Below are 115,343 nucleotides of genomic sequence, written 5' to 3'. Positions count from 1 at the left end.
ACGACGGAGTCGGTGGGGAGGAAGTCGGGCCGCATATAGCTGACATGGGAGAGCGTCAGCTCCACGGCGTGGCGGTCCGCGACGAGGGAGCCGCCCACCGCCTCGGCGAGATCGGCGGCGGTCGGCACCGGGAGCGGGGCCAGCGGCAGCAGTCGTCCGCCGGGCAGCTGGACCGGCCGGTCGGTGGTGGTGAGTATTTTCAGGCGCTCGCAGACCCGCAGCAGACTGAGCAGCCGAGGGGTGACAGAGGGTGACGCATCGTAGCCGTCCAGGACGATCAAGGTGGCCTTGGACCCTATGAGCGCGGCCAGTTCCTCGAATTCCTCGCCGTCGCGGACAAGTGCGCGCACCCATCCGGTGACGGTCGACTGCGGGGTGTTGGGAGCGGCCCCAGTGGTCTCCGCCGTGTCGTCCAGGGATACCCACAGCACCGGAATCCGGTCCCGGGCGTGGATCACCGAGGCGGCTTCCTGGGCGAGCCGTGTCTTTCCCGCTCCCGGCAGCCCCACGAGGGTCAGCAGCCGCTCGTGATCCGTGCGCAACCGGGCCGTCAGCGCCTCCAGTTCCGGGCGCCGCCCGATCAGCGGGCGCAGCGGAGGGGGCGGCGTGGCCAGGCCGACACCATAGATGTCCTGGAAGACGCGCCCCACCGCCTTCGCGTCGACGGCGAGTTCGAGCTCGACACGTCGCGCGTCGCTCAGCCGCATGGCATTGGCGAGGAGCTTCAGTGTTTCCCTGCGCGGGTGCTGGACCCGCCCGAGTTCCAGGTCGCGAATGGCCCGTACGCTCACGGTGGAAAGGCCGGCGAGCTGTTCCTGGGTGAGTCCCGCCCGCCTGCGCGCATTCTGCAGCAGAACGTCGAGCCCGGCTGAGGGCTGGCAATTCATCATTGTCTCCTCGGTCTCCACATGCATAGAAAACGCAATGGCCGGTTACCCGGCCGCCCAGGACTGTCCGGAACACGCGGCGCGGCGAAGGATCCTTCTCGTTCCGCTCACGCTCCGTACGCTCCGCACTCTCCGTGGCAGCGAAGGCCTGCCGTCGATGAACAGCTTTCATCGAGCCATTCCCGAAATCTTCCCGGTGCGGTACCGCGAGTTCCTGGTGGCAGGGACTACGATCGCCTCGCGCTGGGGAAGCGCTGCGGGTGCGCAGGAGCTGAGGGGGAGGATGCGTGTCATCTACGGAAGAGTTTCGGCTGCGCTTCAACATTCTTGGCCCGTTAGAGGGTTGGTCCAACGGGACTCGGCTCCGACTCGGCGGAGTCATACAGGAGCGAGTTCTGGCCACACTGCTCCTGGAGCCCGGAAAAGTGCTTCCGGTATCCCGTCTGGTCGAGGCGGCCTGGGACGAGGAACCGCCCACGACGGCTCCGCACCAAGTGCGCAAGGCGGTCGCGGATCTCCGAAGACGGATACCCGGGGGCGCCGACGTTCTCCTCACCGACGGTCCCGGGTATCGCGTCGCCCATGAACAATGTGAAATCGACGTGGCCGAATTTGGCCTGCTGATACGTAAAGCGAAGCTCGCGGCGTCCGACGGCCGTACGGCCGAGGCCGCGGAAATACTGCGCGCCGCCCTGGCCCTCTGGCGGGGCCCCGTTCTGTCGGGCAGCGGCGGCCCGGTCATCGAGGCGGCGTCGACCTCCATCGAGGAGCGCCGGCTGACCGCGGCGGAGCAGCTCTTCGATCTCCACCTCGCGCTCGGCGAGTCCGCCGAACTCGTTGTCGAACTAAGGGAACTGGTCCAGCAGCATCCCCTGCGCGAGTCCCTGCGCGGCCAGTTGATGATCGCCCTGTACCGGTCCGGTCGGCAGGCCGAGGCCCTGGACGAGTACGGCAAGGTACGCGAACTCCTCGCCGAGGAACTCGGCATCGACCCCGGCCCCAACCTCACCAAGCTGTACGAGGGAATCCTGCGGGAGAGCCCCGAACTGGCCGGCCCCGAACCGGCCGCCGCCCCCGTGGTGGCCGTGGCGCTGCCAGCGGAACCCCCCAGCACCCTCCCGTACGACCTCGCGGACTTCACCGGACGCGACCGGGAGCTGGCCGAGATCCTGCGTGGTGCCGAGGCCGGCGGCGAGCAGGGCCCCCAGATCGTGGCCATCGACGGCATGGGCGGCTGCGGCAAGACTTCGCTCGCGGTACGCGCCGCGCACCGGCTGGCACCCGAGTACCCGGACGGTCAGCTCCACATCGATCTGCGCGGACACACGCCGGGCGACCAGCCGGTGACCGCGGGCATCGCGCTGGACAGCCTGCTGCGTGCCGTCGGTGTCCCGGGCAACCTCATCCCCGACGACGTGCCCGCCCGCACCGCGCTGTGGCGTGCCACCCTCGTCGGGAAGCGGCTGCTGATCCTCTTCGACAACGCGGCCGACGCCGCCGCCATCCGCCCGCTGCTGCCCGTCTCCCCCGGCAGCCTCGTCATGGTCACCAGCCGGGCCCGGCTGGTCGATCTGGACGGCGCCCGGTGGATCTCCATCGGAGTGATGCCGCCCGAGGACAGTGCGATGCTGGTGGCCGAGACGCTCGGTGCCCAGCGCGTCGCCGCCGAGCCCGAGGCCGCCGCGGAGATCGCCCGGCTCTGCGGCCATCTGCCCCTCGCCCTGCGGATCGCCACCGCCCGGCTGCGCAACCGCCCGCGCTGGACCCTGCAGTACCTGGCGGAGCGGCTGCGCGACGAGACCCGGCGGCTCGACGAGCTCAGCTCGGGCGCCCGCAGCGTCTCCGCCACCCTGCGCCTGTCCTACCAGGCCCTGGACGAGGAGTGCCGGAACGCGTTCTCGACGCTGGCGCTGCACCCGGGCAGCGACATGGACATCCACGCCGCCGGTGCGCTGCTCGGCTCGGGCGCCCGGGACGCGGAGGACCTGCTGGAAATGCTGCTCGACGTGCATCTCGTGCAGCAGCCGGAGATCGGCCTCTACACCTTCCACGACCTGGTCCGCAGCTTCGCGCACAGCCTGCTCGTCGAGTCCCCCGAGGACTCCGCGGCGGTGGAACGGCTGCTGGGCTACTACCTGACCGCCACCGAGGTGGCGTGCGATCTCCTCTACTCCGGGCGGCGCCGGCGCAGTACCGGCATCGAGCCCTCCAAGGCCGAACTGCCCGATCTCGACACCCCCGAGACGGCGCGGAAGTGGTTCCTGCGCGAGCAGAACTCGCTCCTCGCGGCGGTCACGCTCGCCGAGCGCCGGGGGCACGACCGCTATGTGGTGTGCCTGGCCCGCAATCTCGTCTTCCAGCTCAACGACCTGGGGCTGCTGGAGGAGTTCGGTGAGCTGAGCCGGGTCGCGGTGGCCGCCGCCGGCCGGCTCCAGGACCTGGCGCTGCTGGGGGTGAGCCTGTCCAACCTGGGCGTCGCCTGCTGGAAACTGGGCCGCCTCACCGAGGGACTCGAAGCCGCCAGGAAGAGCCGGGACGTCGCGGTCCGGCTCGGCGATCTGCACACCCAGGCGCACAGCGAGAGCATCCTCGGCCAGTTCAACAGCCTGCTCGGCGACTTCTCATCGGCCCTGGGCCACATGGAGACGGCGATCGCGCACGAACGCGACCTGGACATGCCGCGCGCGGAGGCCGAGAGCCTGACCATGCTCAGCACTCTCTACGAACAGTGGGGACGGTACGAGGAGGCGCGGGACGCGGCCCGGCGGTCGGCGGAACTGAGCCGGCAGCTGGGGCAGCACGAGGGACTTCCCGGCGCCATCACCGACCTCGCCTTCGCCCATGTCGGCCTGGGCGCGTACGAGGAGGCCGACCGCTGTCTGGCAGAGGCCCGCGCACTGTACGGGGACGCCGGCAACGAGGTGAATCTCGCCCTGACCCTGGCGTTGTCCGCCGATGTGGAGAACCGGCTGGGCATGGCGCCACGCGTCCCCGACCAGGCGGACCTCGCCCTCGACATGATGCGGACCAATCCCTCGCCGCTGCGCCGGGCCAAGGTGGAGAACATCGTGGGCCGGCTGCGCCGCCGGCAGGGCGATACGGCGGCGGCGCTCGCGCTGCACACCCATGCCCATGAGCTCGCCTCGTCCCTCAGCTACCGCATCGAGCAGGCCTACGCCCTGGCGGGCATGGCCGACGCCCTCGGCGACACGCCGGATTCGGCCCGGTACCGGGCGGGGGCCGAGCAACTCTTCGACGGGATGGGCGTTCCGTCGGACCGCCGGCGCAGCTGACGACCGGCCGCCGCCGCTGGCGGGCGCCGTACTCCGGGGCGGACAGCGACGAGCCCCGCACCGTGGTCCGGTGCGGGGCTCGCGTGTCGAGGCGGTGGGCTCACATGACGGGGGACGTCGGACCCTTGTCGTCGGCGGTGCCGGTGGTCCCGATGACCGTGGGGCCCTTGTCGTCGTCGGTACCCGTGGTCCCGATGACCGTCGGACCCTTGTCGTCGTCAGTACCCGTGGTACCGATCACCGTCGGGCCCTTGTCGTCCGTGATCGTCCGAGCGATGACGGTCGGGCCCTTGTCGTCGGCGAGCACGTGGGTACCGGCGAAGGTCGGGCCCTTGTCGTCGTCGGTGCCCGTGGTGCCGATGACCGTCGGACCCTTGTCGTCCGCGAGAACCTGCTGAATGCTCCGGGCGTCGTGCGCCTGCCCCGCCTCGACCGCCGTGCCGATACCGAAGGCCAGCGTCGCGGCGACGATCCCGAAGATTCCAGCAAGCTTGCGTCCCATTGTCCCGCCCCTAAGTGGTGTTTGTGAGGTTCTGCGGTGTTCCGCTTCCCGACACCACTGATGTTGCTGATCGGCGTTCCCGGTCCGTTCCTGCCCCGATACCGCCTCCGGGAACTGCCGCGGGAATGGGACCGGAAGCCGCCCGCTCCGCTATTCCGCGTCGAGCTGGCAGGCGGCAACGCGGGGGCCGAGCGGGGTGAGGACCACGCGCGTACGGGCCGTTCCCGACTCGTGGCCGGCCAGGTCGAGCAGCGATCTCACCAGGGAGCGGAGCACCGCGCGCTCCGTCTCGTCCAGGACCGCCGCAGGGGCACCGTCCCCGGGCGGCCACGTGACGATCCCGGCCACCGTGTGCATGCCGTTCTCGGTTCTGGTCTCGACGCTCAGCTGGGGCCCTTCCCAGGACTCCGGCGCGGTGTACGGGTGGGACTGGACACCGGACGCCACACGCTCGGCCCACCGTTCCACGGTGGACAGGTCCTGGAGGGCCTGACGCAGTTCCGTCCCGTCGGGCGAACGATCCCTGGGGTCCTTCACGTGAGTACTCCTTCTGCAGACAACTACAGAAGGACCCTTGCCCTTCCGGCTCCCGGTTCCCTCCCGATCCGTTCCCGTTTTCTTCCCGTTCCTGCGTTCGCGAAGGGAACGCACCGGTAATCGGCCGCCGCATGATGACCCCGTTCGATTCAGACAGGGATCCGTGGTGATCCGCAAAGGACGCGACATCCTGGGGGATTGAGGCGTGGCAACCACACCGTTCGACGGCTCCGGCGCTGTGTGCCGGATGCCGGTGCACAAGGGATCCGGGTCCTGATGGGCGCCCGGATATCAACGGACATTCCCGGACGTTTCTCGGGAATGGGCCCCTTTCTCCTCGTCTGGTCCGGTCAGGCGGTGTCCCTGGCGGGCAGTGCGGCGGTCCGGTTCGCCTTCATCGTCGAGGTCTGGTCGGCCGGCGGGAACGCGACAGCCGTCACCATCCTGTCGTTGTGCGCCATGCTGCCGCAGGCCGTGTTCAGCCCCATTGCGGGCGCAATCGTCGACCGTATACCCAAGCGCTCCGCGCTCCGGATCGCCGATGCCGGCGGACTCCTCGTCGTGGGCACCCTGGCCCTGCTCCACTACCTCGGCGCCTTCCAGGCCTGGCAGGTCTATCCGGCCACCGTGCTGCTCGGCATCTGTGCCGCCTTCCAGTTCCCGGCCCTGTCCTCGGCCGTTCCCCTCCTGGTCCGCAAGGACCAACTGGACCGCACCAACGGACTGTTGGCCGGTGCGAAGAGTGCCGCCGGGATCGGCGGCCCCGCGCTGGGCGGTCTGCTCGTCGCGCTCTTCGGGATCGGCCCGACGCTCCTGGTCGACCTGGCCAGCTACGCGTTCGCCCTGATCGGCATCCAGATCGTGCGCTTCAACGGCGACCGGGTGACGAAGAATCCCGATGCACCACGCCGGCGGATCACCGCCGATGCCGTCGAAGGGCTGCGCTACCTGTTCCGGGTGCCCAGCCTTCGCGATCTGATCGTCAACTTCTGTGTCGTCAACCTCGTGATGGTCTTCGGTTTCGCCCTCATCTCACCGATGGTGCTGCTGCGGGCCGGCAACGGCGCGCTCGCCGCGGTCAACACCTCGGTCGGCATCGGCGGAGTGGCCGGTGCCCTGCTCATGGCCGCCTGGGGCGGACCGGCGAACCGGGGCCGGGGAATGATGCTCGGCGTGGTCGGCATGTGCCTGTCCGCCCTGGTGGTGATGGGCCTGATGGGGACTGTGACCGGCTGGTGCCTGGCCATCCTGGTCGGTGCCCTGCTCATGACGGTGGTCAACGCCTCGATGCAGACGATCGTGCAGACCAAGGTCCCGCACGAGTGGCAGGGCCGGGTATTCGGCGCGGTGATGTTCCTGTCGCAGATCTCCGTACCCCTGGCGATGGCGGTCTCCGGGCCGCTCGCCGACCACGTCTTCGAACCGATGGCCGCTCGGGGCTCCGGGCTCTTCACCGTGCTCGGTCCGCTCGTCGGCGACGGTCCGGGCAGCGGCATGGCCGCCATGTTGTTCCTGGCCGGCATCGGCGGGACCGCGGTCGCCCTCTGGGGACTCGCCAGCCGCTCGATCAGGGACATCGACACTCTGCTCCCCGACCTCGACGCGCCCAAGGACCCGGTCGGGCAGAGCGAGCGCGTGGGAGGTGAGCGGGATGAGGTGCGTGCATGAATTGTTCGAGGAGCAGGCGGCGCGGACGCCCGGCGCGACGGCGCTGATCGACGGCGGCGAACGGATCGACTACGCCGGACTCGACGACCGGGCCGACCGGTTGGCGGGCCTGCTGGCCGCGCGGGGCATCCGGCCCGGCGACACGGTCGGCGTGTACCTGGAGCGCTCCGCCGCACTCGTCGTGACGGTCCTCGGCATCCTCAAGGCCGGGGCGGGCTACGTGATGCTGGACCCCGGCTTCCCCGCCGAACGGCTGCGCGCGATGGCCGAGGACGCGGGAACCGCCGTGGTCGTCACGGCCCGCGACACCGCGTCCGGGGCGCTCGGCCTGGCCCGGGTGCACATCGAGGACGCCGCCGGGGCGCGGCCGCTGCCGCGCGGCTCCGTCCAGGTCCGGTCCGACGACATCGCCTGCGTGATGTTCACCTCCGGTTCGACCGGACGGCCCAAGGGCATCGCAGCGCCGCACCGGGCGATCGTCGCCACCCTCACCGGGCAGGGCTTCGCGTCCTTCGGCCCCGGCGCGGTCTGGCTCCAGTGCGCACCGCTGTCCTGGGACGCGTTCGCCCTGGAGCTGTGGGGGCCGCTCATGAACGGCGGTACCTGCGTACTGCACCCCGGCCGGCGTCCCGAACCGTTCCTGATGGCCCGGCTCGTCGCCGAGCACGGCATCACCTCCATGTACCTCTCGGCGTCGCTCTTCAACGTCGTCGTCGACGAGTACCCGCAGGTGATGGACGGGTTGCGGGAACTCGTGGTGGGCGGCGAGGCGATGTCGGTGCCGCACGCGGCCCGTGCCCTGGAGCGCCGGCCGGAGCTGCGGCTGAGCAACGGCTACGGCCCCGTCGAGTGCACGGTGTTCCTGACCGTCCACCCGGTGAGCGCCGCCGAGCTCGGCACGGGCCCGGTGCCGATCGGCCGGCCGCTGGCGGGCAAGCGGCTGTACGTCCTCGACGAGGAGCTCCGTCCGGTTCCGGACGGGCAGACCGGTGAGATCTACGCCGCCGGGGCGGGCCTCGCCCGCGACTACTGCGGACGGCCCGCGCTGAGCGCCGAACGGTTCGTCGCCTCCCCGTCCGGTGAACGCGTCTACCGCACCGGTGACCTCGGGCGGCGACGTGCCGACGGCGTCCTGGAATATCTGGGCCGGGCCGACAGCCAGGTGAAGATCCGGGGCTTCCGGGTGGAGCCGGGCGAGGTCGAGAGCGTACTGACCCGGCACCCCGGCATCGACCGGGCCGCCGTCGTCGCCCATGAGCACCCGGCGGGCGACCGCCAGCTCACCGCGTACGTCGTACCGAGCGGCGGCCGACAGGGCTTCCGGGAAGCGGAGTTGCGCGCCTACGCCCGCGATGTGCTGGCCGACTACCTGGTCCCGGCGGTCTTCGTACCGCTGGACGAACTGCCGCTGACCCCCAGCGGCAAGCTGGACCGGGCCGCCCTGCCGGAGCCCGGAACCGCGACGGCGGCCAGCGGCCGGGCGGCGGTGAGCGGCACCGCGGCCACGCTGTGCGAGCTCTTCGCCCAGGTGCTGCACACCGACCGGGTCGGCCCGGACGACGACTTCTTCGCCCTCGGCGGCCACTCCCTGCTGGCCGCCCGGCTGCTGGGCCGGATCCGTACCGCGCTCGGCGCCGAGATCGACATCCGGGGGCTCTTCGAGGCACCCACCCCGGCGCTTCTCGCCCCGTTCGTCGACACCGCTCCCCCGGTGCGCCCCGCGCCGGGTGCCGTGCCCGGCAACGCCTCCGGGACGCTCCCGGTGTCGCACGCGCAGCACCGGCTGTGGTTCCTGGACCGGATCGGGGCCGGTGCCGCGTACAACCTGCCGATGCTGGTCCGGCTGCGGGGTGCGGTCGACGCGGCCGCGCTGGACGACGCGCTGGCCCTGGTCGCCGGGCGTCACGAAGTGCTCCGTACCGTCTTCGAGGAGTCCGACGGCTCCCCCGTACGCCGGGTACTGAGCGGGGCGGCCGCACGGCCTGTGTTCCGGCAGCTGCGGACCGCCGGGGATTCGATGGACCGGGAGATCGAGCGGGAGGCCCGTCACCGCTTCGATCTGCGTACCGAACTCCCGTTGAGGGCGAAGCTGTTCACCTCGCTGGAGCGGCCGGACGAGCACGCGCTGCTGGTGCTGGTCCATCACATCGCCGGGGACGGGTGGTCGCTGCGACCGCTCTTCCGTGATCTGTCCCGCGCCTACGAGGCACGGGTCGACGGCGCGCACGCGGCCGGGCTTCCCCCGCTCTCGGTCCAGTACGCGGAGCACGCCCGTCATCAGCTGGACCGGCTCGGCTCGCCGTCCGATCCGCACGCGCTCGCCGCCCGTCAGCTCACGTACTGGCGCAAGGAACTGGACGGGCTGCCGGCCGACGGCCCGCTGCTGCCCCGCCGCGCCGGGCGCCCCGCCGTGCCCGGTCCGGACGCGCGGGTCGTGGTGCGCCGGCTCGACGCGGCGGCGCACGCCCGGGTGGTGGAGTCGGCCCGCGCCCGGGGCGCCACGCTCTTCATGGCCCTGCACGCCGCGCTGGCCACCGTGCTGGTGCGGGCCGGTGCGGGCGAGGACCTGGCGATCGGCGCCCCGGTGGCCGGACGCGCCGGGGACGCCGGCGTCGAGGACGTGGTCGGGTTCTTCGTCAACATGCTGGTGCTGCGCACCGATCTGTCCGGCGACCCCACCGCGGCCGAGGTGCTCGCCCGGGTGCGGGAGACGGACCTCGCCGCGTTCAGCCATCAGGACGTGCCGTTCGAGGACGTGGTCGGCGAGCTCAATCCGCCGCGGACCCCGGGCCGTCAGCCGTTCACCGATGTGGTCCTGGCGCTCCAGAACAACGCACGGGCCGAGGTCACGCTGCCCGGTGCCGAGCAGGGCGTCGAGGTCGTGCGCACCGGCGCCGCCCGGTTCGAACTCCTGGTGGACGTCACCGACTCCACCTCGGACCGGGGCGCGCCGGACGGGCTGACGCTGACGTTCGAGTACCGCGGGCAGGCGCTGGAGGCGGAGTTCGTCCAGTGGCTCGCGGACGCCCTCCCCGAGGCCCTGGAGGCTGCCGCGGCCGCCCCCGGCACCCCGTTGTCGCGGCTGGGCCTCACCGCACCGCCGCGACGGGCCGGTGAGAGCGACCGGATCGCGGTACCGGTCCGGCGCCGGTCCGCCCCGGAGCGCCCGATGACCGCTCTGGAACAGGAGATCGCCGCCGTGTGGTGCGAGGTCCTCGGTGTGCCGAGCGCCGGCCCGGACGACGACTTCTTCGCCCTCGGCGGCAACTCGCTGCGCGCGGTGCGCGCGGTGGCCCGGCTCGGCACCGGACGGCAGTTGACCGTGGCCCAGCTGTTCGCCGCGCCCACGGTCGCCGCCTTCGCCGTCGAACTGGAACGGGCGGTCGCCCTCCCCGCGCCCGCCGCCGCTTCCCCCATCCCGCGCCGCCCCCGGGTGCCGCGCCGTCCGCAACCCCAGACCCAGACCGGCAGAAAGCAGGAGGAGTGGCAGTGGACCTCAGTGTGATGTTCTTCGGTGCGGACAGCACCACCGCCGGCGGGGCCCGGCACACCGAGACGTACGAGGACATCCTCGCCGTGGCCCGGACCGCCGACCGGCTGGGGTTCCACGCCGTCTGGACCCCCGAGCGCCACTTCCAGCAGGTGGGGCAGGTCTTCCCGAGTCCGCCGGTGCTCAGCGCGGCGCTCGCCGTCGCCACCGAGCGGATCGGGATCCGCGCGGGGAGCGTCGTCCTGCCGCTGCATCACCCGCTGAGCGTGGCGGAGGACTGGGCGGTCGTGGACAACCTCTCGAACGGGCGGGTCGGCCTCTCCGTCGCCACCGGCTGGCACTCCAAGGACTTCACACTGGCCCCCGAGCGTTACGAGGACCGCCGGCGGACCGCCCTGGAGACGATCCCGCGGCTGCGTTCCTTGTGGGCGGGCGAGCCCGCCGAGTACCCCGACGGCACGGGCACCCCGGTCTCCGTCACGCCCCAGCCCCGCCCGGTGCAGGACACCCTGCCGCTGTGGATCACCACGTCCGGCAACCCGGAGACCTGGGAGGCGGCCGGACGGCTGCGCGCCGGAGTGCTCGGCGCGACCGTCGGGCAGAGCCGGGACGAGCTGGCCGAGAAGATCGCCCGCTACCGCACCGCCTGCGCCGAGGCCCCCGACCAGCGGGGCACCGACGCCCACGGGCGCGTCACGCTGATGGCCCACACCTACGTCGGCACCGACGACGCGGAGGTCCGCCGGATGGCGGGCGCCCCCCTCAAGACCTATCTCGCCTCGTACGTGCGCCAGACCGCGGCGAACCGCTCCGCGGACGCCACGACCGCGAGCCTCACCGAGGAACAGACCGCGATGCTCGCCGACTTCGCGTTCGAGCGCTATCTCAGCTGGGGCAGCCTGCTCGGCTCCCCGGGCCACTGCGCCAAGATGCTCGCCGATCTCGCGGAGCTGGGCGTCGACGAGGTCGCCTGCTTCATCGACTTCGGCATCGGACGGGACGACGTACTGGCCGGGCTGCACCGGTTGGCCGAACTGAAAGAGAACCTGCGATGAGCGCCCCCACCGTTTCGCGCACCGTCCCGGTCGCGGCAGCCCCCTCCATGGCCGACCGGTTCGTCGCACTCGGCCGGGAACAGCGGGTCCGTCTGCTGCGCCGCATGCTGGAGGCGGGGCGGGCCCGCGAGATACCCGCCGTCATACCGCCGCGCGACCCGGCCCGCCGGGTGCCGCTCAGCCCCGCGCAGCACGACCTGTGGGTGTACGACTCGCTGTATCCCGGTACCCCCGCGCTCAATCTGTGCGCCGCCTACCACTTCGAGCGGCCCGTCGACCCGGCGCATCTGGAGGCGGCGCTGACGCTGATCCAGCGTCACCACGACATCCTGCGGACCCGGATCGTGACGGACGAGTCGGGCGAACTGCATGTCGAGTTCCCCGACGACGGGCCCTTCGACCTGGAGCGCGAGGATCTGCGGGGCACCGACAGAACGATCGGCGAGGCGTTCGAAACCTTCCGCAGCCGCCCCTTCGACCTCGGTCGGGACAAGCTGATCCGGGCCCGGTTCGTCCGGGTCGACGAGCGGCGTTCCACGCTGATGCTGAGTCTGCACCACACCATCAGCGACTGGTGGTCGTTCGACGTGCTGCAGAACGAGTTCGCGCAGGCGTACGGCGCGCTGCGCGACGGGCTGGAGCCGCCCCTGATCCGCCCGGCCGTGCAGTACGCCGATTTCTCGTCCTGGCAGAGCGAGTTGGCGGAGTCGGGGGTCTTCGCGAGCCGGCTCGACTTCTGGCGGCGCTATCTCGCCGACCCGCCCGGTCCGCTGACCGTGCCGGGCAGCGCCGGCGGCGTCACCGGGGGCGAAGGCATCGCGCAGGTGCCCTTCCACATCGACGCGCCGACCACCGCCGCCGTGCGGGCCCTGGCCCGGGAGCGCGGCGCCTCGGTGTACGTCGTGCTCATGGCCGCGTTCGCCGTCCTGGCGCACCGGGTCAGCGGCGCCGAGGACCTGGTGATCGGCACCCCCATCGCCAACCGCGCGGCCAAGGGGCTCGACCAGGTCATCGGCTATGTCATGAATGCCGTGCCGACCCGCTGGAAGGTGGACGCGGACCGGTCCTTCGCCGATCTGCTCGCCGGGTTCGCGGTCGACTTCCCGGATCTGATGGCCAACGCGGACGTGCCCGTGGGCCGGATCGTGTCGGCCGCCGCGCCCGAGCGCAGCGCGGGCCGGGCACCGCTGTACCAGTGGGTGTTCATGCACCTGACGCAGCAGCCGAGCGTCTCGATGATGAAGGAGTTCGCGGAGCCCGAGCGGATCCACACGGGCGGCGAGCACGACCTGGTCGGCGTGGTGAAGGACAGCGGCGACGGCATGGAGGGCAGCTTCGGGCTGCGCACCGATGTCTTCAGCCCCGCGACGGTGGCCCGTTGGACGCAGTGCTACGTCGAGCTGCTGAAGCGGATCACCGCCGATCCGGCCGCGCTCATCGGGGACATCGACGTGGTGCCGTCGGCCATGCGCGGTGAGCTGCTCGCCGGTTCCGCCGGGCCCGTCGCCCCCGCCGCGGTCCCGCTGCCCGAGCTGGTGACCCGGCTGGCGGCCCGCACACCGGACGCGCCGGCCGTCGAGTCCCCGGGGCACACCCTGAGCTATGCCCAACTGGACGACCGGGTGGCCCGGTTGGCCGGGCAGCTGGTGAGCCGGGGTGCCGGTCCCGGGCGGATCGTGGCCCTGGCCCTCCCCCGCGGCAGCGACTGGCCGGTGGCGGCGCTGGCCGTGCAGCGCGCCGGCGCCGCCTATCTGCCGGTCGACCCCGCCCACCCGGCCGAGCGCATCCGCCGGGTCCTCACCGAGGCCGCGCCGGTGCTCCTGGTCACCGAACCCGGGGCCGCGCCGCTGGACACCGGTCTGCCGACCCTGGTCCTCGACGAGGCCGCCTGGGCCGGGGAGCCGCTGCCGCCGGGCGGTCCGGAACTCCACGACACCGCCCATGTCATCCACACCTCCGGCTCGACCGGCGCCCCCAAGGGCGTCGTGGTCAGCCATACCGGAGTGGCCGCGCTCACCCGGTCCATGGTGGAGGGCATCGCACTGGGCGCGGACAGCCGGGTGCTCCAGCTCGGGCCGCCCTCCTTCGACATCTCCGTCGGCGAACTGTGCCTGGCCTTCGGCTCCGGCGGAACGCTGGTGCTGCCGCCCCGGGGCCCGCTCGTGGGCGAGGAACTCGGGGCGGTGCTGACCGAGCGGCGGATCTCCTGCGCGTTCGTCCCGCCGTCGGTGCTCGCGACCGTGCCGGCCGGATCGCATCCGGATCTGCGCGCCCTCGTCGTCGGCGCGGAGACCTGCCCGCCGGAGCTGGTGGCCCGCTGGGCGGTCGCGGGGCGGCGTTTCCACAACGCGTACGGGCCCACCGAGTCGACCGTCGTCTCCACCGTCTCGGCGCCGCTGGACGCCGATGGAGCGGCGCCGCCGATCGGCACACCGGTGGCGGGCACCATCGCCTACCTCCTCGACGAACGGCTCCGGCCGGTACCTGCCGGGGCGGGCGGTGAGCTGTATCTGGCGGGTGGCGCGCTCGCCCGGGGCTACCTGGGCCGTGCCGCGCTCACCGCCGAGCGGTTCGTCGCCGATCCCTACGGTCCGCCCGGCAGCCGCATGTACCGCACCGGCGACCTCGCCCACCGCGACGACCACGGGAACACGTACTACCTCGGGCGTGACGACGAGCAGGTGAAGCTCCGCGGGCTGCGCATCGAGCCCGGTGAGGTCGCTGCCGCTCTCGCCGAACACCCCACCGTGGAAAGGGCGGTGGCCGTGGTACGGCACGACCGGGGCGATACGGCGCAGCTCGTCGCGTACGTGGTGCCCGTGCCGGGAGAGGCGGTCGACGAGGACGGGCTGCTGCTGCACGCCTCCGGGCGGCTGCCCGCGGCCATGGTCCCGGCCGCCGTGGTGGCGCTGGACGCGCTGCCGTTGTCGTCGCACGGCAAGCTCGACCGGGACGCCCTGCCCGCGCCCGCCGCCCGGACCACGGACACCGTCCGGCTGCCCGGGTCGGCGCGCGAGGAGGTGCTGTGCGGACTCTTCGCGGAGCTGCTGGACGTCGAACAGGCCGGCGTCGACGACGACTTCTTCCGGCTCGGCGGCGACAGCATCATGGCGATCCAGCTCGCCGCGCGGGCCCGGTCGGCCGGTCTGGTGCTCTCGCCGCACGACGTGTTCACCGTACGCACCCCGGCCCGGCTGGCCGTGCTGGCCCGTACGCCCGAGGGCGAGGACACCGAGGCCGAGGACACCGGGACCGGGCGGCTGCCGCTCACCCCGGTGATGCACTGGTGGCGCGAACAGGTCCGGGACACCGCCGCGTTCACCCAGTCCATGCTGTTCCCCCTGGGCTCCGGCACCGGACTCGCGGCGATCGAGGAGGCCGTCTCCGTACTGACCGCGCGGCACGCCGCGCTGCGGATGCGGCTGATGCGCGAGGTCGACACCGGCTGGGAGCTCCAGGTACCCGAGGTGGGCGAGCCGTGCGGTGCGCGGGCCGTCCGGGTGGCGGTGCCCGCGGACGCCGATCTGCACTCCCGGGCGACCGAGCTCGCGCGCACCGTCACCCTGCGCCCCGAGGACGGCGACCTGGTGCGGGCGGTGTGGCTCGACCCCGGCCCGGACCGGTCCGGTGCCCTGCTGCTGACCGTGCACCACCTGGCCGTGGACGGGTTCTCCTGGCGGGTGCTCGGGCAGGAGCTGGCCGCGGCGCTGGACGGCGGACCCGGGAGCGACGCCGCACCCGCGAGGACTGCCTCGTTCACCCGGTGGGCCCGGCTGCTCTCCCAGGAGGCCGGGCTAAGGATCGACGAACTCTCTTGGTGGAAACGGCAGTTGTCGGACGAATCGGCCCGGCTCACCGATGGCCGGGGCACAGGTGGCCGACGGGAGACCCTCACCTTCGATCTGGACCCCGGGCTCACCCGCAGTGTGCTCCTCACCCTGCCGGGCGCCTTCAACTGCCGCCCCGACGCGGTGATGCTGACCGCTCTGACCGCCGCAGCCGTCCAGCGGCGCGGCGCCGGCTCCTCGCTCGTCGTCCATCTGGAGGGCCACGGCCGCGAGGCCGTCTCCACCCCGGTCGACGTGTCCGGCACCGTCGGCTGGTTCACCACGCAGTACCCGGTCCGCCTGGACATCGGTGCGGCGGCGGTGGCGCCCGGCGGCCGGCCGGGAGAGGCCCTGAAGTGCGTCAAGGAGCAACTGCGGGCGGTGCCCGCCGGCGGGCTCGGCTGGGGTCTGCTGCGCTACCTCCACCCGGAGACCGGCCCGGCACTCGCCGCGCTCCCCGCGCCCGATGTCCGCTTCAACTATCTGGGCCGGTTCGCCGGGACCGACGCGGCGGGCGGGCGACTGCTGGAACCCGGCCCGGACGCCGTGCCACTGGCGCACGCCCTGGAGGTGGATGTGCTGGCCCGCGAGGAGAACGGTGAGCCCGTGCTGGAGGCGAGCTTCTCCTACCCGTCCGGGGTGTTCACCGAGGACGAGGTGCTCGCGCTGGCCGGGGCGTGGTCCGAGGCGCTCGGCGTCCTCGCCGACCACTGCGGGCCGGACGGCGCGGCCGCCCACGCCCCGTCCGACTTCCCGCTCGTCGACCTGACCGGGGACCAGCTCGAACTGCTGGCGCAGGAGATGGACTTCGGCGACCTCGACGCCACCGAAGAGGAGGATCAGCGATGAACGCGCGCATCGCGGACGTGCTGCCGCTCTCCCCGCTCCAGGAGGGCCTGCTGTTCCACTCCGCCCGGCAGACCGAGGGCCCGGACCCCTACCTGGTGCAGGCCCGCTTCCTGGTCGGCCCCGCGATCGCCGGGGACACGGTACGGGCCTCGGTATCCGCGCTCCTGAACCGGCATCCGAATCTGCGCGCCTGCTTCCGCCACGAGCGCCTGGACCGGCCGGTCCAGGTCGTGCCGAAGGCGGTCAGGGTGCCGTGGACCGAGGTGGACCTGATGGGTCTCACCCCCGACGAGGCGGCCACGCGGACCGAGGAGGTACTGCGGAAGGACGCGGCGCTCCGCTTCGACGTGGCCCGCCCGCCCCTGGTCCGTGCCACGTTCCTGCGGCACGAAACCGGCGCCGAACTGATCGTGTCCTTCCACCACATCCTGCTGGACGGCTGGTCGATGCCGGTCGTCGAGCGGGACCTCGGCGCCCTCGTGGCGGGCCGGCCGCTGCCGCCGGCCGCGCCCTACCGGGACTACCTGGTGTGGCTGGGCGGTCAGGACCGGCAGAAGGCCGAAGCCGCGTGGTGCGAGTCGCTGGAGGGCCTGGGACGGCCCGCGCTGCTGGCCCCGGCCGGACCGGACACGGCGCCCGACCGTTCGCGGATGTGGCTGACCACCGGCCTCACCGAGCGGCTGGTCCGGCGGGCCGCCGAGGCGGGCGTCACCCTCAACACCCTGGTGCAGGTCTCCTGGGCGCTGGTCCTGGCCCGGCTGACCGGCTCCCGCGACCTGGTCTTCGGCGCGGTCGTCTCCGGTCGCCCGCACGACCTGCCGGGTGTCGAGTCCATGGTGGGCCTGTTCATCAACACCCTGCCGGTACGGGTCCGGCTGCGGGACGGCGAGCGGGTGGACGAGCTGCTCCGCCGGATCCAGGACGAGCAGTCCCGGCTGCTGGAACACCACCACGCCCGCGCCGCCGAGGTGCAGCGCGCCGTGGGGGCCGGTGAGCTCTTCGACTCGATCATCGCCTTCGAGAACTTCCCGCGCGGTTCCGGGAGCGACGACGGTCCCGGTGCCGTCCGCCTGGTGAGCGTGAACGACGCGACGCACTACCCGGTCACTATCGCGGCGGTCGCCGAGGACCGGCTGCTGCTGTCGGTGAGCTGCCGCCGCGGCATCCCGGCGGCCGCCGTCACCGAGCGCCTCGCGCACGTGCTGGAGCAGCTGGCCGGCTCGCCGCGGACCCCGGTGGCGGACATCGACGCCCTGCCCGTGGCGGAGCGGCACCACCTGCTGGCCCTGGCCGACGGCCCGGCCCGCAAACCCGCCGGACCCGCCACGCTGACCGCGCGGTTCGCCGACCGGGTGGCCCGCACCCCGGACGCACCGGCTGTCGACACCGAGGGCGAGACGCTCAGCTACGCCGGGCTCGACGCCGCTTCGGACCGGCTGGCCGGCCGCCTGGTCCGGGCCGGGGTGGCGCCCGGAGACACCGTGGCCCTGCTGCTGCCCCGCTCGGCGTCCCTGGTCGTGGCCCAGCTCGCGGTCCTCAAGGCGGGCGCCTGCTGGCTCCCGCTGGATCCGGCACACCCGACGGAGCGGCTGGCCCGGCTGATGGCGGCGGCGGGACCCGCCCTGGTCCTCACCGAGGGGACGGCCCCGGCCGCCGCCCGGCTGCCCGCCGGTGTCGCGGTGCTGGACATCACCGAGGCGTCCGCCCCCGCGCCCTTCGACCGGGTCGACAACCAGCCCGGGGCCGCCGCCTGCGCGATCTACACCTCCGGCTCCACCGGAGAGCCCAAGGGGGTGGTCGTCCCGCACCGGGCGATCACCGAACTCGCCGCCGACGGCCGCTTCGCGGGCGGTGCCCACGACCGGGTGCTGCTGCACAACCCGTACACGTTCGACGCCTCGACCTACGAGGTGTGGGTCCCGCTCCTGAACGGCGGGACCGTGGTCGTGGCCCCCGCCGAGGCGGTCACCCCCGAACTGCTGGAGCGGGTGGTACGGGAACGGCGGGTCACCGCGCTCATGCTCACCCCCGAACTGCTGCGCACCGTCGCGGAGATCGCGCCCGGCGCGCTGTCCGGACTCCGCGAGGTGTGGTCCGGCGGCGACGTCCTGGCGCCCGGCACCGTGCTCCGGATCCAGGAGCACTGCCCGGACACGGTGGTCGTCAACGGCTACGGCCCCACCGAGACGACGGTGTTCGCCACCGCGCACACGGCCGCCGGCCGGTCCGCGGACCGGCCGGGGCCCGTCCCCATCGGGCGCCCCCTGGACAACACCCGCGCCCATGTCCTGGACGCCCGGCTGCGCCCCGTCCCGGTGGGCTCCACCGGTGAGCTCTACATCGGCGGCAGCGGTCTCGCCCAGGGTTATCTCGGCCGGCCGGCCGCCACCGCGGAGCGGTTCGTCGCCGATCCGTACGGGCCGCCCGGCAGCCGCATGTACCGCACCGGGGACCTGGCCCGCTGGACGGCGGACGGTGTCCTGGAGTTCGCGGGCCGGGCCGACGACCAGGTCAAGGTGCGCGGCTTCCGGGTGGAGCCCGCCGAGGTCGAGGCCGCGCTGGCGGGCTGCCCCGGCGTGGCGCGGGCCGTGGTCGGCGCCCGGCGGGACGCGGCGGGCGGCAAGCTGCTGGCCGCCTGGCTGGTGCCGGCAGGGGACGGGGGCGGGGAGGAGCAGTGGCAGCGGACCCTCTCCGGGGTGCGGGCCCATGCCGCCCGGCAGCTGCCCGCGCACCTGGTGCCGTCCCTGTGGGCCCGGATCGACGAGGTGCCGCTCACCCGCCACGGCAAGGCGGACCGGGCCGCACTCCCCGACCCCGGCCCCACCGGGGAACCGGTGGCCCACCGGGCGCCGCGCACCCCGCGCGAGCGGGAGCTGTGCGCCCTGTTCGGCACGGTGCTCGGGGTCCCCGTGGTCGGGCCCGACACCGACTTCTTCCAGGCGGGCGGCCATTCGCTGACCGCGCTGCGCCTGAAGTCGAAGATCGAGACGGTGCTCGGCGTACGGATCCCGGTGTCCGCCCTGTTCGACGCGCCGACCCCGGCCGGTCTCGCCGCCCGGCTCGACGCGCCGCAGTCCGCCGACGGCCCCGCCGCGCGGACACCGCTGCGCCGCACCCGCGAACGCCCCGGGTCCGCGACCGCGCCGGACGGGCCGCACCACAGCAGCCTGGAGCATGTGCTCACCCTGCGGACCGGCGGCGACCGCACCCCGCTGATCTGCGTGCACCCGGGGCTCGGGCTCAGCTGGTCGTACATGAACCTGCTGCCGCACCTCGCTCCGGACCGCCCGGTGCACACCCTTCAGAGCCCGGCGCTGCTGACCGGTGCCGATCGACTCCCGTCCACGATGGGTGAGATGGCGGATCTCTATCTGCGCAGCGTGCGTGAGCTCCGGCCGCACGGACCGTACCTGCTGCTCGGCCGGTCCTTCGGCGGTCCGCTCGTCCACGAACTCGCGGTGCGGCTGCGCCGGGCCGGCGAGGAGGTCCGGATGCTCGCCGTGGTGGACGCCATGCCGATGCCGGAAGGGATCAGGGGCACACCGCTGGACCCGGCCGCCGTCGAGGACGAGATGCTGCGCATCCTGCACCGCTCCCATGCGCCGGAACTGCCGTTGCCGAACGGCCCGTTGCAGCGCTCCACATTGTTCGCCCAGGCCCGCGCGGACACCTTCGACGGTCTCTCCCGGGCGCAGCTCCACACCCTCGTCGACGCCGGGATTCATCACACCCGGCTCGTACGGGACTGGCACCCGTCCCACTACGACGGGGCGACGACGCTCTTCTCCGCGACGCACGACGACTGGCCTACGACGGCCGAGAAGACCGAGGCCTGGCAGCGCGTGACCGCCGCGCTCGATGTGCACGAACTGGACTGCGGTCACAGCGACGTACTCACTCCGGGCCCGGCGGCCGAGATCGCCGCGGTCCTCGAAACCGCCCTCCGAGGGGACTGAGAACCATGACCGTCGACGCCGTCGAGCTCATCGACCTCTACGCCGGGGAGGGCTGCGGGGACGAGGAGTACGAGTTCCCCGCCTCCGACGCCCAGAGCCGCCTGCTCGTCCTCGACCAGCTGAATCCGGGCTCCGCCCAGTACAACGTGCCGGTCGCCTTCGCGGTGCACGGCCCCTTCGACACCGACGCGTTCGGCCGCGCGCTGGACGCGCTGGTCGCCCGCCACGAGGCGCTGCGGACCGTGTTCCGGACCGCCGACGACGGCACCCCGGCGCAGCGCGTCTCGGCCCTCGGGCGGGTGCGGCTCACCGTCCGGCGGGACGTGCCGGCCGCCGACGCCGAGGCCCTGGTGCGCGCCGAGGCCGCCCTCCCCTTCGACACCGCCGCGGGTCCGCTGCTGCGCTGCACCGTGTACGCCGTGGCGGACGGCAGCCACCGGGTGCTCCTCGTCGCCCATCATCTGGTCTGCGACGGCTGGTCGCTCGGGCTGATCCTGGACGAACTGTCCGAGGGGTACCGGCACGAGGCCCAGGGGCTGACGTACCGGCCGGCCGAACTCCCGCTCCAGTTCCCCGACTACGCGGCCTGGCAGCGGGAGCGCGCCGCGGACGGCGCGTTCGAGGCGTCCGTGGAGCACTGGACCGACCGGCTGCGCGGCGCGCCCACCACCATGGAGCTGCCGCTGGACCGCCCGCGCCCGCCGGTCCGCACGGCCGCGGGCGGCACCGAGCGCTTCCTGCTCGGCGCCGAGGTCAGGGAGCGGCTGGCCGAGGTGGCCGCGGCCTCGGGCGCCACCCCGTTCATGACGATGTTCGCCGCGTACGCCGCGTTCCTCTCCCGGCTCACGGGCGGCGAGGACCTGGTCGTCGGCTATCCGTCGTCGGGGCGCGAGCGGCCCGAACTCCAGAAGATGGTCGGGATGCTGACCAACACCCTGGCGATGCGGGTGGACCTGTCCGGCGACCCGTCGCTCGACGAGCTCACCCGCCGCGTCCGGGCCTCGATGATGGCGGCACAGCCCTTCCAGGACGCTCCGTTCGAGGCGGTGGTCGACACCCTTGCCCCGGTCCGTGAGACCAGCCACGACCCGGTGGTGCAGGTGGCGCTCAGCTACGAGGACGAGGCCGCATCGGAACTGCGGCTGACCGGCGCCACCACCGAACGGCTGGCGCTGACGCTGGACACCGCGAAGTTCGACTTCCACCTGTTCGTGGAGCGGTGGGGCGCCGGACTCGCCGCCCAGTTCATCTACCGCAGCGAGCTGTTCGACGCCGCGACGGTCCACCGCTGGACGGAGAACTTCCGCACACTGCTGGCCGGTCTCCTCGCGGACCCGTCCGCACCGTTGTCCTGCGTGGAGCTGGTGCCGGCCGACGAGCGCCGCCGCACCATCGCCGGCGCGGACCGCCTCGCCGAGGCGGCGCCGCTGGACCGCCTGGTGCCCGACCTGATCGCCGACCGGGCGGCCGAACGCCCCGATGCCACCGCCCTGGTCTGCGGCGACCTCCGCCTCAGCTACGCCGAACTGCTCTCCCGGGCCGACGCGCTGGCCGCCCGGCTGCGCGCCGCCGGGGTACGGCCCGGCTTCCGGGTCGGTCTGCTCCTGCCCCGCTCGGCCGACCAGGGCATCGCGGCGCTCGCCGTGCTGCGCGCGGGCGGCGCGTACGTACCGCTGGACCAGGCCCACCCGGAGGCCAGGCTCCGGCACATGGTGGACAGTTCGGGCACCGGGCTCCTGCTGACCTCGCGGGAGACCGCCGAGAAAGCGACGGGCCTGGAGGTGCCGTGCATCCGGGTCGACCGGCCGGCCGTCACGGACCCCGTCGTACCGGGTGCCGTCACGACCGGCGGGACACCGGCCCCCGAGGACCTCGCCTACGTCCTGTTCACCTCGGGCTCCACCGGCGTCCCCAAGGGCGTCGCCATCGAGCACCGGGCGCTGATCAACCTCACCCGGGCGGTCCGGCACTCCTTCCCGGTGAACGCCGACGACCGGGTGCTGCAGTTCGTCTCGTTCGGTTTCGACGTCGCCGTCTCCGACCTCTTCTTCCCCTGGGTGGCCGGCGCGGAGCTGCACATCCCGGGCGAGGACGAGCGGATCGGCGAGGCCCTCCTGGACCGGCTGCGGGACTCCCGCATCACCTATGTGTTCCTGCCGCCGTCCGCCGCGATGCTGCTGCCCGACCTGACCGGGCAGCTGCCCGAGCTGCGTACCGTCGCGGTCGGCGGCGAGGCGTGCCCGGCCGAGCTGGTCGAGCGGCTCAGCGCGCCCGGACGGCGGATCGTGAACGCGTACGGCCCCAGCGAGGTGACCGTCTACGCGACCACCGGGGACCTCTTGCCCGGTGAGCCCGTGGTGCTCGGCGGCACCGTGCCCGGGGCCCGGGTCTATGTGCTCGACGAGCGGCTCCGGCCGGTCCCCGCCGGGGTCGCCGGTGAGATCTACGTGGCCGGTGCCTCGCTGGGACGCGGCTACATCGGCCGGCCCTCCCTGACCGCCGAACGGTTCGTCGCCGACCCGCACGGCGCACCGGGCACTCGCATGTACCGCACCGGCGACCTCGGCCGGATCGACGCGCGGGGGCTCATCCACTACCTCGGGCGCTCCGACCTCCAGGTCAAGCTGCGCGGCGTACGCATCGAACTCGGCGAGATCGAGACCCTGCTGGCCGGTGCGCCGGGCGTCGCCCTGGCGGCGGCCACCGTCCGAGGCACGGGCACCGCTCAGCGACTGGTGGCGTACGTGGTGGGCCGGGACGGGGCGGCGCCACCGGACGCGGAGCTGCGCGCCCATCTCGCCCGGCGGCTGCCGGGGTCCATGGTGCCCGAGGTGTTCGTGCGGCTGGACGAGATGCCGCTCAGCAGCAACGGCAAGATCGACCGGGCCCGGCTGCCGGAACCCGCCACCGTGCGGTGCCGGCCGGACGGCTCGACCACCGTCGCGGGGACACCGACCGAGCAGCTGGTGGCCGGCCTGTGGGCCCGGGTGCTCAATCTCGAACTCGTCGCCGTCACCGACCACTTCTTCGACCTGGGCGGCAACTCGATCCGGCTGCTGAGCGTCCTGTCCGCCCTGCGCGAGATGGGTACGTACGGCGAACTCGGCCTGGTCGACCTGTTCCGTCACCCCACCGTCAGCGCCCTGGCCGCCCACCTGGACCGGGCGGCCCTCGGGGCCGCCGCCGGGGCTCCGGCCACCGGCACTCCCGCCGACACGGCCGCCGCGCGCGGCGGTGACCGGCACGCACGACGCACCGCCGCCGCCCGACGACTCAGCTACCGGAAAGGCTCCACACGATGACCGAGAACGCAAGCGCCGCCGAGCCCCTCGCAGCCGACTCCGCGATCGCGGTCGTCGGGATGAGCGGCCGCTTCCCCGGCGCCCCCGACCTGGAAACCTACTGGGCGAACCTGCTCGGCGGACGCTGCTCGGTGACCGACTTCACCGAGGAGGAGCTGATCGCCGACGGCGCCGACCCGCAGGAGGTGCGCGGCCGCGACCACATACCGGCCAAGGGCCATCTCGCGGACGCGGACCGCTTCGACGCGGAGCTGTTCGGCTTCAACCGCACCGAGGCCGCGGCCCTGGACCCCCAGCACCGGCTGCTCCTGCAGACGGCCTGGTCCGCGCTGGAGGACGCCGGCCGCAGCCCGCTGGGCGGCCAGGCCCGTACCGGCGTGTACGTCGGCGGCGGCCCCACCGAGCACATGCTGGCCGCGCAGACCGACCCGCGGCTCGCCGCGTCCCTCGGGGCGCTCCAGGTACGGATCCTCACCGACCGCGAGTTCCTCGCCCCGTGGATCTCCTACCGGCTGGGCCTGGAGGGCCCGAGCCTGACGGTGCAGACGGCCTGCTCGACCTCGCTGACGGCGGTGCACCTCGCGGTGCAGTCCCTGCTGCTCGGCGAGTGCGACACGGCGCTGGCCGGGGGCGTCGCCGTGGACACGGTGCGCAAGCGGGGCTACGTCCACCAGCAGGGCGGCATCTACTCGCCGGACGGCCGCTGCCGGCCCTTCGACGAGCGGGCCGGCGGGACCGTGCCCGGCAACGGGGTGGGCGTGGTGGTGCTGCGCCGGCTGTCCGACGCACTCGCCGACAACGACCCGGTCAGGGCGGTCATCCGGGGCAGCGCCGTCACCAACGACGGGGCCACCAAGGTCGGGTTCACGGCGCCCGGCGTCGACCAGCAGACCGCCGCGATCGTGGAGGCCTGGGCGGCGGCCGGCCTCGACCCGGCCGATGCCCAGTACCTGGAGGCGCACGGCACGGCCACCGCGCTCGGAGACCGCATCGAGGCGGCGGCGGCCACCGCCGCGTTCAAGGGGGCGCTCGGCACCGGGCGGATCGGCATCGGCTCGGTGAAGTCGAACATCGGTCACCTGGACGCGGCGGCGGGCGTGGCCGCGCTGATCAAATCGGTGCTCATGCTGGAGCACGCGACGCTGGTGCCGAACGCCGACGCCGGCCGCCCGCACCCCGAACTGGGCTTCGACGACTCACCGTTCCACCTGATCGGGCGGGCGACCGACTGGCCGGAGCCCGAGCACGGTCCCCGGCGGTCCGGGGTGAGCTCGGTCGGCATCGGCGGCACCAACGTGCACGTGGTCCTGGAGGAGGCGCCCCGGCGTATCGAGGCGGGCCGGCCGGAGGCCGGGGGCGCGCCGGAGGTCCTGCTGCTGTCGGCCCGTACCCGGGAGGGCCTCGCCGCGGTGGCCGGCCGGCTGGCCGGGGCGCTGCGGGCCCCGGGCGCCGCGTCCCTCGCCGACACCGCGCACACGCTCCGCGTGGGCCGTGCCCCGCTGGCCGTGCGCGGCTATGTGCGGGCCGGGAACCGGGCGGAGGCGGCGGAGCTGCTCACCGAGCTGGCCTCGGGCGGTGAGGTGGGACTCGGCGGGCCCGACCCGCTCGGCGAGGCATGGCTGGCGGGTGAGCAGGTGGTACGGGAGGGGGCCGGCCGACGGGTCGCGCTGCCGACGTATCCCTTCGCCGGTGAGAGCCACGGCGCTTACCGCCTCGTACCCGTCGCGCCGCCCGCACCGGGCGGGGAGCAGCCGGAGCCGGGCGGCCGCTCCGCCGACCTGGAGCGGGACGTCCGCGCGCTGATCGCCGAGGCGCTGGGACTGGAGGACGCCGACGACCCGGAGATGACGTACTTCGCGGCCGGCGGCGACTCCCTGACCGCCGTCCACCTGGTCGGCTGCCTCCGGGACGACTTCGACCTCGATGTCCCGATCACGCTGTTCCTGGAGCAGCTGACGCTGCACGAGATGGCCCGCCGGATCGTCGCGGCGCGGGACGGCGACGACTCCCTCGACGCCCTGCTCTCGGAGTTCGAGGCGGAGTGAGTTGACGCAGTACAGGGCTTGGGCCCCGACCCTCCGGCGGTTTCCGGGGGCGGGGCCCAAGCCCTGTACCTCGTGCGGTGTCAGACGCCCGTACGCACCGTTCGTCCGGGCACGTGCGCGGCGATGAGATCCGCGACGCGGGGCAGGTGGTCGCCCAGGAAGAAGTGCCCGCCGGGCAGTACGTGCCGCTCGAAGGGCCCTACGGTCTCCCGCTCCCACACCTGTACGGCGTCGACGTCGACCCGGGGGTCGTTGTCGCCGGTCAGCGCGACGACGGGGCAGCGCAGCGGCGGCCCGGGAACGTGGACGCGCCGGGACAGCATGGCGTAGTCGGCGCGCAGCGGCGGCAGTGCGAGTTCGAGGATCTCCGGTTGGGCCAGCAGCTCCTCGTCCGTACCGGACAGCAGCCGCATCTCCCGGATCAGGTCGTCGTCGCCGGGCTGTTCGGGCAGCCGCACGCGCCGCGGCAGCGACGGGGCCTCGCTGCCCGAGACGAACAGCGCCGCGGGCTCCCGCCCCACCGCCGCGAGGCGCCGTGCGGTCTCGTACGCCAGGAGCGCGCCCATGCTGTGGCCGAACAGAATCAGCGGCCGGCCGCCGCTCGCGGGGAGCGAGGCCAGTACCGCGTGCACGACATCGCCGAACCGTTCGGCGAACGGTTCGGCGATGCGGTCGTGCCGCCCGGGGTACTGCACGACCAGTGCTTCCGCGACCCCCGCGACCTGCGTCGACAGCGGGACATAGGCACTGGCCGCACCACCTGCGTGCGGGAAGCACAGCAACTGTGCCGCGGCGTCGGGGGCCGGGCGGAAACACCGTGTCCAGTTGTCCACGACATCCCTTCTCTCATGTTCTCGGTCCGGCCACGGGCCGGCTCCGTGAACGGTATCGGCTCATTGTGCGGCGGCGATCCAGTTCTCCAGTTGTTCACGGGTGGTCGCCGGGTCCGCGACGAGAACGGCGAGTTCGTCGTCGCGGGGTTCCAGTGTCGTCAGGGCCGGACAGCGGTGGCAGGCCTCGACACCGACCTGGTTCCACCACTTGCAGTGCGGGCGGAGGTGGCACCGCGGCACCGCGGCCGGACCGGGCTCGGCCGGTACGGTCGTGATGCGTTCGATCAGCCCGCAGGCCTCGCCGACCCGGTTCGCGCAGTCCGACACGCAGTGCGAGGCGAACCGGAGCACCCGGTTGGGGGCGATCCCCTCCGGGATGCTGCCGAGAACATCGGCGGCGGGTACGGGTTCGGCCAGGTAGGCGACCTGGTCGTGCTCCCCGGACCGCACGCCGAGAACAACGCTCTCCGGGCGGCTCGCATCGCCGCTCGGACACCATCTGAGGGGGCTTTCCCGCCCGTCCCGGGCAAGGTCCGCAGTGCTGTCCACGGTGCTCACCTCCGATTCGTCAGCAGGAACGCAGGCTGGTCGGGTTGATCACTATGCCGCCGATGACGCCGTCGGTGACGGCGCCCTTCTGCTGCTCGGCCGCGACCGCCTGCGCGATGCTTCTGGCGAGCTGCTCCTGGCTGGTGATCCGCTCCGGACGCTCGGCGGCGGCAGCACCGGTGGTGCCGCCCACCGTGACGAGACCGGCAACGAGGGCTGCGGCGGCGGCCGCGGTACGCATGCTGTTGTTCATCCCTGTCCTCCATGGCATCGGTGATGGCTTGCAGGAACCGACGCTAGGGTCCGCGGCCCGCCGCGATCGGCAGTTGCTGCGGCGGCTCGGAGGCTTGTTGCACGGACTCCGGGGCCTGTTTTGCGGCCTGCGGGCACCGGTCCACCCGCTGGTTGCCCATTGGTCGCGGCGTCAATAGCATCGCCGGTATGTCGTCAAGCCCTCAGCGGAAGCGGATCCGGAAGTCCCCGTCGGACCGGCGTGCGGAAATCGTCGACGCGGCGGCGACCGTCGCCCTGACCGAAGGGCTGGAGTGCATCACGCTGCGCCGGATCGGCGAGCAGCTCGGCGTACGCCCCGGTCTCATCAGCCACTATTTCCCGGCGGTCGAGGACCTCGTGGCCGAGGCGTTCGGCACCGCCGCCCATGCCGAACTGAACACACTGCTCCCGGCGGAGCCGGAAGCGGAGTCGCCCACGGACCGGCTCGCCCGCTTCTTCGCGCTCGCGACGGGCGCCGCGTACGACGACATCAGCCGGCTGTGGATCAACGCCCGGCACCTCAGCCGCTACCGCCCCGCGCTCCGCGACCGGGTCGGCCACCAGGAGACGCTGTGGCGGGGCCGTCTGGAGGACCTCGTCCGTGACGGCGTCCGCTGCGGCGAGTTCCGCACCGCCGACCCATATGTGACGACGATTCAGATCCTGGTCGTCATCGACGGCCTCGGCGCCCACGCCAATACCGAAGCCGCCGACCGCCCCGAGGCGGTCAAGCGGATGGCCGTCAGCACGGCCGAACGCGAACTCGGCCTGGAGGACGGCACGCTCACCAGGCGCAGCGCCGCGCTCGACGCCGAGCGCGACGCCCCCGGACCCGACCGAGGGGTCAGAGGCGGCTCGTAGAGTCCTGTCATGAGCGACTCGTTGAACAGAACAGCCCTCGGGACCGCCACTCCCGCCCCCGTCGCGGTGGAGGGCGGGCCGCTGCCCATCGACGTGGCGGCCGCCCGCCGGGTCGCGGAGGCAATGCGCGTCACACTGTCCGAAGCCTGCCGGGCGGCCGGGGTCCCGGACGACAGCGGCTGGCTGACGGAGTACACCCGGCCGGACTTCGGCAGCTTCCAGGACTTCGTCGCGGGACTGCGCGACGATCCCGATCCCGACCACGTGCCGCTGATGCCGCAGTTGTGCGGGCGCCTGCTCGGCGACGACGCCCGTACGGACCACGCGCTGACCGGCGACCAGGAGATCCGCGAGCCGTTCTTCCACCACGGCGACCTCCTGGTGCGGGGCCACCTGGACGTGGCGGCCCCCTTCGTGGTCACCGGTTCGCTCGTCGTCGAGGGCTGCCTGACCGACTGCGGCCCCGACTCCGTCGTCGCCGTCCGCGGCGATGTCAGGGCCCGCGCGGTGCACACCGACGGGGAGATGTCCGTCGGTGGTGACATCGAGGCCGAGATCGTCTACGGCCACTACAACGACCAGACGCTCCAGGCGCGCACCATCCGCGCCCGGCTGGTCATCGAGGACGAGCACAGCACGATCGCCGCGGTGGAGGCGGACACCCACTTCGATCCGGACGATTTCCAGCAGGGGTACGGCAAGGGCGTGCAGGAGCGGCTGCGCGAACTGCTGGTGGACGAGGTGTTCTCCCATGAGGAGGACGAGGAAGAGCAGGAACAGCTGGACCGGGCGCTCCTCTTCACCCGCCTGCGCGAGGGACGGGCGGTCTTCCGCGCGGACGACGGCTCGTCGGCGAACTGATCCGGCCCGGCGCCCGTGGACAGCCACGGGCACCGGACGGCCCGGGGCGCCGGCCGCTACCGGCTCAGACTTGCCGGCAGTCGGCGGGCGGCGTCGCGCCGGCCGGTCTCAGCTCCGCCAGGACTCTGCCGCGCAGCAGCTCGTACTCCTCGCGCAGCCGCACGATCTCCGCCGGCCGTACGATCACCTCCCCGCCGACGACGATCTCCTCCGGGCGGAACTGCTCGCGGGTGAGATCGACTTCGACGTCCATGCCCAGCCGGTTCCACCAGTGGTAGTCGACCCGCTCGCCGTCCACATGGACCTCGCCGCGGATCAGATCGCCGCCCAGGAGGTCGTGCACCACGAGCGCGGTCACTCCGCACTGATCGCGCGCCGGATTGTCCGGTGTCCACTCCGCCCGGTGTTCCGGTGTCGTGGTGTCCGCGCCCCAACTCCGGCGAACGGCCTGCTCAAGGTCGGTGAAACTGCTCAGTGTCATACCGCTCAGCGTCGCAGACGCCACTGACAGTCCACGCCCCTCGCTCCGTCGCCGGGAGAACCACCTGTCATGGTGTCGCCATGATTCCTACCAGCGATGCCGCGACCGCTGACCCGACGGACGACACCCACCGGTTCCCGGAGCAGTTCGGGCGGACCCACCGGTTCTCGCTCGGGGTGCCCCGCGGCTTCACCGTCTCGCCGGACGGCACACGGGTGCTCTTCGTGCGCTCCACGTCCGGCACGGACCGGGTGAGCCGGCTCTGGCTGTACGAGGACGGGAAGGAGCGGCTGCTCGCCGATCCGCTCGGGGCCGGTCACGGCGACCCGACGGGCGGCCGGGTGCCGCCGGAGGAGCTGGCCCGCCGCGAACGGGCGAGGGAGACGTCGTCGGGTGTGGTGTCCTACGCGACCGACGCGCAGGTGCGGCTCGTGGCCTTCGCGCTCGACGGCGAACTCTGGGTGGTGCGGACGGACGGCGGCGCGCCGCGCCGGATCCGGACCGCCGGTCCGGTGGTCGATCCCCGGCCCTCGCCGGACGGCACGCTGATCGCGTACGTCTCCGGCGGCGCGCTGCGGACCGTCACGGCTCAGGGGACGGACGACCGGGTGCTCGCCGCTCCGGACGGCGACCGGGTGACGTACGGGTTGTCCGACCACGTGTCGGCCGAGTCGATCGGCCGCCCGCGCGGCTACTGGTGGTCGCCCCGCGGCGATGCGCTGCTGGTGGCGCGGGTGGACACCTCGATGGTGGCGCGCCGGTACATCAGCGATCCGGCCCGTCCGGAGCGGCCCGCCCGCGAGATGGCGTATCCGGCGGCGGGCACGGCGAACGCGGAGGTCTCGCTCCACCTGGTGCAGGTGTCCGGGGAGCGGCTCGCGGTCCGGCTGCCGCGCGAGGCGGACGCGGACCATCCCGAGGGCGTGTGGACGGACCGGTCGTTCGAGTACGTGGTGTCGGCGGCGTGGGACGGGCACGGGCCGCTGGTCTCCGTGCAGACGCGTGACCAGCGTTCGGTGTACGTGCTCGCGGTCGATCCCGGCACGGGCGGGACGAGCGTCCTGAGCCGTGCCCACGACCGGGCGTGGGTCGCCCTGCGGCCCGGGACACCGTCGCGGCTCCCCTGCGGTGCGCTCGTCGTTCCCGCGCGTCCTGGCGGCGACACCCAGGGGCTGGAGGCCGGCGGCGTGCCGACGCCCCCGGGTCTGGAGGTCCGCGAGGTGGTCGGATCGAGCGGCGGGAGAGTCTTCTTCACAGCGAGCGAGGAACCGACCGAGGTCCATGTCTGGTCGTACGAAGCGGAGGCCCCCGGCAGTGGCGCCGCCGCTCCCGTGCGCGTCAGCGAGGCCCCCGGCGTGCACACGGCCGCGGTCGGCGGGCCCACCGTGGTGCTGGACAGCAGGACCCCGGACGGTCAGACGGTGACCGTGCTGCGGGACGGAACGCCCGTGGGGCGGATCTCGGTCCTCGCCGAGACCCCGCTGGTCGTCCCGCGGCCCGCGGTGCTGAGCCTGGGGAAGCGGGAGCTGCGCAGCCGGCTGTACCTGCCGTCGTGGCACCGGCCGGGCGACGCCCCGCTGCCGGTGCTGCTCAGCCCGTACGCCGGCCACGGCATGCAGGTCGTCCTCAAGGTGCGTACCTGGTGGGTGGCGGTCGCCCAGTGGTTCGCCGAGCAGGGCTTCGCGGTGCTGGTCACGGACGGCCGGGGCACTCCGGGACGGGGTGAGGCCTGGGAGAAGTCGGTGCACGGAGACCGGCTGACGGCTGTGCTCGACGACCAGATCGACGCGCTGCACGCGGCCGCCGCGCGGTGTTCCGCGCTGGACCCGGCCCGGGTCGCCATGCGCGGCTGGTCGTTCAGCGGGTATCTCGCCGCTGCCGCCGTGCTGCGGCATCCGGAGATCTTCCACGCCGCGGTGGCCGGAGCCGCGCCGACCGACCGGCGGCTCTACGACACCCACTGGGAGGAGCGGTTCCTGGGCCACCCGGACGTGCTGCCGGAGAACTACGGGCGCAACTCGCTGCTCGCGGAGGCGGCCGGGCTGACCCGCCCGCTCATGCTCGTGCACGGACTTGCCGATGACAATGTGGCCGTCGCCCACATGCTGCGGTTCTCCGCCGCGCTGCTGGCCGCGGGCCGGGCGCACACGGTGCTGCCGTTGTCCGGGGCCGGTCATCTGGTCACCCGGGAGGCGGCGGGCAATCTGTTGCTGCTGGAGCGGGACTTCCTCCGGAAGTCCCTGGGTGTTGAACACGGGGGTCCCGCCGCGCGTACACCTGGTCGTACACCGAAGCCGTGAAAACCGAAGCCGTGAACTCCCCGGAAGGGAAGCACCAGTATGAGCACAACGCAGAACCACGAGGGCCGTCCCGGGCGGCGCGCCGTTGTCGCCGCGGCAGGGGCCGTGTCGGTGACCGCCGTACTCGCCGCCTGCGGCAACCAGAAGGAATCGGACGGTGCGGATGTGGTCAAGCCCGCCGCCGACGGAACGGACGGCGGCGGCGGCGTTCTGGCCCGGACGGCCGACATCCCCGAGGGCGGCGGGAAGGTCTTCGCCGACCGGGGTGTCGTGGTGACGCAGCCGAAGGCGGGCGAGTTCAAGGCGTTCTCGTCGAAGTGCACCCATCAGGGGTGCGCGGTGTCGAGCGTCGCGGACGGCACCATCGACTGCCCCTGTCACGGCAGCAGGTTCGACGCGTCGACGGGCGCCGTGGCGCACGGCCCCGCCACCGAACCGCTGCCCGCCAGGACGATCACGGTCTCGGGCGGCACGATCACGCTCGCGCCCTGATCGCACCGCCCCGGTGGTGTCAGGCTTCCACCGCCTGGGCCGAGCCGGAGACGGGGAAGTGCCGGGCCATCTTCGCGTAGCTCAGCGCGGTCAGGAACATCGCTCCGGTGGCGACGAGGAACGCGGTCGGCGCGGCGCCCCCGCTGGCCGCGGAGATCACACCGAAGATCACCATCACCAGGCTGGGCGCCATGCAGGAGAGCCCGAAGGCGACCACGGAGGTGAGCAAGAGCCGGCCGCTGAGCTCGACCCGGGTGCCGGTCATGACAGCTGCTGCTCTCGTGTTTCACGCGCTCGGGACTGGCCCGCGAGCGGGCCGTGCTCTTCTGCCTGACCTTCATCGCCACCGCCCTCGGGCTCTGTGCCCACGCGGCCTCGCTCAGCTCGCTCGACCCCGAGAACCGGGCCAAGGACGACACCACCTCGACCCGGGTCTACGCCCGGCTCCCGGAGGGCGACCACCCCATCACCCGCACGCACGCCGACAAGCTGGCCCGGGTGAGCCGGAAGGCGATCTACGACACCGCCGTCGAGGCGATCCTGACGGCGGCCGAACGAGCCGCGGCGGGTCGACCGTTGCGCGAGGAGGGGCCGAGTCCGTCAGGAACCGGTCCTGCGGGATGTGCGGTTCAGCCAGCAGCCCAGTACCTCGTCGGTGGTCGTGACGGTGGCGACGAGGGCGAGCGTGTTGCGGATCATCGCGGGGGTGTAGTCGGCCGGCACCCCCGCGATGGCGTCGGACGGCACCACGGCGGTGTAGCCGAGGTTCACCGCGTCGAACACGGCGTTGGGGACGGCGACATTGGCCGAGACCCCGGTGACGACGAGGGTCCGGCAGCCGAGGTTGCGCAGCAGCGCGTCCACATCGGTGCCGGCGATGGGCGAGAGGCCGTGCAGCCTGCGTACGACGAGGTCCTCGTCGGCGACTTCGATCGGTGCGGCGATCCGTACCGCCGTGGTGCCGCGGTGCTGTTGCACGGGCAGCCGGCCGGCGGCCCGGAAGAGGCGGGCGTTGTTGTTGGCGCCCCGCCCGTCGGGGCGGCGCTCGGCCACCGCGTGCAGCACCTGGACCCCGGCCTCGTGCGCGGCCGCGACCAGCCGGGCGACCCGGTCCAGGGCGCCGGAGGAGCGGGCCTGGTCGGCCAGTTCGGGCAGTGCGCTCCCCGGGCCCACGACCCCCTGCTGGCATTCGACTGTCAGCAGCACGGTGGTGGCCGGATCGAGCTGCTCGGCGAGCTGGTTCTTCGAGGGCACGGCTGCCCCTTTCTGCGGCGGACCGGGCGCGCGAGGCTAACCGGCATTGCGCGACGAGGGAAGAGACCCCATGATTTCTGACACACAGTCAGACAACAGGAGGGGGCGCCCCCATGGCCGCCATTCAGCGACGGGGCCGTCGGATCATGATGACGGACGACGAACGCGACGCCTATCTCGCCGAGCAGCGCACCTGCCGGGTCGCCACCGTGTCCGCGGACGGCCGCCCGCACGTCGGCGCCCTCTGGTTCGCCTGGGACGGGACCTCGCTCTGGCTGTACTCGATCACCCGCAGCCTGCGCTGGTCCCAGCTGCACCGGGACCCGAGGATCGCGGTGGTCGTGGACGACGGGGTGGAGTACGCGGAGCTGCGCGGCATCGAACTCTCCGGCGATGCCGTTCCCGTGGGCGAGGCCCCCCGTACCGGCGAGCCGTGCCTCGAACTCGCCTCCCCGGAACGGCTGTTCGCGGCGAAGTACTTCGGGATGGACACCATGCCGCACGACGGCCGCCATGCCTGGCTGCGGCTGACCCCGCAGGCCATCACCTCCTGGGACTTCCGCAAGCTCGCGGAACCGCCCACGGCCTGAGAGCCGCCTTCCGCGACCTCACCCGCGATCCGTCGCGTCCGGCCCGTTCCGCGGCGTCTTCAGGGGCGTCTCAGCAGCCCCCGTTCCATGGCCACCACCACCGCGCGCGTCCGGTCGCTCACGTCGAGCTTGGCGAACAGGCGCAGGAGGTGGGTCTTGACCGTGGCCTCCGCGATGACGAGGCGTCTGCCGATCTCGGCGTTGGTCAGCCCGTCGGCCACCGCGTCGAGCACGTCGGTCTCGCGGGCGGTGAGCGGCTCCTGGGCCGGGCGCCGCATCCGCGCGATCAGCTTCTCGGCCACCCGGGGCGCGAGGACGGTCTCGCCGCGCGCCGCCGAGCGGATGGCGTCGGCGAGCTGTTCGCGGGTGGTGTCCTTCAGGAGGTAGCCGATGGCGCCCGCCTCGACCCCGCGCTCGATGTCCTGATCGGTGTCGTAGGTCGTCAGGATCAGGACCCGGGTGCGCGGGTACCGGGCGACGATCTCGGTGGTCGCCCCCACCCCGTCCAGCACCGGCATCCGCAGGTCGACCAGGGCGACGTCGGGGTCGTGCCGTGCCACCAGGTCGAGGGCGTCCCTGCCGTCCCCCGCCTCCCCGACGATCTCGATCCCGTCCTCACCGGCGAGCAGGGCGACGACACCCGCCCGCATGACGGTGTGGTCGTCCACCACGACCACCCTGATCCGGCCGCCGGTCATCGCGTCCCCTCGCTCTCCGCGTCGTTCGCCACATCGCCGTCCCCGGGCGCCGGCTCCAGCGGGATCACCCCCAGGACCCTGGTGCCGTCGCCGACGGAGCTGGTGACCGTGAGCCGGCCGCCCAGCTCCGCCAGGCGTCTGCGCATCCCGTCGAGCCCGAACCCCTTCGACTCCTCCGGTACGAATCCGATGCCGTCGTCGGTGACCTCCAGCTCCACCGCGTGCGGCCCGTGGGTCAGCATCACACCGACCGTGGAGGCGCGCGCGTGCTTGCGCACGTTGGCCAGGGACTCCTGCGTACAGCGCAGCAGCGCGATCCGGGTCTGCTGGTCGCACTCGACGTCCGCCAGATCGCCGGCCACCGTGAGCCCGGTGTCCTCCGCGAAGCGGTCCAGGACGCGGCGCAGCGTCTGTGCCACCGACCCGGCAGCCGGACCACCCCGCTGCCGGGCCGAGCCGACCAGCTCCCGGGCCTCGGCGAGGTTCTCCCGGGCCGTGGACTCGATCGAGCGCAGCTGCTGGGCGCTGCGGGCCGGCTCCGCGTCGAGTCCCGCCCGCGCCGCCTCCGCCAGTACGACGATCGACGCGAGGCCCTGCGCGAGGGTGTCGTGGATGTCCCGTGCCATCCGCTCCCGTTCGTCCGCCGCCCCCTGGCGCTGGTGCGCCTCGGAAAGCTCCGCCTGGGTCCGTTCCAACTCGACGATCAGCCGGGCGCGTTCGGTGCTCTGTGCGACCACCGAGTGCGCCCACAGTCCGATCAGGACCCCCACGGCGACGACGATCAGGGTGGACACCATGGTCTCGGCGAAGAACTGCAGCGATCCGCCCTCCCGGTACCAGCTCCCCGCCAGCGTCGCCGCCGTCGCCAGCCCCAGGAACCCCATCGAGGTCCTGGGGGTCCGCCCGAACATCCAGTAGTGCGGCAGCGTCACCATGAACAGCGCCGCGTAGCTGCCGCCCAGATGGGCGAGCCCGCCGAGCGCGAGCACCAGCACGCAGAGGTAGACGTGCGGCCGTACGAGGGGGTTGTCGGGGAAGCGGTCGAGGAGCGCGTAGCAGAGCACCACGCAGCCGAGCAGCGCGAGTGACGCGTACCGGTCCCGGACGGATCCGTCCATGGCGGCGAGCCCGGCGGCCATCGCGGCGAACAGCACCCAGCACACTGCGTTCCAGCGGCGCAGCGATGTGGTCCAGAAGGCGTCGGCCGAGGTCCCGGCGAGAGCGGTCATGCCGATCAACGTACTTCGGCCAGTGGCTCGTCGCGTACGGTCCGGTCCGATCCGGCCGGGGCGGGACGCGACGGCCACCAGGTCGCCTCGCCCAGCAGGAGCAGTGCCGCCGGCAGGATCATGATGCGGACCACGAAGGCGTCCAGCAGCACGGCCACCGCGAGTACGAAGCCGATCTGCTTCATCTCGATGATGTGCAGCAGGACGAAGCTCACGAAGACGGTCGTCATCACGACCGCGGCGCTGGTGACCACGCTCGCCGACGTACGGAGCCCGTCCAGGACCGCCTGCCGTGTGGGGACACCGGCGAGCACGGCCTCCCTGATCCGGCTCACCACGAACACCTGGTAGTCCATGGAGAGTCCGAAGAGGATCACGAAGAGGAAGAGCGGGACGCGCGAGCCGATCGAGCCGGTGGAGTCGAAGCCCAGCAGCCCCTCGGCCCAGGTGCCCTGGAAGACGAGGACGAGCAGTCCGAGCGCGGCCGCGGCGGAGAGCAGGTTGAGTACGACCCCGAGCAGGCCGAGCACCACGGAGCGGAAGGCGTACACGGTCATCGCGAAGGTCACCAGCAGCAGCGCCCCGAGGACGAGCGGGATCCTGCTGTTCTGATGGGCCGGGTAGTCGGCGTACCGGGCGACGTCCCCACTGACGCCGTACTCGGCTCCCCGGACCCGTCCGACGGTGGCGGGCAGGTACTCGTCTCTCAGATGGCCGAGGGAGTCGCGGGCTTGTGCGGAGTTGCCGAGGTGCGGCACCTTCAGCCGCAGCACACTGATCCGGTGGTCGGCCGAGGTCTCGATGCGCGGACCGTCGGTGAACAGCGGGTCCCCGTCGGTGAGCCGGGCCAGTTCGCGCAGCGCGCCGGTGACCTCCCCACTGCGCGAGGCATCGGCGCGCACGACGACGTCGTGCGTCACCCGCTGCTCGGGGAACGCCTCGTTGAGGCGGTCGTACACCCGCATCGCGGGAATCTCGCGGGAGTGCGTGTCCCGGCTCATCTCCGTGATGTTCAGTCCGGCCAGTGGCAGCGCGAGCGCGATCAGGGCGAGGACCGGGACGCAGAGCGTGGCGAGGGGGTGCCGGGCCGCAGGCCGCAGCAGCGCCGTCCAGATCCGGCCGCCACCCTCGCGGCGGGGGCGCGGGGCGGACTTCCCGTGCTCCGCGCGGCGTCGTGCCCGTCGCTCCGCCCGCTTCCCGAGCACGGTCAGCAGCGCGGGCAGCACCGTCAGTGAACTGGCCACGGCGACCAGTGTGACCACGATGGTGCCGGTGGCCAGCGAGGAGAAGATCACGTCGGAGGCCAGATACAGCGTCGCGGTGGAGATGACGACCGCCAGCCCCGACACCACGACCGCCCGGCCCGACGTGGCCGCGGCCAGTTCCACCAGCGCCTCGGTGCTCAGCCGGCCGCCGCTGCGTGCCCGTTCCTCGCGCTCCCGTTTGAGGTGGAAGAGCGTGTAGTCGACCCCGACGGCGAGACCGATCATCAGGATGACGTTCGTGCCGACCCCGGCGTCGGGTGAGACGTGCGAGACCACCATCGACAGGCCGATGGCCGCCGCGATCGACGTGAGGGCGAGCAGCAGCGGCACCGCGGCCATGACGACCGATCCGAAGACGACCAGCAAGGTGACCAGGGTGACGGGAAGGGTGATCTTCTCGGACAGCGCCAGGTCGTCGCCGCGCTGCTGGTCGACCCCCTTGCTGATGGAGGGGCTGCCCGTCTCCTCCAGCAGCAGCCCGGGACGGGTCTTCTGAACGGCCGAGGTCTGCGCCGCGACGGCGTCGACCTTGTCCTTCGCGTCCCGCTCCTCGCCCTTCAGGGCCACTTCGACCATGAGGATCCGGCCGCCGCCGGACCAGAGCGGCGCGGCCACGTCCGCGACCTCCGGCAGCTTCCTCATCCGGGTCGTGAGATCCCGGGCGGCCTCCTCGGCCGAGTGCCTGTCGGGGGTGCCCGACCGAGTGGAGATCAGCACCTGCTCGGTGGAACGGCGCTCCAGGTGTCCCTCGGCCGCCATCGCCTCGGCCCGGCCCGCCTCGCCGACACGGAAGTCGGCCGTCTTCGCGCTGTTGGTGCCGACGGCTCCGCCGACGACCAGGCAGAGCACCACGAACACCAGCCAGCCGACGACCGCCCGCCAGGGGTGCCGCGCGCTTCGGCGCGCCATGCGCACAGTGAATGAATTCATGCCCGAAAGCCTTGTTGAACAGGGCAGTTGACGGACAGAGGTGTCAGGTTGAACTTGCCGTCCACCGATCGGTGGACCCCGGTGCTGGGGTAATCCCCCGCACACCGGGCCGATGGCCGTGGCTCACTGCGCGTCCAGCTCCAGCCCCGCCGCGCGCAGGGCGGCCACCGCGGCCCTGATCGACGGACGCCGGTCCGCGTCGGTACGCCAGACGGCGTGGACGTGACGTCGCATCTTCTGCCGTACGGGCACGAGCCGCACCCCGTCGGGTACCGGACCGCGGCCCAGCCTCGGCGCCACACAGACGCCCATCCCGGCAGCGATCAGGGCGAGTTGGGTGTGATGCTCGCCCGCCAGGTGCGCGATGCGCGGTTCGATGCCCTTGGAGCGGAGGGTGAACATCAGCCAGTCGTAACAGAATTCGCCCTCGGGCCAGGAGACCCAGTCGTCGTCGGCGAACTCCTCCAGGTCCACCTGGTCCCGGTCGGCGAGCCGATGGCCGGCCGGCATCGCGATGTCCGGTGCGTCGTCCAGGAGTTCGGCCTTGGCCAGGCCGGCGGGCACGGGCAGCCGCTTATTGCTCCAGTCCAGCACCACCGCGAGGTCGATGTCGCCTCTGATCACCGCACGGATTCCGTCCTCGGGCTCCAGTTCCCGGGTACGTACGCGCAGTTCGGGGTGGTCGCCGCGCAGCGCGCGGAGCGCGGCGGGGAAGAGTCCGCGTGCCGCGGTCGGAAAGGCGGAGAGCCGGATCTCGCCCACCACCTCACCGCGCTGTGCCTCGATGTCGGACTGGGCGAGCTCGACCTGGGACAGGATCCGGGCCGCGTGGTCGGCGAGCAGCCGGCCTGCGTCGGTGAGCCGGACGCCGCGCCCGTTCCTGGCCAGTAGCTGCTGCCCAACCTCCCGCTCCAGCTTCGCCATCTGCTGGGAGACCGCCGACGTGGTCACGTGCAGCCCTTCGGCGGCGCCGCCCACGGAACCGTGCCGGGCCAGTGCGTCCAGGGTACGCAGGCGCTCCAGATTCAACATGTAAGCAATGCTACGCAGACACCCGCACAAAGTCTCGCTTGTCCTACGCGGTCAGGGCCGCCATCGTTGACCCATGAGCGCCACCGCCGCACCGGGAACCACCGCACCGGGAACCACGCCTGCCACCGAGTCCGCCGCCCCGAGCCCGCCCGTGGCGCCCGCCGCCCGCCCGGCGCTGGACTGGCGCATCCGCTTCGGGGCGCTCTCGCTCATCTGGGGCTTCAGCTTCCTGCTGATCAAGGTCGGCACCGAGGGGTACGCCCCGTTCCAGGTCACCCTGGGCCGTCTGCTGTCCGGCACCGCGGTGCTGGCCGTCGCAATGGCGGTCCGGCGCGAGCGGCTGCCCCGGGGTGCCCGCACATGGGGGCACCTGGCGGTCGCCGCGTTCTTCCTGAACGCGCTTCCGTTCTCGCTCTTCGCCTATGCCGAGCTGACCATTCCGTCGACTCTGGCGGGCATCTGCAACGCGACATCGCCCCTGTGGGGCATGGCGCTGTCGCTCGTCGCGCTCTCCGAGGACCGGCCGACCCGTCGCCGGGTCGCCGGACTCGGGCTGGGCTTCCTCGGCGTGCTGACCGTGCTGGGCGCCTGGCAGGGCTTCTCCGGGCTGGACTTCGGCGGCACGGCGATGGCTCTGCTCGCCTCCCTCAGCTATCCGATCGGCTGGATCTACGTCCGCCGGACGCTGGCGGGCAGCGGCTCGTCGACGCTGGCGCTCACCGGCAGCCAGCTCTTCCTGGGCACGGCGCAGATCGCCCTGGTGACCCCGCTGTTCACCTCGGCCCCCGACGGGTTCCCGCTGCTCCCGACCCTGGCAGTGGTCGCCCTCGGTGCGCTCGGCACCGGCCTCGCGGTCCTGGTGCAGTACGGCCTGGTGGCGGAGGTCGGGCCGACGACCGCGCAGATGGTCACCTACTTCATCCCGGTCATCGCCACCGCCGCCGGGGTGATCGTGCTCGGCGAGCAGCTGAGCTGGAACACTCCGGTGGGCGCCCTCGTGGTCCTGGCGGGCGCCGCCCTCACCCAGAGCAGGGCCCGGGGCGGCCGGGCATCCACCGGCCGGGCACCCAGCGGCGGAGCCGGGACCGGTTCCGGGACCAGGACCGAAGCCGGGTCCGGGATCAGGGCCGGCGCCAGGACCGGGATCAGAGCCGGGGATCATCCGTAGGTCAGCGGCTTCACCGGTCCCGCCGCTGCCGCCACCTCATCCGCGAGTGGTCCGATCTCGTCCTCGGCGAGCGACGAGACGGTGAGCCGGATTCCCTGGGGCGCGGCCAGCCGGAACCGCGCCCCGGGCGCCACGGCCCAGCCGGCGTGCAGCAGCCTCGCCACGACACCGGTCTCGTCGCCGACCGGCACCCACACATTCATCCCGCTGCGCCCGTGGGCGGCCACGCCCCGCTCCGCCAGCGCCCGCACGAGACCGTCCCGCCGCTTCGCGTACGCCCGCGCCACCTCCCCCGGATCGACCGCGCCCGTGGTCCACAGGTGCACCACGGCCCGTTGCAGCAGTCTGCTGACCCAGCCGGGGCCCAGCCGCTGGCGCCCCGCCACCCGGTCGGCCGTGACCCGGTCACCGGTCAGCACGGCGACCCGCAGGTCCGGCCCGTACGCCTTGGCGACGGACCGCACGAAGGCCCAGCGGTCCGTGGCACCGGACAGGGGATGGAGCGGCAGATCGACGATGCCGTGCCCGTGGTCGTCCTCGATCAGGAGTACGCCGCGGTGTCCGGCGAGGACTCCGCGCAACTCGAAGGCGCGTCCGGCGGTGATGGCCGCCCCGGTCGGATTCTGCGCGCGGCCGGTGACCACGAGCGCGCGGGCACCGGCGTTCAGCGCTTTCTCCACGGCGTCGGGCACCGGCCCGTCGTCGTCGACCGCGACGGGCACGGGACGCAGCCCCAGCGCCGGTACGAGATCCAGCATGCTGCCCCAGCCGGGGTCCTCGACGGCCACCGCGTCGCCGGGTCTGAGGTGCGCGACGAGAACGCGCTCGATCGCGTCCAGCGATCCCGAGGTCGCGACCACGGGCCCGGCCGGCACCCCGTCCGCATCCAGCGCGGCACGGGCGAGCGCGGCGAACTCCGGGTCCACCGGCGCCTGCCCGTACATCCCGGGCTGCCGCGCATACTCCTGCGCGACCGCCGCGAAGGCATCCCCCAGCGCGGGCAGCAGCTCCGGATCGGGGTTGCCCGCGCCCAGGTCCCGGACGCCCGCCGGCGCCTCGACCCGGAGCGAACCACGCGCCGTACTCGCGGGACGCGGCCGAACCCGGCTGCCCCGGCGCCCCGCCGTCTCGATCACCCCGCGCTCGCGGAGCGTGCGGTAGGCGGCCGCCACCGTATTCGGGTTGACCCCCAACCGATCCGCCAACTCCCGCATGGGAGGCAGCACTTGGCCTGGTTCGAGCTCACCGGAGCCGACCCCGCGCTCCACACTGGCGGCAATCTCCGATGCGCGCCGCCCAACAATCCGATACTCTCCTAGCACAAACAAGATTATGCACTAGTGCAATGGAGTACGCAATGTCGGACACCGCAGCGCCGCAGACCACGACCCCGGACGCCGCAGCAGGCGGTTACGAGCCGACCGAGCGCACCATCCCGACCCGTTCCCGTGAACGGGCGTCATACGACCGGGAGGTGGTCCACTCGATACTCGACGAGGCATACCTCTGCCACCTCGGCTTCGTCCATGACGGCGCGCCCGTCGTCCTGCCGACGCTCTTCGGCCGGATCGGCGACCGGCTCTACGTACACGGCTCGACGGGCTCCCGTCCGCTGCGCGAGGCGGGCCGCACCGACCCCGGTCTGCCCGTGTGCCTCACGGTGACGCATGTCGACGGACTGGTGCTGGCCCGCTCCGCCTTCCACCACTCGATCAACTACCGCTCCGTGGTGGTCCACGGCGTCGCGCACACGGTCACCGATCCCCGGGAGCGGCGGACCGCACTCGACGCCATCGTCGACCATGTGGTGCCCGGCCGGTCCGCCGATTCCCGGCCCGCCGACGACAAGGAGCTCGCCGCGACCGCGGTGATCCGGCTGGACCTGCGGGAGGTGTCCGCGAAGATCCGCACGGGCGGCCCCAACGACGAACCCCGCGACCTCGCGCTCCCCCATTGGGCAGGTGTCGTCCCGCTCGCCCGCGGCTATGCGACGCCGCTGCCCTCGGACGACCTCGACCCCGCGATCGGCGTGCCGGACTACATCACCGCACTCTGACGCACACCGGGTGACGTGCGGGCCCGCCACCGGGAGGCGGCCCGCCCGTCACCCGCCGCCATCACGGGTGGGACGTCACGTAGCGGCGCGACCGGCGGACAACTCCCCCTCGGCAGTGGCACGACCGGCAACCGGACCTGCGGCAGCAGTCCGGCCGACGCCCGACACCTCGGCGGCCCCCGTGCCCGGTCCCGACGCGACGGGCCCCGAGTGCGTCCGCGGTGTCGACGACTGGGCGATGAAGGCACCGATCAGCACCATGGCACCGCCGATGAGCTGGGGCGCCGACAGGTGCTCGCCGAGCATCACCCAGGCGAGCACCGTGGCGATGACCGCCTCGAGACAGGCGACCACGCCCGCCACCGCGGGTGAGAGCAGCCGCACCGAGATCACCCCGGTGACGTACGCGATCACGGTCGCCAGCAGCACGATCCAGACGAGCAGCAGCCAGGCCGGAACATCCGTGCCGTCCATGCCCGCCGTGCCGCCCAGGACCGACCAGTCCATGCCCCAGGGCTGTGCGACCACGGTGAGAACGGCCGCGCCGATCAGCAGCCCGTACGCGATGACCCCGACCGGATGCGGCGGTTCGACACCGTCCGCGCCGTCCGCACTCCCCTGGTCCGACAGAACGAAGTAGCCGACCTGACAACAGGCGGCACCGAGCGCCAGCAGCAGCCCGACCACGTCGAAGCTCAGCCCCGACCAGACCTCGACCACGCACGTCAGTCCGCCGACGGCGAGCACCACACCGACCGCGGCCCGCCGGGTGACCGGCCTTCGCTGGACGAACCGGACCCAGCCGAGCACGAGCGCGGGCGCGAGGTACTCGACGAGAAGCGCGACCCCGACCGGGATCCTGGAGAGCGCGGCGAAGTAGAAGGCCTGCACACCCGCGACGGCGAGCAGCCCGAAGCCGAGCAGCAGAACCGGCCGGCTGCGCACCAGATCCCGATGGTGCCAGGCCACCGGCAGCATGACCAGCGCCGCGCCCGCCACCCGCAGCCACACCACATGGAGCGGATCGAGCCCTGCCTCGATCAGCGGCTTGGCCGCCACCCCTGAACCACCGAATGCGAACGCCGAGGCCAGGGCTAGTCCCAGGCTGGCGCTTCTCCCCTGAGACGCGTGCATCGGCCCATCATGACAGCTGCGGTCAGGGGCGTCACCCCCGGTCACCCCTGACAGGCCCGCTGCCGGGCGGACGGCTCCACACCGCCCGTCCGGACGGCTCCACACCGGCCGCCCCATCTACTCCCAGGGCCGGACGCTCAGACTCCGCCCTCCGGCACGCCCTGCCCGGCAACATCCGCGACCCGGGCGGCGAGCCGGTCCGCGTCGACCCCGCCCCGTACCAGCACCTCCACGGCCCGGCACTCGTGGTCCGAGGCCAGTGCCGCGAGCAGATCGAGCCCTCGCGCCCGTACGTCGCCGCGCGACTCCGCCCGGTCGAGCGCCCCGGCCATCGCGGAAGCGGCCGAGGGCGACCAGCCCTCCATCCCCGTGCCCCGGACGACGGGATCCGTGCCCCGCACGACGACCCCCGGGTCCGGGACGACCGGGACGGCACCGGAGTCCTCGACCGAACCCTGCCAGCGGAGTCCGTATCCGATACTGCGCTGGACGAGGTAGCCGAGCACCCTGGCCAGCTGGGGTCCGCCCTCGAAGGCCGCCCGCACCGCGGGGTCCGATTCGATGAGGGAGTGCAGCAGATGCGCCGTGTCGATCTGCCGGTCGCCGTCGCGCAGCGCACGCCTGCGGGCGCCCGTCACCACGGCGGCCAGCTCCACGGCCAGTCTGGCGTCGAGCTCGGCGCGGTTCGGTACGGGTTGCTGGGGGATCCGCGGCGTCCGGTTCTGCACATCTCTCACCCCATCAGGCCCGGAGCGCGAATACATCCCCGGATGGGCCCATCCAGGCATCCCACGCAAGTTGGGCACACCCGAACGGTTTCTCCTCCTTGCGGATGAGATCTCGCCATTTCCGGATCCGATCGGCGAAAAGGGCGCGCGCCGCCTTGCCACGCGCTCCCCAGGCAACCGGAAACCACCCCTGGACGTCCCACAGGCCATACCTCCATGCCACAGCCGGAAGGGAGCCCGCGTACGTGTCCTGGTTGGTCGCCCTGCCGGCACTCGACGGACGGGAGTACGTGTACCGGGTCCACGCCCCGGCCGACGCGCTGCGCGCCGACCTCTTCTGGGCCGCGTTCCACTGCCACGACGACGGTCCGCACCCCCGCGCCTTCGACCGGTTCGACGCCGCTCTGATCTGGCGCGCGGGAGCGGACGGGAACGGCCACATAGATCTGACAGTTCATCAGTATTGAATGTTCCGGCCACTGCGGCTACGTTCCGCGACACCGTAACCCGCCGAGAAGGGGTGGTCACATGGCCGAAGTCAGTGCAGAGGCACGCATCGAAGCACCGGCCGAGAAGGTGTGGGCCCAGCTGACGGACTTCACCGCGTACGGTCAGTGGAACGCCACCCACACCAGCTTCCCCAAGGGCGGTCCGGCGACACTCGAACTCGCCGCCACCTACGAGGAGAACATGAAGCTCATGGGCTTCCCGGCCGAGGTGACCTGGACGGTGGCGGAACTGGAGACCGCGCGCCTGCTGACCACGAAGGGCAAGGGCCCGATGGGCGTCAACCTGGCCATGCGCTACTCGCTGACCCCCGACGGGGACGCGACCACGGTCCGCATCGACGGGGAGTTCACCGGCGCCGCGGTCTCCCTGATGGCCGGAAAGCTCAAGGACTCGGCGACGGCCGCGCTCGTCGAGTCACTGCGCAAACTGGGCGGGCTCATCGTCGCCTGACACCACCCGGCCGACGGAAAGGGCCTCGCGGCTCGGCCGCGAGGCCCTTGGCACCACGCCCACGGGCAACCACACCCAGGGGCTCAGTGCTCGTCGGCAAGGATCAGATACAGCTTCTTCCGGGCGTCATTGATGACCGTGAGAGCCTTCTCCCGCTGATCGGCCGAGCCGGTCTTCCAGACCTGGCCGAACGCCTCCATCAGGCCGAATCCGGCCTGCCGGATCTCATTGACGCTCTCCCAGTCGACACCGCGCCCGGCCTCCTCCCAGGGCGCCTCGGGCCCCGACTCCGCCTCGGCGCGGCCGGTGTCGGTGAGCGTGAACAGCTTCTTGCCGCCCTCGCTCGCGCTGACGATCAGGCCCTCGTCCTCCAGCAGTTGAAGGGTCGGGTAGACCGAGCCCGGACTGGGCCGCCAGGCCCCGCCGCTGCGCTCGCCGATCTCCTGGATCATCTCGTACCCGTGCATCGACCGGTCCTTGAGCAGCGCCAGGATCGAAGCGCGTACGTCACCACGCCGTGCCCTCCCCCGACCGCCGCCCCGACCACGCCCACCCCCGAAGGGGCCACCGCCGAAGGGGCCACCCCCGAACGGCGGCCCGAACTGCCCGAAGGCCGCCCGCCGCCCCTCGAACTCACCACGCCCCTGATGACCGGGCCCGCAGTGCCCGTGTCCACGCCCATGTCCGAACTCTTGCCCGTGTCCATGTGAACGCATCGCTCTACTCCTTCTATCGTTGATCTGTCGCGATGCTTCAACGATATATCGGAACCGATCGCCTGACAATCCCCACACCGACCCGGCCCCGCGCCGGGTCCGTTCCATCGAGATCGAGCGGCACGGAGTGCTCTGCGTCACAAGCGGCCGGCCATCATCCGGCTAGCGTGGCTCCGCATGACCCACTCCGAGATCGAAATGACCGCGGATCTGATCCTGGAACTGCTGCACGACCAGCACCCCGACCTGGCCGATCACCCTGTGCAGCTCGGCGCACACGGCTGGGACAACCAGCTGTGGCGGCTCGGCGACGACCTGGCCGTCCGGTTGCCCTGGGCAACGGAGTCGGCGGACGAGCTGCTGCGCAAGGAGTACGACTGGCTGCCCGGTCTCGCCCCGCGCCTTCCCCTTCCGGTCCCCGTCCCACAGCGCATCGGTGAGCCCTCGGCGCGCTTTCCGCGGCCCTGGATCGTCACCACCTGGGTGCCCGGAACGCCCGCCGACCGCGCCCCCGCCACACGCGTCGCGGAATCGGCCGACGCCCTGGCCGCCTTCCTGACGGCCCTTCACAGACCCGCCCCCGACGGTGCTCCGGCCGGCCGCGGCCGCGGAGGACCGCTGGCCGACCACACCGAAGGGTTCACCCGGCAACTCGCCTCGGCCACCGAGCAGGGACTGATCCCCGACCCGGACGCCGTCCGCGCGGTCTGGGAAGACGCCGTCGCCGCTCCCGACTGGTCAGGCCCGGCGCTGTGGCTCCACGGCGACCTGCACCCCGCCAACGTCCTTACCGAAGACGGGACTTTCTGTGGTGTGATCGACTTCGGCGACCTCTTCGCGGGCGACCCGGCCTGCGATCTCGCCGCTGCTTGGCTCCTGCTGCCGGACGGCGCCGTCGACCGCTTCCATGACGCCTACCGACCGGCCGCGGACTCCGCGACCCTGCGCCGCGCCCGCGGCTGGGCGGTGGTGAAAGCCCTCGTCTGCATCCTCATCGGAGAGGCAGGCGTCCACGGCCGCCCCGGCGGCAAACCCACCTGGGGCCCACCCGGACACGCCTCGCTGAGACGCCTCATCGCGACGGCCCGTCACTGATCACGCGTCGCTCGCCGGGATGCCGTCTCCGGATCGATGAGAGAGGGAACGCAGTGAGCACGACGGCGGATCTGGCCCTGGCCTACAACCCGGCCTTCCTGGGCCTTCGATTCCTGCTCGAGGTCTTCGCGCTCCTCTGCTTCGGACTGTGGGGCTGGCGCCGGGTGCCCGGCTCGCTGCGGTACCTGGCGGCGGTCGCGATACCGGTGGCGGTGGCCATTGTGTGGGGCGACTTCGCCACCGCAGGCGACGAAGCCCGCTCGGGCGGGACGACCTTCAACACCCCCGGGCCGCTGCGACTTCTGCTGGAGCTGGGCGTGTTCGGCGGGGCCTGGGCGGCCTTGCGCCATGCCGGCCTGCGGGGAACCGCCCGCTGGTTCCTGGCCGTCCTGGTCCTGTACCACATCGCCGCGTACGACCGGGTCCGGTGGTTGCTCCACCACTGACCCTGCGCAGCAAGCTGTGCCTCGGACCCGCGGCGGCCAAAAATGCGTTGGCCGGTCGCCGCCGGGCTGCGACGATGCCCCTGTTTCTCAAGTGGAGGGCATTTGTTCGTATTCGAGTGTGCGGGGTGCGGCGCCACGCTGACCGCGCCGCTGTCCGAGGTCGCCCTGCCGGCCCATGCCCATCAGAAGTACGGGAACGGGAATCAGCTCCCCGTCCTCATGGAGTCGGGCACGTTCGCCGTGGAGCCGGAGCCCTGGGGGCCGCCGTGGCGGAGGTGGGAGGAGATCGATCCGGACGAAGCCGAGGCCCGCGGCATCTACGCACCGGTCCACGGCCTGTCCGACGGCCCGCCCGGCATGGTCGCCATCGCCCCCGGAGACATCCGCAGCACCGTACTGATCCCGGAGATGGCCGGCGGATACTGCTGCGGCCTCGACGGGTCCGACGGCCCCAACATGGCCTGCGAGGCGTGCGGCCTGCCCGTGGCCAGCAGGATCGACGACTGCTCGCTCTGGCAGGCGGTGTGGCTCGTCCCGGACGCCGTGCGCCGCCTCCCCGTCGACGGCACCGCCGCCGCACCGCTCTCCTGGGCGGAGCTGATGGCGGAGGGGACGGGCACGCCCCCGTACGAGCCGCTCACCGGCTGGGGCCGGCCGCTGGGATCCGGCCACCGGTGGTCCTGGAGCCCGCAGTGGGAGGCGGCAGCCGGACGGGCACTCGCTCACCTGCTGGCTGCCTCGGGAGGCCACCCCGTGATCGTCCCTGACGGCCTGATCACAGAGGTGTTCCAACACGCCCTCGACGCCATCCTGCCCGCCGGCCCGCCCGCCCGGCACGCCGTCCTGGCAGGACCGGAGCTACCTGCTCCCGACGCGGAAGCCGACATCCTCCTCGTGCCGGTCCATCCGCAGACGGGGAAGACCTGGACCCCGGCCGGCCCGGCCGTCTCCGCGTACCCGGTGCCGCTGCCGTTCGGGGTGTGGCTGTGGCTGGTCCACCCCGAGCCGGACCTGCCCGTCCCCACATCGGGAGTCATGCCCGACGGCGTCCTCGACGTGGATCCGCCCCTGCCGCGCCCCGACCACCTGTTCCGGGCCGACGCGGCAGCGTTCCGGCACACCCTGGTCCGGCTGCCGGCCGTCCGCAGCCCGTGGCTCCGCGAGATCGCGGAAAACCTCCCGCAGTAGATGCGCGGCCTCATCTTCTGAGGGCTGTCCCGGTCAGGGAGGGGCGACGAGGTCAGGGGGGTGGCGACGAGTTCGCGGAGTCTCGTGGCGAGCCACGGCCTGCGTCCGCCGGCCCGCATCCCGCCTCGCGCGATCGCCTTCCAGATCGGCGTGCGCCGGAAGGAGACCAGCAGGAGCGTGGCCGGCGCCGCCGTGATCGTGCAGTCGTACGCGCGTGGCGGGGCGTCGCGGGTCACCGTCATCGTCCCGTCGTCGACGACGGCCGCCGGCCGCGGACCGCCCTTGATCCTGAGGTCGAACGCGATGCTGACGCCCCGGGCCCTCGCCGTGTGCAGGGCCGGCGCCACCATCGTCGGCATCGACTGCCCGAGCACCGGGCGCGCCTCGTCCGGGCCGATCGCCCACGGGAGCCCGGCGCCGCGCGCGATGTCCAGGCCGTGCACGAGGCTCTCACTGGGCATCAGACCGGTCACCGCGGCCAACGTGATCGTCGCCCGCTGCCCGTACCGGGGCACGGTGACGGGGGTGTCCGGGGCGAGGCCCTCGGTGATCCGCAGGAACGTCTCGCCCCGCTCGGCGACGAAGTCGCCGGGACGGGCGTGTCCGTCGCCGCCGAGGAGGTCGACGGACTTGGCGTCCATGGCCGCGATCCGCTCGGTGAACGGCGCGTCGCCCGGCGGCAGGACCGGTGTCCCACTCCACGGACCCGACGGCGGAGACGATGGAGCAGTACGCGAGATACACGGCCGCGAGATGGGTACCGACGTCGCCCAGCGTCCACACCGGAACACCGGAACACCGGAGGACGCGTCAGGATCAGGAACCTCGCCCAGCAGCCGCACCCGTCGCGGGCGTCGGCACGCAGCGCGGCGCGGGTCTTCTCGTGCTCGGTGACGGGATCGAATCCCGGGACGCTGCCCATGCCACCCCCCCCCCATGCTGTGGACGGGCCGTCGAGCAGGCCGGTGGCGGCAGGGCTCCCGCGAATCCGAGCCGCCGCGCCATCGCACCGCTCAGGCGCGATGTGCCCCGGCCGTCATCCGAGGAAGAGCGGGAACTTCGCGGCCCGTTCGCCCAGTGCCGCCTGCTCCGCGCCGGTCGGCGCACGCCGTCCCGTGCCGACCAGCAGCGCGTCCTTGTCGGAGAACGACGCGGGGAACGCCGCCCCGGCGATGGTCTCCAGCATCTCCCGGGACCCGGCGAGCCCCTCCGCAGGCGGTTCGGCCGCGCCCGGAACGTACGCGCCGAGGTCGAGGTGGTGCAGCGTCCACTCCAGGACGTACGCACGGAGGTAGTCGCCCGCGGTGAGGACCACATCACGGGTGCCGACCCGGAGAGCCGGGTCGGCGAGTGCGGCGGCGCGGCCGGCGGCGGAACCGACGTCGTCGAGGTGGAACTTGAGCAGGCGCGGCTCCTCGTACGCCGCGGCCAGCCGGACGATCAGCGCATCCAGCGGATCGTCGCCGGTCGGCGGCGTCTTCGAGACGTTCCAGTAGGTCACCGCGCCGCGGGTCGGTTCCGCCCCGGCGGGCGTCGCAAGGGTGATCAGGACGTCCTGGGCATCGATGACCAGATGGCACACCAGGTCCCTCACCAGCCAGCCGGCACAGCCGGACGGCCGCGCGAAGTCCTCGTCCTGAAGCTCGGCGACCGCCGTACGCAGCGCGGTCCAGGAGCGTGAGAAGAGATCCACATCGGCAAGGTAGTGCGGTGCGGCAAGGACGGTCCAGTGCCGCAGGGGGCCAAGGACACGGAATTGGCCTTGGCGTACGGCTCCGCACCGTACGTATGGTCGCGGCATGAGGATTCGAATCGTCGACACGTTCACCGACCGCCCCTTCACCGGCAACCCGGCGGGGGTCCTGATCCTGGATTCCGACACCTTCGCCGACGACGATCGCCTCCAGCGGATCGCCATGGAAGTGAACCTCTCCGAGACCGCCTTCGCCCATCCACTGCCTCCGGGCGGCGAGGCCGACTGGGCGCTTCGCTGGTTCACCCCGACCACGGAGGTCGACATGTGCGGGCACGCCACCCTCGCCACCGCGCACGTCCTGCACACCACCGGGACGGCGAGCGGCACGGTGCGCTTCGCGGCCCGGTGCGGGATCCTCACCGCGACCGCCCGCCCCGACGGCGGGATCACCCTCGACTTCCCCACGTCCCCGTTGACACCGGAGGCCACCCCGGCCGGGCTGGCCGCCGCCCTGGGCGCGGAACCGCTCTCCGTCCACGACACCGGCCCGCACATCGGCGACCTGCTCGTCGAACTGTCCGACGAGGCGACCGTACGAGGGCTGACCCCCGATGTCGCCAGGCTGGCAGACGTGTCCCGGCGGGGCGTCATCGTCACGGCCGCCGCGCAGGACCCGGCCCGCGGCTACGACTTCGTCTCGCGCGGCTTCTTCCCGCGCGTCGGGATCGACGAGGACCCCGTGACCGGCAGCGCCCACACCGCGCTGGCGCCCTTCTGGTCGGCCCGCCTCGGCCGTGACGAACTGACCGGGCTACAGGCCTCCGCCCGTTCCGGCCTGGTACGGACCGCTTTGCGCGGCGACCGCACTCTGCTGACGGGCGACGCCGTGACGGTCATCGACGGCGAACTGCTCGCATCGCTCTGACCCTCGGACGAGGGTGCGGGGCCCCGAGGACCGCTCCACCACTCCCCCGCACCCTCCCCTGCACGCGTCCCGTACCCCACAACCCTCACGGCCTTCACGGCCTTCACGGCGTGGGCAACCAGCCCACCTTCCCCGCCAGCAGCGCGTATCCGACGAACGCCCCGATATCCAGCAGCGCGTGCGCCGCGACCAGCGGCCCGACCCGCCCCCAACGCCGGTACAGCAGTACGAAGACGACGCCCATCACCATGTTCCCGATGAAGCCGCCGATCCCCTGATACAGGTGGTACGAGCCGCGCAGCACCGAACTGGCGACCAGTGCCGCCATCGGCGTCCACCCCAACTGCCCCAGTCTGCGCAGCAGATACCCGACGACGATCACTTCCTCCACGACGGAGTTCTGGATCGCGGACAGGATCAGGACCGGGAACTTCCACCACCCGTCGGGCAGTGACTCCGGGACCACGGTCAGGTTGAATCCGGCGGCCCTGGCCACCAGGTAGAAGGCGAGGCCGGCGCTTCCGATCCCCGCCGCGACCATCGTGCCGCGTCCCAGGTCCGGCCACGGCCTGGTGCGGTCGAAACCGATGACCCGCAGCCCGGTGTCCTCCCTGATCAGCAGATGCGCGACCAGGGCGACGGGCACCAGGGCCGTCGTGATACCGAAGAGTTGCCAGGCGAGATCCAGCCATGGACGTCCCGGAGCGTACGAGCTGTTGAGCGTCGCCGCCTGATCCTTCAAACCCCCTGGTTTCGTCAGTGATCCGACAAAACTGATCAGGGCAGACACCGCGCTGGCGCCCAATGAGAGAGCCAGCACGAGGATCGTTTCGGACCGCAGGATCCGTCGCGAAGAAGCCTCCCGGGGGAAAGAATCAGCCATAAGCCCCGCCTCCACCTGTACACCTGCCTTGAGTTGTGCATTCACTCCCCATCCTGCTCCCCCTCCGGCTAGGGTCTCGAATGCAGGTACGAAGATCATGCGCGACAGGCCGGGGGACAACCACCATTGCCGATGGTGTGGTCCCCCTTTTTCCTTGTTCATCCTCAAGGAGGGGCACCACCGACATGGGACGTCACAGCTTGCCCGATGACTACGCGGGAGACGGAAGCGGGGACGGATCACCACCACGCCGTCGGCGTACCGTTGTGATCGCCACCACGCTCGTCCTCGCAGTGGTGGCGGGCACGGCCGTAGCGGCGCAAAGCGGCCTGTTGTCGTTCTCGAAGAGCTGCGAGGACTCCGCCGTACGCCTGTCCATGATGGCCTCCCCGGACATCGCCCCCGCCGTTCGCGCCATCGCCGACAAGGCGCGCAAGGACGAGGTGCGTTCCGACGGTCGCTGTCTGTACGTGACGGTGGTCGCCCGCGACTCCTACAAGGTCGCCGGTGCCCTCTCCGACGGCACGCGTACCCCGGACTTCCAGATCTGGCTGCCCGACTCCGACCTCTGGCCCGACCGGGCCAAGGGTTCCGGTGACGGCGTCCCGGTCACACCGGGCGACTCCATCGCGTCCTCCCCCGTGACCCTGGCCATGGTTCCGTCCGCGGCCAAGGGCCTCGGCTGGCCGAAGAAGAAGTACTCCTGGGCGGAGTTGACGGCCGCCGCCATGGAATCGGACAAAATGCGCCTCGGCTCGGCCGACCCCGCACGCAGCGCCACCGGCCTGCTGGCGCTCACCAGCATCGGTGCGTCCTCCGAGAAGCAGGGCGGAGACAGCGACACCAGGGTCGCGGCGACCGCCAAGCTGCTCGCGCAGCGCATGTCGGACAGTGACGCCCAGGTGCTGGAGACCCTGGCACAGGGCGACTCGGGCGCCGAACAGGGCAACCCGGAACGCAACCAGGCGGTGCCCCTCTCCGAGCAGGCCGCTTTCACCCACAACGCTGAGTCGACCGGCAGCGGAAAGCTCGATCTCTTCTACCCCGAGGACGGCACACCGCTGCTCAACTACCCCTACACGATGGTCGACGAGACCGCTATGAGCACGTCCGAGAGCCGGGCGGCGCTGCGGTTCAGAACGCTGCTGGACGAACCCGCCTCGCAGGCCACACTGGAGAAGCACGGCTTCAGGAACGCCGACGGCACCGCGGGCGAGTCGGTGGTCGCTCCGGCCGGTGGCAAGAAGCCCCAGCCCTATGCCACCGCGGGCGCCGACGCACCGACCGCCGAGGCGCTCCAGCAGACCCTCGGCATGTGGACGATCACGGTGCAGAGCGCCCGGCTGACCACGGTCGTCGACGCCTCGGGGTCCATGGCCACGATCGTCCCGGGACGCAACCAGTCCCGGATGGACGTCACCAAGGCGTCCCTGATCCAGGCCCTCAACCAGTTCACCCCGAACGACGAGATCGGGCTCTGGGAGTTCGCCACCAGGCTCGACGGCGACAAGGACTACCGCAAACTGGTCCCGGCCACCAGGCTGGGCGATCCGGCGAAGGGCGGCGGCACCCACCGCGAGAAGCTCTCCGCGGCCTTCGCGGCGCTGCAACCCGTACCGGACGGCGCGACCGGTCTCTACGACACCATGCTCGCCGCCTACAAGGACGCCCAGGCGACCTATGTGAAGGGCAAGTTCAACGCGGTCGTGATCCTCACCGACGGCTCGAACCAGGACAGCCTCTCCATCTCCCGCAGTGCACTGATCGCGGAACTGAGGCGGATCGCCGATCCGGAGCGTCCGGTGCCGCTGCTCGCCATCGCGGTCGGTCCCGAGGCCGACCGCGATGAGGTGAACGAGATAGCGAAGGTGACCGGCGGCGGTGGCTACCAGGTCATCGACCCGGCCGAGATCCAGACGGTGATCCTGCAGGCCATCATGACGGCCGGCCAGAGCGGTCACGCCGGCCAGGACTAGGGCCTGTCCGCCCCGATCCGCCGGACAGGCCCTGCCCCCGGACACGGCCGGTCCCGACCGGCCGTACCGCTCGGGGAGCCGGGCCACGGCATCCGCGTTGCCCTGGTCAGGGCTTGGGAGCACCCGTCGGCCAGCTGTGCACGGGCTCCCCGCTGTGCATCAGCTCGGCGTACCGCCGGGTCGTCGCGGCCAGCGCCGCGTGCCGGTCGAGCCCTGCCTCCCGTGCCCGGTGGTAGGTGTCCGCCTGCCAGGAAGCCCCGTTCACCCGTCGTTTGCAGCGCTCCTCGATGACGCCGAGGTAGCGGTCGCGGTCAGCGGGCTCGATGTTCCAGGCATCGAGCCCCGCCGCGGCCAGCGGCAGCAGCTCGTCGCGTACCAGCTTGACGGCGGGCACCCGGGTGAGCCCGCCCGCACGGCCGGGACGCGGCCAGGTCAGCTCCGCGTCGATGCCCAGGCGGCACGCCGTGTCGAAGTTCTCCTCCGCCGCGGCGAACGGCAGCCGCGTCCACACCGGGCGGGACTCCTCGGCGAGCGCCCGCACGAGCCCGTAGTACAGGGCCGCGTTGGCGATCAGATCGGTGACCGTGGGTCCGGCGGGCAGGACCCGGTTCTCCACCCGCAGATGGGGGACGCCGTCGGCCAGCCCGTACACGGGCCGGTTCCAGCGGTAGACCGTGCCGTTGTGGAGCACCAGTTCCTGCAACCGCGGCACCCCGCCCTCGTCCAGGACCCGCAGCGGCTCCTCCTCGTCGCAGATCGGGAGCAGCGGCGGGAAGTAGCGCAGGTTCTCCTCGAAGAGCTCGTACGCCGAGCCGATCCACCGTTCACCGAACCAGGTCCTGGGCCGCACTCCCTGGTTCTGGAGTTCGGGCGGCCTGGTGTCGGTGGCCTGCTGGAAGAGCGGCGGCCGCGACTCCCGCCACAGCTCCCTGCCGAACAGGAACGGCGAGTTGGCGCCCAGTGCGATCTGGACCCCGGCGACGGCCTGGGCGGCGTTCCACACGGCCGCGAATCGACCCGGTGTCACCTGCAGGTGGAGCTGGACCGAGGTGCAGGCGGCCTCCGGGGTGATCGAGGCGGAGGTGGACACCAACCGCTCCACGCCCTGGATATCGAGGGAGAAATCCTCGCCCCGGGCGGCCACGATTTGATCGTTGAGCAGTGTGTAGCGGTCCGCGTCCGAGAGGTTCGCCGCGACGAGGTCCTCGCGGCGCAGGGTGGGCAGAATACCGATCATCATGATCCCGGCGTCGACCTCGCCCGCCTTCCGGTGGGCATATCCGAGCCCGGTCCTGAGCTCTTCGGCCAACTGGTCGAAAACCTGCCCGTCCAGGCGGTGCGGGACTATGTTCACCTCCAAATTGAACATCCCGAGTTCCATCTGGAAATCACGGCTCGCGATGCGTGGGAGGACCTCCCCATTCATCATCTTCGGCATGCCGTCGGCGCCCGCGAGATTCAGCTCGATCTCCACGCCCATGAGGTTGCGCGGCCGGTCGAACCTCCGCTCCTCCAACAGCCGCTCCAGCCCCTCCAGGCACTGGTGGAGCTTCCTCCGGTACCCCTGCCGATCGGACAGGTCAAAGGCGCCCGCCACGACCTTCTCCCCCATCGGAGCGTCCCTCCCTCAAGTGGGCGGCCCGCGGCCCAGGCCGCTCGCGTCACGATCGATAATGCCCAGGCCGGGTGATCCATAACGCCCCCGCGAACGCCGCGGACCCAGTAATCTGAGTGCGCCCGCCCGAGGCACATTCCATGGGCATGGTGCAGCACCGGTTTCCCCGCCCGGCGCACGGTGAATACACGGTCGCGTTTCAGCCGTCCGCGCCCGGGGAAAAATCCCAGGCGGCGGCTGCGCCGCTGACGCAAAATCAGCAGATTCTCCGCATAATAAAGTCTCGATACCGCCTTGTCGGCAATACCTGCGACGGCTAGTGGAATCACCGCGTGAACACGTGTCGTATAAACTCCGCGGACGAGGCAGAGAGTTGACGCACCGGCTCAGTCACCGGCCTCCTCTGGCCCCGCATGCCGACAGCGCCGTCTGCACCCGCCCACGCACCACCGTGTCTCCGAAGTGAGAGGCGACCCACTATGCCGCTGCATGTTCCTCCGGCTCCCGCGCCCGCTCTGCGCAGCGTTCTCGCGGCACTCGGTTCACCCACCGCAGTCCGCGAGGCCCGCACCCCAGCCCTCCGATCCGCCGAGGGACCGCTGAGCCCCGAACTCCCGCTCCCCGTCCATGTACTGGACCGGATCGGGCCGGGCGGGCTCGCTCCCGCCACCAGGCTGGCCGGGTGGCGGTTCCTGATCCGCGGCTCGGAGCAGCCCGTCGCCGCGGCGGACACCATGCTCACTCCGGACGGCTGGACCTTCTCGCACTTCTTCGAGGGCCCCTACATCGCCTCGACCGAACTCGCCCTGCGCCAGGCCGAGACGGTGACCAGTCACTACCAGCCACGGCTGCTGTCCATCCCGGAGCTCTACATGCTCGCGCTGTGGCTCCACGGCGACGCCGAGGCCGACGCCGCCGGCGGGGCGCTCGCCCCCGCCGATCTCCTGGTTCCGCTGGCTCCCGCCCCGCCGGGCATCGCGGCCCATCGCCCGCACCGGGTCGCCGATCTGCTGCGCGTGATGACGCTGCGCATCACCCCTGGCCCCGGCCCCCTGCTCGGATCACCGGCCTGAGGACCGGACCCCGTACGAGAACGCTGTGCCCCGCCACCGTCCCCGGTGGCGGGGCACAGCGCTGAGGGGGCGCACTTCGGTGCCCGACCGGACTAGCCCGGTCCGGCCACCCCGAACCACCCGAAGTGACAGTGCAATTGCGGTGAACCGTCCGCGCGGGTGACGCGTCCTTCGAGTAAGGACAAGTGCTGCTGCGAAATGCCTGCGGAATGACGCCCGTGGGGCAACACTGGGACCGGACCGATCGATACGGGGGGCGGCCATGAACACCTCATCAAGCCGCAGGACATTCACTACAACGCAGCGAAAGAACCCAGCCATGTGCCAGCACCAGCCACCATGCCCGACCGCCGATTCAGCCGACCGGGAAGCCGCCCGCCTGATGGCCCACCACCCGGAGCAGGGCTGGAGCCTGCTGTGCAACGGAGTCCTGCTCTTCGAGGACACCGGTGAGCTGCTCCCCGACGGTCAGATCATCGCTCCGCACCGGCCCCTGGGGACCGACCGGGTGATGAAGGCCGCCTGACCGCGGCCGGTACGAGCAGGGGCCGGCCCGGAGAATTCTCCGAACCGGCCCCGACGCATGCCCGCGTCACTCCCCCGCGCTCATGACTCAGTTGTCGTACTCGTCCAGCGGCGGGCAGGAGCAGACGAGGTTGCGGTCACCGAAGGCGCCGTCGATCCGGCGCACCGGCGGCCAGTACTTGTCGGCGGCCGAGACGCCGGCCGGGAAGACCGCCACCTCACGGCTGTACCCGTGCTTCCACTCCCCGCCCAGCATCGCCGCGGTGTGCGGAGCATTGTGCAGCGGGTTGTCGTCCGCGCTCCACTCGCCGGAGGCCACCTTCTCGACCTCGCCGCGAATGGCGATCATCGTGTCGCAGAACCGGTCGAGCTCCGCGAGGTTCTCGCTCTCGGTCGGCTCGATCATCAGCGTCCCGGCGACCGGGAACGACATGGTCGGCGAGTGGAAGCCGTAGTCGATCAGACGCTTGGCGATGTCGTCGACGCTGACGCCGGTGGCCTTGGAGATCGGCCGCAGGTCCACGATGCACTCGTGCGCGACCAGACCGGCCGGGCCGTTGTACAGGATCGGGTAGTGCGGCTCCAGACGCTTGGCGATGTAGTTGGCCGCGAGCACGGCGACCTGCGTGGCCCGCTTCAGGCCCTCCCCGCCCATCAGCCGCACGTACGCCCAGGAGATGGGCAGGATGCCGGCCGAACCCCACGGAGCGGCCGAGATCGGTCCGACCCCGGTCTCGGGGCCCGCGGCGGGCTGCAGCGGGTGGTTCGGCAGGTACGGCGCGAGGTGCGCGCGCACCCCGACCGGGCCGACGCCGGGGCCGCCGCCGCCGTGCGGGATGCAGAAGGTCTTGTGCAGGTTCAGGTGCGAGACGTCGCCGCCGAAGCGGCCCGGCTTCGCGAGGCCCACCAGCGCGTTGAGGTTGGCGCCGTCGACGTACACCTGACCGCCGGCGTCGTGCACCTCGGCGCAGATGTCGGCGACGTGCTCCTCGAACACACCGTGCGTCGACGGGTACGTGATCATGAGTACGGCGAGCTCGTCGCGGTGCTTCTCGATCTTGGCGCGCAGGTCATCGACGTCCACCTCGCCGTCGTCGGCGGTCCTCACCACGACGACCTTCATGCCGGCCATGACGGCGCTGGCCGCGTTGGTGCCGTGCGCGGAGGACGGGATGAGGCAGACGGTGCGCTGGTCGTCACCGTTGGCCCGGTGGTACGCGCGTACGGCCAGCAGGCCCGCGAACTCGCCCTGCGATCCCGCGTTCGGCTGGATGGAGACGGCGTCGTAGCCGGTGACCTCGGCGAGGCGCTCCTCCAGCTCGCGGATGAGGGTGAGGAAGCCCTGCGCCTGCTCGGCCGGTGCGAAGGGGTGCAGCGCGCCGAACTCGGGCCAGGTGACCGGCTCCATCTCGGTGGTCGCGTTCAGCTTCATGGTGCAGGAGCCGAGCGGGATCATGCCGCGGTCCAGCGCGTAGTCGCGGTCGGCGAGCTTGCGCAGGTAGCGCAGCATCGCGGTCTCGGAGCGGTGCTGGTGGAAGACCGGGTGGGTGAGGATCTCGTCGGTGCGCAGCAGCGCCTCGGGAAGCGCGTCGGCGACGGTGGCGTCCAGCGCCTCGATGTCCCCGTCGGCGCCGAAGGCGGCCCAGACTGCGGCGATCTGCGTACGCGTGGTGGTCTCGTCGCAGGCGACGGAGACCAGGTCGGCGTCGACGAGCCGCAGGTTGACCCCGCGCTCACGGGCGGCGGCGACGGTCTTCGCGGCCCCGCCCGGGACGCGCACGGTGAGGGTGTCGAAGAAGGCGCCGGTCACGACGTCGACCCCGGCGGCGCGCAGGCCCTCGGCCAGGATCGTCGCGTAGCGGTGGGTGCGCCGGGCGATCGTCCGCAGCCCGTCCGGGCCGTGGTACACCGCGTACATTCCGGCCATGACGGCGAGCAGCACCTGGGCGGTACAGATGTTGCTGGTGGCCTTCTCGCGGCGGATGTGCTGCTCGCGGGTCTGCAGGGCCAGCCGGTAGGCCTTGTTGCCGTCCGCGTCGACGGAGACACCGACGAGACGGCCCGGAAGGCTGCGGGCGAACTTCTCGCGCACGGCCATGAATCCTGCGTGCGGTCCGCCGAAGCCCATCGGCACACCGAAGCGCTGCGTGGTACCGATCGCGATGTCCGCGCCCAGGTCACCGGGCGAGGTGAGCAGGGTCAGGGCGAGCAGGTCGGCGGCGACCGTGACGATCGCACCCAGCTCGTGGGCCTGATCGATGACGGGCTTGATGTCCCGGACCGCTCCGGAGGCGCCCGGGTACTGCACCAGCACGCCGAAGACACCGCGCTCGGCGAGCTCCGCCGGGATGCCCTCGGACAGGTCGGCGACGACGACCTCGACACCGGTCGGCTCGGCGCGGGTCTCTATGACCGCGACCGTCTGCGGCAGGGCGTCGGCGTCGACCAGGAAGACACCGTCCTTCACCTTGCCGACGCGCCGGGAGAGCGCCATGGCCTCGGCGGCCGCGGTGCCCTCGTCGAGCAGCGAGGCACCGGAGGTGGGCAGCCCGGTCAGCTCGGCGACCATGGTCTGGAAGTTGAGCAGCGCCTCCAGGCGGCCCTGCGAGATCTCCGGCTGGTACGGCGTGTAGGCCGTGTACCAGGCGGGGTTCTCCATGACGTTGCGCAGGATCACCGGCGGGGTGAAGGTGCCGTAGTAGCCGAGCCCGATCATCGGGGCCAGCACCTGGTTGCGGTCCGCGAGCTCGCGCAGCTCGGCGAGGACCTCGGCCTCGGTGCGAGCGGACGGCAGTGCGAGCGCCTCGGCGCTCTTGATGACATCGGGCACCGCGGCAGCGGTGAGTTCGTCCAGCGAGCCGTAACCGACCTGGGCGAGCATCTTCGACTGCGCCTCGTCATCGGGACCGATGTGGCGCTGCTCGAACGGAATGCCCTGCTCCAGCTGGGAGAGCGGAGTGCGACGGGGGGTCATGGTGGAGGCCTCCTGGTCTGTCACGACCTGCGAGGGGCACCACGGCGCGGGTGCCCGAACGGCCTCCCCCTCTGTCATCTCAACCTGAGAGCTTCACCGGCGCGCCTTGCGGCGTACCGGCTTTCACCGTCGGTGAGGAAGGGAATCGCACCGGCACTCGGCCGCACGAAACCCGCCCTGCTTTCCAGAGTGACCTCGTCCGTGCGGTACGGGGGCCTGAGAGATTCCGGGGAGGATTTGCTCCTTCGGCGCCTTCGGATCAACTCCGGAGGACTCTCCCGCACGGGGTCAGCAGCCATCACCAGCCTACCAGCGGGGTTCGTGGCTGATTTCTCGAGTGGCCAACCACCCGGATCTGCCTTTTTGTAGTGCTTGTGGAGTAGCCGCGACCAGTGGGAGGGACCGTGCAGAGCGACATCGATCCGCGCCGCCTGATCGGCCGCAAGGCGTTCGACCGCAAGGGCACCAAGATCGGGACCGTGGACGAGGTGTATCTCGACGACGCGACCGGTGTGCCCGAGTGGGCAGCCGTACGTACCGGACTCTTCAGCCGGGACGCGTTCGTCCCGCTGGAACCCAGCGAATTCGTGGAGGACACGCTCCGCATCCCCTTCGACCGTGCGCTCATCAAGGACGCACCGGACTTCGGTGTAGGCCGTCATCTCTCGCCGGAACAGGAGCTCCAGCTCTACCGGCACTACGGTCTGGACTCCCCGCCCGAGGAGATCGGTCCGGACAGGGACTTCGGCAGGCTGGCCGGCCAGGACGAGTAGTCCACCGGGTCCCTCACCAACGGCAGCGGATCGGCGGGCCGCAGTTCCGGGTCGTCGATCCGGAACGTACGCACCCGGCCGGGCGCCGACCCGGGCTCCTCGAAACGCACCGTCACCCGGCCGACACCACTGCCCTGCACCCAGCCATGGCCGTACGTCCCGTGGTGCACGTCGTGTCCGGCGGGCCAGCGCCGAGCTGCGCGCTGCTCGGCGGTCTCCGGGGCCGGTGCCCGGGGATCGCCCGGCGGCCCGCCCCCGTCGTCCCCCGCCGGTGCCGCCCCCTCCGCCGAGTCCTCGGCCGACTGACCGGCGGCTTCCTCGGCCGCGTTCCGCTCGCCGGCGGCCTGGGCGAAAAGATCCTCCTGGGTGTAGTCGGCGAGCCCCGTCACGCCCACTCCCAGGAGCCGGATGCCTCCGGTGGTGTCAACGGCCTCCAGGAGCCGTGCGGCGGCCTCACGGACCACCGTGGGGTCGTCCGTGGGCCCACGGAGCGTCTCGGACCGCGTGAGCGTCGAGAAGTCGTACCGGCGCACCTTCAGCACCACGGTGCGCCCGGACCTCCCCGCGCCCCGCAAGCGCTGGACGCACCGGTCGGCCAGCCGCTCGACCTCCGTCCTGATCCGCACCCGGTCATGCAGGTCGGCGTCGAAGGTGTCCTCGACGGACACCGATTTGGCGTCCCGCTCCGCGACCACCGGCCGGTCGTCGTACCCGAACGCCATGCGGTGCAGCGAGCCGCCGTGCGCCTTCCCCAGCAGGCGTACGAGCTCGTCCTCGCCCGCCTCGACCAGGTCGTCGACCGTCGTCATCCCCGCACGGCGCAGATGATCCGCCGTCGCCGGCCCGACCCCGGGGAGGATCCGCACCGTCATGGGTGCGAGCAGCGCCCGCTCCGTGCCCGGCTCTATGAGCAGCAGGCCGTCCGGCTTCGCCTCCTCCGAAGCGATCTTGGCAAGCATCTTGGAACCGGCGAGCCCGACCGAGCCGGTGAGCCCAGTGACCGCCTTGATGGCCGTACGCAGCTGCTCACCGATCTCCCGCGCCGAAGCCGCGTCGTCGGCCGTCCCCCCGGCCTCCAGGTCCACGAAGGCCTCGTCCAGGCTGAGCGGCTCCACCAGCGGCGAGAGCCGGGCGAGCAGCTCCATCACCTGGTCGCTGACGGTCCGGTACAGCTGGAAGCGGGGCACCAGATAGGCCGCGTTGGGCGCCAGCCGCCGCGCCTGCGCCGTGGGCATCGCCGAGTGCACCCCGAAGCGACGGGCCTCGTACGACGCGGTGGCGACGACTCCGCGCGGCCCGAGCCCGCCCACCACGACCGGCTTGCCGCGCAGGCTGGGCTTGGCCGCCTGCTCGGCGGAGGCGTAGAAGGCATCCATGTCCAGATGCAGGATGGTGGGCGCGGCTCTCACATCGTCGATGCTGCCCTACGGCACTGACAATCGCCGCGCCCGGACCGCGGGCCGCGTCAGCCGGCGCGGTTGCGCCGCCGCGCGAGCTCGTCGGTGGGGTTGTTCCCGATGAGGGTCTCGCCGGTGTCCACCCGCTCGCCGTGCAGCTGCGAGAGCGCGGCGTCCACGTCCTGCCACACCACACCCACCGCGATCCCGAAGACCCCCTGGCCACCCTGGAGCAGGCTGACGACCTCGTCGGGCGAGGAGCACTCGTAGACCGTCGCCCCGTCGCTCATCAGCGTCATCCGCTCGAGGTCCTGGAATCCGCGGGCCCGCAGATGCTGCACCGTGGTGCGGATGTTCTGGAGTGCCACGCCGGTGTCCAGGAAGCGCTTCACAATCTTCAGCAGGACGACGTCCCGGAAGCTGTAGAGCCGCTGTGTGCCGGAGCCGTACGCCGGACGCACGCTCGGCTCCACCAGCCCCGTGCGCGCCCAGTAGTCGAGCTGCCGGTAGGTGATCCCGGCCGCCGCGCAGGCGGTCGGCCCGCGATATCCGATGTCGTTGGCCGAAGCCACTCCGTCCCCCGCCACCGCCGCCGGTTGAACCGGTTGCACGATGGTGTGGTCGGCTGTACTCCCCTGCTGCGGATACGGCCCACCCGCTGCCGTACCGTCGCCGCTGCTTCTCACGCCGACCTCCGTCCTTGACCTGCCATCTCGAAGGTAGGCAGTCACTCGGGGTGCGTCAACGATCGCCACACTCGGCACGCCGAGTGATAATCACCCTGAGGGTGGTTTCCCGTGTCTCTCGAGCGGGAAAGGCTTGCCGGATGCGCTGACGGCAACCCCGAAGAACGGTCACTGACTGTTGGTGCCGAAATCCTCCGGGGAGATCTGATCGAGGAACTCGCGGAATTTCTCCACCTCGTCCTCCTGCTCGTCCGGGATGGCGATGCCTGCGTCGTCGAGCACCCCGTCACTGCCATAGATCGGCGTTCCGGTGCGCAACGCGAGCGCTATGGCGTCGGACGGCCGCGCGCTCACCTCGACCCCGCTGGCAAAGACCAGCTCCGCGTAGAAGACCCCTTCCCGTAGGTCCGTGATGCGGACCTCGGTGAGCTCCTGGCCGACGGCCTCGAGCACGTCCTTGAAGAGATCATGGGTCAGCGGCCTGGCCGGAGCCATGCCCTGCTGGGCGAAGGCGATCGCGGTCGCCTCACCAGGACCGATCCAAATGGGGAGGTACCGGTCGCCTCCCACTTCACGCAGGAGCACGATCGGTTGGTTCGAGGGCATTTCCACCCGGACACCCACAACGTCGAGCTCGTTCACACAGCAACCCTAGGACGTGCCCGGCAGGTTTGGGTAGTCGGGCAGCCTGGCGATCAGTGGAGCCGGATGTGCAGGGCGCTCTGTACCAGGGCCGAATGAAGCCTCACGGACAGCTCCGCGAGTTCTTTCGCAGTGGCCTCCGCATGGGCTCTGGTCTGCGGATTCCGGTGCCGCCGCAGGGGTGCGACCACCTGCTCGATGAGCCCGACCTCGCGATCCGCAGCGGCCCGCATGGCACGCAGGTGACGCGGCTCCAGACCGAACCTGCCCAGATCCGCCACAAGCCTGGCCACGGTCACCATCTCGGCGTCGTAACCGCCCTCGGCGGTCGGAACCACCAGTCCGTACGACTCCCACTCGTCGAGGTCGCTCTCGGTGACCTCGGCGGCCGCCAGCAGCTCCGCACGGCCGATCCGGGCCGCGGTGGCCCGTCCGGGCTCCGCGTCCCAGCCAACGGTCAGGTCCCGTGGGCCGCCCCCGGAAGGCAGGGCGGCCTGTTCACCACGGGCGAGGGCATCCAGATGTTCGCGGATGACCTTCAGCGGGAGGTAGTGGTCCCGCTGCATGCGCAGCACCTGCGCCAGCCGCTCCACATCGGCGCCGCGGAACTTGCGATAGCCGGAAGGGGTCCGCTGCGGCTCGACGAGCCCTTCGGCCTCCAGGAAACGAATCTTGGAGATCGTGACCTCGGGAAACTCGTCCCGCAGCCGCAGGAGCACCGCGCCGATGCTCATCGGGCGGTCGTCGGCGGAGGCGGTGCCGGTCACGGCACCGCCCGTCGGTGTTCTCAGCATGGACCTTCCCTGACGGGTCAGATACCGCGCTGGCTCGCGTAGAAGACCAGCCGGTACTTACCGATCTGCACTTCGTCGCCATTGGACAGGGCGACGGAGTCGATGCGCTCACGGTTGACGTAGGTGCCGTTGAGGCTGCCCACGTCCCCGACCGTGAAGCTTCCGTCGGGGCTCCTGCGGAACTCCACGTGCCGACGCGACACCGTCACGTCGTCGAGGAAGATGTCGCTCTGCGGGTGGCGGCCGGCCGTGGTCAGCTCACCGTCCAGCAGGAAACGGCTGCCGGAGTTCGGACCACGACGCACCACCAGGAGCGCCGAGCCGAGCGGAAGGGCGTCCACGGCGGCCTGAGCCTCGGGCGAGAGGGACGGCACAGCCGTCTGCCCGGTGGCCTCCGCCTCGTACGCCTCGAGACCGGAGATGGAGATGGTCGACGTCGTCTCCGAGGCACGCTCGGGAACTCCGCCCCTCAGCGGAGCACCGCAGTTGGAGCAGAAACGGCTGGCCTCGGCATTGCGATGCCCGCACCTCGTACAGACCGGCATGGACGAACCCTCCTGCCTGGGGGCGAACTCTCCACCCGAACTCGAGGTCGACGATTCCCCGAAACCTATGCGGCCGGGACCGGCAGGGTCAACAGACGACGCGCCGGATACTCCCGAATTGTCACTGCCAGTACCCGACACCTGATCACGGAAGAGCGGGCGCTCCGTGCCCTGCTCCTCCGCCTGGCCATGGCGCGGCGCGCGATGGCGAGCGGCCTCGTCGCGAGCGCTCTTGCCGAACAACTTCCCAAACAACTTCACGGGCGATTCCCCTTGACCGAAATAGACCCGCCCGTGGGGCAGGACGAACCCTGAATGAACACACCTGCCGACCCGGACATCCTCACAACGTCCGTATCCACTCGACAGTTTCCACCACGCACCACCAATACGATGCGGCGACCCCCCGCAACCTTGCGCCCGTCTCCTTCGCCCCTTCCGCACCGCCGCCTCACGGGGACGACGACCGAGCGTAGTCAGGCTGCTTCGCCGGTCGCAAGGCGTCCACGACGATGTCGTCGGCCTGCTCCACCTGCACGGTGGCCTGCTCCTTCTCCAGCGTCTGCACCACGCCGCCAGGAATGTTCAGTGCCGGCTCCAGATCCTGGGGCTTGCCGATCACCTCGAAGACGTACGGCGCGGTGATCTTATGGTCGTCAACCCTGACGTTGCCGCCGTCACCGGAGAAGTACGTGTTGGCCACCACGCGCACCCCGTTGACCTCGATCGCCTCGGCGCCCGCCGCCCGCAGCTCCTGAAGGGCGTCGAGCAGCATGTCCGCCTTCACCCCGTTCCCGGGGTCGTTGACGGTCAGCGTGATCCCGGGCCCGTGTGCCGCCACGGTGCCCGCGAGCACGCCGAGTTGCCGCTCCTTCTCCACCGTCTGCTTACGCGCCTCCTCGGCCTGGTCGGAGCTGTTCTCCAGCTCCGTGCGCTGAGCGTCCAGCCGCTGCTTCTCGTCCTCCAGACGCTGGGTCCGGTCGTCCAGCTCGTCGAGGATCCTGACCAGGTCCTCCTGCCGGGCGCCCCGCAGCGCACTGTTGTCGCTGTTGGACCGCACCTGAATGGCCAGGCCGAGACCGAGGACGAACAGCAGTAGCGCGACGACGAGTTGGGCCCGCGTCACCCGCGGCGGCCAGAGTCCGGCGATCAGCCGCTGACGACCGGTGAGCTCATTGGCGGAGCCCGCCGCACGCTCTGCGGCGTGCTCCGTCTCCTCGGGAAGTTCTTCGTTGCTCATCGGCCTCAGGCCCGGAAGACGTGCCGGCGGATGGCCGCGGCGTTGGAGAAGATCCGGATCCCGAGCACGACCACCACACCGGTGGACAGCTGGGCACCGACGCCCAGCTTGTCGCCCAGGAACACGATCAGCGCGGCGACCACGACGTTCGAAAGGAACGACACGACGAACACCTTGTCGACAAAGATCCCGTCGAGCATGGCGCGCAGACCGCCGAAGACTGCGTCGAGGGCAGCCACGACGGCGATCGGGAGATAGGGCTCGACCATCGCCGGCACCTCGGGCCGGACCAACAGTCCGACCACGACTCCCACGACGAGGCCCAGTACGGCGATCACGATGTGCCCTTCCCTGTGTCTGCCGCACCACTGCCGGTGTCTGCGGCTTTATAAGGCTCTGCTGTACGTACGATCAGGCTCGGCGCGACCGGAAGGCTCACCTTCTGCTGCACGGACAGGCTCGTCCGGACGTCGAAGGTGTCCTTGAGCGCCTGAAGATACTGGCCGTCGGCACTGTCCTGGAACGCGGTGCCGAGTTGCTTCCCGTTCCCCACCGCCAGCACCGTGTAGGGCGGGACGAGCGGTCTGTTGTCGACCAGTATGGCGTCGCCCGCCGCACGGATCGCCGACAGGGCTGTCAGGCGCTGCCCGTTGATCGCGATCGCCTCGGCACCGGACTGCCACAGGCCGTTGACGACCCGCTGGAGGTCCCGGTCGCGGACCCGCCCGGTGTCGGCGAATCCACTGGTCTCCCGCGGTCCGCCGCCGCCCTGGTCGGTGTCCTTGGCGTCGTCGATGACGAGCTTCACGCCGGGCCCCTCCACGGGGGTCGCGCCGGCGAGGAGTGCCACTCGTTCCCCCTGGTCCCCGCCGTGCTTCTCCAGCGCCTTGCGCTGGCGCCGGCCCACGTCGTCCCGGAGCTCGTCCACCTGCGACTCGAGGTCGTCGGCCGCCGCCGTCTCGTCGTCGATGCGGTCGATCAGCTCCTGGCGCTCCTTGGCGAGGACCGGCGCCGAGACACGCGCCTCCGCGGCCCCGAGCGTGACGACGAGGGCGGCCAGCACCAGGCAAGCGGCGAGGCCGAGTTTCGACTTGAGCGTACGGGGCAGGCCCGCGGTCCCGTCGGCCTTGCGACGCGCCGAGGCCTCGGCGTATCCGTCGTCCAGGCTGTGGTCCATCACATTGGTCAGCAGCGACATGGACGCATCGGGACGCGCGGGAGGCGAGGCGGTACTCCGATCGGGGGGCTGCTGCGACATGCCGCACATCGTCGCACGTCGCCACGGCTAGCGCCGAATGGCCCCACCGGTGTGCCCGCTGACGCCGCCGGGCGCCACCGGACACACCGGGAGAACCGTCACTGACCTGCGCTGTCCACTACTGCCGTCCATTCGTCCAGCAGCGCCTGCGCGGAGGCGTCGTCCGGACCTTCGGCCCACAGATGGGTGACCGCTTCGGCCGGGTCCGGCAGCACCATCACCCACCGCCCGTCGGTCTCGACCACCCGCACCCCGTCCGTCGTATCGACGCTGCGGTCACCGGCGGCCTCCACGACCCGCCGCATGACCAGCCCCTTGACTGCCCAGGGGGTGGCGAGATCGCGGCGCAGGACATGGGCACGGGGGATGCGGGCATCGATCTGGCTCAGGGTGAGCTGGGTCCTGGCCACCAGGCCGAGGAGCCGGACGAACGCAGCCGATCCGTCGAAGACGCTGCTGAATTCGGGAACGACGAAGCCCCCGCGTCCGTCTCCACCGAAGATGGTGCCTTCCTCACGTGCCACGCGGGTCAGATCGTCGGGCGATGTCGTCGTCCATTCGACCTGAGTGCCGTGGTACGCCGCGACCTGCTCGGCGACGCGTGTCGTGGTGACCGGCAACGCCACCCGCCCGCTGCGCCGCTCGGCTGCCACGAGGTCGAGCAGCACGAGGAGCGCCCGGTCGTCCTCGACGATCCTGCCCCGCTCGTCGACCAGGGAGAGCCGCTCGCCGACCGGATCGAACCGCACGCCGAACGCGGCCCGCGCCGAGGAGACGATCTCGCCGAGCCGTACGAGTCCGGAGCGCCGGGTCTCGGCGGACTCGGTGGGTCGTGATTCGTCGAGGCCGGGATTGATGGTCAACGCGTCGACACCGAGGCGTCCCAGCAGGCTGGGCAGCACGAGCCCGGCACTCCCGTTGGACGCGTCGACGACCACCTTGAGACCCGCATCGGCAATCCCCGCGGTGTCCACGTTCCGCAGCAGCGCTCCGGTGTACGAGTCGAAGACGCTGGACGGGAAGTGCAGATCGCCGATCTCGCCCGGGAAGGCACGGCGGTATTCCTGTCGTGCGTAGACCCGGTCCAGTTTCCGCTGTCTCGCCTGCGACAGGTCCGCTCCGCGCTCGTCGATGAACATGATGTCGACCGAGTCGGGCACGCCGGGAGACGTACGGATCATGATCCCGCCGGCGCTGCCCCGGGCGGTCTGCTGGCGCGCGACGGGCAGCGGTACGTTCTCCAGGTCCCGGACGTCGATGGCGCTGGCCTGAAGGGCCGAGATCACCGCTCGCTTCAGGGCACGGGCACCGCGGGAGTGGTCACGTGCGGTGGTGACCGTCGAGCCCTTCTTCAGGGTCGTGGCGTAGGCACCGGCGAGCCGGACGGCCAGTTCCGGGGTGATCTCGACGTTCAGGATCCCGGACACACCTCGGGCGCCGAAGAGATGAGCCTGTCCGCGCGATTCCCAGATGACCGAGGTGTTGACGAAGGCGCCGGCCTCGATGGTCTTGAACGGGTAGACGCGGACATTGCCCTGGATGATCGACTCCTCACCGATCAGGCATTCGTCCCCGATGACCGCGCCGTCCTCGATGCGGGCCGCCCGCATGACGTCTGTGTTCTTGCCGATCACGCAACCGCGCAAATTGCTCTGCTGCCCGATGTAGACGTTGTCGTGCACCACGGCCTTGTGCAGGAATGCGCCGCTCTTGACGACCACGTTCGATCCGATGACCGTGTGCTCGCGAATCTCCGCTCCGGCTTCCACCTTCGCGTAGTCCCCGATGTAGAGAGGTCCGCGCAGAACAGCGTCGGGATGTACCTCCGCGCCTTCCGCCACCCATACTCCGGGCGAGATCTCGAAGCCGTCGATGTCGACATCGACCTTGCGTTCAAGAACGTCGGCCTGTGCCTTCACGTAGCTCTCGTGAGTGCCGACGTCCTCCCAGTAGCCCTCTGCGACATAGCCGTAGATGGGCTTGCCTTCCTTCATGAGCTGCGGGAAGACATCGCCGGACCAGTCCACCGAGACGTCGGCCTCGACATAGTCGAATACCTCGGGCTCCATGACGTAGATGCCGGTGTTGACGGTGTCCGAGAAGACCTGGCCCCAGGTGGGCTTCTCCAGGAAGCGTTCGACCTGGCCGCCCTCGTCGACAATCGTGATGCCGAATTCCAGAGGGTTCGGCACACGGGTCAGGCACACCGTGACGAGACCGCCCTTTTCCTTGTGGAAGGCGATCAGATCGCTGAGATCGAAATCGGTGAGAGCGTCACCGGAAATGACGAGGAAGGTGTCGTCCTTCAGCGCTTCCTCGGCATTCTTCACGCTCCCCGCGGTACCGAGAGGTTTCTCCTCGTTGGCATAGCTGAGCTCCATCCCGAGCTCTTCTCCGTCCCCGAAGTAGTTCTTGACCAGCGAGGCGAGAAACTGGACCGTTACGACGGTCTCATTCAGCCCGTGCCGCTTCAACAGCCGAAGCACGTGCTCCATGATCGGCCGATTGGCGACGGGCAGAAGCGGCTTGGGCATGCTCGAGGTCATGGGGCGAAGGCGTGTGCCTTCGCCGCCAGCCATCACGACGGCCTTCATGTCGGAAACGTCCTCCTTGAAGAGACGACGGTTTAGCCGACTTCGCCCGTCGGGGCACCATCCGGGTCATCAGCGGCGGGCCGGCCACACTGCACGGCACCGCATCAACGAGCTCAATCGGCTGCTACATCCGCCTTGACGAGCCGGCGGACCTGAACCACGTAGAGGATCCCTGCCCACCAATAGAGCGTTGTACCCCAACCTGCGAACGCCCATCCGAAAATAGCGGCCAGCGATGCAAGCCAACCACTTCCGTCGCTGAGCAGCAACAAGGGGAACGCGTACATCAGGTTGAACGTGGCAGCCTTGCCCAGGAAGTTCACCTGGGGCGGCGGATAGCCGTGGCGCCGCAGGATTCCTACCATCACGAGGAGCATCAGCTCACGCGCGACAAGTGCTGCGGTCAGCCACAGCGGGAGGATCTCCCGCCAGGTGAGGCCGACGAGGGTCGAAAGGATGTAGAGGCGATCCGCAGCAGGATCCAGGAGCCGGCCGAGGTTGCTGATCTGGTTCCACCGGCGGGCGAGCTTACCATCGAGGTAATCGCTGATACCGCTGAGCATCAACACCAGCAGGGCCCAGCCGTCGCTCTGCGGCCCGCCGAACACGGGGCGAAGAATCAGCCACAGGAAGAGCGGAACCCCGACAAGGCGAGCCATGCTGAGGATGTTGGGGATGGTGAGTACCCGGTCCGTCTGAACCCGAGTCTCCTGGACCTCCACCCGGGGGCCTCCTGTGAAGAAAGTGCCAATGATGCCCCCTGACCTTACCCTCAGCCACCGCTCGCGGATGCACAGGGGTGAGGCAAGGACCTCGTGAACGCAGAAAAGCCCCGTGTCCACAAGGACACGGGGCTTTCCCGTAAAAGGAGTTCGGCGGCGTCCTACTCTCCCACAGGGTCCCCCCTGCAGTACCATCGGCGCTGAAAGGCTTAGCTTCCGGGTTCGGAATGTAACCGGGCGTTTCCCTAACGCAATGACCACCGAAACACTATGAAATAAACAACACCGGAACAACACGGCCGTTCGTTATTTCAGAACTAACACAGTGGACGCGAGCAACTGAGGACAAGCCCTCGGCCTATTAGTACCAGTCAGCTCCACCCGTTACCGGGCTTCCACATCTGGCCTATCAACCCAGTCGTCTACTGGGAGCCTTAACCAATCAAGTTGGTGGGAATACTCATCTCGAAGCAGGCTTCCCGCTTAGATGCTTTCAGCGGTTATCCTTTCCGAACGTAGCCAACCAGCCATGCCCTTGGCAGAACAACTGGCACACCAGAGGTTCGTCCGTCCCGGTCCTCTCGTACTAGGGACAGCCCTTCTCAATATTCCTACGCGCACAGCGGATAGGGACCGAACTGTCTCACGACGTTCTAAACCCAGCTCGCGTACCGCTTTAATGGGCGAACAGCCCAACCCTTGGGACCGACTCCAGCCCCAGGATGCGACGAGCCGACATCGAGGTGCCAAACCATCCCGTCGATATGGACTCTTGGGGAAGATCAGCCTGTTATCCCCGGGGTACCTTTTATCCGTTGAGCGACAGCGCTTCCACAAGCCACTGCCGGATCACTAGTCCCGACTTTCGTCCCTGCTCGACCCGTCGGTCTCACAGTCAAGCTCCCTTGTGCACTTACACTCAACACCTGATTGCCAACCAGGCTGAGGGAACCTTTGGGCGCCTCCGTTACTCTTTAGGAGGCAACCGCCCCAGTTAAACTACCCATCAGACACTGTCCCTGATCCGGATCACGGACCCAGGTTAGACATCCAGCACGACCAGAGTGGTATTTCAACGGCGACTCCACAACCACTGGCGTGGCTGCTTCAAAGTCTCCCACCTATCCTACACAAGCCGAACCGAACACCAATATCAAACTGTAGTAAAGGTCCCGGGGTCTTTCCGTCCTGCTGCGCGAAACGAGCATCTTTACTCGTAGTGCAATTTCACCGGGCCTATGGTTGAGACAGTCGAGAAGTCGTTACGCCATTCGTGCAGGTCGGAACTTACCCGACAAGGAATTTCGCTACCTTAGGATGGTTATAGTTACCACCGCCGTTTACTGGCGCTTAAGTTCTCAGCTTCGCCGACCCGAAAGTCAGCTAACCGGTCCCCTTAACGTTCCAGCACCGGGCAGGCGTCAGTCCGTATACATCGCCTTACGGCTTCGCACGGACCTGTGTTTTTAGTAAACAGTCGCTTCTCGCTGGTCTCTGCGGCCACCCCCAGCTCGGAGAGCAAGTCTCCTCACCAGTGATGGCCCCCCTTCTCCCGAAGTTACGGGGGCATTTTGCCGAGTTCCTTAACCATAGTTCACCCGAACGCCTCGGTATTCTCTACCTGACCACCTGAGTCGGTTTAGGGTACGGGCCGCCATGAAACTCGCTAGAGGCTTTTCTCGACAGCATAGGATCATCCACTTCACCACAATCGGCTCGGCATCAGGTCTCAGACTTATATGCACGACGGATTTACCTACCGTGCGTCCTACACCCTTACCCCGGGACAACCACCGCCCGGGCTGGACTACCTTCCTGCGTCACCCCATCGCTTACCTACTACCACCTTGGTTCATCGGCTCCACCACTACCCTCAACTCCGAAGAGATCGGGCCGGCTTCACGGACTTAGCATTAATGGGCTCAGTATTGGGCGTTTCAAAGCGGGTACCGGAATATCAACCGGTTGTCCATCGACTACGCCTGTCGGCCTCGCCTTAGGTCCCGACTTACCCTGGGCAGATCAGCTTGACCCAGGAACCCTTAGTCAATCGGCGCACACGTTTCTCACGTGTGTATCGCTACTCATGCCTGCATTCTCACTCGTGAACCGTCCACAACTCGCTTCCGCGGCTGCTTCACCCGGCACACGACGCTCCCCTACCCATCCACACAGGCGTTGGCCCTTCATGTGTGAATGACACGACTTCGGCGGTACGCTTGAGCCCCGCTACATTGTCGGCGCGGAATCACTTGACCAGTGAGCTATTACGCACTCTTTCAAGGGTGGCTGCTTCTAAGCCAACCTCCTGGTTGTCTCTGCGACTCCACATCCTTTCCCACTTAGCGTACGCTTAGGGGCCTTAGTCGATGCTCTGGGCTGTTTCCCTCTCGACCATGGAGCTTATCCCCCACAGTCTCACTGCCGTGCTCTCACTTACCGGCATTCGGAGTTTGGCTAAGGTCAGTAACCCGGTAGGGCCCATCGCCTATCCAGTGCTCTACCTCCGGCAAGAAACACACGACGCTGCACCTAAATGCATTTCGGGGAGAACCAGCTATCACGGAGTTTGATTGGCCTTTCACCCCTAACCACAGGTCATCCCCCAGGTTTTCAACCCTGGTGGGTTCGGTCCTCCACGAAGTCTTACCTCCGCTTCAACCTGCCCATGGCTAGATCACTCCGCTTCGGGTCTTGAGCGTGCTACTGAAACGCCCTATTCGGACTCGCTTTCGCTACGGCTTCCCCACACGGGTTAACCTCGCAACACACCGCAAACTCGCAGGCTCATTCTTCAAAAGGCACGCAGTCACGACATGCAAGCAAGCTTGCATGCGACGCTCCCACGGCTTGTAGGCACACGGTTTCAGGTACTATTTCACTCCGCTCCCGCGGTACTTTTCACCATTCCCTCACGGTACTATCCGCTATCGGTCACCAGGGAATATTTAGGCTTAGCGGGTGGTCCCGCCAGATTCACACGGGATTTCTCGGGCCCCGTGCTACTTGGGTGTCTCTCAAACGAGCCGTCAATGTTTCAGCTACGGGGGTCTTACCCTCTACGCCGGACCTTTCGCATGTCCTTCGCCTACATCAACGGTTTCTGACTCGTCCCACGGCCGGCAGACCGTGGAAGAGAGATCCCACAACCCCGCATGCGCAACCCCTGCCGGGTATCACACGCATACGGTTTGGCCTCATCCGGTTTCGCTCGCCACTACTCCCGGAATCACGGTTGTTTTCTCTTCCTGAGGGTACTGAGATGTTTCACTTCCCCTCGTTCCCTCCACACTGCCTATGTGTTCAGCAGCGGGTGACAGCCCATGACGACTGCCGGGTTTCCCCATTCGGACACCCCCGGATCAAAGCTCGGTTGACAGCTCCCCGGGGCCTATCGTGGCCTCCCACGTCCTTCATCGGTTCCTGGTGCCAAGGCATCCACCGTGCGCCCTTAAAAACTTGGCCACAGATGCTCGCGTCCACTGTGCAGTTCTCAAACAACGACCAGCCACCCATCACCCCGCTCCGAAGAACAGGTTCACTGGGGCCGGCAACTGAAGGCGACCATCACGGCCGTACCCTCAGATACCCAACAACGTGCCCGACCCGACCTGCCGTCCCCCACGTTCCACGCCGAAGCAGTACTAGTGAAAAACAACCTGTCGTGCCGAATAGTCAACGTTCCACCCATGAGCAACCACCGTCGAACATTTGCCGACGTAGTGGCCTCTGACCAGGCAAGCCCGGTAAGAAATGCTCCTTAGAAAGGAGGTGATCCAGCCGCACCTTCCGGTACGGCTACCTTGTTACGACTTCGTCCCAATCGCCAGTCCCACCTTCGACAGCTCCCTCCCACAAGGGGTTGGGCCACCGGCTTCGGGTGTTACCGACTTTCGTGACGTGACGGGCGGTGTGTACAAGGCCCGGGAACGTATTCACCGCAGCAATGCTGATCTGCGATTACTAGCAACTCCGACTTCATGGGGTCGAGTTGCAGACCCCAATCCGAACTGAGACCGGCTTTTTGAGATTCGCTCCGCCTCGCGGCATCGCAGCTCATTGTACCGGCCATTGTAGCACGTGTGCAGCCCAAGACATAAGGGGCATGATGACTTGACGTCGTCCCCACCTTCCTCCGAGTTGACCCCGGCAGTCTCCTGTGAGTCCCCATCACCCCGAAGGGCATGCTGGCAACACAGAACAAGGGTTGCGCTCGTTGCGGGACTTAACCCAACATCTCACGACACGAGCTGACGACAGCCATGCACCACCTGTACACCGACCACAAGGGGGGCACCATCTCTGATGCTTTCCGGTGTATGTCAAGCCTTGGTAAGGTTCTTCGCGTTGCGTCGAATTAAGCCACATGCTCCGCTGCTTGTGCGGGCCCCCGTCAATTCCTTTGAGTTTTAGCCTTGCGGCCGTACTCCCCAGGCGGGGAACTTAATGCGTTAGCTGCGGCACCGACGACGTGGAATGTCGCCAACACCTAGTTCCCAACGTTTACGGCGTGGACTACCAGGGTATCTAATCCTGTTCGCTCCCCACGCTTTCGCTCCTCAGCGTCAGTAATGGCCCAGAGATCCGCCTTCGCCACCGGTGTTCCTCCTGATATCTGCGCATTTCACCGCTACACCAGGAATTCCGATCTCCCCTACCACACTCTAGCCTGCCCGTATCGACTGCAGACCCGGGGTTAAGCCCCGGGCTTTCACAACCGACGCAACAAGCCGCCTACGAGCTCTTTACGCCCAATAATTCCGGACAACGCTTGCGCCCTACGTATTACCGCGGCTGCTGGCACGTAGTTAGCCGGCGCTTCTTCTGCAGGTACCGTCACTCTCGCTTCTTCCCTGCTGAAAGAGGTTTACAACCCGAAGGCCGTCATCCCTCACGCGGCGTCGCTGCATCAGGCTTTCGCCCATTGTGCAATATTCCCCACTGCTGCCTCCCGTAGGAGTCTGGGCCGTGTCTCAGTCCCAGTGTGGCCGGTCGCCCTCTCAGGCCGGCTACCCGTCGTCGCCTTGGTAGGCCATCACCCCACCAACAAGCTGATAGGCCGCGGGCTCATCCTTCACCGCCGGAGCTTTCAACCCCGTCCCATGCGGGACAGAGTGTTATCCGGTATTAGACCCCGTTTCCAGGGCTTGTCCCAGAGTGAAGGGCAGATTGCCCACGTGTTACTCACCCGTTCGCCACTAATCCACCCCGAAGGGCTTCATCGTTCGACTTGCATGTGTTAAGCACGCCGCCAGCGTTCGTCCTGAGCCAGGATCAAACTCTCCGTGAATGTTTTCCCGTGATCGGGACAACACAACACGAGAGCGGAACGACCGGACGGAATAAGACCGGTCGTTCACAGCGTCCTCGCTGTGTAAATTGCCCACCAGGTCAGTGACCTCGCGGGACTTTCAAAGGAACCTCCAACCTGCCGAAGCAGGCCGGGGTATCAACATATCTGGCGTTGACTTTTGGCACGCTGTTGAGTTCTCAAGGAACGGACGCTTCCTTTGTACTCACCCTCTCGGGCTTTCCTCCGGGCTTTTCCCTTCGGTCTTGCGTTTCCGACTCTATCAGACTCTTTCGTGTCCGATTCCCGGTCGAAGCGGGATCCTGCTTTTCACTTTCCAGTTCTTCGCTTTCGCGTTTCCCTTTCCGGCGAGTCCGACTCTATCAGTCCTTTTCGCTTTCCTTGACCAGCTCCTGCAGACATGCAGGTGCCGAGTCCGGGTTAGAGTCAGGGCTTAAAAGTCGCCGCCGACCCCCGACTCAAAGTCGCGTTGGGGTCAGGCAGGAGTACGACAGTACAGGCCGCCGAGGGTCGAGGCAAATCGTTCTCGGTGCGTCTCTAAGGCCGCGAACCGCCTGGACTCGGGCGGAACCGGGACTTCTTATGACTTACGCTGCTGAGCAGTACGCCGTCGCCCACAGGCTGTGACGGCGCCGATCAAGCTCCACCCCTGGGAGGCTCCCTATGACCACTGTGACGTCCCCTCTTGCCGGACGTGCCATCGGGCTCGCTGCGGTACCGGACCCGGTCTTCTCCGGCGCGATGGTGGGTCCTGGAACCGCCGTCGACCCCGTGCGTGAGCCGTCCGAGGCGGTGTCGCCGGTCGACGGCATCATTGTCTCCCTGCACCCGCACGCCTTCGTCGTCGTCGACGAGAACGGGCACGGGGTGCTCACGCACCTCGGCATCGACACCGTTCAGCTCAACGGCGAAGGGTTCGAACTGCTCGTGAACAAGGGGGACAGGGTCACGCGCGGCCAGGGGATCGTGCGCTGGGACCCCGCGGCCGTCGAGGCGGCCGGCAAGTCGCCCGTGTGTCCGGTCGTCGCGCTGGAAGCCACCGCCGAATCCCTCTCCGACGTCCGTGAGGACGGCGACGTGAAGGTCGGCGACACCTTGTTCGGTTGGCAGTGACGAACTCGGCTCGATGACAGCCGACTGGATAACCACCGCGGCGGCACGGACCACCGCACGACCGGAGACGGGTGAAATGGAGACAACGCTGCGAGGCGTCGGCGTGAGCCACGGGGTGGCGATCGGCGAGGTGCGTCATATGGGTACGGCGGTGCTCGAACCGCCTGCCAAGCAGATCCCCGCCGAGGAGGCCGAGCGCGAACAGGGGCGTGCTCGGCAGGCTGTGGAGGCCGTGGCGGCCGACCTGATCGCACGCGGCAACCTGGCCGGTGGCGAGGCTCAGCACGTGCTCGAGGCCCAGGCCATGATGGCGCAGGACCCCGAGCTTATGGCCGACGTGGAGCGGCGTATCGCCGTCGGCAGCACCGCCGAGCGCGGCGTCTACGACGCGTTCGCCGCCTACCGGGCGCTGCTTGCCAACGCCGGGGAGTACCTGGCGGGGCGCGTTGCCGACCTCGACGACGTGCGCAACCGGATCGTGGCCCGGCTGCTCGGTGTGCCGATGCCGGGTGTGCCGGACAGCGACGAGCCCTATGTACTGATCGCGCGGGACCTGGCGCCCGCGGACACGGCGCTGCTCGACCCGGCTCTGGTGCTCGGCTTCGTGACCGAGGAGGGCGGACCGACCAGCCACAGCGCGATCCTGGCCCGTGCTCTCGGGGTGCCCGCCGTGGTGGCGCTTCCCGGTGCGGGTGAGCTGGCCGAGGGCACGGTCATCGCCGTGGACGGCAGCACCGGTGAGATCTTCGTCGAGCCGAGCGTCGAGAAGCGTGCCGAGATGGAGAGTGCCGCCGCGGCGCGCAAGGCCGCCCTGTCGGCTTCGTCGGGTCCGGGTACGACCTCCGACGGTCACAAGGTCCCGCTGCTCGCCAATGTCGGCGGGCCCGGCGACGTACCGGCGGCGGTCGAGGCCGGTGCGGAGGGCGTGGGGCTGTTCCGTACCGAGTTCCTGTTCCTGGACGACAGCAAGCAGGCGCCGTCCGAGGAGAAGCAGGTCGCTGCGTACCGGGCGGTGCTGGAGGCGTTCCCCGAAGGGCGTGTCGTCGTACGGGTGCTGGATGCCGGGGCGGACAAGCCGCTGGACTTCCTGACTCCGGCGGACGAGCCGAACCCGGCGCTGGGTGTGCGCGGGCTGCGGAGTCTGCTGGACCACCCCGACGTGCTGCGTACCCAGCTGACCGCGCTGTCGAAGGCGGCCCAGGGGCTGCCCGTGCACCTTGAGGTCATGGCGCCGATGGTGGCGGACCGTGCGGATGCCAAGGCCTTCGCCGACGCCTGCCGCGAGGCCGGTCTGCAGGCGAAGTTCGGCGCGATGGTGGAGATTCCGTCCGCCGCGCTGCGGGCGCGTTCGATCCTGCGGGAGGTGGAGTTCCTTTCACTGGGGACCAATGACCTGGCGCAGTACACCTTCGCCGCCGACCGTCAGGTGGGTGCGGTGTCGCGGTTGCAGGACCCGTGGCAGCCCGCGCTGCTCGATCTGGTGGCGCTGTCGGCCGAGGCGGCCAGCGCCGAGGGCAAGAGCTGTGGTGTCTGTGGTGAGGCTGCCTCCGATCCGCTGCTGGCCTGTGTCCTGACGGGGCTGGGTGTGACGTCGCTGTCGATGGGCGCCGCGTCCATTCCTTATGTCCGGGCCACGCTGGCGAAGTACACGCTCGCTCAGTGCGAGCGTGCCGCTTCCGCCGCTCGTGCGGCGGACTCCGCCGAGGAGGCGCGGGTCGCGGCTCAGGGGGTGCTGTCGGGCGAGTAGGTCCCGCGGCGTTCTGTGGTGAAGGGGCTCCCCGCCGATGGTGGCGGGGAGCCCCTTCGCCTGTCAGTGGTGCGATTCCGGTTCGTCCGCGCCGAGGTCGAAGCCGGCGCAGTACTCCACGTGTGATTCCGGGGCGACCGGTTCGCCGGTGTCGGCGTCGGTGCAGTAGGCGCTGAAGACCTCACCGGCGCTGAGCGGGGCCAGATCGCCTCGGGTCAGGCGCCAGCCGTGCACCCGGTCCTGGGCTCCGGGACGGCTCGTTCGGAGTACGACTCCTCCGGGCCTTTCGAGGGCGATGCCCACGGCGAGCACCGTGACGAACTCTGCGCCTTCATCGGTTTCGAGCCGGGCGGGCCCGGTGCTGTCCCGCTCGGTGTGCAGGACGGCGAGCAGGTGCTCGTTGTCGGTGGGGGTGCTGCAGACCAGGTGGTGGGTGCCGGGGCCGGCCGTCTCCAGGATGCGGAGGAGCAGGTGCGAGGCCCGGTCGAAGGCGGCATGGCCGACGTCCTTGCCGCAGTCCGCGCATTCGCCGAGGCCGGCCAGGATCATCGTGGCGTACTCCCAGGTGGCCCGGCGGACGGCCCGGCTGACCAGGAGCGGGATGAGGGTGTCGATGGGTTGGCCGGTGTACGCGACGGTGGCGCCGGCCGAGGCGATCTCGGCGGTGAAGCGGCTGCGGCTGGCCGGGGTGTCGGGAGCCAGCCCCGACTCGGCGCAGTACTCCGCGTACTCCTCCGGGTCGAAGAGGGCGACCGTGGCGTGCATGCCTTGTGCGGAGAGGGACTTCAGCAGGGTTTCGACCTGCTGGAGATAGGCGGTGTGGTCGTCGAAGGTGAAGGTGCGGTAGCGCCGCATCGCCGCGAAGTCCTGCTCGTCGGCCAGGAGGCCGATGGTGCTGGGTGCTTCGCGGCGCAGCGTGCGTCGCATGGACGCGCCGGAGCGGCTGTACCCGGCTGTCCTGCCGTACTTGCTGTTCCCGTTGTTCCCGTTGCCCCTGCTGTTCCCGTTGTTCTTGATGTGCTCCATGACTCCCCCGGTGCGCTGTCGATCATTGCTCACTCAGAGTAATCACGGGCACTGACAACGCGCCGGTCAGTGACGCTTGCGGGCGAGGTCCTCGTAGAAGTGGAGGAGTTCCAGGTTGTCGATCGAGCCGGGGTTGACCGCCTTGGCCAGGGCCGTGCCTTGCAGCAGGCGTTTGACCGGGACCTCGATGCGCTTGCCGGTGAGGGTGTGCGGGATGCCGGGGACTTCGATGACCTCGTCGGGGACGTGGCGCGGGGAGAGGTTCTCCCGAATGGTCCGTTTGATGCTGTCGCGCAGCGCGTCGTCGAGCCGGGCGCCTTCGGCGAGGTGGACGAAGAGCGGCATCCAGTAGCCGCCGTCGGGCTCTTCGAGGCCGATGACGAGGGATTCGCGGATCTCGGGGAGCCGTTCGACGGCCTCGTAGATGTCGGCGGAGCCCATCCGTACGCCCTGGCGGTTGAGGGTGGAGTCGGAGCGGCCGTGGATGACGACCGAGCCGTGTTCGGTGATCGTGATCCAGTCTCCGTGGCGCCAGACGCCGGGGTACATGTCGAAGTAGCTGTCGTGGTAGCGGCTGCCGTCGGGGTCGTTCCAGAACCGGATGGGCATGGACGGCATGGGAGCGGTGACGACGAGTTCGCCGACCTCTCCGATGAGCGGTTTGCCCGCGGGGTCCCAGGAGCGGAGGTCCGTGCCGAGGCAGGGGGCCTGGAGTTCACCGATGTGGACGGGAAGGGTGGGGACCGCGCCGGCGAAGCAGCTGCACACGTCCGTGCCGCCGCTGACGGAGGCGATCCACAGATCGTCGTCCACCTCGTCGTGGAGCCAGCGGAAGCCGTCGGGCGGGAGCGGGGAGCCGGTGGTGGCGACGCACTGGATGCGGGAGAGGTCGAAGTCGCGGCCCGGGTGGATGCCGGCCTTCCGGCAGGCCATGACATAGGCGGCCGAGGTACCGAAGAGGGTCGCTCCGGTCTGTTCGGCGACGCGCCACTGGGCGCTGACGTCGGGGTAGCCGGGGCTTCCGTCGTACAGCACGAGGGTGGTTCCGGTGAGGAGGCCTGAGACGAGGAAGTTCCACATCATCCAGCCGGTGGAGGTGTACCAGAAGAAGCGGTCCTCGGGGCCGAGGTCGCAGTGCAGGCCGATCTGCTTGAAGTGTTCCAGCAGGATGCCGCCCTGGGACTGGACGATCGCCTTGGGGAGCCCGGTGGTGCCGGAGGAGTAGAGCACCCAGAGCGGGTGGTCGAACGGGACCTGTTCGAAGACGGGCTCGGTGTCGGCGCAGGTGAGGGCGGACCATTCGAGGGCGCCCTCGGGGGCCTCGGTGCCCAGCAGCGGGATGTGCACGACGGCGCGCAGGGTGGGCAGCTCGCGCCGCAGCTCGGCGACCGTGTCGGCACGGTGGTGTTCCTTGCCGCCGTAGCGGTAGCCGTCGACCGTGAAGAGGACGACGGGTTCGACCTGCTGGAAGCGGTCGAGGACGCTGCGGGCGCCGAAGTCCGGGGCGCAGGAGGTCCAGACGCCGCCGACGGCCGCGGTGGCGAGGAAAGCGACGACGGCCTCGGGGACGTTGGGGAGGTAGCCGCTGACGCGGTCGCCGGGGGTGACGCCGAGGGCGCGGAGTTCGGCGGCGAGCGAGCCGACCCGGCGGCGGAGTTCGGACCAGGAGACGGGGATCTGGGTGTGGGTCTCGTCGACGTGGAGCAGGGCGGGGGCGTCCGCGCGCAGGGGGTCCTCGGCGGTGCGCAGCGCATGCTCGGCGTAGTTGAGGGTGGCGCCGGGGAACCACTGGGCGCCGGGCATGGCGCGGTCGGCCAGTACGGTCTCGTACGGGGTGGAGAACCGTACGTCGAACCAGTCGGCGACGGCCCGCCAGAAGGTGTCGAGTTCGGTCACGGACCACTGGTGCAGCGCCGGGTAGCCGCCCTCGGCCGGTGCTCCGTAGTGCTGGGACGCCCAGCTCTGGAAGCGGGTGACGGCAGCGGCCGCGATGCGGTCGGGGCCGGGCTGCCAGAGGGGGGCTTCGTTGGCTGCTGCGGTCATGGGGCGGCTCCCTGGCTGTACGGGTACGCGGGATGGGCGTGGGCGCGCGCACACGTGCTGGGGTGTGCGCGTGAGGCGGCATTTACGGACGATGCCATGTGATCGTCTTTCGCACCAGGGTTCCCCACCCATGCCCGGGTGTCCGGACATGTGGTCCGGCCACGGGTGAACGGAAGTTGAACGGAGCCCGCACCCGCCCCGCCGGATGGCAGGCTGAGCTGCATGGACGGTCGTGACCTGGTGCGCTCGGTGAAGATGGTCGGTTCGGTGCGGGGACTGCGCGCGGTGCGCTCGTCCTGGCGGCGTCACAGTGCGGATGCGCGGGCGCTGCCCCGGCGCGGTGCGGAGCGGGCACGGGTGCCCGGCCCGGTGGTGGGGGCGGAGCCGGAGCCGGGCGGGGGTGTGGTGCGGTTCGCCCGTTCGGAGTTGCGGGTGCGGGTGGCGGTGGGCGGTGCGGTGTTCTGGGGCTGGGACGGGGCGGAGCCGTCGCCGTCGTACGCGCTGCCCGGCGCGGTGCCCGAGCCGGATCCGCGGGCCGAGCTGGAGCCGGACAAGGACGGTGGCTGGCAGGTGGTGTCGGAGCGGCTGACCGTCGCGGTGTCGCGGCACGGGGCCGTGGAGCTGCGTACCCCGGGCGGGGTGGTGCTCCGGCGCGAGCTGCCGCCGCGCTGGTGGGAGCCGGTGGCGGGGGGCGGTGCCCGGTGGGTGCAGCGTTCCGAGGTTCCGGCGGACGCGCGGTTCTTCGGGCTCGGGGGCCGGGCGTCGGGGCCGCGGCTGCGGGACGGCGTGTACGGCCTGTGGAACACCGATCCGGGTGGGCGGTTCGGGCCCGGTGACGATCCGCTGTACCTGACGATGCCGGTGCAGCTCGTGGTCTGTGACGCGGGGACACATCTGGTGTTCCACGACAACACCTGGTCGGGGCGGGTGACTCTGCGCGAGGGCGAGGAGGGTGCGGGTTCCGGCCACGACCGGCCCGGGTCGTGCGAGGTGCGGATGGACGGGGGGCCGTTGCGCTGCTGGGTGGTGGCGGGCACGCCGTCCCGGGTGCTGCAGGGCTGGACGGCTCTCACGGGTGCGCCGGCGGTGCCGCCGTCCTGGGCGCTGGGTCCGCAGCACGCCCGGTGGGGGTTCGGGAGCGAGCGGGAGGTGCGGCGGGTCGTCGCCGGGTACCGGGAACGGGGGCTGCCGCTGTCCGTACTGCATCTGGACATCGACCACTACGACGCGCACCGGGTGTTCACCGTCGATCAGGGGCGCTTCCCCGATCTGCCGGGTCTGGCGAAGGAGTTGCGGGAGGACGGCGTGCGACTGGTGTCGATCGTCGATCCCGCGGTGAAGGCGGAGCCGGGGAACGCGGTGTTCGACGCGGGGGTCGCGGTCGGGGACCGCGGGGCGTTCGTCCGGGACGCGCGCGGGCGGGTGGTGCGCGGGGAGGTGTGGCCGGGCGAGTGCGTGTTCCCGGACTTCACCGATCCGCGGGTGCGGGAGTGGTGGGGCGGTCTGTACGAGGAGCGGCTGGCGCAGGGGTTCTCGGGCGTGTGGCACGACATGAACGAGCCGGTGTCGTTCGCCGCGTTCGGGGATCCGTCGCTGCCGAGGTCGGCGCGGCATTCGCTGGAGGGCCGCGGAGGTGATCACCGCGAGGCGCACAACGTCTACGCGCTGGCGATGGCGCGTGCCGGGTACGAAGGGCTGCGCCGGCTGCGGCCCGAGGAGCGCCCCTTCCTGTTCTCGCGTTCCGGCTGGGCGGGGATGCAGCGTTACGGGGGCACATGGTCCGGTGATGTGGCGACCGGCTGGCCGGGGCTGCGGGCCTCGTTGGCGCTGGTCCTGGGGCTGGGGCTGTGCGGGGTGCCGTATTCGGGGCCCGATGTGGGCGGGTTCGACGGGTCGCCGTCGCCGGAGCTGTATCTGCGGTGGTTCCAGCTGGGTGCGTATCTGCCGTTGTTCCGTACCCATGCGGCGATCGACGCGGGGCGGCGGGAGCCGTGGGAGTTCGGGCCCGGGGTGCTGGAGCACGCGCGGGCGGCGCTGGAGGAGCGGGAGCGGCTGCACCCGTACTTCGTGACGCTGTCGCGGCTGGCCGGGCTGACCGGTGCCCCGTACGTGCGGCCGCTGTGGTGGCGTTCGCCCGGGGACCGGGCATTGCGGGAGTGCGAGGACGCGTTCCTGTTGGGTGACGCGCTGCTGGTGGCTCCGGTGCTGGAGCACGGTGCGGATCGCCGGGCGGTGCGGTTGCCGCGGGGGCGCTGGTACGACACGGCGACCGGTGAGGTGTACGAGGGGCCGGGGCAGGTGCTGCTCGATGCGCCGCTGTCTCGGGTGCCGGTGTTGGCGCGGGCGGGTTCGGTACTGCCGGTGCGGGGTGCGGACGGCGGTGTGGAGCTGGAGGTGTGGGCTCCGCCGGCGGGGCGCAGCGGGAGCGGGCTGGTGGTCCGGGACGCGGGGGACGGCTGGGAGCGGGCGGAGGTCGAGCGGTACGCGTCGCGGTGGGTGGACGGGCGGGTCGTGGTCGAACGGGAGGGCCGGGAGGGTGAGGAGGGGGCGGTGGCGTATCCGGTGCGGGTGCGCGGGGTGTAGGCCGGTTCGCGGTGTGGCACTGCCCTCGGGCCGGTTCGCGGTGTGCGGCACAGCCGTCGGGCCGGTCAGCGGTAGCCGCCGTCGAACCAGGTGCGGACGGCGCGGGTGTGCAGGGGGAAGGCCAGCTCGGCGGGTGCGCGGAGCAGCCGGAAGCCGGACGTCTCGTCGGTGGGCCGGGAGGGCGGGAGCGCGGTCGCGGGGCGTTCCGGGAGGAGGCCGAAGAGGAGGAGGTGGCCGTCGGGGGCGCTGAGGGCGTCGGCGAGGCGGACCTCCCGTTCGTCGGCCGCGATGCCGGTCTCCTCGCGCAGTTCCCGTACGACCGCGTGTTTCCAGTCCTCGTCGTGGTCGATGTAGCCGCCGGGAAGGGCGAGGCCACCCGGGTGGGGCGGGATGGTGCGGGTGATCACGACGAGGCCGGTGGAGTCCTGGCCGGTGACGGGGAGGAGGGCCACGGCGACCGGCAGTGGGTTGCGGTAGGCGGTGCTGCCGCAGGCGGTGCAGGTGCGGGGCCAGGCGGCGGATTCGGCCCAGGGGGCTCCGCAGCTGTCGCAGTGGGAGTCCTTGGCCGGTTGCTCGGGGTTGCTCCTGGGTACGGACACGCGCGGACTGTACCGGATCCTCCGGCGGACTCCCCCGCACTACTGAATTATGTGCTCATGACATCTCTCGCTTCCGCTTTCCGTGTCCTGGCGGCCGCTGCCGCCGCCCTGCTCGCCGTCACCGCCGCCGCTCCCACGGCTCGGGCGAGGCCCGAGCCGAAGGCGCCCGAGGAGTTCGTCGCGCTGAGCTCGGTGGATCCGACGATCATCCAGGAGATGCGCTACCCCACCGCCCACAACTTCATGGGCGTCCCGGTGGACGGCTACCGCAACCCGCTCTGCATCCTGACCCGGCCGGCGGCCAGGGCCCTGCACGACGCACAGACCCGGCTGCTGCGCCGGGGCTACTCGCTGAAGGTGTACGACTGCTACCGGCCGCAGCGGGCGGTCGACCACTTCGTACGGTGGGCGAAGGACCTCGACGACGAGACCATGAAGGGCGAGTTCTACCCCAGGGTCGACAAGACGCGGCTCTTCGCGGACGGCTACATCGCGGAGAAGTCCGGGCACAGCCGCGGCAGCACGGTGGATCTGACGCTGGTGAAGCTGCCCACGCCGCCGACCCCGCCGTACCGGCCGGGCGAGCCGCAGGTGCCCTGCTACGCGCCCGCGGCCGAGCGGTTCCCGGACGACTCCGTGGACATGGGCACCGGTTTCGACTGCTTCGACACGCTCTCCCACACCGACGATCCGCGTATCCAGGGTGCGCAGCGCGCCAACCGGCAGTTCCTGAAGAAGACGCTCACGGACGCCGGTTTCGTGAATCTGGCCGAGGAATGGTGGCACTACACCTTCAAGCCCGAGCTGTTCCCGGACACCTATTTCGACTTCCCGGTGGCCCGGCGGTCCGTCGCGGGGCACTGACGCGTCCGCGCGGAAGCGGGCGGCCGGGGCCACCCCCGTGGGTCCCGGCCTCCCGCTTCTTCCTCTTCGACGCGGATCGGCCGTATCCGGTTGCGGTCGAGGCGGCCCTCAGCAACTACGGTGCCCGTATGTCACAGCAGACGTTCGATTCGTACGAGGAGTTCTGGCCCTACTACGTGGCGATGCACTCCAGGGCCGCGACCCGGTGGGTCCACCTGACCGGCACCCTGACCGGTCTCGCGGTCACCGCCTACGGTCTGGCGCGGGGGCGCAAGCGGTACCTGGCCGCGTTGCCGCTGATCGGCTACGGGACCGCCTGGCCCGCGCATTTCCTGATCGAGAAGAACAATCCGGCCACGTTCGGACATCCCGCCTGGTCGCTCCGCGGCGACGCGCAGATGATCCGGATGATGCTGGCGGGGCGCGACGGGGAGCTGGCGGTGACAGCTGCCCAGTGGCTCGCCGACAACGGGTGCTGCCAGGAGTGTTGACGGCCGGTCACCGCAGGAGAAAACTCTTCGACCGGTGACGCGACGACGCGCGGCCCGTACCCCGGTCGGCGGGGGTACGGGCCGTGTCCGTCACCGTGCATGCGTCGAACGGGCGTTACGGGACGGCGGGCTCACGGACGCGTTCCGCACGGTCCACGGCGTGCTCCACGACGCCCACCAGTACGTCCCGTACGGAGCCGCGGTCGCGCGCGTCGCACATGACCACGGGCACCTCCGGGTCCAGGTCCAGCGCCGCCTGCACCGTCTCGACGGGGAACGTGTCGGCCCCCTCGAAGCAGTTCACGGCTACGGTGAACGGAATGGCCCGGCGTTCGAAGTAGTCGACCGCCGCGAAGCAGTCCTCCAGCCGACGGGTGTCCGCGAGCACGACGGCCCCGAGCGCGCCCTGGGCCAGCTCGTCCCACAGGAACCAGAACCGGTCCTGCCCCGGGGTGCCGAAGAGGTACAGCACCAGGTCCTCGCGCAGCGTGATCCGGCCGAAGTCCATGGCCACCGTGGTGGTGGTCTTGGTCTCCACGCCCGCCACGTCGTCCACCGGCCGGCCGGCCTCGCTGAGCCTCTCCTCCGTACGCAGCGGCCTGATCTCGCTGACCGCGCCCACCAGGGTCGTCTTGCCCGCTCCGAAGCCGCCCGCCACCAGGATTTTCAGGGTAACGGGCTCAACGGGCCGCTTCTTGCGGCTAGAGCGCCCGAAGGCCATTGATCACCTCGCGAAGAATGTTCACGTCCGGCAGCTCGGCCGGCGGAACGGGACGGGTCACGTGCACCAGCTCGTCCTCGACGAGGTCGCCGACCAGCACCCGGACCACCCCCACGGGGAGGTCCAGGCCGGCCGCGAGCTCCGCGATCGACTGGGGCATGCCACTGCAGAGTTCGACGATCTCCACGTGTTCCGGGGAGAGCGTCTGGTCCCGGCCGGGGTCGTCGGCCTCGGGTTCGGGTACGACGATCGCGATCAGGTCGAGCCGATGGCGGGAGGCGCTGCTGGTTCGGCCCCGGGTCATCGCGTACGGACGGACCACCGGGCCCGCCTCGGCGTCGTACCAGCGCGAGGCCCGCGGGTCGGCGGGCGTCGCCGGAGATTGGGTGGAGTCAGCGCTCACCGTCCACTCACCCCCCGGCGGACAGACCGGTCGTCCGGGGGGCGTTGGCCAGGTGGGCGCCGACGCGCTTGACCATCAGCGTCATCTCGTAGGCGACCTGGCCGACGTCCGAGTCGGCGTCGGCCAGCACCGCGAGGCAACTGCCGTCACCGGCCGCCGTGACGAAGAGGAAGGCCTCGTCGAGTTCGACGACGGTCTGGCGGACCCGGCCCGCTTCGAAGTGCCGTCCGACGCCCTTGGCGAGACTGTGGAATCCGGAGGCGACGGCCGCCAGATGTTCGCTGTCCTCCCGGGTCAGGTCCTTCGACGTGCCGGTGGCGAGGCCGTCGCTGGAGAGCACCAGCGCCTTGTGGATGCTGGCGACGCGTTCGACGAGTTCGTCGAGGAGCCAGTTGAGCTGGCCGGAGCCCTGCCGTGCGGCGTTGGTTGCTGCGACGTTCGGTGCGGTCATCGACCGTCCCCTCCCGGAGTGGTTCCTTGTGCTGTTTCACCGGGGCCGGTCACGTCCTCGGCGTTCTGCCGACGGCCACGCTGCCAGCCGCGTTGGAGCGAAGCCATCCGGCTGCGCACCTCTTCCGCATCACGTTCGAAGTCCTGGTCCGGTTCCGTCCGGGCCGGCTCGGGATCGCGGACCACCGTTTCCTCGCGCAGTTGCGGGACGAGGCTGGCCTGCCGGATGCGGCGGGGCAGGCCGCCCACGGTCTCCCGCGTTCTCGGGGCTCCGGGCGACGCGGACTCCTCGGGTGCGGCGGGTCCGGCTGGTTTCCGGAAGCCGGTGGGCTGCCGGGGTTCGACGGGCGTGAAGCCGACGCCGGGGCCCTCCGCTTCGGCGGGGCCCGTCGGGGCGTCCCGCTCGGCGGCCGTGGGATGGGCGCGGCCCGCCTCGTCGACCCGGCGGCCGTTGTCGGCGACCAGGGTCGGCGGCTTGCGGCGGGGCAGTGGCGCCGGACCGCCGGGGCGCATCGGCCGTACGCCGGCCGGCGGCTCCGGCTCCTGGTCCGTGGTCTGCTGGTGCTGTTCGCGGTCGGCGTCGCGCCGGAGGTCGCGGGAGCGGAAGATGCCGCCGCGCCCGCTCTCGGTGTCGTCGAGGTCGGAGGCGCCGCCCAGCAGGGGTTCGAGCAGCGGGTCGAGCACGGGGTCGCTCTCGAAGCCCAGTGTTCCGACGGGGCCTTCGAGCTCGATGGGCCCGTCCAGGAGGGCCGGGTCGACCAGGCCGGTCGGAACGGGGGCAAGGCCGGAGGGCCTGCCGGTGGCGCGGCGGTCCGGTGCGCCGCCCCCGCGGTCCTGGCCGCCGCCGGACCCGTCACCGGCGGTCCGGCCACCGCTGCCGATCGCCCGCTCGGCCCGGCGGTCGAGGCGGAAGCCGGTGCCGTGCGTCTCCGGGGCGTCGGTGAGCAGCGCCGCCGGGATGAAGACGACGGCGGTCGTGCCGCCGTACGGAGAGGTCTGCAGCGAGACGCGGACGTTCTGGCGCTGCGCGAGACGGCTGACCACGAACAGGCCGAGCCGGTCGGTGTCGGACAGTTCGAACTCGGGGGTCTCGGCGAGCCTGAGGTTGGCGTCCAGGAGGACGTCGGGGGCCATGCCGAGGCCGCGGTCGTTGATTTCGAGCGTGAAGCCGTTGGCCACGCGTTCGCCGAGCACCTGGACCGCGGTGTGCGGGGGCGAGAACACGGTCGCGTTCTCCAGGAGTTCGGCGATCAGGTGGGTCAGGTCGGCGACGGCGGGGCCGCCCACCCCGATCCGGGCCAGTCGGCGGACCTCGATCCGCTCGTAGTCCTCGACCTCGGCGACCGCCGCCCGCACCACGTCCATCAGCTGGATCGGCTTGCGCCACTGCCGGGACGGGGCCGCGCCGGAGAGGATCACCAGGCCCTCGGCGTGGCGTCGCATGCGGGTGGTCAGGTGGTCGAGGCGGAAGAGGTCCGCGAGTTCATCGGTGTTCTCGGTGCGGCGCTCCATGGCGTCCAGGAGCGTCAGCTGCCGGTGCAGCAGGACCTGGTTGCGGCGGGCGAGGTTGACGAAGACCTCGGAGACGCCACGCCGCATGTCCGCCTGCTTCACTGCGGCCTCGACGGCCGCCCTTTGCAGGGTGTTTAGGGCCTGGCCGACCTGGCCGATCTCGTCCCGCTCGTACTGGAGGTGCGGGGCTTCGGTCTCGACGTCGACCTGCTCCCCGGCGGCGAGCCGGCGCATCACGCTCGGCAGCCGTACGCCGGAGACCTCATGGGCGTCCTTGCGGAGCCGGGAGAGGTCCCGGATCAGTTCACGGCCGATGCGTACGGAGACGAACACCGAGGCGATCAGGGCGAGGAACCCGAGGACGCCCGCGATACCGGCCTTGATCAGGACGCTGTAGCCGGCGGGCTTGCTGCGGTCCTGGAAGCGGTTGTTCATCTCAGTGGAGTCGTTGGCCAGCCGGTCCAGGACCGGCGGGGCCGCATCCTGCCAGCGCTCGGCGTCGACGGCGCGCGGGTCCTGGGTGGGACCGCCCTCGATGAGGGTCTTCTCCGCCGTCCGCAGCGGTTCGCTGTCCGGGCTCGCCCAGTACCGCTCCACGCGTTGGCGCTCCGCGGCGGGAAGCGCGTCGACGTTGATCTCGTAGAGCAGTTCGCGGTTTGCCACGAGGTCGGATATCTGGCGCAGTTCGGCGGCGGTGAGCCGTCCGGCGATGAGTGACGAGGCGACCAGTGCGTCTTCGCGGGAGAGCATTTCGCGGGCTCGTGAGATGCCGACCAGTGCGCGGACCTGCTTGTCCATCGATACGTTCTCCATCGTGCGGAGACCGGTGAGGAAGCGATAGCAGGGGTCTATGAGCCGGTTGTAGAACTCCATCGCCTTGGAGCGGTCGATGGTGCGCCGGTCGACCGAATCACGCAGCGCGCCGAGCCCTTCGACCGTGCCGAGGATCGAATTCAGCTGGGCGCCGTCGTCGGAGCTCAGCGCGTCGCGGATGTCCTGCTGCCGGGCGCCGTCCTTGACGCCGTTCAGGACGCGGTCGGTGGCCGCTCGTTGGCGCTGCAGGAGCGGGAGGGCGTTGGAGGCCCTGGGGTCGGCGAGGAAGACGAGGGTCTGGCGGCGTTCGCTCTGAATGGCCCGGACGGTGTCCTCCAGCGGATGACCGACCTTCTCCACCACGGTGCCGGCGCTCAGCAGGCGACCGGCCTCCCGTCCTGTCAGGAAGGTGGCGAATCCCCAGAGCGCGGTGAGGGAGATGAGCGGCACCAGCAGCAACGCCACGATCTTCCTGCGGATGGACTTTCCGCGAAAGCGCATGGACTCCCCCAGCTCGACCCCGCGGGGCGGGGGTCGTGTTCCGTCAATAAACGGCGCGAGCCTACTACTGACGGAGTAGCAACTCGAAGAGACATCCGGACGATTTTCAGCCGCGCTGTCCGGTGTTGGCCATGGGTTGTCCTGGTATTCCGTGCGATGAAATTCGCGAAAGCGGCAGAAGAGACCTGCCAGGGCTTCATTTTGATCGTTTGGGCAGTTGGCTGGAATCCTTCGCTTCACGCCGGTTCAGGGGAATCTTCACGGCCGTTGACTCGTCTCTCTGTACGGGGCAGGGGTAACACGGGGAGAGCCGGGGCCGGTCAGGCGGGATCATGGTCCGGGGGCGCCATGCGCGTTCCACCGGGCGGACAGTGCGGGGCAGGGGTTCGCGAGGCAGGACGGTCCGATCCGCCCGCGTAGAAACGGCGCATGCCGGGCAGCAACCCTGAAGTCGGACAGTGGTGGGGAGTTGAGAGCCTTGAAGACGGAACAGCGTCGGGGCGCGGTGTCGTCGGCACCGGCCACGACGGCGAACTCGGCGGCGGGCGGGGCGAAGATCCCGCGCCAGCAGCTGTGGGTGGAAGAACCCGCGGGCCGGCGGCGGATGCCGGATCCGGTCCGTAGGTCCGCCGTGCGTGCCGTTCTCATCATGTCGCTGACGATCATCCAGGCCATGGTGGCGTTGCTGTGCACGCTGGCCGGGTCCTGGCTGGCCTTTCCGATGGTGCTGAGCAGTGTGGGCAGCACCGTGGTCGCTACCTGGTCGGTGCTGGACGTGTGGGTGACCAGGCAGGTCTGGAACCAGCGCAACGGCGTGGTTTCGGTGCCGAGCAGTTCGGCGCGGCAGCTGCGCCGTGAGCGTCGCAGAGCGCGGCGGGCGGCGCGGGCCGCGCAGCGGGACGAGGCGCGGATACGCCGCCGGGGCACGGAAAGCCTCTCCCGGGCCTGAGCGCCGCCGGGCCGTGGGTGTGCTCGGGCCCGAGCACACCTGGGCCGCAGGCGCCCTCGCCCTCGGGGCTGGGCGCCCCGCCCGGGCGGCGGGCGTGCTCGGCCTTTCGGACCGCCCCGCCTCTCCTCTTCCCGTCCGGCCCTGTCCCCGAAGGAACGCCTCGGTGCGTTCCCTCGGGGTCCCCGCCCCTACTCGCCGGAGGAAGCCGGGGCGGGGACCGGGGCGGTGTCGGGCGATGTGGTGGCGCGCTTGAACATGCGGGTGGCGGTGATCTCGCCGTGCACCGTCTCCCCGTTCGGGTCCTGCTGCGGCAATCCGGGGCGCAGGTGCTCCTCCACGCTGATGTACTTCAGCCCGGCACGCAGATCCGCGTCGTTGCGCAGCCGGATGACCAAGGGGAATTCGGCGAGCGCCGTGGTGTCGAACAGCCCGGTCGTGTAGAGGAGTTGTACGCCCAGGGCATCCGACACCGCACGCTGGAGCTCCAGCAGATAGGTGGCGTTGGCGCGGCCGATGGGGTTGTCCAGGAAGAGCGTGCCCGCGTGCCGGTGCTGGTGGCGGTCACGGCCCCGGTCGTTGCTGCGCAGCGCGGCCATCGTGCAGTACAGGGCGATGGCGGCGGTGAGGAGCTGACCGCCGGAGAAGACGTCGCCCATCTGTCCGACCGGGACGCGCTCGGCGCGCAGCACCGCGTCGGGCTTGAGGATCTCCACGGCGATGCCCTTGGGCTCCAGCGCCGCCTGCACCCCGCGCAGCAGCAGGGACATGCCGTCCCTGCGCAGGTCGGAGTTCTTCTTCAACGCGGCGCGGGTCGCCTCGTCGACGACCTCGCCGAGCCGCTCGGTGAGGGTCGCCTGGTCGGGTTCCTCGAAGCGGATGCGGAGGAATTCCTTGCCCGACCACTCCCCCAGTCCCTCCGGGAGCTGGGAGAGCCGCTGGGCGGAGCGCAAGGTGGTGAGCGCGGACTCCACGAGGCCGCGGAGCCGGTCGACGATGGAATCGCGGTTGCGCTCCAGCTGGGCCAGCTCGTCGGTGAGCACCCGGAGCCGGGGCGCGAAGGCGGCGGCCCACTTCTCGGCGTGCTCGGGCAGCGCCGCGGCCGGCAGCTCACGGATCTGCTGACGGGCGGGGGTGCGTACCTGTTCGTAACGCGTGGAGTTGGCGTGCCGTACGAGGACGTCGCTCGCTTCCCGTACGGCGCTCTCGGCGGCGGACAGGTCGGTGGCGCAGCCGCGCAGTGAGCGGCGGGCCTCGGCGGCGGACTGCCGGGCCTCTTCGAGGCTGCCCGGGTAGGGCTCGGGGGCCTCGGTGTCGTCGTCCGCGCCGTGGTCCCGGAGCAGGTCGCGCAGGAGCGCCGCCGTCTCGTCGAAGCCGCCTGCCGAGTCCTCGGAGGTGCGGTGGGCGTGCAGCAGCTCGGCATGGGCGGCGCGGGCAGTGTCCAGGGTCGCGGTGGCGGCGGCCAGTTCGGCCGTGGCGGTGCGCAGGAGGGTCTGGGCCTGGTCGGCGTCGGCGGGGACCAGCTCGTCGGGGAGTTCGGTGTGGTGGGACTCGCCGTCGGCCGGGGCCAGGCGCTCGGCCTCGCCACGGAGCCGGCCCAGCTGCTCGCTCGCCGTGGAGGCCCTGGTCTCCAGGAGCTGGACCAGGGACTCGGCACGGGCGGCGGCTGCCTGCCGGGAGGGGCCGTCCGCGCCGTCGGTGCCTTCGAGGAGTTGGGCGGCGCGGGTGCGGACCTTGTTGGTGAGCCGGTCCAGTTCGGCGAGGGCGGCGCTCTCGTCGCTCTCCGCGCGGGCCTGTTCGGCGCGCAGATCGGCGCCGACGCCGACCTTCTCGTACAGCTGGGACGCTGCCCGGTACGCCTCGCGCAGCGCGGGGAGCGCGGGGCGCGGGCCGTCGTCCGCGGGCTCCGGCAGGTGCTCGGGGGCGCCCGCGATCTCCGCCCGTTCGGCACGCAGGGCGCGGGCGGTGCGGCGGGCGTCGTCGGCGGCGCGCTGGGCGGCCCGGCGGTCCTCGTCGGCGGCGCGGGCCCGCTCCAGGCAGACGGTGGCCCGCGCTTCGGATTCGGCCGCCTCGTCGACGAGTTCACGGAGCTTCACCTGCCAGCCCGCGCGTTCGCGGAGCCGGTACGCGAGGCCCGCGAGGGCGTCGGCGGCGCGGCGGGCCCGCTGGGCGGCCTCCTGACGCTCCTCACGGACGCGGGCGGTGTCGGCGGCGGCCTCGTCCGCCTCGGCGCGCACCGTACGGGCCTCTGCCAGCTCGGCCTCGGCGGTCCGGACGGCCGTGCGGGCGGCGCCGGCGGCCTCGGCGAGTTCGGCGAGCATGCCGGGCGGGCAGTCGGCCCGCCAGGAGCCGATGCGGGCGGCGAGGGAACGGTCGCCGGTGAGGCGGGCCGCGAGGGTACGGATGTCCTCGTCACGGGCGGCGGTCCGGCTCCTGAGGGCCTGGCGCTCCTCGTCGGCCGCGTGCTCGTCGTGCATCGCCGGGTTCGGCGGGACGAGGAACACCCCCTCCGTGCTCGCCGCCGCCCCCGTGCCGGCGGCCGGGACGGGCGCGAGCAGCGCGGCGGCGGTGCCGACGGCGACCGCGGAGCGCGGCAGCAGCGCGGCGCCGCTGAGGACCTCGCGGGCGCGGGCGTGCGAGTCGGGGTCGGTGATGACCACGCCGTCGACGAGTTCGGGACGGGCGGCGAGTACGGCCGCGTGGTCGGCGGGGTCGACGGCCTGGGCGAGGTAGCGCCAGCCGGGCAGCGCAGGGATGCCGTGCTCGCCGAGGTACTCCACGGTGGCCAGGACGTCGGGGCCGGGCGGCAGCAGCCCGCCGTCGCCGAGCGCGCCGAGGATGCGGGAGTCGTCGGCGGCCGCGGTGCGCAGTTCGAAGAGGCGGCGCTCGGCGGAGGCGATGGACTGGTCGAGCAGTTCTCGCAGTTCGTCGGCGCTGCGGTCGAATTCCTGGGCGGTGAGCGGCTGTTCGGGGGCGGTGGCCTGTTCGGCCGTGACGGTGTGCGGGCCGTGGGCCGCCTGGGCGGGCCCGCCCGTTTCGTCCGCTCGGCCGCTCGCTTCCGCCGGGACGGTCCGGCGGTCGGTGGCGTCCGTGCCGTGCGGGCCGTCCGGGGCCGTTCCGGCCGCGCCCCGGCGGGGCCTGGGCACGCCGCTGCCGTGGGCGGCGGGCAGGCCCAGCAGGTCGGCGAGGCGGTGGTCGGCGGCGATCGACTCGGCGGCCCTGAGCTCGGCCTCGTAGGACTGTTCCGCGCCCTGTGCGGCATCGGCGGCGCGAGCCGCCGCGAGTTCGGCGCGGCTCTCGGCGGCCGCGGCCTCCCTGGCCACGTCGGCCGCCGAGCGGGCGGCCTCCCTGGCAGTGTCCCACGCGGCGACGGCGGAGGTCTCGGCGTCGCTGGCGGCGAGGGCGGCGCGGGCCGGATCGGCGTCCGGCGCGGTGTCGTCGAGCCAGCCGGCCCGTACCGCCTGTGCGGTCTCCTGCTCGACCTCGGCGAGGCGCTGGCGCAGATGTCCGGCCTCGCTGCGGGCGCGCTGGGCCTCGGTGGCGGCGGTGGTGGCGTCCCGGTGGGCGGTCTCGCCCGCGCTCTGGAGGGCGTCGGAGCGCTCCTCCTCCTCGTTGGCGACGGTCTCGCCGGCCTCGGCGGCGGTGTGCAGCGCCTGTACGAGGTCGGCGGCGGCCTTGGCGCGGGCGGCGAGCGCGGGCGCGGCGTCCCGCTCGGCCTCGCGGATGGCGACGGCCACCCGTGCGGAGCGGTCGGCGGCGGCGCGGTGGCGGAGCACGGCCTCGGCGGCCTGCCAGGCGGAGTGCAGGGTGCGGGCGTCGACCAGCTCGCGGCGCTGGGCGGCGGCGCTCTTCTCCGCCGCGGTCAGGGCCAGGGAGGCGTGCCGGTAGGCCAGTTCGGCGGCGATCAGGGCGCTGCGGCCGCGCGCCTGCTCGGCCGTGGTGACGGTGTGCGCGGCGCCCGTCACCTGCTGGGCCAGCTCGGCGGTCCGGCCGCGTTCCTCCCGGGCGCGGGCGGAGAGCCGGCGGGCGAGCGTGCGGGTGCGGCGCTCGGCGCCCGCATGGATGTCCCGGGCGCGGGAACGGGTGCCGGCGGCCTCCACGATCCGGCCGAGCAGGTCGACCGAGCCCGCGGTGAAGTCGCGTTCGGCGGTGAGTTCGGCGCGGCGGCCCAGCTTGTTGCCGAAGCCGCTCACCAGGTCGGCGAGGCCGTCGGTGTCGCGGGTGTCGGTGACGGCGCGGAGCAGCAGGTCGGTGAAGTCGGAGTCCTTCTTGACCGCGAAGAGCCCCGCCGCCTCGCCCTCGTCGGCGTTCATCTCGCGCTGGTAGCGGAAGAGTTCGGGGTCGAGTCCGAGGTCTCCGAGGTGTTCGTTCCAGCGGTCGTGGATCTCTTCCCAGTGCACGTCGAGGTGCTGGTAGAACTTGCCCGCCTCGGTCAGGGCGTCACGGAAGCCCTTCATCGTGCGCCGTCGGCCCTGCGCACCGGAGACGCCTTCGGCGGGCCGGCGTACGGAGGTGGCCTCGGCGACCGGCAGGGAGTCCAGGCTGAGGCCGGGTCCGGGCCGGAAGGAGTACCAGGCCTCGGCGAACTTCCGGGGGTCGTTGGAGACCTGCCGGCCGCGCCATTCGCTGACCTTGCCGACGACCACGCACTCGCCGGTGAGGGTGTGCTGCCACTCCAGGGCGACGTGTCCGCAGTCGTCGGCGAGCAGGAACTTGCGCAGCACGCCGGAGCTGGCGCCGCCGAGCGTGTTGCGGTGGCCGGGCAGCATCACCGAGAAGATCAGCTTCAGCAGCACCGACTTGCCGCCGCCGTTCTCCAGGAAGAGCACCCCGGCGGGGGCGGGGCGGCGCGGCGGGCCTACCGGCTCCTCCTCGAAGAACTCCGCCTGGGCCGGCGCGGGGTTGGGCACGGGCTCGCCCACTCCGCGCAGGTCAAGCACGGTGTCGGCGTAGCGCGCACCGGCAGGCCCGATGGAGTAGAGGCGGACCCGGGACAGCTCGTACATGGCGGCGGACTCTCGTCGTTCAGGCAGCGGGGGGAGACGGCGGTGGTGGGGCGGGCCGGTCAGGCGTGGAAGGGCAGACCGGCGTCGGCGGCCAGCTCCAGGTCGTCGGCGTCGGGCGGCGGCAGCAGCGTCGCCGTGCCGTCGGTGACCGGTACGACGCCGAGTTCCAGCAGTTCGGCCATTGCGGCGCTGCCGGCCATGTCGCGGACCTGGAGCTGGTAGCGGGCGGTGGTGCGGAAGGCGCCCCCGGCGTCGTCGCCGGTGCGCTGGAGGAAGCCGGAGTCGGTGAGGAAGGCGACGGCCTTGCCGACGATGCCGGTGGTGGAGCCGGCCAGGCGGCGGGCGTCCTTCGTGGCGCCGGTGGAGCTGCGCCGGGCGTAGATCCGCCAGGCCGCTTCGAGTCCGGGGGCGTCGGTGGCCGGGTCGGTGTTGTCGCCGTGCTCCTCGGCGCGCTCCTCCAGCCGGTGGCACGCCTGGCGTACGAAGGAGTCGACGCCGTTGACCGTGATCCGGCCGATGTACGCGTCGTCGGCGAGGTCCTCGGGGCGGGGGAAGGCCATCGCGGCGACGGCGAGGTGCGCCAGCCCGTGCAGGAAGCGGTCGGCGGAGTCGGAGGAGGCGCGGCGGGCGTAGTCGCCCATGCGGACCGCGAAGACGGAGTCCTCACCGGCGGTCACGGCCATGCCCGCGCGGGTGGACACCTCCAGGACGACCAGGCCGAGCCCGGTCGCCACGGCGTCGGCGAGCCGGGCGAAGGCGGGCTCCTCCCGGTAGCGGCGGAGCAGTTCGGCGTATTCGGCGTCGCGGGCGGGCAGCAGCTTGGGCTGGAGGCCGAAGGCGACGAGCCGGGCGGCGTCGGCGGCGTCGGCCGGGGTGACGGAGGGCGTGGCCGCGGGGACCACCGGGTCGACGGGGCCGGTTACCTCGGTCGCGTACGCGGCGGTCGGCTCGCTCCACGCGTCGGCATGCTGTGCGCGGTGGTCGCTCACGACTGTCGCTCCTTGCTGCGGAAACTCTTCGGTACGAGTACGGGTACGGGGTGGACGGCGCCGGCTCTCGCGGCGGTCTTCCCGGGCGGCACGGTCCCGTCCGTGGCCGCGGCACGGGTACCGGCGGGGGCCTGCCGGGTCGGCGCGCGATGCGGCGCGCGCACCGCGCCGGTCATGACGCCTCCGTGCGGTCGGCGGCCATCCCGGCCGCGTCCAGCAGGGCCGTGCCGACGATCAGGTCCGCACCGCCGAACTCCGGGTCGTCGAGCTGTGTGCCGTCGTCGACGGAGAACAGCAGCCGCTGTTCGCCCTGGCGGTATGCGGTGCCGACCGGCGGGCTCGCGGCGTGCACCGCGAGCAGGGCGACCAGATAGGGCAGTTCGGGATCGCGGCGCCGGGCCTCGGCGAGGAGTCCGGATAGACGTCGCGGGGCGTCGTGCTCCAGGTCCAGGAGCTCCATGGCGCTCGCGAGCTGCTCCTCGCTGAACCTGCTGTCGTCGGGGGTGGCGATCAGATCGGGCTCGGGCATCTCGGCGCCCAGGTGTTCCCGCTCCAGGGGCGGGGTGAGCAGCATGTCGACGAGGTCGCCGACCCTGACCGAGGTGGGGGTGCGCAGTCCGGTGCCGCGGGCGAAGAAGGCGTCGGTGACGCGGATCGCCTGTTCGACGGGGAGCGGCAGCAGCGGGGCGACCAATTGGCCGTACAGGTCGAGGCCGGTGTGGGCGGTGGGGGCGGCGAAGGCCTGCCGGTCCTGCTCGGCGCGGAACAGCGGTCCGGCTTCCAGCAGGCGGGACTGGAGCTGGGTGTGGCGGCGGATGCAGTCCTTGACGATGTCGACGAGCTCGGCGGCGCGGCGCTTGTGCTCGGGCTCCTCCGCCTCGTCGCGCGCCTTGCGGATGTTGGTGAGGATCGCGTTCTCGTGGCGGTAGCGGTCTGCGACGTGGTCCAGCGCTTCGGCGATCATGTCGGGGACCGCGTTGAGCCAGTCGACCGCACGGACGTTGCGCCGGGTGGCCTCCAGCGTCTTGCGGAGGGTCTCCGCGTACTGCACGGTGCGGTAGCGGGCCTGCTCGGCGGCGAGCTGGGCGTCCGCGAGGCGGCCCCGGCTGATGAGGACCTCCAGCTTCACCTCGGCGGCGATCTGGGCGCTGGTGACGTCCGTGTCGAGGGCACCGACCAGGACGTTGACCGCTTCGTCGGTGGCGCGGAGGTAGACCGTGCCACCGTATCCCGGGACCTCTTCGATCAGCTTGAAGTCGTAGTCCCGGCGGACGTAGACCCCGTCGGGGCCGAAGGTGCCGTACACCGCGCGGAATCCGCGGTCCACGCTGCCGACGTTGATCAGGTTCTCCAGCACCCAGCGGGCGACCCGTTCGTGCTCGGTCACCGGACGGCCCGGGGCCTGGGCGGCGACGCGGGGCAGCAGTCTGGTCACTATCTGGTCGTGGTCGGCACCCGTGTCGAAGTCCATGTTGAGGGTGACGAGGTCGATCGCGGCGAGCGCGACTTCTGCCATCGCGTAGACCGTGTACTCACCGGCCAGATTCGCCTTGCGCACATCGAGATCGTGCAGCGGCGCCGTGCAGGCGAGCGCGCGCAGCCGCCGCGAGAGCCCCTCGTCGGCGGCCGGGCCCGGGGCGGGCCGCGGCCCCGCGCTGAGCTGGGGCGCAGCGTTGTCCGTGTAGGCAGGCGAAGTCACGGTGCACAGATTAGGTCCTCGGACTGACAACGGTCGAAACGGCGCAGAAGCGACCCCTGCCCGGGGCCGGCCGGCAGCGGTGTCAGGGCCCTTCCCCTCCACGTTCCCAACCGCGTTCCCCGCCGTCTTCTCCGCCGCTCTCGCCGCCGTTCTCCCCGCCGTGTTCCGCACCCTGTTCTCCGCCGCGCTCCGCACCGTCGTCGCGACCCGGCCGCGGGGTTCCGTAGCCCCCGCCGCCAGGTGTGCGCAGCACCAGAACGTCCCCAGCCTCCAGCTCGGCCGTGTCGCAGCCGCGCAGCGCGGTGGCCGCCCGGTCGCCCGGGTGCTCGATGTGCTGGTCGCCCCGTGCGCCGGGTCCGCCGCCCGCCATGCCGTACGGCCGGACCCGGCGGTGGCCGGAGAGCAGCGCCACGGTGACGGGCTCCAGGAAGCGGATGCGCCGCTCCACGCCGCGGCCGCCGTGCCAGCGCCCGTCGCCCCCGCTGCCCTCACGGACCCGGAAGCTCTCCAGCAGGACGGGGTAGCGCCATTCGAGGACTTCGGGGTCGGTGAGGCGGGAGTTGGTCATGTGGGTCTGTACGGCGTCGGCGCCGTCGAAGCCGTCGCCCGCGCCGGAGCCGCTCGCCACGGTCTCGTAGTACTGGACGCGTTCGTTGCCGAAGGTGAGGTTGTTCATGGTGCCCGAGCCCTCGGCCTGGATGCCGAGGGCCGCGTACAGGGCACCGGTGACGGCCTGGGACGTCTCCACGTTCCCCGCGACGGTGGCCGCCGGGTGGACGGGCGCCAGCATGGAGCCTTCCGGGATCCGGACCTCCACGGGTTTGAGACAGCCGCTGTTGAGGGGGATGTCGTCGTCGACCAGGGTCCGGAAGACGTAGAGCACGGCCGCCATGACCACGGATTTCGGCGCGTTGAAGTTGCCCGGCTGCTGCGGTGAGGTGCCGGTGAAGTCGACGACCGCGCTGCGGGCGGCCCGGTCCACGGTGAGGGCGACCTCGATGACCGCGCCGTTGTCGGTCTCGTAGCGGTAGGAGCCGTCGTGCAGTGCGGCGATGATCCGGCGGACGGACTCCTCGGCGTTGTCCTGTACGTGCCGCATGTACGCGGCGACGGCATCGGTCCCGAACTGTTCGGTCATGCGGCGGAGTTCGGCGATGCCCTTCTCGTTCGCGGCGATCTGGGCGCGCAGGTCGGCGAGGTTGGCCTCCGGGTCGCGCGAGGGGTATGCGGCGGCGGTGAGCAGTTCGCGCGTCTCGTCCTCGCGGAACCTGCCGTCGCGCACCAGCAGCCAGTTGTCGAACAGCACCCCCTCCTCATGGATGGTGCGGCTGAAGGCGGGCATGGAGCCGGGGGTGATGCCGCCGATCTCGGCGTGGTGTCCGCGTGAGGCCACGAGGAAGCGCAGCTCCGGCCGCTCGCCGTCGGCCCCGTCGAACACGGGTGTCACCACGGTCACGTCGGGCAGGTGGGTTCCCCCGTGGTACGGATCATTGATGGCGTACACGTCGCCGGGCCGCATCGCCTCGCCGTTGCGCCGCAGCACCTCCTTGATGGACTCCCCCATCGAGCCGAGGTGGACGGGGATGTGCGGGGCGTTGGCGATCAGATTGCCGTCCGCGTCGAAGAGCGCGCAGGAGAAGTCGAGCCGCTCCTTGATGTTGACGGAGTGGGCCGTGTTCTCCAGGCGCACACCCATCTGCTCGGCGATCGACATGAAGAGGTTGTTGAAGACCTCCAGCATGACGGGGTCGACCCGGGTGCCGACGGCGGTACGGTCCGGGCGCGGGCGGACCCTGGTGAGCAGCAGATGGCCGGTGCCGTGGAGCGTGGCCTGCCAGCCCGGGTCGACGACGGTGGTGGCGTCCGCCTCGGCGATGACGGCAGGGCCGGTCACGGTGTCGGCGGTGCGGAGGTCCTCGCGGCGGTGGAGCGGGGTGTCCTGCCATCGGCCGTCGGCGAACATCCGCACGGTGTCGTGCGGTCGGGGCCGGGTTCCCGGGCGTGGCTCTCGGTCGGCCGGGCGGGGCCGGTGCCGGCCCGCCGTTCCGGTCGCCTCGACCGACACCGCCTCGACGACCAGGGGCTTGTCCATGGTGAACGCGTAGCGCGCCCGGTGCTCGGCGGTGAACGCCTCGGCCATGGCGGGTGCGGTGTCCAGGTCGACGGGCAGGCTGGAGTCCGTACCCGCGTAGCGCAGCAGTACCCGGGCACGGGTGCTGATCGCGGGGTCGGGGACGGCGTCGGCACGCAGTTCGGCACGGGTCCGGGCGGCCAGTTCGTCACAGAGTCCGCCGATCGCGGTCCTGGTCGCCTCGTTCAGCTCCGCTTCCACCGACTGCTCGCGCATCGCGGTGGCGTCGGCGAGGCCGATCCCGTACGCGGACAGCACGCCCGCCAGCGGCGGTACGAGGACCGTGTCGATGCCCAGCGAGTCGGCGACGGCGCAGACGTGCTGGCCACCGGCGCCGCCGAAGCCGGTCAGGGCGTAGCGGGTGATGTCGTGCCCGCGCTGCACGGAGATCTTCTTGACCGCGCTCGCCATGTTGAGCACGGCGATCTCCAGGAATCCGGCGGCGGTCTCGGCGGGCGTGCGCCGGGTTCCGGTGGCGCGTGCGACGTCCTCGGCGAGCGCGTCGAAGCGTTTGCGGACCAGGTCCGCGTCGAGCGGGAGGTCGCCGCCCGGTCCGAACACGGCCGGGAAGTGCGCGGGCTGGATCCGGCCGAGCATCACATTGGCATCGGTGACGGTCAGCGGACCGCCGCGGCGGTAGCAGGCCGGGCCGGGCGTCGCGCCCGCCGAGTCGGGGCCGACCCGGTAGCGCCGGCCGTCGAAGTGCAGCACGGAACCGCCGCCGGCCGCGACAGTGTGGATGCTCATCATCGGGGCGCGCATCCGTACTCCGGCGACCTGGGTACCGAGTTCGCGCTCGAAATCGCCCGCGTAGTGCGAGACGTCGGTGGACGTGCCGCCCATGTCGAAGCCGATGACCGGCTCGAATCCGGCCTGTTCGGAGGTGCGGGCCATGCCGACCACGCCACCGGCGGGGCCGGAGAGCACCGCGTCCTTGCCCCGGAAGTGGGAGGCTTCTCGCAGCCCGCCGTTGGACTGCATGAACATCAGCCGGATGCCGTCGAGTTCACCGGCGACCTCGTCGACGTACCGGCGCAGGATCGGCGAGAGGTAGGCGTCGACGACGGTGGTGTCGCCGCGTGGCACCAGTTTGATCAGCGGGCTCACCTCGTGCGAGCAGCTGACCTGGGTGAAGCCCGCCTCGCGCGCCGCGTCGGCCACGGCGCTCTCGTGTCCGGGGTGGCGGTAGCCGTGCATCAGGACGACGGCCGCGCTGCGCAGTCCCTCGGCGTGGGCCGCCCTCAGCCGCTCGGCGACCGCTTCCCGGTCCAGCGGGGTGACGACCCGGCCGCGGGCGTCGATCCGCTCGGGGACCTCGATCACCCGCTCGTAGACGGCCTCGGGCAGCAGGATGCGGCGGTCGAAGAGGCGCGGCCGGTTCTGGTACGCGATGCGCAGCGCGTCCCGGAAGCCCTCCGTGATGACCAGGACGGTCGGCTCGCCGCGCCGCTCCAGCAGGGCGTTGGTGGCGACGGTGGTGCCGATCCGCACCGCGGCGACCCGGTCGGCGGGGACCGGGTCGGTGGGGCCGAGGCCGAGCAGCGCCCGGATTCCGGCCACGGCGGCGTCGCGGTAGCGGTCCGGGTCGTGGGAGAGCAGCTTGCGGGTGATCAGGTGCCCGTCCGGGTCCCGGCCCACGACATCGGTGAACGTCCCGCCTCGGTCGATCCAGAACTCCCAGCGTCCGGTCATCCCTCCATACTGGCCCGCGGCGCCGACAGCGGACCAGAGGGCACGGCCGGCTGCGGCTGTACGGCGGCCGTGCGCGCTCCGCAGGGCTCCTCGGCGCGGTGGGCGGTGAGGGCGGTGGTCAGCCGCCTGCTCGGAAGCGCGGCCCGGACCTGGGGGTAGCCGGGCAGGGGGAAGGAGGGGACGCGTACCACGGGGCAGGGGTGTCGGCGTCGAAGGGCCGTCCGGGCGGGACGTGGTCGTCGCGGCGGCCGGGGCCGGCGCCATGACGAGCGGTTCGTGGCCGCGGGCGACGAGGTGACGGGCCGTCTGCAGGGGGCAATGGGCCACGCCTCGACATCGGGCGGAGGGATTCGGTGACGACGACACGTATGTCCGTGTCGCCGCGCGCCGGGCGTGACCGGGCCGGCTTGGATCTTTCCGCCCGGGGAACGTCCCATGAGTGCTTGAACCGGGGCGCGTCCGAGCCTTTGGGCCGAGGCCCGCTCGTTCGCGCCGCGCGCCCCCCCGACGCGCGTCGCTGTGCGTGTCCCGGTCAGGCCGCGGGGGTGTCGGGCCCGATCCGGCTGCGTACCGCCGTCTGCACCTCGGCCTCCTCGGCCGGGTCGGCGGCGAGGCGGCGGAGCCGCTCCGCGACCCTGATGTCCCCGGTCTCCGCGTGGAGTGCGGCCACCTCGCGGGTGGTCTCCTCGCAGTCCCACAGGCATTCGACGGCGAATCCGGTGGCGAAGGAGGGGTCGGTGGCGGCCAGTGCGCGGGCCGCCCGGCCGCGCAGGTGCGAGGAGGACGTCTCCCGGTAGATGTGCCGCAGTACCGGTGCGGCACAGCCGATGCCTAGCCGTCCCGCGCCGTCGACGAGGGTCCACAGCCGTGGTGCGTCAGGCCCGTCGCCCCGTACGGCCGCGCGCAGTGCGCCGAGGACCAGTGAGGCGTCCTGGGCGCCGCCCCGGCAGGCGAGCACACCGGCCGCGGACGCGCCGAGCGCGTCGGGCCGCCGGGCCCAGCTCCGGGCGCGGTCCACCGCCGCGTCGCCGCACATTCGCTCGAAGGCGGCGACGGACGCGTCGGCGACGGTGCGCGAGGCGCTGACCGCTCCGGCCTCGATCAGGTCGAGCACGGCCGGGTCCCTGGCCTCCGCGAGATAGTGCAGGGCGGCGCAGCGTGCGCCGGCGGGGCCGCTGCGGGCGGCCTCGACGATCGTGGGCCGGTCCTCGGGGCCCGCGACGGCAGTGAGGCAGCGGGCGGCCGGCCCATGGAGGGTGCTGCCGCGTTCGAGCCCCTGCTGGGCCCAGTCGAAGACCGCCTGGACGCTCCAGCCCGGACGGGGGCCGCTGGGGCGCATCTGGCGCTGCCAGCGGTCGAACGAGCCCTGCTCCGAGGCGGCTCGGACCCTGGCGCCGATCTCGTCGCGCGAGTCCTCCGCCCAGAGCCGCCAGGGGCGGGGCTCGTAGGCGTCCCGTACGGCGGCGGCCAGCTCGGCCGCGCCCTCCTCGGTGGCCGGGAACCGGCCGAGCACGGGTACGGCGAGGGCGCGGAGTCCGGCGTCGTCGTCGCGCAGGGCGAGTTCGTCCAGGGCCCAGGCCCAGTTGGCGCCGGTCGCGGCGTACCGCCGCAGCAGGGCCAGTGCGTCGCCGCGTCCGTACGAGGCGAGGTGGCCGAGCACGGCCAGGGCCAGCCCGGTGCGCGAGTCGTCGGTGTCGAGGTGGTCGTCGGGATCGCACAGGTGCCGCTCGATCTCCTCGATGCCGCCGTCGAGGTCGAGGTAGAGGCGTGCGTAGTAGAGGGAGCGGTTCTCCACCTGCCAGTCGTGACGCGGATCGCTCAGGACGCAGTGGTTGAGAGCCGCCAGGGCCTCGGGGCGTGGTGCGGCGAGCGCGTGGAGCGTGCCGTCGCCACGGCCCCTCTGCAGCAGGCCGAGCAGGGTGCCGCTCGGCGCTATGAACGGATCAAACATGGAAAAAGCCTCACATCAAGCTGTCGACGCAACCGGGACTGTGCAGTTCCAAGTGCCGGGTGGGCACTACGCCGCGCAGCAACATGATCGGCCGACCGCCGTCTTCTGCTTGGTGTAGACCATCTTCCTCTGCCTCTCGTCGGTGGCCCGGAGCCGGGCCCGCGACGTCATGATGACCCAGCCATTTCGCCACCGCGACCACATTTACGGCGTACCCGGTCAGCGGGAACCGAAGAGTTCCAGCAGGTCGGCCTTGCCGAACATGCGGGCCGTGTCCAGTGCGGAGGGTGTTCCGGCGGCCGGATCGGCCCCGGCGGAGAGCAGCGCCTCGATGACCGCGTCCTCGCCCTTGAAGACAGCTCCGGCGAGCGGCGTCTGCCCGCGGTCGTTGGCCCGGTCCGGGTCGGCGCCCCGGCCGACGAGGGCCGTGACGGCGGCGGCGTGGCCGTGGTAGGCGGCGAGCATCAGCAGCGAATCGCCCCGGTCGTTGGTGAGGTTCGCGGGTACGCCCGCGTCGACGTAGGCGGCGAGCGCGTCGGTCTCACCTCGGCGAGCGAGGTCGAAGACCTTCGTCGCCAGCTCGACCACCTCGGGATCGGGTGTTTCGCTCATCGGACGGACCGCCTTCCATTAACCGGTTTCACCGCTGTCGACCTGCCGGGACGTACGCCGTGGGGGCCGTACGAGTGAATCGACAGGGTACTGCCCGACCGGGCACATGACCCGGCCCACCCGTGGCAAAGGATCACGAATGGTGCGCCGGAACAGTACGCGACATCGATTGTTCCGCCGCACCGGGATCATCCTGGCGGCCATTCAAGTGAAAATAACGACTTTTCACCCAAATGCAGCTTTTATCGTATAGATACTTCCGGTGAACCTGGAAGGACTCATGGTGACTGTCCCCCCAACCAGGAGAACCACTCATGATCCTGTCCATGTCAGGCGTCGTCATCCTCGGCATCATCGTCTTCCTGTTCTTCAGGAAGGACGGCCTCAAGGCCTCGCACGCCCTCGTCACTGCCCTGTTCGGCTTCTATCTGGCAGGCACCGCGATCGCACCGAGCATCACGGCGGGCGGCGCGAGTCTCGCCGGCCTCCTGGGCGGGATCAAGTTCTGACCGTCCGCGACCGTTCCCACCCCTTCAGGAGATCGACGTGGCCCGGCGACCACTCCCCCGCATTCTGAGCAGCGGCAGCGCCTCGATCACTCGCAGTCGCGAGTTCGCGCGCACGGCCGCCGACAACGCCACGGACGTCCTCCATCCGCTGATCACGATCACCCGTGGTCTGCGGCTGCTGGCCGCGGCCGGACTGCAGAAGTGGGCCGCGACGCCCAAGGACAAGCGTGGCCCCACGCTGTCCGTCGTCGCGGCCTGCGTCTTCGCGTTCGCGCTCATGCCGTACGGGGGCCTGATCGCCCTGGTCACGGTGATGGGTGCGGCAGCCTGGGCGGGGCGGGAGCGGACCCCGGTGAAGACCGGTCCCGACGAGGCGGAGACCGCGCGGCTGCGGTCCCTGTACGAGGCGCTCGTGCCGTACTTCTCGGTGGCCGACGACCCCGGTCCGCTGTTCTCCCACGGCGGCGACTGGGATAAGGCCTTCAGCGGCTACGAGTTCGACAGCGACGGGCGGCTGACCCGTCTCCAGGTGACGTACCCCGCCTACTTCACCGACAGCGAGGCCGACTCCCGGGCCAGGATCGAGCGGCTGCTGCACGCCAAGTCCGGCCGCGGCCGCGAGTACCACTTCGCCTGGGACGAGGAGGGCAACCGGCTCGTCATGAGCGTCCTCGGCGCCCTGCCCACCTCGATCGGCGCCCAGCGCTTCGTCACCGCCCCCGGCGAGACCGTACTGGGCTTCACGGACGCCGACGCGGTGCAGCGCACCGTTCCGGTGCACGACGGCGACGCCACCCGCGACGCCCCGCCGGTCGTCTGGCGGACCGGCGCCCGCTCCACCGAGCCGCATCTGCTGGTGATCGGGCAGCCCGGCAGCGGCACCACGACCCTGCTGCGCTCCATCGCCCTCCAGGCGCTCCAGCACGGCGACATCCTGATCGTCGAAGGCAGCGGAACCGGCGAGTACGCGTTCCTGACCGGGCGCGACGGCGTCCTGGCCGTGGAGTGCGGGCTCGCCGGCGCACTGGCGACGCTGGAGTGGGCGGCCCACGAGACGGAACGCCGGCTGATCGCCGCGAACCGGGCCCGGCAGTCCGGCCACCCCGCGCCCGACGACACCCGGCGCCCGCTCTGGATCCTGCTGGACCGCCCCGGCCCCCTCTCCCACCTGGCCGCCGCCGGCGGCGGGCCCGATCCGCTGGAGCTGCTCCAGGTGCCGCTGCGGCACGGCAGGGCGGCCAACGTGACCGTCGTCCTGTCCGATCAGTTCGACGGCCTGGACGCGCTCGGCGAGACCGTACGCACGCACTGCCGGGCCCGGGTGGCGCTCGGCCACTGCTCCCGCGAGCAGGTGGAGTCGGTGCTCGGGACCGAGCCGCACACCACCCCGGCACCCGATGTCCCGCCCGGCCGCGGCTACGCGCGGCTCGGCACCGGTCCGGTGCTCCGGCTCCAGGTCCCGGCCACGCCCGATCCGCACGACGAGGCGACCGGCGAGGCGGAGCGGCAGGCGGTCCTCGGGCTGCTCCCCGAACGGCAGGCACCCGTCGAGGCGGCCGTGCCGGCCGGGACGGGCGTCCCTGAGCCGGCGCTGCCGCGGGGCGTGGCCGTGGCCGTCGACGGCATGGCGGTCGCCGACTGAGCGGATCCGCCCGAGGGGTGACGGGCCGGCCGGCCCGTCACCCCTCACCCGTTTCCCGGGTCAGGCGACGAACGTACGCGGCGTCTCGCCCCCCACACCCGCCCCCGACCCGACCAGTTGCGCCGCAGCCGCGAGCCGTACCGCAGCCTCGTCCGCGACCGGCCCAGCGACCGTGAACGGCAGCCGTACGTACCCCTCGAAGGCGCCGTCGACCCCGAACCGGGGGCCGGACGGAACGCGGACCCCGACCCGCTCCCCGGCCACCGCCAGCCGGGAGCCGGAGAGGCCGCCCGTCCGCACCCAGAGCGTCAGGCCGCCGTCCGGGACCGAGAACTCCCAGTCGGGCAGCTCCCGGCGGACCGCGGTGACGAGCGCGTCCCGGTTCTCCCTCGCCTGTCCGCGCCGGACCTGCACGGCCTCCTCCCAGCCGCCGGTGCGCATCAGCCAGTTCAGGGCGAGCTGTTCGAGGACGGGGGTGCCCATGTCGGCGTAGGCGCGGGCGGCCACCAGGCTGCGGATCACGTCCGGGGCGGCGCGCACCCAGCCGATCCGCATGCCCGCCCAGAAGGCCTTGCTCGCCGATCCGACCGTGATCACGGTGGAGCCCGCGGGATCGAAGGCGCAGACCCGCCGGGGCATCCGCACATCGGGGTCGAGGCAGAGCTCGGTCATGGTCTCGTCGACGACCAGGACCGTACCGGCGGAGCGGGCCGCGTCCACCAGGTCACGCCGCCGGTCCTCGTCGGCCAGCGCGCCGGTGGGGTTGTGGAAGTCGGCGACCACATAGGCGAGCCGGGGCGCCGCGTCCCGCAGCACCTGCCGCCACCGGTTCATGTCCCAGCCGCCGAGCCCCTCCTCCATCGCCACCGGCACCAGGCGGGCGCCCGCCTCCCGCATCAGCTGCAGGATGTTGGCGTAGCTCGGGGACTCCACCGCGATCCGCTCGCCCCGGCCCGCGAAGAGGTGGCAGATCGCGTCGATCGCCCCCATCGCGCCGGTGGTGACCATGATCTGTTCGGGCATGGTCGGAATCCCGCGCCGGGTGTAGCGGTCGGCGATCATCTGCCGCAGCGCGGGCAGCCCGGCCGGGTAGTCGCCGTGGGTGTGGGCGTACGGAGCGAGCTCCTCGATGGCGCCCTGGAACGCCCGGGTCAGCCACGGCTCGGGGGCGGGCAGCGAGGCACAGCCCAGGTCGATCATCGAACCGAGGGATTCCGGGGGCAGCGGTTCCAGTCCGCGTGCGGGCAGCGTGTTCCCGGCGGGCACGGCGGTCCAGCTGCCGGCTCCCCGCCGGGACTCCAGGAACCCCTCGGTCCGCAGCGCCTCGTAGGCGGCGGCGACGGTGGTGCGGCTGACGGAGAGGGCGAGCGCCAGTTCGCGTTCGGCGGGGAGCCTGGCGGCAACGGGCACCCGGCCTTCGAGGACGAGCAGACGGATCCCGTCGGCCAGCGCACGATAGGCGGGCGGCTTGCGGGCGCCCGGTCCGGCGGGCCGGGGCTGCTGGGCCCGGAGCTGCCGGGCGAGCTGGGCCGCACCCACTGCCGAAGTCCACTGAGCCATGGAAATCAGTCCACCTTCCTCGGATTGGCCATAGTTGGCAGCCAATCCCCTGCCACAGAGTGACACGCATCAGTCCACTACCACCACACCAGGGGGCACCCTTTGTCCATCACGACCGTCCCTCGCGGGGCGCACCTCACCCGCCGGCTGATCCAGCTGTACGTCGGTCTCGCGCTGTACGGGACGAGTTCGGCGCTGCTGGTCCGGGCCGGTCTGGGGCTCGAACCCTGGGGCGTGCTGCATCAGGGGCTCGCCGAGCGCACCGACCTGTCCATCGGCGTCGTCTCGATCATCGTCGGCGCGATCGTGCTGCTGCTGTGGATCCCGATCAGGCAGCGTCCGGGCCTGGGCACCGTCTCCAATGTCTTCGTCGTGGGCATAGCCATGGACGGCACGCTGGCGCTGGTGCCCGACGTGCACGGCCTCGCCGCGCAGATCGCCGTGATGGCCGCGGGGGTCGTGGTCAACGGCGTCGCCACGGGGCTGTACATCGCGGCACGGTTCGGCCCCGGCCCGCGTGACGGGCTCATGACCGGGCTGCACCGGCTGACCGGCCGCTCGATCCGGCTGGTGCGGACGCTGCTCGAGGTGGCGGTCGTGGTGACCGGCTTCCTGCTCGGTGGCACCCTCGGCGCCGGCACGGTCGTGTACGCCCTGGCCATCGGCCCGCTCGCCCAGTTCTTCCTGCGCTTCTTCGCGGTCGGCGGGAAGCCGGGCGCGGAGGCCGGGGCCGACGGGGGTGGCACCGCCGGGAAGGGCGCGGCCGGGAAGGGCGCGGCCCGCGGGGAGGCCGTCGCATCCGCGCCGGACGACGGCGACAGTGCCGTCACCGCCCGGACACCGGAGCAGGCCATACTTCCGGAGTGACCTCAGTACGCCACCCCTATCTGGACCATCCCGCGACGATCCCCTTCGCCCATCGCGGCGGCGCGGCGGACGGGATCGAGAACACCACGGCCGCGTTCCGCCGGGCGGCCGACGCCGGGTACCGCTACTTCGAGACCGATGTGCACACCACGTCGGACGGCCGTCTGGTGGCCTTCCACGACTCCACCCTGGACCGGGTGACGGACACCCGCGGCCGGATAGCCGAGCTGCCGTGGAGCGAGGTGCGGCGGGCCAGGGTGGCGGGCCGGGAGCCGCTGCCGCTCTTCGAGGAACTCCTGGAGACCTTCCCCGGGGCCCGCTGGAACGTCGACATCAAGGCCGGGACCGCCCTGGCCCCGCTGATCGAGCTGATCCGCCGGACGAACGCCTGGGACCGGGTGTGCGTCGGCTCCTTCTCGGAGGCCCGGGTCGCCAGGGCCCACCGGCTGGCGGGCCCCCGGCTCGCCACCTCCTACGGCGTCCGGGGGGTGCTGGGCCTGCGGCTGCGCTCGTACGGAATACCCGCGGCGCTGCGGGCCGGCGCGGTGTGCGCACAGGTGCCGGAGAGCCAGAACGGCGTCCGGGTGGTCGACCGGCGCTTCGTGCGCGAGGCTCACTCGCGCGGGCTCCAGGTGCACGTCTGGACCGTGAACGAACCCGAGCGGATGGCCGCGCTCCTCGACCTCGGCGTGGATGGCATCATGACCGATCACATCGAGACGCTGCGCACGGTGCTGAGCGAGCGGGGAACCTGGGCCTGACACCGGCCGTGCGACGTCTTCACGGGGAGAGACGAGGGGGTGCGGGTTGAGCGCCGAGACCGCGGAAACCGCTGGGCCGACGGAACCGACAGCGGATGCCGCCGAGGCCGCGAGCCGCAGACGTGAACAACACGGCTGGTATTTCTATGACTTCGCCTGCTCGGTCTACTCGACGAGCGTCCTGACGGTCTTCATCGGCCCCTATCTCACCTCGATAGCCAAGGCGGCCGCCGACGCCGACGGCTTCGTGCACCCGCTCGGCATCCCGGTCCGCGCCGGGTCGCTGTTCGCCTACGCGGTCTCGGTGTCCGTCGTGGTCGCGGTGATCATGATGCCGATCGTGGGCGCCGCCGCGGACCGTACGGGGCGCAAGAAGCCGCTGCTGGCGGCCGCCGCCTACACAGGAGCCGTCGCGACCGCCGGCATGTTCTTCCTGGACGGCCACCGCTATCTGCTGGGCGCCTTCCTCCTGATCGTGGCGAACGCCGCGATCTCGGTGTCGATGGTGCTCTACAACGCGTATCTGCCGCAGATCGCCGGACCGGAGGAGCGGGACACGGTCTCCTCGCGCGGCTGGGCCTTCGGATACACCTCGGGTGCGCTCGTCCTGGTCCTGAACCTGGTCCTGTACACGGGCCACGACTCCTTCGGCCTGTCCGAGTCCGACTCGGTGCGGATCTGCCTCGCGTCGGCGGGCCTGTGGTGGGGCGCCTTCACGATCGTGCCGCTGCGCAGGCTGCGCGACCGGCAGGTGGCGCCGGGCGGCGAAGGTGCGGTCGGTTCGGGGTGGCGGCAGCTGATGGCCACCCTGCGCGACATGCGCCGCCATCCGCTGACGCTCTCCTTCCTGCTGGCGTACCTGATCTACAACGACGGCGTGCAGACGGTGATCTCCCAGGCCTCGGTCTACGGCTCGGAGGAGCTGGACCTCGACCAGACGACCCTGATCACGGCGGTGCTGCTGGTGCAGGTGCTCGCGGTGGCCGGAGCGCTGGGGATGGGCCGACTGGCCCGCTCGTACGGCGCGAAGCGCACGATCCTCGGCTCGCTCGTCGTCTGGACGCTGATTCTCGTCACCGGTTACTTCCTCCCCGCCGGGGCGCCGGTCTACTTCTATGCGCTGGCGTCGGCGATCGGCCTGGTCCTGGGCGGCAGCCAGGCGCTGTCGCGCTCGCTGTTCTCCCATCTGGTGCCGCGCGGCAAGGAGGCCGAGTACTTCTCCGCGTACGAGATGAGCGACCGCGGACTGAGCTGGCTGGGGCCATTGGTGTTCGGACTCGCGTACCAGCTGACCGGCAGCTACCGGGATGCGATCATCTCGTTGGTGATCTTCTTCGTGGTCGGTTCCGTGCTGCTCGCGAGGGTACCGGTACGGCGGGCCGTGGCGGCCGCCGGCAATCCCGTTCCGGAACGGATTTAGACGTTGAAGTGAAAGGCCGGTAGTGTACGCCTTTGGCCTGCCCGGAGGACCGTTACTGCGAGCGGAAGACACCGAACTGTTGGGTGACAACTTCCGTCAGATGTGACAAACCGGGCATCGCTGGGTACTTGAAACCCTGGGAAACCTGAAAAAGCAGCGGCACGACGGGCGACACATGACCGGCAACGGGAATCTTTACCGCCGACCGGACGTTGACCGGATGACGACGACAGCGACACCTGTCCTGTGGGCGACAAGCCCGGGAGGCACGATTCATGAGTGAGCGAGCTCTCCGCGGCACGCGACTCGTGGTTACCAGCTACGAGACGGACCGCGGCATCGATCTGGCCCCGCGCCAGGCGGTGGAGTACGCATGCCAGAACGGACATCGATTTGAGATGCCGTTCTCGGTAGAGGCGGAAATTCCGCCGGAGTGGGAGTGCAAGGCGTGCGGCGCCATGGCACTCCTGGTGGACGGGGATGGCCCCGAGGAGAAGAAGGGCAAGCCTGCGCGTACGCACTGGGACATGCTCATGGAGCGGCGCACACGCGAGGAGCTGGAGGAAGTGCTCGCCGAGAGGTTGGCGGTTCTGCGCTCCGGAGCCATGAACATCGCCGTACACCCGCGGGACAGCAGGAAGTCTGCCTGACCGCGTAACACCTCGGTACGACAGAGCCGCGGGCCGTGACACGCAATGTGTGTCACGGCCCGCGGCTCTGTCGTACCACGGTCCGCCGGGCGGCCCGGTCCGTCCGGCGGCCGTGTCCTGCCACGGTCCGCCGGACGCCCGGCTCAGGGAGTCAGCGGCGGCCGGGGGCCCTCGTCGTGGCGTGCGCCCGGCTGCGCGCCGTCCTCGCGGATGACCTCGCCCTGGACGATCTTTCCGTCCGGCCGGTGGATGCGGGCCTGCTGGAAGGCGTCGGAAAGGCTGCCGGGGGTCGCGGCGCGCATCCGGCGCTCCAGCGACCGTTCCGCGTACCGGCCGAGCCAGGAACGGACCGGCGGTACCAGCAGCAGGAGCCCCGCCACGTCCGAGACGATGCCCGGGATCATCAGCAGCAGGCCGCCGAGCATCAGGAAGCCGTTGCCCTTGCCGCCCGAGCCCTCGGCGGGCGGGGCGGTCGCGGCGCCGGGCTGCCCCGGCATCTGCTGGAACGTCTGGGTGAGGTTGCTGAAGGCCCGGCGGCCGGCCCGCTTCATCACGGCGGCGCCGAGCACGATGCCCGCCACGAGGAGCAGCAGCACGGTGAACCCGCCCGCCGCGTTTGCCACGACGGTGAGCAGCCAGATCTCCAGCACCGCCCAGGCGGCGATGGCGAGGGGGACGAGGGTACGGGCGCGGGAGCGCTTGGGGGCGGTCGGGGGCGGTGTGCCGGTCGTCATGGTCCCCAGTGTGCCCGTACGGGCGTCCGAGTGGCGCAAGGGGGTGATCATGGCCGCCGGGCGCGATGCCCGCCGCCGGTCCGCGGCGGGCTCGGCGGATCAGATCGCCTTGCGGCCCAGGACCCGGTTCGTACGGGAGGTGACGCCCCAGGAGGTGACCCGCCAGAGGGCCTCGACCAGGATGTCGCGGCTCATCTTCGAGTCGCCGATCTCCCTGTCGACGAAGGTGATCGGCACCTCTACGACGTGGTAGCCGGCCTCGACGGCCCGGCGGGCCAGGTCGACCTGGAAGCAGTAGCCCTGCGAGGCGACCTGGTCGAGACCGATGCCGTCCAGGGTCTCGGCGCGGAAGGCCCGGTAGCCGCCGGTGACGTCCCTGGTCCGCAGCCCGAGGAGGAGCCGGGAGTAGGTGCTGCCGCCGCGGGAGATCATTTCGCGGGACTTGGGCCAGTTGACCACGCGCCCGCCCGGCACCCAGCGGGATCCGAGCACCAGGTCGGCGCCCTTGAGCGCGGTCAGCAGCCTGGGCAGTTCCTCGGGCTGGTGCGAGCCGTCGGCGTCCATCTCCACGAGAACGCCGTAGCCGTGCTCGGTGCCCCAGCGGAAGCCCGCGAGATAGGCCGCGCCCAGCCCTTCCTTGCCCTTGCGGTGCAGCACCTGGACCTGGCTGTCCTCGGCGGCGATCTCGTCGGCGACCTTGCCGGTGCCGTCGGGGCTGTTGTCGTCGGCGACCAGGATGTCGGCGTCCGGCACAGCGGCGCGCACCCGGCTGACGATCGGCTTGATGTTCTCGGCCTCGTTGTAGGTCGGAATGATCACCAGGATTCTGCCGAGCGGGCCGTACCGCCGCTGACCGCCGTCGTTCACTTACTGCCCCTTAAGTCCGTACGCAGGTGCACACCATATCCAGCGGGCGGGGACCGGTCTCCGACGCGGTCGGACGGTGCCGGGCACCGCCGGGGACAGAAGGACGGAAGTACGGACAGAAACCCGGGTACGAGCACGGACGGGAACTACGGATGGGGGCCCGGCGCCCTTCGGGCCGACCTGGGACCCGCCGGCTGCGGGTCGACCTAGAGCCGTTGTCTACTGAACGTCCGGGCCCCACCCGGGTCGCACCGCCGTCCGG

Annotated in this window: 85 protein-coding genes, 3 rRNA genes, 1 pseudogene and 1 riboswitch (1 of these 90 only partly in view); of the genes and pseudogenes, 37 read left to right on the top strand and 52 right to left on the bottom strand. The window is 71.2% G+C overall.

Going from position 1 to position 115,343, the window contains the following annotated elements; translation table 11 throughout:
- Positions 1–887 carry the 5' portion of a helix-turn-helix domain-containing protein gene (locus tag OG842_RS33780; RefSeq protein ID WP_328512594.1) on the bottom strand. The gene continues 472 nt to the left of window position 1, outside the view, so 887 of the gene's 1,359 nt are visible here — the first part of the coding sequence; its start codon is at positions 885–887; its stop codon lies off the left edge, out of view.
- Between the two features lie 602 nt (positions 888–1,489).
- Here OG842_RS33780 and OG842_RS33775 point away from each other — a divergent pair.
- On the top strand, positions 1,490–4,180 hold the full coding sequence (locus OG842_RS33775) for a BTAD domain-containing putative transcriptional regulator (protein WP_328512593.1): 2,691 nt from the start codon (positions 1,490–1,492) through the stop codon (positions 4,178–4,180).
- Positions 4,181–4,280: 100 nt separating this feature from the next.
- On the opposite strand, the gene OG842_RS33770 is transcribed toward OG842_RS33775, so the two are convergent.
- Positions 4,281–4,682 (bottom strand): hypothetical protein, encoded by a 402-nt coding sequence (locus tag OG842_RS33770; RefSeq protein ID WP_266735473.1) that lies wholly within the window; start codon positions 4,680–4,682, stop codon positions 4,281–4,283.
- 150 nt (positions 4,683–4,832) lie between these two features.
- Complete coding sequence (locus tag OG842_RS33765; protein ID WP_266735474.1) at positions 4,833–5,219, bottom strand: hypothetical protein; 387 nt, start codon at positions 5,217–5,219, stop codon at positions 4,833–4,835.
- Between the two features lie 321 nt (positions 5,220–5,540).
- Between OG842_RS33765 and OG842_RS33760 the strand changes: the two genes are divergently transcribed.
- The 7 genes from OG842_RS33760 to OG842_RS33730 are packed head-to-tail and all read left to right on the top strand — an operon-like array spanning position 5,541 to position 25,411.
- Positions 5,541–6,887 (top strand): MFS transporter, encoded by a 1,347-nt coding sequence (locus OG842_RS33760; protein WP_266735475.1) that lies wholly within the window; start codon positions 5,541–5,543, stop codon positions 6,885–6,887.
- The gene (locus OG842_RS33755; protein WP_266735477.1) at positions 6,880–10,392 is read left to right on the top strand and encodes an amino acid adenylation domain-containing protein; all 3,513 of its coding nucleotides are present in this window, start codon (positions 6,880–6,882) and stop codon (positions 10,390–10,392) included. The genes OG842_RS33760 and OG842_RS33755 overlap by 8 nt, the downstream gene beginning before the upstream one ends.
- Positions 10,377–11,432, top strand: coding sequence for a MupA/Atu3671 family FMN-dependent luciferase-like monooxygenase (locus tag OG842_RS33750; RefSeq protein ID WP_266735479.1), 1,056 nt, complete (start codon positions 10,377–10,379; stop codon positions 11,430–11,432). The genes OG842_RS33755 and OG842_RS33750 overlap by 16 nt, the downstream gene beginning before the upstream one ends.
- Positions 11,429–16,108 carry a non-ribosomal peptide synthetase gene (locus OG842_RS33745; RefSeq protein WP_266735481.1) on the top strand — a complete coding sequence of 1,560 codons (4,680 nt, stop codon included), beginning with the start codon at positions 11,429–11,431 and terminating at the stop codon, positions 16,106–16,108. Before OG842_RS33750 ends, OG842_RS33745 begins: the two co-directional genes overlap by 4 nt.
- Positions 16,105–20,064, top strand: coding sequence for a non-ribosomal peptide synthetase (locus tag OG842_RS33740; RefSeq protein WP_266735482.1), 3,960 nt, complete (start codon positions 16,105–16,107; stop codon positions 20,062–20,064). Before OG842_RS33745 ends, OG842_RS33740 begins: the two co-directional genes overlap by 4 nt.
- A gap of 5 nt (positions 20,065–20,069) precedes the next feature.
- The gene (locus OG842_RS33735; RefSeq protein WP_266735483.1) at positions 20,070–23,366 is read left to right on the top strand and encodes a non-ribosomal peptide synthetase; all 3,297 of its coding nucleotides are present in this window, start codon (positions 20,070–20,072) and stop codon (positions 23,364–23,366) included.
- On the top strand, positions 23,363–25,411 hold the full coding sequence (locus OG842_RS33730) for a type I polyketide synthase (RefSeq protein ID WP_266735485.1): 2,049 nt from the start codon (positions 23,363–23,365) through the stop codon (positions 25,409–25,411). Before OG842_RS33735 ends, OG842_RS33730 begins: the two co-directional genes overlap by 4 nt.
- Before the next feature lie 80 nt (positions 25,412–25,491).
- Here the strand turns inward: OG842_RS33730 and OG842_RS33725 are convergent, their stop codons facing one another.
- The 3 genes from OG842_RS33725 to OG842_RS33715 are packed head-to-tail and all read right to left on the bottom strand — an operon-like array spanning position 25,492 to position 27,046.
- The gene (locus tag OG842_RS33725) at positions 25,492–26,244 is read right to left on the bottom strand and encodes a thioesterase II family protein (RefSeq protein ID WP_266735487.1); all 753 of its coding nucleotides are present in this window, start codon (positions 26,242–26,244) and stop codon (positions 25,492–25,494) included.
- Positions 26,245–26,304: 60 nt separating this feature from the next.
- Positions 26,305–26,793 (bottom strand): hypothetical protein, encoded by a 489-nt coding sequence (locus OG842_RS33720; RefSeq protein WP_266735488.1) that lies wholly within the window; start codon positions 26,791–26,793, stop codon positions 26,305–26,307.
- A 19-nt stretch (positions 26,794–26,812) separates the two neighbouring features.
- Positions 26,813–27,046 carry a hypothetical protein gene (locus OG842_RS33715; RefSeq protein WP_266735490.1) on the bottom strand — a complete coding sequence of 78 codons (234 nt, stop codon included), beginning with the start codon at positions 27,044–27,046 and terminating at the stop codon, positions 26,813–26,815.
- A 188-nt stretch (positions 27,047–27,234) separates the two neighbouring features.
- On the opposite strand from OG842_RS33715, the gene OG842_RS33710 reads away from it, so the two are divergent.
- Both OG842_RS33710 and OG842_RS33705 read left to right on the top strand, forming a co-directional pair.
- Positions 27,235–27,927, top strand: coding sequence for a TetR/AcrR family transcriptional regulator (locus OG842_RS33710; protein ID WP_266735491.1), 693 nt, complete (start codon positions 27,235–27,237; stop codon positions 27,925–27,927).
- Between the two features lie 9 nt (positions 27,928–27,936).
- Positions 27,937–28,788 (top strand): hypothetical protein, encoded by an 852-nt coding sequence (locus OG842_RS33705; RefSeq protein ID WP_266735492.1) that lies wholly within the window; start codon positions 27,937–27,939, stop codon positions 28,786–28,788.
- Positions 28,789–28,852: 64 nt separating this feature from the next.
- On the opposite strand, the gene OG842_RS33700 is transcribed toward OG842_RS33705, so the two are convergent.
- Positions 28,853–29,269, bottom strand: a complete 417-nt coding sequence (locus OG842_RS33700) for a YunG family protein (RefSeq protein ID WP_266735494.1) — start codon at positions 29,267–29,269, stop codon at positions 28,853–28,855.
- A gap of 80 nt (positions 29,270–29,349) precedes the next feature.
- Here OG842_RS33700 and OG842_RS33695 point away from each other — a divergent pair, with 80 nt between their 5' ends.
- On the top strand, positions 29,350–31,569 hold the full coding sequence (locus OG842_RS33695) for a S9 family peptidase (RefSeq protein WP_266735496.1): 2,220 nt from the start codon (positions 29,350–29,352) through the stop codon (positions 31,567–31,569).
- Between the two features lie 39 nt (positions 31,570–31,608).
- On the top strand, positions 31,609–32,061 hold the full coding sequence (locus OG842_RS33690; RefSeq protein WP_266735498.1) for a Rieske (2Fe-2S) protein: 453 nt from the start codon (positions 31,609–31,611) through the stop codon (positions 32,059–32,061).
- Positions 32,062–32,080: 19 nt separating this feature from the next.
- Here the strand turns inward: OG842_RS33690 and OG842_RS33685 are convergent, their stop codons facing one another.
- Positions 32,081–32,326: a hypothetical protein gene (locus OG842_RS33685; RefSeq protein ID WP_266735500.1), complete on the bottom strand. Its 246-nt coding sequence runs from the start codon at positions 32,324–32,326 to the stop codon at positions 32,081–32,083.
- Positions 32,327–32,661: 335 nt separating this feature from the next.
- Positions 32,662–33,315: a cysteine hydrolase gene (locus OG842_RS33680; RefSeq protein ID WP_266735501.1), complete on the bottom strand. Its 654-nt coding sequence runs from the start codon at positions 33,313–33,315 to the stop codon at positions 32,662–32,664.
- A gap of 113 nt (positions 33,316–33,428) precedes the next feature.
- On the opposite strand from OG842_RS33680, the gene OG842_RS33675 reads away from it, so the two are divergent.
- On the top strand, positions 33,429–33,905 hold the full coding sequence (locus tag OG842_RS33675; protein ID WP_266735502.1) for a pyridoxamine 5'-phosphate oxidase family protein: 477 nt from the start codon (positions 33,429–33,431) through the stop codon (positions 33,903–33,905).
- 59 nt (positions 33,906–33,964) lie between these two features.
- On the opposite strand, the gene OG842_RS33670 is transcribed toward OG842_RS33675, so the two are convergent.
- From OG842_RS33670 to OG842_RS33655, 4 genes are all read right to left on the bottom strand, one after another.
- Complete coding sequence (locus OG842_RS33670) at positions 33,965–34,603, bottom strand: response regulator (RefSeq protein ID WP_266735504.1); 639 nt, start codon at positions 34,601–34,603, stop codon at positions 33,965–33,967.
- On the bottom strand, positions 34,600–35,832 hold the full coding sequence (locus OG842_RS33665; protein ID WP_266735506.1) for a sensor histidine kinase: 1,233 nt from the start codon (positions 35,830–35,832) through the stop codon (positions 34,600–34,602). The genes OG842_RS33670 and OG842_RS33665 overlap by 4 nt, the downstream gene beginning before the upstream one ends.
- Positions 35,833–35,837: 5 nt before the next feature.
- Entirely contained in the window at positions 35,838–38,027 is a 2,190-nt protein-coding gene (locus tag OG842_RS33660; RefSeq protein WP_266735507.1) for an MMPL family transporter, read from the bottom strand.
- A gap of 123 nt (positions 38,028–38,150) precedes the next feature.
- The gene (locus tag OG842_RS33655) at positions 38,151–39,059 is read right to left on the bottom strand and encodes a LysR family transcriptional regulator (RefSeq protein WP_266735509.1); all 909 of its coding nucleotides are present in this window, start codon (positions 39,057–39,059) and stop codon (positions 38,151–38,153) included.
- Positions 39,060–39,132: 73 nt separating this feature from the next.
- Here OG842_RS33655 and OG842_RS33650 point away from each other — a divergent pair, with 73 nt between their 5' ends.
- Positions 39,133–40,227: a DMT family transporter gene (locus OG842_RS33650; RefSeq protein ID WP_266735510.1), complete on the top strand. Its 1,095-nt coding sequence runs from the start codon at positions 39,133–39,135 to the stop codon at positions 40,225–40,227.
- Here OG842_RS33650 and OG842_RS33645 read toward each other — a convergent pair.
- Positions 40,218–41,549 (bottom strand): aminotransferase class I/II-fold pyridoxal phosphate-dependent enzyme, encoded by a 1,332-nt coding sequence (locus OG842_RS33645; protein WP_266735512.1) that lies wholly within the window; start codon positions 41,547–41,549, stop codon positions 40,218–40,220. The two genes, OG842_RS33650 and OG842_RS33645, sit on opposite strands and share 10 nt — an antisense overlap.
- A gap of 35 nt (positions 41,550–41,584) precedes the next feature.
- On the opposite strand from OG842_RS33645, the gene OG842_RS33640 reads away from it, so the two are divergent.
- Positions 41,585–42,283, top strand: a complete 699-nt coding sequence (locus OG842_RS33640) for a pyridoxamine 5'-phosphate oxidase family protein (protein ID WP_266735514.1) — start codon at positions 41,585–41,587, stop codon at positions 42,281–42,283.
- 75 nt (positions 42,284–42,358) lie between these two features.
- Here the strand turns inward: OG842_RS33640 and OG842_RS33635 are convergent, their stop codons facing one another.
- Positions 42,359–43,417 (bottom strand): EamA family transporter, encoded by a 1,059-nt coding sequence (locus OG842_RS33635; RefSeq protein WP_266735516.1) that lies wholly within the window; start codon positions 43,415–43,417, stop codon positions 42,359–42,361.
- Positions 43,418–43,554: 137 nt separating this feature from the next.
- The gene (locus tag OG842_RS33630) at positions 43,555–44,145 is read right to left on the bottom strand and encodes a Clp protease N-terminal domain-containing protein (protein WP_266735518.1); all 591 of its coding nucleotides are present in this window, start codon (positions 44,143–44,145) and stop codon (positions 43,555–43,557) included.
- Positions 44,146–44,390: 245 nt separating this feature from the next.
- Between OG842_RS33630 and OG842_RS33625 the strand changes: the two genes are divergently transcribed.
- Together OG842_RS33625 and OG842_RS33620 are read left to right on the top strand one after the other, a co-directional pair.
- The gene (locus OG842_RS33625; RefSeq protein ID WP_266735520.1) at positions 44,391–44,612 is read left to right on the top strand and encodes a hypothetical protein; all 222 of its coding nucleotides are present in this window, start codon (positions 44,391–44,393) and stop codon (positions 44,610–44,612) included.
- Between the two features lie 61 nt (positions 44,613–44,673).
- Positions 44,674–45,105, top strand: a complete 432-nt coding sequence (locus tag OG842_RS33620; protein ID WP_266735522.1) for a type II toxin-antitoxin system Rv0910 family toxin — start codon at positions 44,674–44,676, stop codon at positions 45,103–45,105.
- Positions 45,106–45,188: 83 nt separating this feature from the next.
- Here OG842_RS33620 and OG842_RS33615 read toward each other — a convergent pair whose 3' ends face one another.
- On the bottom strand, positions 45,189–45,821 hold the full coding sequence (locus OG842_RS33615) for a PadR family transcriptional regulator (RefSeq protein WP_266735523.1): 633 nt from the start codon (positions 45,819–45,821) through the stop codon (positions 45,189–45,191).
- 177 nt (positions 45,822–45,998) lie between these two features.
- Here OG842_RS33615 and OG842_RS33610 point away from each other — a divergent pair, with 177 nt between their 5' ends.
- The 3 genes from OG842_RS33610 (at position 45,999) to OG842_RS33600 (ending at position 48,550) form a co-directional block, all read left to right on the top strand.
- Positions 45,999–46,916, top strand: a complete 918-nt coding sequence (locus OG842_RS33610; protein ID WP_266735525.1) for an aminoglycoside phosphotransferase family protein — start codon at positions 45,999–46,001, stop codon at positions 46,914–46,916.
- A gap of 53 nt (positions 46,917–46,969) precedes the next feature.
- Entirely contained in the window at positions 46,970–47,362 is a 393-nt protein-coding gene (locus OG842_RS33605; protein WP_266735527.1) for a YrdB family protein, read from the top strand.
- A gap of 102 nt (positions 47,363–47,464) precedes the next feature.
- The gene (locus OG842_RS33600; RefSeq protein WP_266735528.1) at positions 47,465–48,550 is read left to right on the top strand and encodes a hypothetical protein; all 1,086 of its coding nucleotides are present in this window, start codon (positions 47,465–47,467) and stop codon (positions 48,548–48,550) included.
- 1,036 nt (positions 48,551–49,586) lie between these two features.
- Here OG842_RS33600 and OG842_RS33595 read toward each other — a convergent pair.
- Complete coding sequence (locus tag OG842_RS33595; protein WP_266735529.1) at positions 49,587–50,243, bottom strand: maleylpyruvate isomerase N-terminal domain-containing protein; 657 nt, start codon at positions 50,241–50,243, stop codon at positions 49,587–49,589.
- Between the two features lie 106 nt (positions 50,244–50,349).
- Here OG842_RS33595 and OG842_RS33590 point away from each other — a divergent pair, with 106 nt between their 5' ends.
- Complete coding sequence (locus tag OG842_RS33590; protein ID WP_266735531.1) at positions 50,350–51,171, top strand: PhzF family phenazine biosynthesis protein; 822 nt, start codon at positions 50,350–50,352, stop codon at positions 51,169–51,171.
- 103 nt (positions 51,172–51,274) lie between these two features.
- Here OG842_RS33590 and OG842_RS33585 read toward each other — a convergent pair whose 3' ends face one another.
- Entirely contained in the window at positions 51,275–52,054 is a 780-nt protein-coding gene (locus OG842_RS33585; RefSeq protein WP_266737297.1) for a CPBP family intramembrane glutamic endopeptidase, read from the bottom strand.
- A gap of 185 nt (positions 52,055–52,239) precedes the next feature.
- Between OG842_RS33585 and OG842_RS33580 the strand changes: the two genes are divergently transcribed.
- Positions 52,240–54,030: a substrate-binding and VWA domain-containing protein gene (locus OG842_RS33580; protein ID WP_266735533.1), complete on the top strand. Its 1,791-nt coding sequence runs from the start codon at positions 52,240–52,242 to the stop codon at positions 54,028–54,030.
- Positions 54,031–54,136: 106 nt separating this feature from the next.
- Here the strand turns inward: OG842_RS33580 and OG842_RS33575 are convergent, their stop codons facing one another.
- Positions 54,137–55,642, bottom strand: coding sequence for a glutamate-cysteine ligase family protein (locus OG842_RS33575; protein WP_266735535.1), 1,506 nt, complete (start codon positions 55,640–55,642; stop codon positions 54,137–54,139).
- 482 nt (positions 55,643–56,124) lie between these two features.
- On the opposite strand from OG842_RS33575, the gene OG842_RS33570 reads away from it, so the two are divergent.
- Together OG842_RS33570 and OG842_RS33565 are read left to right on the top strand one after the other, a co-directional pair.
- Positions 56,125–56,718 (top strand): hypothetical protein, encoded by a 594-nt coding sequence (locus tag OG842_RS33570; protein ID WP_266735537.1) that lies wholly within the window; start codon positions 56,125–56,127, stop codon positions 56,716–56,718.
- 319 nt (positions 56,719–57,037) lie between these two features.
- The gene (locus OG842_RS33565) at positions 57,038–57,244 is read left to right on the top strand and encodes a DUF5999 family protein (RefSeq protein ID WP_323185865.1); all 207 of its coding nucleotides are present in this window, start codon (positions 57,038–57,040) and stop codon (positions 57,242–57,244) included.
- An 87-nt stretch (positions 57,245–57,331) separates the two neighbouring features.
- On the opposite strand, the gene gcvP is transcribed toward OG842_RS33565, so the two are convergent.
- A complete protein-coding gene (gcvP, locus tag OG842_RS33560; RefSeq protein WP_266735539.1) occupies positions 57,332–60,217 on the bottom strand; it encodes an aminomethyl-transferring glycine dehydrogenase in 2,886 nt (961 codons plus the stop codon).
- A gap of 194 nt (positions 60,218–60,411) precedes the next feature.
- Positions 60,412–60,508, bottom strand: a riboswitch (glycine riboswitch).
- A gap of 113 nt (positions 60,509–60,621) precedes the next feature.
- On the opposite strand from gcvP, the gene OG842_RS33555 reads away from it, so the two are divergent.
- A complete protein-coding gene (locus OG842_RS33555) occupies positions 60,622–60,990 on the top strand; it encodes a PRC-barrel domain-containing protein (RefSeq protein WP_266735541.1) in 369 nt (122 codons plus the stop codon).
- Here the strand turns inward: OG842_RS33555 and OG842_RS33550 are convergent.
- The 13 genes from OG842_RS33550 to OG842_RS33490 all read right to left on the bottom strand — a co-directional run bounded on the left by OG842_RS33550 (position 60,915) and on the right by OG842_RS33490 (position 76,158).
- The gene (locus OG842_RS33550; protein WP_266735543.1) at positions 60,915–62,399 is read right to left on the bottom strand and encodes a DNA polymerase IV; all 1,485 of its coding nucleotides are present in this window, start codon (positions 62,397–62,399) and stop codon (positions 60,915–60,917) included. The genes OG842_RS33555 and OG842_RS33550 overlap by 76 nt on opposite strands.
- A 56-nt stretch (positions 62,400–62,455) precedes the next feature.
- Entirely contained in the window at positions 62,456–63,073 is a 618-nt protein-coding gene (locus OG842_RS33545; protein WP_266735544.1) for a MerR family transcriptional regulator, read from the bottom strand.
- A 168-nt stretch (positions 63,074–63,241) separates the two neighbouring features.
- Positions 63,242–63,715 (bottom strand): bifunctional nuclease family protein, encoded by a 474-nt coding sequence (locus OG842_RS33540; protein WP_006123076.1) that lies wholly within the window; start codon positions 63,713–63,715, stop codon positions 63,242–63,244.
- A 53-nt stretch (positions 63,716–63,768) separates the two neighbouring features.
- Positions 63,769–64,509 (bottom strand): transcriptional regulator FtsR, encoded by a 741-nt coding sequence (ftsR, locus tag OG842_RS33535; protein WP_266735545.1) that lies wholly within the window; start codon positions 64,507–64,509, stop codon positions 63,769–63,771.
- A 17-nt stretch (positions 64,510–64,526) separates the two neighbouring features.
- Positions 64,527–65,315, bottom strand: a complete 789-nt coding sequence (locus OG842_RS33530) for an FHA domain-containing protein (RefSeq protein ID WP_266735547.1) — start codon at positions 65,313–65,315, stop codon at positions 64,527–64,529.
- Positions 65,316–65,505: 190 nt separating this feature from the next.
- Positions 65,506–66,294, bottom strand: a complete 789-nt coding sequence (locus tag OG842_RS33525) for a DUF881 domain-containing protein (protein WP_266735549.1) — start codon at positions 66,292–66,294, stop codon at positions 65,506–65,508.
- A 5-nt stretch (positions 66,295–66,299) separates the two neighbouring features.
- A complete protein-coding gene (locus OG842_RS33520) occupies positions 66,300–66,632 on the bottom strand; it encodes a small basic family protein (RefSeq protein ID WP_018522495.1) in 333 nt (110 codons plus the stop codon).
- On the bottom strand, positions 66,629–67,552 hold the full coding sequence (locus OG842_RS33515) for a DUF881 domain-containing protein (RefSeq protein ID WP_266735551.1): 924 nt from the start codon (positions 67,550–67,552) through the stop codon (positions 66,629–66,631). The genes OG842_RS33520 and OG842_RS33515 overlap by 4 nt, the downstream gene beginning before the upstream one ends.
- Before the next feature lie 98 nt (positions 67,553–67,650).
- A complete protein-coding gene (locus OG842_RS33510; protein ID WP_266735554.1) occupies positions 67,651–70,146 on the bottom strand; it encodes a mannose-1-phosphate guanyltransferase in 2,496 nt (831 codons plus the stop codon).
- Between the two features lie 113 nt (positions 70,147–70,259).
- Complete coding sequence (locus OG842_RS33505) at positions 70,260–70,868, bottom strand: CDP-alcohol phosphatidyltransferase family protein (protein WP_266735556.1); 609 nt, start codon at positions 70,866–70,868, stop codon at positions 70,260–70,262.
- 148 nt (positions 70,869–71,016) lie between these two features.
- Positions 71,017–71,133, bottom strand: a 5S ribosomal RNA gene (gene rrf / locus OG842_RS33500).
- Between the two features lie 76 nt (positions 71,134–71,209).
- Positions 71,210–74,333, bottom strand: a 23S ribosomal RNA gene (locus OG842_RS33495).
- Positions 74,334–74,632: 299 nt separating this feature from the next.
- Positions 74,633–76,158 (bottom strand): 16S ribosomal RNA (locus OG842_RS33490).
- The 16S, 23S and 5S rRNA genes sit together here, the layout of an rRNA operon.
- A gap of 684 nt (positions 76,159–76,842) precedes the next feature.
- Here OG842_RS33490 and OG842_RS33485 point away from each other — a divergent pair.
- Together OG842_RS33485 and ptsP are read left to right on the top strand one after the other, a co-directional pair.
- Positions 76,843–77,292 carry a PTS sugar transporter subunit IIA gene (locus tag OG842_RS33485; RefSeq protein ID WP_266735557.1) on the top strand — a complete coding sequence of 150 codons (450 nt, stop codon included), beginning with the start codon at positions 76,843–76,845 and terminating at the stop codon, positions 77,290–77,292.
- 76 nt (positions 77,293–77,368) lie between these two features.
- Entirely contained in the window at positions 77,369–79,039 is a 1,671-nt protein-coding gene (gene ptsP, locus OG842_RS33480; RefSeq protein ID WP_266735559.1) for a phosphoenolpyruvate--protein phosphotransferase, read from the top strand.
- A gap of 63 nt (positions 79,040–79,102) precedes the next feature.
- On the opposite strand, the gene OG842_RS33475 is transcribed toward ptsP, so the two are convergent.
- Positions 79,103–79,966, bottom strand: a complete 864-nt coding sequence (locus OG842_RS33475) for a hypothetical protein (RefSeq protein WP_401875846.1) — start codon at positions 79,964–79,966, stop codon at positions 79,103–79,105.
- Positions 79,967–80,131: 165 nt separating this feature from the next.
- A complete protein-coding gene (locus OG842_RS33470) occupies positions 80,132–82,108 on the bottom strand; it encodes an acetoacetate--CoA ligase (protein ID WP_266735563.1) in 1,977 nt (658 codons plus the stop codon).
- Between the two features lie 222 nt (positions 82,109–82,330).
- Between OG842_RS33470 and OG842_RS33465 the strand changes: the two genes are divergently transcribed.
- Positions 82,331–84,691 (top strand): glycoside hydrolase family 31 protein, encoded by a 2,361-nt coding sequence (locus tag OG842_RS33465; protein ID WP_266735564.1) that lies wholly within the window; start codon positions 82,331–82,333, stop codon positions 84,689–84,691.
- Between the two features lie 65 nt (positions 84,692–84,756).
- On the opposite strand, the gene OG842_RS33460 is transcribed toward OG842_RS33465, so the two are convergent.
- Positions 84,757–85,290, bottom strand: a complete 534-nt coding sequence (locus OG842_RS33460) for an NUDIX domain-containing protein (protein ID WP_266735565.1) — start codon at positions 85,288–85,290, stop codon at positions 84,757–84,759.
- Positions 85,291–85,347: 57 nt separating this feature from the next.
- On the opposite strand from OG842_RS33460, the gene OG842_RS33455 reads away from it, so the two are divergent.
- Positions 85,348–86,154, top strand: a complete 807-nt coding sequence (locus OG842_RS33455) for a M15 family metallopeptidase (RefSeq protein ID WP_266735567.1) — start codon at positions 85,348–85,350, stop codon at positions 86,152–86,154.
- 128 nt (positions 86,155–86,282) lie between these two features.
- Complete coding sequence (locus tag OG842_RS33450) at positions 86,283–86,645, top strand: DUF962 domain-containing protein (RefSeq protein WP_266735568.1); 363 nt, start codon at positions 86,283–86,285, stop codon at positions 86,643–86,645.
- A 115-nt stretch (positions 86,646–86,760) separates the two neighbouring features.
- Here the strand turns inward: OG842_RS33450 and OG842_RS33445 are convergent, their stop codons facing one another.
- Genes OG842_RS33445 through OG842_RS33430 form a run of 4 tightly spaced genes read right to left on the bottom strand, consistent with a single transcriptional unit; the run spans position 86,761 to position 91,045 of the window.
- Positions 86,761–87,366, bottom strand: a complete 606-nt coding sequence (locus OG842_RS33445; RefSeq protein ID WP_266735569.1) for a GTP-binding protein — start codon at positions 87,364–87,366, stop codon at positions 86,761–86,763.
- Positions 87,347–87,769, bottom strand: coding sequence for a DUF742 domain-containing protein (locus tag OG842_RS33440; protein ID WP_266735571.1), 423 nt, complete (start codon positions 87,767–87,769; stop codon positions 87,347–87,349). The genes OG842_RS33445 and OG842_RS33440 overlap by 20 nt, the downstream gene beginning before the upstream one ends.
- 7 nt (positions 87,770–87,776) lie before the next feature.
- A complete protein-coding gene (locus OG842_RS33435) occupies positions 87,777–88,220 on the bottom strand; it encodes a roadblock/LC7 domain-containing protein (protein ID WP_259933457.1) in 444 nt (147 codons plus the stop codon).
- Complete coding sequence (locus OG842_RS33430; RefSeq protein WP_266735573.1) at positions 88,217–91,045, bottom strand: sensor histidine kinase; 2,829 nt, start codon at positions 91,043–91,045, stop codon at positions 88,217–88,219. Before OG842_RS33430 ends, OG842_RS33435 begins: the two co-directional genes overlap by 4 nt.
- 478 nt (positions 91,046–91,523) lie before the next feature.
- Between OG842_RS33430 and OG842_RS33425 the strand changes: the two genes are divergently transcribed.
- On the top strand, positions 91,524–91,994 hold the full coding sequence (locus tag OG842_RS33425; protein ID WP_401875821.1) for a hypothetical protein: 471 nt from the start codon (positions 91,524–91,526) through the stop codon (positions 91,992–91,994).
- Positions 91,995–92,182: 188 nt separating this feature from the next.
- Here OG842_RS33425 and OG842_RS33420 read toward each other — a convergent pair whose 3' ends face one another.
- The 8 genes and pseudogenes from OG842_RS33420 to OG842_RS33385 all read right to left on the bottom strand — a co-directional run bounded on the left by OG842_RS33420 (position 92,183) and on the right by OG842_RS33385 (position 106,071).
- Positions 92,183–96,997, bottom strand: coding sequence for a hypothetical protein (locus OG842_RS33420; protein WP_266735575.1), 4,815 nt, complete (start codon positions 96,995–96,997; stop codon positions 92,183–92,185).
- A gap of 59 nt (positions 96,998–97,056) precedes the next feature.
- On the bottom strand, positions 97,057–97,986 hold the full coding sequence (locus OG842_RS33415; protein WP_266735576.1) for a hypothetical protein: 930 nt from the start codon (positions 97,984–97,986) through the stop codon (positions 97,057–97,059).
- Positions 97,983–98,162, bottom strand: coding sequence for a hypothetical protein (locus tag OG842_RS33410; protein WP_266735578.1), 180 nt, complete (start codon positions 98,160–98,162; stop codon positions 97,983–97,985). Before OG842_RS33410 ends, OG842_RS33415 begins: the two co-directional genes overlap by 4 nt.
- Positions 98,159–99,685 (bottom strand): hypothetical protein, encoded by a 1,527-nt coding sequence (locus tag OG842_RS33405; RefSeq protein WP_266735580.1) that lies wholly within the window; start codon positions 99,683–99,685, stop codon positions 98,159–98,161. The genes OG842_RS33410 and OG842_RS33405 overlap by 4 nt, the downstream gene beginning before the upstream one ends.
- Positions 99,686–99,767: 82 nt before the next feature.
- A complete protein-coding gene (locus tag OG842_RS33400; protein WP_266735582.1) occupies positions 99,768–103,508 on the bottom strand; it encodes a hydantoinase B/oxoprolinase family protein in 3,741 nt (1,246 codons plus the stop codon).
- Between the two features lie 89 nt (positions 103,509–103,597).
- Positions 103,598–103,878 (bottom strand): annotated as a pseudogene (locus OG842_RS33395) (glycosyltransferase family 1 protein); the annotation flags it as partial.
- Positions 103,879–104,040: 162 nt separating this feature from the next.
- Positions 104,041–105,459, bottom strand: coding sequence for a HEAT repeat domain-containing protein (locus tag OG842_RS33390; protein WP_266735583.1), 1,419 nt, complete (start codon positions 105,457–105,459; stop codon positions 104,041–104,043).
- A 219-nt stretch (positions 105,460–105,678) separates the two neighbouring features.
- Positions 105,679–106,071, bottom strand: coding sequence for an ankyrin repeat domain-containing protein (locus OG842_RS33385; RefSeq protein WP_072489348.1), 393 nt, complete (start codon positions 106,069–106,071; stop codon positions 105,679–105,681).
- Positions 106,072–106,385: 314 nt separating this feature from the next.
- Here OG842_RS33385 and OG842_RS33380 point away from each other — a divergent pair, with 314 nt between their 5' ends.
- Positions 106,386–106,580 (top strand): hypothetical protein, encoded by a 195-nt coding sequence (locus OG842_RS33380; protein WP_018103962.1) that lies wholly within the window; start codon positions 106,386–106,388, stop codon positions 106,578–106,580.
- A 37-nt stretch (positions 106,581–106,617) separates the two neighbouring features.
- Positions 106,618–108,222 carry a hypothetical protein gene (locus OG842_RS33375; RefSeq protein WP_266735585.1) on the top strand — a complete coding sequence of 535 codons (1,605 nt, stop codon included), beginning with the start codon at positions 106,618–106,620 and terminating at the stop codon, positions 108,220–108,222.
- A gap of 60 nt (positions 108,223–108,282) precedes the next feature.
- Here OG842_RS33375 and OG842_RS33370 read toward each other — a convergent pair whose 3' ends face one another.
- Complete coding sequence (locus OG842_RS33370) at positions 108,283–109,782, bottom strand: SCO1417 family MocR-like transcription factor (RefSeq protein ID WP_266735586.1); 1,500 nt, start codon at positions 109,780–109,782, stop codon at positions 108,283–108,285.
- A gap of 102 nt (positions 109,783–109,884) precedes the next feature.
- Between OG842_RS33370 and yczE the strand changes: the two genes are divergently transcribed.
- The 4 genes from yczE to OG842_RS33350 all read left to right on the top strand — a co-directional run bounded on the left by yczE (position 109,885) and on the right by OG842_RS33350 (position 113,480).
- Positions 109,885–110,649 (top strand): membrane protein YczE, encoded by a 765-nt coding sequence (yczE, locus tag OG842_RS33365; RefSeq protein ID WP_266735588.1) that lies wholly within the window; start codon positions 109,885–109,887, stop codon positions 110,647–110,649.
- Positions 110,646–111,410: a glycerophosphodiester phosphodiesterase gene (locus tag OG842_RS33360; RefSeq protein WP_266735589.1), complete on the top strand. Its 765-nt coding sequence runs from the start codon at positions 110,646–110,648 to the stop codon at positions 111,408–111,410. The genes yczE and OG842_RS33360 overlap by 4 nt, the downstream gene beginning before the upstream one ends.
- 46 nt (positions 111,411–111,456) lie before the next feature.
- Complete coding sequence (locus OG842_RS33355) at positions 111,457–112,830, top strand: MFS transporter (protein WP_266735591.1); 1,374 nt, start codon at positions 111,457–111,459, stop codon at positions 112,828–112,830.
- A gap of 275 nt (positions 112,831–113,105) precedes the next feature.
- Entirely contained in the window at positions 113,106–113,480 is a 375-nt protein-coding gene (locus OG842_RS33350) for an RNA polymerase-binding protein RbpA (RefSeq protein WP_007262928.1), read from the top strand.
- 143 nt (positions 113,481–113,623) lie between these two features.
- Here OG842_RS33350 and fxsA read toward each other — a convergent pair whose 3' ends face one another.
- Both fxsA and OG842_RS33340 read right to left on the bottom strand, forming a co-directional pair.
- Complete coding sequence (gene fxsA / locus OG842_RS33345; protein ID WP_328512592.1) at positions 113,624–114,214, bottom strand: FxsA family membrane protein; 591 nt, start codon at positions 114,212–114,214, stop codon at positions 113,624–113,626.
- Between the two features lie 99 nt (positions 114,215–114,313).
- Positions 114,314–115,081: a polyprenol monophosphomannose synthase gene (locus OG842_RS33340; protein WP_266735594.1), complete on the bottom strand. Its 768-nt coding sequence runs from the start codon at positions 115,079–115,081 to the stop codon at positions 114,314–114,316.
- Between the last annotated feature and the right edge of the window lie 262 nt (positions 115,082–115,343).

Origin of the sequence: Streptomyces sp. NBC_00376, from assembly GCF_036077095.1 — a bacterium.
Taxonomy (GTDB): domain Bacteria; phylum Actinomycetota; class Actinomycetes; order Streptomycetales; family Streptomycetaceae; genus Streptomyces.
Note: the sequence above shows the minus strand (reverse complement) of the source record. Positions and strands in the feature narration are given on the sequence as shown.

Excerpts from the sequence above, each read along its gene's own strand:
- OG842_RS33770 (WP_266735473.1), bottom strand. The coding sequence starts at position 4,682 with ATGGGACGCAAGCTTGCTGGAATCTTCGGGATCGTCGCCGCGACGCTG.
- OG842_RS33760 (WP_266735475.1), top strand. The coding sequence starts at position 5,541 with ATGGGCCCCTTTCTCCTCGTCTGGTCCGGTCAGGCGGTGTCCCTGGCG.
- OG842_RS33745 (WP_266735481.1), top strand. The coding sequence starts at position 11,429 with ATGAGCGCCCCCACCGTTTCGCGCACCGTCCCGGTCGCGGCAGCCCCC.
- OG842_RS33740 (WP_266735482.1), top strand. The coding sequence starts at position 16,105 with ATGAACGCGCGCATCGCGGACGTGCTGCCGCTCTCCCCGCTCCAGGAG.
- OG842_RS33735 (WP_266735483.1), top strand. The coding sequence starts at position 20,070 with ATGACCGTCGACGCCGTCGAGCTCATCGACCTCTACGCCGGGGAGGGC.
- OG842_RS33730 (WP_266735485.1), top strand. The coding sequence starts at position 23,363 with ATGACCGAGAACGCAAGCGCCGCCGAGCCCCTCGCAGCCGACTCCGCG.
- OG842_RS33715 (WP_266735490.1), bottom strand. The coding sequence starts at position 27,046 with ATGAACAACAGCATGCGTACCGCGGCCGCCGCCGCAGCCCTCGTTGCC.
- OG842_RS33710 (WP_266735491.1), top strand. The coding sequence starts at position 27,235 with ATGTCGTCAAGCCCTCAGCGGAAGCGGATCCGGAAGTCCCCGTCGGAC.
- OG842_RS33705 (WP_266735492.1), top strand. The coding sequence starts at position 27,937 with ATGAGCGACTCGTTGAACAGAACAGCCCTCGGGACCGCCACTCCCGCC.
- OG842_RS33700 (WP_266735494.1), bottom strand. The coding sequence starts at position 29,269 with ATGACACTGAGCAGTTTCACCGACCTTGAGCAGGCCGTTCGCCGGAGT.
- OG842_RS33695 (WP_266735496.1), top strand. The coding sequence starts at position 29,350 with ATGATTCCTACCAGCGATGCCGCGACCGCTGACCCGACGGACGACACC.
- OG842_RS33690 (WP_266735498.1), top strand. The coding sequence starts at position 31,609 with ATGAGCACAACGCAGAACCACGAGGGCCGTCCCGGGCGGCGCGCCGTT.
- OG842_RS33685 (WP_266735500.1), bottom strand. The coding sequence starts at position 32,326 with ATGACCGGCACCCGGGTCGAGCTCAGCGGCCGGCTCTTGCTCACCTCC.
- OG842_RS33675 (WP_266735502.1), top strand. The coding sequence starts at position 33,429 with ATGGCCGCCATTCAGCGACGGGGCCGTCGGATCATGATGACGGACGAC.
- OG842_RS33670 (WP_266735504.1), bottom strand. The coding sequence starts at position 34,603 with ATGACCGGCGGCCGGATCAGGGTGGTCGTGGTGGACGACCACACCGTC.
- OG842_RS33665 (WP_266735506.1), bottom strand. The coding sequence starts at position 35,832 with ATGACCGCTCTCGCCGGGACCTCGGCCGACGCCTTCTGGACCACATCG.
- OG842_RS33660 (WP_266735507.1), bottom strand. The coding sequence starts at position 38,027 with ATGAATTCATTCACTGTGCGCATGGCGCGCCGAAGCGCGCGGCACCCC.
- OG842_RS33655 (WP_266735509.1), bottom strand. The coding sequence starts at position 39,059 with ATGTTGAATCTGGAGCGCCTGCGTACCCTGGACGCACTGGCCCGGCAC.
- OG842_RS33650 (WP_266735510.1), top strand. The coding sequence starts at position 39,133 with ATGAGCGCCACCGCCGCACCGGGAACCACCGCACCGGGAACCACGCCT.
- OG842_RS33640 (WP_266735514.1), top strand. The coding sequence starts at position 41,585 with ATGTCGGACACCGCAGCGCCGCAGACCACGACCCCGGACGCCGCAGCA.
- OG842_RS33635 (WP_266735516.1), bottom strand. The coding sequence starts at position 43,417 with ATGCACGCGTCTCAGGGGAGAAGCGCCAGCCTGGGACTAGCCCTGGCC.
- OG842_RS33620 (WP_266735522.1), top strand. The coding sequence starts at position 44,674 with ATGGCCGAAGTCAGTGCAGAGGCACGCATCGAAGCACCGGCCGAGAAG.
- OG842_RS33615 (WP_266735523.1), bottom strand. The coding sequence starts at position 45,821 with ATGCGTTCACATGGACACGGGCAAGAGTTCGGACATGGGCGTGGACAC.
- OG842_RS33610 (WP_266735525.1), top strand. The coding sequence starts at position 45,999 with ATGACCCACTCCGAGATCGAAATGACCGCGGATCTGATCCTGGAACTG.
- OG842_RS33590 (WP_266735531.1), top strand. The coding sequence starts at position 50,350 with ATGAGGATTCGAATCGTCGACACGTTCACCGACCGCCCCTTCACCGGC.
- OG842_RS33585 (WP_266737297.1), bottom strand. The coding sequence starts at position 52,054 with ATGGCTGATTCTTTCCCCCGGGAGGCTTCTTCGCGACGGATCCTGCGG.
- OG842_RS33580 (WP_266735533.1), top strand. The coding sequence starts at position 52,240 with ATGGGACGTCACAGCTTGCCCGATGACTACGCGGGAGACGGAAGCGGG.
- OG842_RS33575 (WP_266735535.1), bottom strand. The coding sequence starts at position 55,642 with ATGGGGGAGAAGGTCGTGGCGGGCGCCTTTGACCTGTCCGATCGGCAG.
- OG842_RS33570 (WP_266735537.1), top strand. The coding sequence starts at position 56,125 with ATGCCGCTGCATGTTCCTCCGGCTCCCGCGCCCGCTCTGCGCAGCGTT.
- OG842_RS33565 (WP_323185865.1), top strand. The coding sequence starts at position 57,038 with ATGTGCCAGCACCAGCCACCATGCCCGACCGCCGATTCAGCCGACCGG.
- gcvP (WP_266735539.1), bottom strand. The coding sequence starts at position 60,217 with ATGACCCCCCGTCGCACTCCGCTCTCCCAGCTGGAGCAGGGCATTCCG.
- ftsR (WP_266735545.1), bottom strand. The coding sequence starts at position 64,509 with ATGCTGAGAACACCGACGGGCGGTGCCGTGACCGGCACCGCCTCCGCC.
- OG842_RS33525 (WP_266735549.1), bottom strand. The coding sequence starts at position 66,294 with ATGAGCAACGAAGAACTTCCCGAGGAGACGGAGCACGCCGCAGAGCGT.
- OG842_RS33515 (WP_266735551.1), bottom strand. The coding sequence starts at position 67,552 with ATGTCGCAGCAGCCCCCCGATCGGAGTACCGCCTCGCCTCCCGCGCGT.
- OG842_RS33510 (WP_266735554.1), bottom strand. The coding sequence starts at position 70,146 with ATGAAGGCCGTCGTGATGGCTGGCGGCGAAGGCACACGCCTTCGCCCC.
- OG842_RS33485 (WP_266735557.1), top strand. The coding sequence starts at position 76,843 with ATGACCACTGTGACGTCCCCTCTTGCCGGACGTGCCATCGGGCTCGCT.
- ptsP (WP_266735559.1), top strand. The coding sequence starts at position 77,369 with ATGGAGACAACGCTGCGAGGCGTCGGCGTGAGCCACGGGGTGGCGATC.
- OG842_RS33475 (WP_401875846.1), bottom strand. The coding sequence starts at position 79,966 with ATGCGACGCACGCTGCGCCGCGAAGCACCCAGCACCATCGGCCTCCTG.
- OG842_RS33470 (WP_266735563.1), bottom strand. The coding sequence starts at position 82,108 with ATGACCGCAGCAGCCAACGAAGCCCCCCTCTGGCAGCCCGGCCCCGAC.
- OG842_RS33465 (WP_266735564.1), top strand. The coding sequence starts at position 82,331 with ATGGACGGTCGTGACCTGGTGCGCTCGGTGAAGATGGTCGGTTCGGTG.
- OG842_RS33455 (WP_266735567.1), top strand. The coding sequence starts at position 85,348 with ATGACATCTCTCGCTTCCGCTTTCCGTGTCCTGGCGGCCGCTGCCGCC.
- OG842_RS33450 (WP_266735568.1), top strand. The coding sequence starts at position 86,283 with ATGTCACAGCAGACGTTCGATTCGTACGAGGAGTTCTGGCCCTACTAC.
- OG842_RS33445 (WP_266735569.1), bottom strand. The coding sequence starts at position 87,366 with ATGGCCTTCGGGCGCTCTAGCCGCAAGAAGCGGCCCGTTGAGCCCGTT.
- OG842_RS33435 (WP_259933457.1), bottom strand. The coding sequence starts at position 88,220 with ATGACCGCACCGAACGTCGCAGCAACCAACGCCGCACGGCAGGGCTCC.
- OG842_RS33430 (WP_266735573.1), bottom strand. The coding sequence starts at position 91,045 with ATGCGCTTTCGCGGAAAGTCCATCCGCAGGAAGATCGTGGCGTTGCTG.
- OG842_RS33420 (WP_266735575.1), bottom strand. The coding sequence starts at position 96,997 with ATGTACGAGCTGTCCCGGGTCCGCCTCTACTCCATCGGGCCTGCCGGT.
- OG842_RS33410 (WP_266735578.1), bottom strand. The coding sequence starts at position 98,162 with ATGACCGGCGCGGTGCGCGCGCCGCATCGCGCGCCGACCCGGCAGGCC.
- OG842_RS33400 (WP_266735582.1), bottom strand. The coding sequence starts at position 103,508 with ATGACCGGACGCTGGGAGTTCTGGATCGACCGAGGCGGGACGTTCACC.
- OG842_RS33390 (WP_266735583.1), bottom strand. The coding sequence starts at position 105,459 with ATGTTTGATCCGTTCATAGCGCCGAGCGGCACCCTGCTCGGCCTGCTG.
- OG842_RS33385 (WP_072489348.1), bottom strand. The coding sequence starts at position 106,071 with ATGAGCGAAACACCCGATCCCGAGGTGGTCGAGCTGGCGACGAAGGTC.
- OG842_RS33380 (WP_018103962.1), top strand. The coding sequence starts at position 106,386 with ATGATCCTGTCCATGTCAGGCGTCGTCATCCTCGGCATCATCGTCTTC.
- OG842_RS33370 (WP_266735586.1), bottom strand. The coding sequence starts at position 109,782 with ATGGCTCAGTGGACTTCGGCAGTGGGTGCGGCCCAGCTCGCCCGGCAG.
- OG842_RS33350 (WP_007262928.1), top strand. The coding sequence starts at position 113,106 with ATGAGTGAGCGAGCTCTCCGCGGCACGCGACTCGTGGTTACCAGCTAC.
- fxsA (WP_328512592.1), bottom strand. The coding sequence starts at position 114,214 with ATGACGACCGGCACACCGCCCCCGACCGCCCCCAAGCGCTCCCGCGCC.